Here is an 88,008-nt window from a genome sequence, read left to right on the forward strand (position 1 = left end):
TTGTGCTAAATAACTGTTTGTAAAACACAACTTCACAGAAGTGCCATTTTTTTATCTGTTTCTCACGAGTTGTGCCCCTCTTGAGTCCCGTAGGGACGATATGTTTATAGAAAAACGGCATACACCCCCTTTCAGTCCCGTAGGGACGATATGTTTATTTCAGGACTTACGCACTTTTGACTGTCGTCTGTTCTGTGAGATGAGATTTTTCGGAAAACACAGTGTTCAGGTGGAAACCCACACTAAAAGTTTATGCTACAAAAGAGCAGTATGCGTAAGTCCTCTATTTCATAAAACTAAACACCTGTGAAAACAGAAGAAACGACATGTTAATTAGCACAAGTCGTTAAATTAGCGAAAAGTGTAACATTTTACAGGATTTACGCAATTTTGACGATCGGACGCTCTCTGAGAGGACGAACCGTTAAAAAACGCACACGGTTTCCTGACACGGGTTGGGAAACCCAACCCCTACAAACGCGTTTCAACCCAGAAACTTGACTAAATTTTACTATGTTTATAATATCATATATATTATAAGAATACAAATTTTTTTATTCTCTGAATCGCGGATTATCACGGATTGGGCAGATTTCGCGGATTTTAGGGGTTTGGTATCCAACGTAATACCGTGTAAAAAGCGTTGCGCTTGAGAGGTAGAAGAGATATAATACAGGTATGAATTTCCAAACATGTCGTGAGCGTTATCTACAGAGCCTCCAACAAACACAGACGGTCTCTGAGGCGACTCCAGAACTCTCCCTATACCCACATCTCCAAGTGTTTCTTGAAGATATTGCCACTGCGCATTTCGGTAGAGACACCGTCCGGTTCACACAGGAACCGAGACGGTTGAATCAGATCGGTAGGCCCGATTTCATCGCGATGGATGGCTTGCTGCCTGTCGGTTATATTGAGGCAGAAGCTTATGGCAGAGACCTTGACGCACTCACCGGACACGCCAGAGAACAAAACACCCGGTTTATTGAGAACCTGGATAACTTTATCCTTACGAATTTCGTCGAATTCCGGTTGTATATGGATGGGCAACTGCGCGCAACGGCAAACATTACGGACACACCTGAAAATTTAGAGGGGCTACTGGAACGGTTTCTGGACATTGGGGGTGTCCAAATTGCGTCCCCAGAGGCATTGGCGGGATACCTCGCTAGACGGACGCGGGAACTCCAAACGCAGATCGCAACGACGCTCACCGATGAGAGCAGCAACACCCATGTGATGTTCTCGGCGTTCAGGGAGACGCTCATCTCTACACTGACCTCTGACGACTTCGCGGATATGTACGCCCAGACACTCGCCTACGGGTTGTTCGCTGCACGCTGCACACTGCCGAACGCGACGAATTTCTCACGGCACACCGCTGTCGAGGCACTTCCGAGATCAAATCCGTTCCTCGTTCAACTCTTTTATCACGTTGCTTCTCCGACACTGGAGACGAACGTTACCTACATTCTGGACGACATCGCCTCGCTCCTGCAAAATGTCCCGACAGAGATGCTCCGCACGGCGTTTGCTGCCAGAAATCATCTCGAAGATCCGGTTATCCACTTCTACGAGACCTTCCTCGCTGAATACGACCCACAGCGGCGCGTCGATCGGGGTGTCTACTATACACCGCCACAGGTTATCTCCTATATCGTGAGGTCGGTGGATAGCCTCCTCAAAACGGAATTGAACAGACCCGACGGTCTCGCCGATGACGGGACGCTCATCCTCGATCCAGCGACAGGCACGGGTGGCTTTCTGTTGGCAGTGTTGGATCACATCCGAGAGTCGGTCACTGAAACTTACGGCACGGGAGAGTGGATTCAGTATATCAACGCGGCGTTGGTGAAACGGATTTTCGGGTTTGAGCTGCTCGTTGCCCCGTATACGATCGCGCATCTGAAGTTGAGTCTATTCTTACAAGCGCAAGGGTGGCGTGCCGATGAACGTCTCCGTATCTATCTCACCAATACGTTGGAGAACCCTGGGGAAATGCAACCCTCGCTGCCTTTTGCAGGATTTATCTCGGATGAGGCGAACGCGGCATTATCGGTGAAACGGGACGAACCGCTCCTTGTTATTCTTGGTAATCCTCCCTATACGCGTCATTCCGCTAATCCAAGCCGAGTCAAGGGAAATTTAACTTTCATTGGTGAACTCATTGAAGATTACAGACAGGTAGACGGGCAACCACTTGATGAAGATACCTCAAAAGCCCTTCAGGATGATTATGTGAAGTTTATTCGGTGGGCACAGTGGCGCATTGATAAAAACGGTGAAGGGATTGTCGGCTATATTGTGAATAATAATTTCCTTGATGCCCCTACAGTTCGCGGTATGCGACAAAGTCTGTTAGAAGGTTTCAACACCATTTATCTGCTCAACCTACACGGGAGCAACAGAAGAACGGAAGCAGTTCCTGAAGCGGAAAGAGATGAAAACGTCTTTGACATTTCGCAAGGGGTTTGCATCCTGTTGTGTGTGAAAGAAAGCGATAATCCCGCACCAGCAAAGGTCTACTACGCGGATATGTGGGGATCCCGGGAGGAGAAATACAACGCACTTTCTGAAGCCGATGTCAAATCTACGATGCGGACAGCACGGAACGAGTTACAACCAACATCACCCGATTACCTTTTTGTGCCGCAAGCAAGAGACTACAAGGCAGAATACGACAAAATGGAATGGAAGATTATTGACATCTTTCAAACCAGTTCGATAGGAATTGTCACTGCCCGAGATAAATTGACAATTCATTGGACTGCTGAGGAAGTCCGCGAAACGGTAACCGATTTCGTTTCACTTTCTGTAAACGAGGCACGAGAAAAATATAACCTACGCAAGGATACCCAAGATTGGAAGGTGCACCTCGCCCAAACAGATCTCCATAATCACCCCGATGCTGAACAGCATATAAAACCTATTCTCTATCGTCCCTTTGATACACGTTGGACCTACTATACTGGGGAATCACGCGGATTTCAGTGTAGACCGCGCCCTGAGAACATGCCCCATCTGTTGGCATCAAATATCGCTCTCAGCGTCTGCCGTATCGTCAAGAGTCCAGCATGGCAACATGTTTTGATAACCGATAAAATCACTGAGAACTGTTATATCTCAAACACTACCAGTGAGTCGGGACATGTATTTCCGCTCTATCTGTATCCGGATCCCGAGGAATTGGGGATCTCGACGGAGCGTGCGCTCAATTTTAAACCCGGGTTTCTCACCGCGCTTTCGGAGGCATTGAAACTTTCACAAGTTGAACCATTTAAGCTGCCCCAAGGCATTTCACCGGAGGAGATTCTCGCCTATATTTATGCGGTGCTGTATAGTCCGACCTATCGCAAGCGGTATTATGAGTTCCTGAAATACGATTTTCCGCGTATTCCGTTACCACAGGACATTACCCAGTTTCGCACGCTCTCGACGTTGGGACAGCGGTTGATTGATTGTCATCTCTTGAAAGAATCGCGACCCGAGGTCGCTCCTACAGGGAGAGGGGTTCCTGTGGTGCATCGGTTTGAGGGTGAAGGGGACGGTATTGTCTCACGGGTGCGGTATGTGGATGGCAAGGTCTGGATCAATCCCACGCAACATTTTACGAATGTGCCGCTTGCGGTATGGGAATATGAGGTCGGTGCGTATCAGGTATGCGAGAAGTGGTTGAAGGATCGGCGCGGAGAGATGTTGCGCTATGAAGATGTGCGGCAGTATCGTGCGATTTTGGTGGCTGTTGCGGAGACCCTGCAGGTGATGGCGGAGATTGATGGGTTTTCCTAACCTCACCTACCGCCAATATCCAAGTAATTATTTTCCTTGCGATTGATCATAGATATGCCTATAATTGATTCAAAGCCAGCACCGATAGGAGAAAAAACAATGGATGTCCACATTAAAGCAAAAAACTTCGGTCCCATAGAAAAGGCAGAGATAGACCTGCGTCCGCTCACCGTATTCGTCGGCGAGAGTAACACCGGCAAGACCTATCTCGCCGCACTTATTTACGCATTACACCAAAATTTTAGGGGCATCTCACAATTTCCTTGGGCAAGTTCTGCTGCTTCTTATTTCAGTTTTATTTCCCGTTCGCGAGACCATCGTTCACAAAGTCGGCAAGAGGAAGTAGTACAAGAAATGTTAAAGGTACTCGAAAAGTTAAACACACCTGGACGACATTTCAGATTTTCCGATCTACCTCAGCAGATGTCTTCTCGGTCACAGTCTATACTTACTGATCAGGAAAACTTCACATACGAACTCCAACGATGTTTCGACCTTGAATCTGCTTCTAAGTTAATTCGATTCACCGGGAGCCAAGACAACGAAATGAAAGTTTCACTGTCGGTTCGTGAGAGTGATCAAACATATTGGGATTTTGAGACACGAGTGGCTGGATCCGACAATCCCACTATAACAGGGCACATTAATCCAGACATGATTCTTCTCAACGCAAAGGACCCAATGCGTAGGGACAAATTCAATGAAACATCCGATGTTGAGCGTTTATTTCAGACTTTAAGCGGGCAACGTTGGCGAGCAGTGGATTCATACTACTTGCCTGCCGCTCGGAGCGGCATCATGCAAAGCCGCGATGTGCTTTCGACTGCCCTTATCAAGCGAGCGACGCGCATCGGTTTAGATCGCCTTGAAGCGTCTACATTTTCAGGAATGATAGCCGATTTTCTGGAGCAGATTTTCCAATACAGGGAACCCAAGAGATTGTCAAGCAAAATAAGTCGCGTCGCTAAACAACTGGAGACGGAGCTGCTGGAGGGTAAAATAGAGGTCAAACGTCCCACGTCAGAAGCGTATCCAGAATTTCTCTACCGTCCAGAGCAGGCGGAAGATGGCTTACGGATGAGCCATTCCTCAGCAATGGTATCCGAGCTTGCACCTTTAGTCCTTTTTCTACGAGGCATCGTCAAACAGGGGGACCTGCTCATTATTGAAGAACCTGAATCTCACTTACATCCGATGGCACAAACCAAAATCGCCCAAACCCTTGCTCGTTTAATCCGAGTCGGTGTTCAGGTTGTCATTACAACGCATAGCAACTATCTTCTCCAACAAATCGGGAATCTCATTCGCGAAGGTGAATTGCGGAAACAGGGGGAATCCACAAGTGAATCAGTAGACTATCTGAAAGAGGAAGAGGTCGGGGCGTGGTGGTTCCATAAGAACAAAGCCGTCACAGAACTCCCATTTGATCTTACTGAAGGTATAGAACCGGAAGATCACTTGGATATAGCGGAGGACCTCTATAATCGTTCGGCTGGACTTCAAAATAGAATTGAGGAAACCAAAGGGAGAGATGCCGTTGAATCTGAGTAAAGAACTTACCCACGTTCGGGAGCAGGTATCTCCAAACAGCCTCACCAATTCATGCAGCGGAGAAGGATGTACGGTTGACCTTGATGATATACCTACGAAGCGGGTTGTGATAGATGTAGAGAACGAATTTGACGCACGCCAAGATAACCGAAAAAGGTGTGACCGGATGCTGTTTTATGGGAATAAAAACACCTTCGTCGCCGTTCCCATCGAACTCAAAGGTCGTGGTAAAGGCGAAGAATCACAAGTTCTTGAGCAATTGAAAAACGGTTTAGAATTTGCCGCTACCCTCGTGCAGGATTTGAAAAAAACCGTATACGTTCCAATTGTGCTAACCAAGAACGGCATTAAATGGACGAATCCAAGACGACAAAACCAAGAACTTAAACTCACATTCAAAGGTAAGACTTTGAGAGTTCTGACAGGGCGTTGTGGTAGACCGAAGAACCTCGCCAACTTACTGTCCAACGCGGGGTATCTCTAATCTTAACCGTTGCGTGAGGATACGCGAAGAGATGTTGAAAATATGATCAATGCTTGTCTTGCTTTGTTGGATCACCAGCCATTGGAAAGCGGTTCTATACAGTCGCCCCGCTGGAGTTAAGATAATCCGCGCGTAAAAGCCTATAATCATACCGCCCTTACAGGGCTGGAACATTTAGACCCCACGTGTTTCTATAAACATGTCGTCCACTACGGGACTCAAGACCGTCAAGCGAGACAATTCTTAAAATCCGCGTCATCCGTCTAATCCGTGGTAATCCGTGATTCAGACAGACAATAGGCAATAAGACTTACGCCGAGTCCTCTTTTATAGCATAAAACGCATGTTCAAACGATTCATGTTCGGATACAAAAAAAGTTACACTTTTCACCAAATTATTTTTTTCCCAACAGAGAATCGCGACCGAGAAAAACACAAGAACCCCACGTATCTACTGGGTTCTCAACCGAAAACCTGCACCGAAATGCCAATTTAAAAATGTTATAAAAACGTAACATTTTTGAGGAATCAGGCGTCGGGATTCGGAGTTCCCTCCTACAAATCATCTAACGGAAATACCGGGCGGCGGATGTCGTGGTATTCAAAATGTAGCGGGTTCACGGCAGTCAAGCCGGGTGTGTCTACCTCGATAATCTGTCCTGCGATGGGTTCGTAGGCGGCACGATAGGCGACAGCGGCTTTGACGACGATCATCCGCATCTCCGTCGGATCGATGCCGAGACTGTAGAGCTGCTGGAGACTAAACGGGGTCTGTCGCCGACTCGTCAAGACAACCAGAGAATCCCCCACTGCCACGACAGTCGTTAATCCCTGATCGTGGTATCTCACGCCACCGTGCCGAGGTTGCGTTTCTATGTACTGACCGTCATGGATAAGCCGGACAGTGCCGCGAATCGGGACGGGATCGCCATGCAGGTCGTCCGCTTTCCCACCCACTTCGAGGGAAACCGTCCCACCGACACCCGTCTGAATGCACGTTTGGACAGCCTCTGGATCGTAGACGACCACAACGAATCCGGAGGCGTTCTGCTGGATCAATTCCGTTAAGATGAAGGTGCTATCCCCAGGTGAACCACCACCGATGTTATCCCCCATTTCAACAAGAATAACGGGAGGACTTTCAGATTGGATGGCTTGCTCGACCGCCTGCGCAGCATCGGGGAGATCGAGTGTGAGGTGTCCACGGACATCCCAGAGCATATCGGATAACCGATTTGCTTCACGTTGCGCGAGTTCTGGATCGTCATCCGTAACGACAACAAAAGCGGGGCCAGCCTCATGGACATCGGCATACGGATACCCCACGGCGACGTTTCCGACAAGGATATTCGGATCTTCTTCTAACTGCTTCGCGGCGTTGAGAATAGGCGCCATCGGTGGGACGCTGGTGACATGATACAGGATATTGAGGAGCATCGGGGGTTTGGCGAGTGCTTGTGTCGGTGTAATCCCTTCTCGGAGTATCCGCATCATCAATTCCGCTGCCTGTAGTCCACGTTGGCGTTGATCGATGTGGGGCGTTGTCTTATAAATCACGAGTGCCGTCGATTCGGTGACCATCTGCTCGGAGACGTTGGCGTGCTGATCAAGCGTAACAACGATCGGTAAGTCGTAACCCAATGCATCGCGAAGTCGTCGTAAAACCTCACCATCACCATCGGGATAACTTTCAACGACCATCGCGCCGTGCAGAGCGAGGAGGATCCCTTCATGTTTCGGCGCGGCTTTGAGGTGCTGGATCAACATCTCGGTCATGCGGTCGAAGACATCGTCTGTTACTGGGCCTGCGGGCATTGCAGTCGCCATGAACGTCGGATAAATCGTATAATCGTACTGCGTCGCGCCTTGAATAAATCCACTTATTTCGTGATGTGCTTCTCCCCAGGTTTTTATTATATTATTCGCATGGGTTTGAGAGAACGCAGCAGCATCGGTGGGGGTGCCGCTAAATGTGTTGGATTCGTGCATGATTCCGGCGATAGCAAGTGTTGTCATGATGTTACCTCAATTGGGTGTAGGTTATGGGTTATAAGTTATTGGTTCTTACTAGCTCTGATACGCTTTAGTAGAGCGATAAGCATTTTCTTCACGCGATAAGTTTCTGAAATTCTGCAATATATGTTCCTTTTTAGTTGTTGGTTTATGGTTATAAGTTAAGAGTGCTTGTGTCGTGCTAAACCTTCCCAACTGCTATAAGGCCTAACTTACAACTTATAACCTATAACTTATAACCCAAATCACCCAAAAAAGTCTTGACGGATACAGTGGAAATAGTGTATCATTTAACAATCTTTAAGTCTCTTATTTTTTACCGGCACGATAAGACAATTACAAGCACGATTGGAAAGCATGACGCAGAACGGTACCCGCAAAAACCAAATCGAAGAAGCCATAGAAGTCGCCGCTGAAGCCCATCAAGGGCAATATCGGAAAGGCACGCGCACGCCCTATATCACACACCCCTACGCCGTCGGTCTTATTTTAATGGAAGCAGGATGCACCGAAGCCGTGATTATTGGCGGTATCCTGCACGACACCGTTGAAGACACCGATCTGACGCTGGAATTCATTCGGGAACGCTTTGGTGATTCTATCGCAGCCATCGTTGACGGGTGTTCGGAGAACAAAGCGTTGCGATGGCGAGCACGCAAGACCGAACGGATTGAGGCGTTACGCACTGCAAGCCCCGAAGTTTGCACCGTAACATGTGCCGACAAACTCCATAACCTACGCACTATTATTTCAGAATATGATGTCATCGGCGATGCCGTCTGGGAGCGGTTCCACGGCGGGGTTGAGGATCAGGCGTGGTATTACCGCAGTATCCTCGGTGCCATCGCTGATCGAGACGCATCTTTACAAAAAAGTGTCGTCCGTGCTAAACTGTCTAAACACGACAGCGATGTGAACACCGAATCCGATGGAAATGACCCCGTGCCTCAACAAGCGTCCGAGGCTCGGAAGACACCCGCAGCAATAGAGGCTGTGAATCCTCAACTCTTTCACCAGTTTCAGCAGGCTGTAGCATACCTATTTGAAGGAGAGACTCAATGAAAATTGCCTACGCTTTTAGACGATGTGCCTCGTATCCCTACAACGGTGGCGAGTTACCCACCGATGCAACAGATCGACGACGATTTTTGGATCATGCCAAAGCGATTGGGTTCGACGGGATTGAACTTCCCGCGATGAACCTCCCTGAAGCCGAAACCAAGGCCCTCCGTTTGGAGCTTGAAGGTGCCGGTATGCCATGCGTTGCGATCCGTGGCGGTGGTGGTGCCGCGCACCCGCGTGTTGCTGCTGCGAACAAGCAAAGTATGATAAACGCTGTGAATTTCGCCGCGAATGTCGGTGCCGGCGTTGTGAATTCCACGGTTACCACGCCACCCCGCGACCCGAACGGTAAAGGCACGTATCGGGGTGAATCCGTCTCGCAAGGGTCAAGCCGTCTCGCGAGTGCCGTGGATTATGAACGCACTGCGAAAGCCGTCAGCGAAGTCGCTGGTATCGCCGCGGATCAAGGGGTAGAGATCTCCATAGAAATCCATCAAAACTCGATTGTGGATAACAGTTGGTCGGCATTGCATCTGTTAGAATTAATCGATGCACCCAATGTGGGTGTGAACCCGGACTTAGGCAACATCTATTGGACTTACGATATTCCAGAGGAATCATGCGAAGATGCGATCGTCGCGCTTGCGCAACACGTCAACTATTGGCATTGCAAGAGTCTCTATCGTGTGCATATCCCGAATCTGGAAACCGCTATCTACGTCCAAGCCCCGTTGCCTGACGGTGAAATCGACTACCGCTTCGCGATTGCGGCGTTGTTAGAGGTCAACTACGAAGGGTATCTGGCAATCGAAGGGATACGCGACGGCGACCAGTTCCACCAAGATGGTCGGAGTGTGGCGTATGTGAAATCTGTTTTGTCGGAGCTGACCGAACCCGTTAGGGGATAGTAAAAAAAATGACAGAAGAGAAAATCCGGCTCACCGCGACCGTCAAATGTGCCGGGTGAGCGTCAAAACTCGCTCCGGGTGAGCTTGCACACATTTTAGGGAAAATCCCGAAATCTACGGATCCGAACCTACTTGTCGGGACTGAAACCTCCGATGATGCCGGGATCTATCGTATTTCTGAGGAACTCGCGCTCGTTAACACGGTGGACTATTTCACGCCTATCGTGGACGACCCGTATACCTTCGGTGCAATCGCTGCGACGAACTCGTTGAGTGATGTCTACAGCATGGGCGGCGTGCCGAAAACCGCGTTGAACATCACGTGTTGGCCCAAGGCTGATTTGGACCTGTCTATCCTCGGCGACATCGTCCAAGGCGGGACCGAAAAGGCTATTGAAGCGGGCGCAGCACTTGTGGGAGGGCATACCGTGGATGCCCCAGAGTTGATGTATGGACTCGCGGTCACGGGGATCGTGCATCCGGAGAAATTCGTCAAGAACTACGGGGCGCGTCCGGGTGAAGTGCTTATCCTCACGAAAAACCTCGGTATCGGTATTCTCACCACAGGGCTGAAATTCGATAAAATCAGCGATGCCGTCTTACCACAACTCGTTGAATCCATGACTCGACTCAATGCCTCCGCAGCATCTGTCATGCTGAAGCACGGGGCGAGTGCGTGCACAGATGTTACAGGATACGGCTTGCTGGGGCATGCCTCGGAGATGGCAGCCGGTAACGATGTTCGCCTCAAGATTGATAGCAGTGCAGTGCCATACTTCGCCGATGCCCCCGCACTCGTTGCCCAAGACACTTACACGCAAGCCTACCTTGCGAATATGTCGTTCCTCGTCGATAAGGTTACCTTCCACACGGAGAGTGAGGCGATGCGGCATATTTTGATGGAGGCGGAAACGTCTGGCGGTCTGTTATTCTCACTTCCTGCCGAGAACGCCGATGCCGCGATAGCCGACCTCCATGCCGCGGATTGCCCAGAGGCAGCTGTTATCGGGGAAGTGGTGGCGGAGGATACCGCGCATATTGAAGTGTTTTAATGGTTGTCAGTTATCGGTTCGGTTTTTCTCCGAAAAACCTTTAGGTTGTAAGTTAAGAGGTTATCGTTTAGTGAGAGACTCTTAACTTATAACCAATAACCAATAACTTAAAGCGAGCGCAGCGAACGTACCTACAACCGAAAGTGGAGCGAAGCGGAACACACCGACAACCATTCTTCCGACAACTGGCAACCGGTAACTGGTAACTATAAAATATGACAAAAACAGAACTTGCGGAACAGATACACGCGGTTTCATATCTTACAGGTGAATTCGTGCTCCGCTCAGGAAATATCAGCAACTTCTATTGGGACAAATACCGGTTCGAAAGCGATCCGAGACTTCTCACTGCGATTGCTGCAGAGATGGCGAAACTCCTACCGGTTTCCGAATGTGACGGTTTAGCAGGTTTAGAATTGGGGGGTGTCCCACTCGCAACTGCCCTCTCGTTGCAAACCGGAGTGCCCTGTTTTTACGTGCGGAAGGAAGCAAAAACGTATGGCACTTGTAATCTTATTGAAGGTGGCGTTAAGGAAGGCAGCAAACTTGTTGTGATAGAAGATGTAATTACGACTGCGGGACAGGTCTGCACATCGATTGAACAGATCCGAGCAGCGGGATATACGGTGGAACACGTTATAGCAGCCATTGATCGCCAAGCAGGGGGCGCGGCGAAAATTAATGAGATCGGGTGTTCGTTCGCAGCCGTTTTTACGCTTGCGGATTTTTAATTTTACCTTGTGGTTCGGTCAGGTGGGTTTGATGCATAAAGGGTCTTTCCGTATATCCGCCTGCGCCGATGTTGCAGGCTACGGGTTTGTTTAAAGGGCGCATAGCCCGTAATGAAATGGAGGGCGGATATACGGAAAGGAACGTCAAATTTGAGATCGACCTGACCGAACCGCAGGGAACATTAAAAATATGAAAATATTGTTTATCGGGGATATAGTTGGCAGACCGGGCAGATCAGCAACAGTGAGGTTTTTGGAAGAACATCGTCACAAATACGACTTTATCGTTGCAAATGGAGAGAATACAGCTGGGGGGAAAGGGTTAACGTTTGACATCGTTGACCAACTTTTGGCTTCCGGGGTTGCCGCGATTACAACTGGAAACCATGTCTGGGATAACAGAGATATTTTCCACTTTATAGATACAACGCCGCAATTGATACGTCCTGCGAACTATCCGACCGAGGTCGCTGGGCGAGGTGTAACCATCGTTACATCCAATGACGGAGAAACGCAACTCGGTGTTATCAATCTCGCCGGACAAATTTTCATGAATCCTTACACCAACCCGTTTCATGCGCTCAATTCGATTTTACCTGAAGTGAAAGCGGTGACCCCCTATATCCTCCTCGACTTTCATGCGGAGGCGACCTCTGAAAAGATTGCGATGGGCTGGCACGCAGATGGCAGAGTAGGGGCAGTGGTCGGCACGCATACGCACGTTCAGACAGCAGATGCCCGCGTCCTGCCACAAGGCACGGCTTACATTACAGATGTCGGCATGACGGGACCCTATGACTCGGTGATTGGCACAAGAATTGACGATGCGCTGGAACGGTTTCTGACGATGATGCCCACCCGATTCACTGTCGCTTCAAAGAACGTCAAACTCTGCGGTGCCGAGATAGAACTCGACGCAGAAACGGGGTTGGCAGTGAGTATCGTGCCGTTGCAAGCGCAATATTAATTGAAAACTATTATGCAATTAGAAATACCCATGGCAACACGGACTGTTCACAGTGTCAGTGAAATAACAGATCTGTTGAAAAATCTGATAGAACAGCAGCCACACCTGCAAAATGTATGGGTTCAGGGACAGGTGTCGAATTACAGTCGATCTGGTGCTGGGCATATCTACTTCACGCTCAAGGATGACAGAAGCCAAATCCAAGTTATTATGTTTCGGAGCAGTGCCGCAGGTCTCAGATTTGTGCTGAAGGACGGGGAAGAGGTGCTCGTGCAAGGGCGACTGAATCTTTATCCTGCCAGAGGACAGTATCAGATTAACGCCAATAAGGTAGAACCGCTTGGGATTGGCGCGTTGCAAAGAGCCTTTGAAGATTTGAAACAGCAGCTGGCAGATGAAGGGTTGTTTGCGGAACATCACAAAAAACCGTTGCCGGTCTTCCCCTTAAAAATCGGCGTGATAACGTCTGCGACGGGAGCGGCGTTTCAGGATATCTGTCAACAACTTCGTAAACGGTATCCATTAGCTGAAGTGTTCCTACACCCGACGCTTGTTCAAGGCGATGGCGCGGCAGAAGGGATCGTCCATGCGCTACAAGCGATGAACCAACGGGGCGACATAGATGTGTTAATTGTGGGGCGCGGTGGGGGTTCCATTGAGGATCTCTGGGCGTTCAACGAGGAAGTCGTTGCGCGTGCGATTTTCGCGTCTGCAATACCAGTGGTTTCCGCTGTCGGGCATGAAACAGATTTTACCATCGCCGATATGGTGGCGGATCACCGGGCACCGACCCCTTCGGCAGCAGTTGAACATATCGTTCCAGATCAGGGTGAACTTCTCACACAATTGAAGGGATACGACACCTGGCTGCGTAGAATCATAAATGACCGATTTGACACACTCAAAACACGGCTCCAAGACCTTGAGACACGGTTCTCACCGACACGGCGAAAGGACGCAATTTATCAACTTCACCAAACATTAGATACTTTGGACCTTGCGTGTCGGAGTGCTGTAGGACAGAAACTCGCTAATGGTGAACGCGATCTTCACACATTTGCGCAACGCTTAAACGCACTGAGTCCGTTAGCCACGTTGAAACGGGGGTATAGTATCAGTCGGAAAACAGATGGAGCGGTACTCACCTCGGCTGAACAGGTGTCGATAGGCGATAGGGTGGAGATTCAACTCGCGGATGGACATCTCGCCTGCCGCGTTGAGGATTTTTAAACTATTAAATCTGGGCATCGTTCCACTACGTTCCACGATGGTATCTGGTTAAGTCTGAAGGATGCCAGCGAATCCGCTCCGCGTAAATTGGTGCCTAAAAAGGAGTCCATAGTAAAAGATGACATTTGAAGAAAAACTTAAAAAACTCACACAAATTGTTGAACACCTTGAAGAGGGGAACGAATTACCGCTTGAGGATTCCCTTAAACTCTTTGAAGAAGGCATCGGTTTGATCTCATCGTGTAGACAGATGCTCGAAAGTGCTGAACAGCGGGTAGAAAACGTTCTCAAAACAGATTCTTAACGATTGCGTCTGAGCTGCTGCGTCCGTTGTCCTTGCAGATTTATAATCGTTGAGAAATTTTTTCAAACCTAAAACTGGTTCTTTAACCAATTTTATATCGGTGTTGACAACGGAAACACCGACCAGAAGCCCGTAGTTAAAAATATGTTCTTAGAAAAAGTTAACACCCCAGCAGATTTAAAAAAACTTGAACTTGAGGAACTGAAAGTGCTTGCTGAAGAGATGCGCGCCTATCTATTGGCGGTGCTCTCTGAACATCCGGGACATTTTGCCCCGAACTTCGGGACAGTCGAACTGGCAATAGCTTTGCACAAAGTGTATGACACACCGCGCGACAAAGTCGTCTGGGACATCGGGCATCAGGCGTATCCGCATAAACTGCTCACCGGCAGGCGTGACGCGTTCCCAACGCTCCGACAAAGCGGGGGCATCAGTGGATTCCTCAGTAGAGCGGAGAGTGAATACGATGTCTTTGGTGCGGGACACTCCAGCACTTCTATCGCCGCGGCTTTGGGGATTGCCACCGCCAGAGACCTTATCAATGAGCATTACAAAGTCGTGGCTGTCATCGGAGATGGCGGGTTAACAGGTGGGATGGCATTTGAAGCCTTGAACACCGCCGGGGACTTTAGGAACGATATGACCGTCATTCTCAATGACAACAACATGTCCATTTCAGCAACCGTCGGGGCATTCTCTAAACATTTTCATAAACTCACGAGTTCACCACAATATAACCTCCTACGCTCTGGTGCGAAGGGGTTGATGAACCTGATTTCAGAGGATGCCAAGCAGATAGCGCGGAAGATTGAGGCATCATTGAAACCCGGCACGCTGTTTGAAGAATTCGGATTCCGCTACTTCGGTCCGCTTGATGGTAACGATTTAGAGGCATTGATACCCGTTTTGACGGGTATCCGCAGTCTCACGGGCCCTATTTTACTGCATGTCGTAACCGAAAAGGGACGCGGTTATACGCCGGCGGAAGAAGATCCGGTCGGGTTCTATAGTGTCAGTGGTCCCTTCAATCTGAAAACAGGAAAGACAACTAAACCGAAACCTGAAACCCCGACGTATACGGAAGTGTTCAGCAAAACGTTGATTGAATTGGCGAAACGCGATGCACGGATCGTGGGTGTGACGGCAGCAATGCTTGGCGGGACGGGGCTGGACAAGTTTGCGAGCGCATTTCCGAGTCGATGCTTTGACATCGGCTTGGCGGAACAGTGTGCGGTTACGTTCGCGGGTGGACTTGCGACACAGGGCATGCGTCCCGTTGCCGCTATCTATTCTACCTTCCTCCAGCGGAGTTACGATCAGGTTTTACACGACGTGTGCATCCAAAACCTTCCGGTTGTTTTTGCATTGGACAGAGCCGGACTTGTCGGGGCAGACGGTCCAACACATCACGGCGTTTTCGATTTCGCTTTCCTCCGCTCTATTCCAAATATGGTTGTCATGGCACCCAAAGATGAAAACGAACTCCAGTCTATGGTGAAGACGGCTGTGTCGTATCAAGAGGGTCCCATTGCCTTCCGTTACCCGCGTGGCACCGGTATGGGGGTGAAAATGACTTCAGAACCGCAAGTGCTACCGATTGGAAAAAGTGAGATCGTTAGAGAGGGTGAGGATGTGCTCGTGATTGCCGTCGGCAACCGCGTCTATCCTGCCCTTGAAGCGGCACAAACGTTAGCGGACTCTGGAATCTCAGCAGCGGTTATTAACGCACGGTTTGTCAAGCCTTTGGACACCGAGACAATTCTTCCGCTCGCAGAACGGATCGGTAAGGTAATTACGATTGAAGATGGCGTGATAATGGGCGGTTTCGGTAGTGCCGTTTTGGAGGCGATTGCTGCAGCAGGTCTCAAAGACGTGCAGATCAAAAATCTCGGTATCCCAGATGAATTTATTGAGCACGGCGATATCCAGCATCTCTATGCCCTCTGTCAATGCGATGCGGATGCCGTTGTTCGCACGGCGCAAGCGATGCTCCAATAGAAGCGATTCTTGGCTTGCTGCTGACTGTTGCAATATCATCATTGAAGCGGTGTCTTAAACCAATCTTGAAGGGATGTGGTAAAGATTACAAGAGAAGATTTCATAAAATACTACGATTCAGCGACCTATTCGGCAAGGTTACGGGTTCCAAGGTCGGGTCCCAACTTAGCGGTGATAAATACAACCCGTATTAACGACTCGGTTCCTTATGGGCAGAGCGTTTATGCCATTGCCTTGGACCTTTTAGTTGACAGAGACGCTGCGAATTTGGTGCAACATGAGGTGTTCTGTCGTGCGATAGGGCAGACTTATAACTTTACTGTCGTCGATGTATGGAGCGGAAACGAATATTGGGAAGGACTCCAAAACCTCACTATCGCTGCGGCAGTCGATGTCTTGTGCCTACCTGAAGAGGACAATCCACTATCGCGCCCGTTGATTGGCGGCGTTCAATTGGTTGAGGAAGTGAACAGCAAATGGTGGGGGACGCTCGCGCTAACGCTTCGTCTCAGGAACTTGCTTGAATTTCAGGTAGGGTGCCTCACCGTTCTAAAAAAGCCTACCCAAGAGATATCGAAACTCCTTTCTAAGACAGAAACCGAGATTCAATCCCCCTACGAGATGGTCATCAAAGAAATAAGCAACGCTATTAACCAATGGGCTCAAACTGAGATCTCAGCAGTAAACGAACGCCTATCTGAAATAGAGGACTTGAAGAGGTATTACGATTATGGGGGGGCACTATGAGGATCGGTGTCGTTTACTCTGGGGAGCAGAGTCAACCGGGATTTTTTCAGGCTTTGTACCCTATCCAATTGCGCGTGAACTGCATTGCGAGTTCCAGTGCTATTCCCGAAAATCGTGCGCGTGTTGAGGAATTTGCATCGTTTCTTGAGTGTGATTTCTTTGACAGTCCTGAAGAAATGTTCACCACAGCGAGACCGAAATTGGAAGGCGTCATTATTATCTCAGATGAAACCGCAAGCGTGCCTATTGCTCAACTCATTGAATCTGCACTTGCTGCGGGTGTCAATGTCTTATCTCCAGCTCCCCTCAATTCTTTAGCAGACGGACTGCACCTTGCCGCAGCCTCTGAAAAATATAACCGGCTTGTTATGACGGGGACACGGTTTATATTCGGTAGATGCGTTCAGGAACTCTTACGTATCGTAAGCGATGCCGAGTTTGGCGTGATTCAAGACATGCGATTCTTACTTGGAATCGGGCGGGTGCCATATTTAAACGATCTGTTGAAATTGGGAGCGCCGCATTTTCAGATTGTTTTTGAGATAGCCCGTCGCCTCTTTGTGGAATATACTGTGCTACCTGAGGAAGTGACTGTGATGGCTTCCAAAACTGGGGCACCCAACATAAGCAGTACTATCAGATTTCCGCAGGGAGCACTTTGCACCTTCTGCCAGACTTCTAATCGTCAGTGGGGCAACGACTCCTACCATACCATCGAAATTACCGGGAGAACTTCCCATATCTGGAGCGATCTGCAAACGTGGCGGTATTTTGCTAACGAGAACACTTTCCGAATGGGTGGCGGAGATGAGGAGATTTCGGCGAATATACAGGGTTTTTCGGGACAACTACGCGAGTTCTGTTTAGCGATTGAAGGGGATCGCCAGCCCTATGCAGGCACGCTCCGAAGCGTTTTGCCTTCTTTATGGTTTCGAGAAAGATTACAAGACTGTATTGAACGGAAACAGACGAGTCTAAAAATGAGCGAGTTTCGCGTCAGTTTAGACGACGAAATTCAACGGTTGGCATCCAAACGCGATGTCAACCCACAAGACAAAAAACACCGACGTGAGAAGGCATTCCTCTTGGGTAAAAGAGGCGATTTCTCACAAGCTCTCATAGAGTACGGCGAAACTTTGTAATTTCACCTATCATCGTAGCAAACAAGTGATTTCTCCAATCAGTAATGCTTATTGAAGCGATTACCCGCCAAAAAGACAAGGGAAAACAAAATGATTGAGAGAACCGCAACGCAGGCACACGGCGTTACCAGGGATATTATCTCCGAATCTGCTCAGATGCAAGCGGTCTTCCGATATGTTAAGCGAGTTGCTCCTACAAAGGCGACTGTCCTCATCACAGGTGAAACGGGAGTTGGCAAAGAAGTCGTCGCGCAAGCAATTCACGATAGCAGTCCGCGTAGAAAGGCTCCGTTCAAAATCATGAACTGTAGTGCGATTCCACCGGAACTCATTCAAAGTGAGCTCTTTGGACACGAAAAAGGAGCCTTTACCACGGCTCTTCGGCAGCATCGCGGGGTGTTTGAACAAGCGAATCGAGGCACGTTGTTTTTGGATGAGGTAGCGGAAATGCCGCTTGGTGCCCAAGCGAATTTTCTCCGTGTCTTGGAGGGACGAGAATTCTCTCCGGTCGGCGGGGAAAAAACAATCAAAGTGGATGTCCGAGTTATTGCAGCGACAAATGTTAACCTTAAAACTGCGGTCAACGAAAAAAAATTTAGAGAAGACCTCTATTATCGAATTAATCTCTTTCGCATTCAGATTCCGCCGCTCCGCCATCGACGTTCAGACATAGGACCTTTAGCTTTCAATTTCATCTCGCAATTAAGCAGTGAACATAACAGATCAATTAACAGTATAACGCCTGAGGCAATTAACTATCTCCAAAATGTCGATTGGTACGGTAACGCGCGCGAACTCAGAAATGTAATAGAGACCGCAATTATCTTGACTGAAGGTGAAGAATTGAAAAAGGAGGATGTGGAAATAGCCGTGGAAATGTTAAATGAGCATGATGCAAACTCGGCAGGATTATCAGACGCAATTCGTGTCGGAGCAGAAAATTCGAAAGAATTCAATGGGAACTCACATATAATACCTGAAGACGATAAAAACAGATTCTGGGAGTTAATCCAGACCGGAACAATGTCCGAAATAACCTCTCATGTTACCCTTATGAGATACCGATCAGAAAGTTCTCACTGTTCAAAACGGGATATTGCAAAAAGTCTCCAAATATCTGTGCCTACCTTGGACAAGTATTGTGCTTTAGCCGAGGAAAACACTGAAGAAAGAAAATAAAAACATCATAGAATCGACAGAAAACTGATACAAAACCGCGGTGGCACTTATTGCTATTGCGGTTTTTTCACGCCTGCACGTGCTTAGCATGTTGTGGGCTATTTTTGTTTGTAAGAATTTTTGTAAAAACAAAAAAATTTAGCAAGGGGCATAAATATTTTGGGGTTTTTCCAGAAACCACGAAATAGGAAATCTATCGGATTTAGCGTAGGCTTTCGGTTAGAAACCCTGACGTTACAAGGTCATACGGTATGTAAAACGGAAAATATCCAATGATGATTCAAAGGATTCAGGAGATTGGCACGGTTCTTGCTCAAGTATATCTTGTAGACACGTAGCAAACTCTCGCTCAACTGGCGTTCGATTTTTAAAAGGGGTACATAATGTCGGACTGAGATAGACGGTAAACTTGTTGAAGGTGCTGGAACACTGCGCCTTACTGAAACAACGTTTATCCAAGAATTTGAGAACGGAAATCAATTTTTAGCGGGTTCGTACCAATTGATTGAACCGTATACCAACAGACAGGGAACGATTCATTGGTTTATTGATGGAAACGCGAAGCCTTCGATAAGTACGTATACGTCCGATGGAAAACTTTTGGTCCTTTTTTGCGAAGTTAACTCTATACGGTATGTTTACCAAAAGTAAATTAACGTGAGTTTGATAAAAGTGGGATGTCGGATTTCGCTACTGCTATTTCGTTAAAAAGTCGTTTGAAAAAGGGTGTATCTGCCCATATTTTGCGTTTTTTCGGTCGTTTTACCGCTCTACCTGGGGAAACACCCAAGCAAAAACACCTACAGATTTATTTTCAAACTCACGTTAGGTATGGAGGTATTGAGGACATGCGGTTTCTCGTACCTCCCTAACCTTTTTCAAGGAGAAATTTGAACGTGAAAAAAAATGTTCTTGGAATTGTATCTACTTGGGTCGGTGTATTTGCGATTATTGTTCTGGGTATTCTACTCTATGCAGCTTCAAAGAAACTTGGGCAGGTTCAGGTTGAGTTAGTGTCCACCGAACGGACTTTGCAAACTGTGGAAAGCGAGAAAACCGATCTTAAAAAACGGTTGGGAGAAACTCAAAGTATACTTGAAGCAGCACGTTTAGACCTCAATCAGACCCAAGAAATATTGCAAAACGCCAGTGAAGCCTCCCAAAAAATCGCTGCCGAACGTAATGCGCTTAGACAGGAAAAACGCTCACTTGAAAGCGAAAAAGAGGGCCTTCGGGCAAAATTAGCCGAAATCGAGTTTGAACTCCAACAGATTCGTATCCAATCGCAACGTTCAATCGCCGCTATCCAAGCGAAATTTAAAGATTCAGTCGGTGCGGTATTGGATGACGCAGGACGCCTGAAGCTTGATGTCAAAGGGAAAATCCTGTTCGAAACTGGGAAGGCGACTTTAAGTCCAGAAGGAAAAACACTCCTTGAGGCGATCGCTGCGGAAGTCTTGCTCAGCACGAACTATCTGGATTACGCCGTGCGGGTTGAAGGACATACCGATGACGCGCCGATAGGAGGATCAGCGTTACGAAATTGGAATCTGTCAACCGAGCGGGCAATCGCTGCTGTTAAATACCTCCAGGAGCATGCGGGCATTAAGGCCCAACGTTTGGCGGCAACAGGATATGCTTTCTATCAACCGATAGACGCTGCCGACACACCCGAGGCGAAAGCGAAAAACCGGAGAATTGAAATTATACTGGTGCCACCGCAGGATTTTTTATCCGAGCTGCTGACTTCACTTCAAAATGTAATGGCATCTATTGAGAATCAGGCGAGTCAGTAGTTTTGTGATAGCAAACTACTGACAGGGAAATGGCACTACAAGTATCTGTTGATATTCCGACTTACATTCAAACGAGAGGAAAACGCATAATGTTTTCAAAGAGCAAACAACAATCTGGATCCAAAACTGTGCCATCTCAACGAGGTCACGGCTTTGGGACGGCTCCAGTGTTTCTGACTTCAATCACAACGATCTTGGGTGCCATTCTCTTTTTACGCTTCGGTTATGCTATCGCGAATGTCGGACTCTGGGGTAGCCTCATTATTATCCTCCTCGGGCATTTGGTTACGATTCCGACAGTGTTAGCAGTATCGGAAATTGCAACCAATCGCCGTGTGGCAGGCGGGGGTGCCTATTATATTGTGAGCCGCTCCTTTGGCACGAGCATTGGAGGCGCGATCGGACTTGCCCTGTATTTTTCCCAAGCGATCTCGGTCGCTTTCTATATGGTAGCATTTGCCGAGGCTTTTGTCCCCATCTATCAGTGGATCTTAGACACCTATGAGTTGGGTCTTGACCCACGTTGGGTGAGTGTCCCGTGTACCGTATTGCTCATCGCACTCATGTTAACGAAGGGCGCGGATATAGGGGTGTCGGCACTCTGGGGTATCAGTGCCATCCTTGCTGCATCGATAGCAACTTTTTTTTTGGGTCAGGGGCCTGAATCCATACAGCCCGATGGTCTGAATATTACGGCGCGCATTGAAAACGGCGATAGCTTCGGTACGGTTTTCGCGACCTGTTTTCCCGCCTTCACTGGGATGATTGCGGGTTTGGGACTCTCCGGGGACTTGAAAAACCCTCAGAGAAGCATACCCCTTGGCACGATTGCGGCGACACTCACAGGTATGGTGGTCTATATTTTTGTTGCCTTTAAATTGTGTCAGAGTGCGACACCGGAGGCACTCGCCGGTGATCAGTTTATCATGGCACAGATTTCCTTATGGGGACCGGCTATCTATATTGGGTTGGGAGCCGCTGCGCTCTCATCCGCTCTCGGCTCAATCCTCGTGGCGCCCCGAACACTGCAGGCACTTGCTCGTGACAATGTACTGCCGATTCCGAAGCTGAACCGCCTCATGGAAAAAGGGTTCGGAAAGAATGAAGAACCCGTATACGCGACGTGTGTATCAGGCGCAATCGCTATAGTGTTCACTGTCGTAGGCGGTGTGGATTTTATCGCGCAGATCCTCAGTATGTTCTTCATGGTAATGTACGGAGCACTCTGTGCTGTTTCATTTCTTGAGCACTTCGCGGGTAATCCGTCCTATCGCCCGACTTTCCATTCTCGGTGGTACCTGTCTCTGCTCGGAACTATGATGTGTGGATTGATGATGATTCAAATAAGTGCCCTATACGCGTTCATCTCAATTTTTCTCATGGCGATCACTTATCTGGGGCTTCGCCGCAGCAGTAGAGGCCAACGCGATTTGACAGCGATCTTCCAAGGAACGATGTTTCAATTAACTCGGTGGTTGCAGACGACTCTGCAGAAGAATCGCGTCATTACATCAGAAGGGGGATGGCGTCCTTCGATTATCGCTATAACTCGATTCGGAGAACGTCGGCTGGGTCATTTTGACTTACTCCGTTGGATTTGCCACCGACACGGATTCGGTCAGTTTATGCAGTTCCTGCCTGTTGATTATTCGTTTACCAGCGATAGAGAAGCGCGTAGCCAGGTTGACGGGTTGATTCAGCGAGCGGAGATGAGTAAAGCAGGTATCTTCGTTGATTCCGTAATTTGCCCGACGTTTCCACTTGCTATGGCGCAAATACTACAGATGCCTGGGATTTCTGGCTTACCAAACAACTGTGTCCTCCTTGAGTTTAAAGGTGAGAGTCCTGAGGAGTTCGAAGAAGTTAAACAAGGCGCGCGTCTCGCAGCGAGCTTAATGTCCAACGTCTTGATCCTGCGATCAACAGAATATCGATTCGGGTATCGCGCCTCGATCCATGTGTGGGTGACAGAGGATAACTTGAAGAATGCACCCCTGATGCTGCTGCTTGCATATATCATTGTGGGACATCCGGAGTGGAAACGTGCTGAGATCCAACTGTTCGCCTGCTCCGAGGCAAGAGACGCTGAACGTGAGGCTGACGAACTCTCGACACTGATGGAGGAGGGTCGGATCCCGATTTCAAGGCAGAATGTGACCTCTATTTCCTATAACAGCCCAGAGGTTTTGGAAAAAGAGGTGGCGCAACGCTCTTTTCAGGCTGACCTGGTTATCGCGGGTTTAACAGAGGAACGCCTTAATTCTGAGGAATTAGCCCAAACGTTACTATCTTACGAAGGCGTGAACGACGTACTGTTCGTCCATTCAATTGAGGAGATTGTCATTGATTAACCTAAGCACACCAACGATATGGGGAATAACAAAGGGCCACAGTCCCGTTGTAGCAGCAGCGATTCATGATGGACATCACGTGCGTGAGGAAGTCTCGAGAATTCTGGCTTTAACCGATGCAGAAAGGCTCAGAGAAGAGGATCCCTTTACTGCCATCTGGACTGAGGTCGCAGAAACACGGATTATAGGCTCACAATCCCGCTTTGAGGTAGATCTGAATCGTCCGCGTGAGAAAGCCGTTTATATTAGACCGGAGGATGCTTGGGGACTCCGTGTTTGGCAAGAGCGTCCGGATGAACAACTGATCAGCAGGTCCTTAGCAGGATACGATGCCTTCTATTCGGAAGTCCACAACCTATTGACAGATATTGCGCGGCACTTTGGACATTTTGTTGTTTTTGATCTACATTCGTACAATCATCGTCGCGACGGTCGTAATGCCCCACCGGCGGAGCAAGAAGAGAATCCAGAAGTTAATATTGGCACAGGGACGGTGGTTAACGAGAAGTGGACTCCGCTGATTCAGCGTTTCATGGCAGACCTTCGGGCTTTTGACTTTATGGGGAGACATCTCGATGTCAGAGAAAATGTCAAATTCCGAGGTGGACAGTTCGCACGATGGATTCATGAATCGTTTCCAAATTCTGGTTGTGCGATTGCCATCGAATTCAAAAAATTCTTCATGGATGAGTGGACAGGTGAGCCAGATATGATGGGAATCAACACGATTCAACATGCTTTACAATCCACACTGTTAGGTGTAGAAGAAGAAATTGACATATTGAATAGAGCCGAGAAAAAAATATAAAACCCGAGGAAAAATTAGCAAGATGGCAGATCAACCCAAGGTATCTCCTAAAATTATCAGTGATCGATTCATTAGGACAGTTTGTGATCGACTTGCAGAAAACAAGGCGGTTCGTCGGACTCTCCCGGATCGTGGACGGTTGCATATTGATCGGCAATTGCCATTTCTGTGTGTCTATCGGTATCCACCAAAGTATAAAGATACTGGCACGGAGCGTCTTGTTATGGGTCAACCGTCCTACTTAATTGCTTCAGGGGACAGTCGAATGGGTGCGAGTCTATCCGAACTTATCCAGAATATTGCCCGAACATTATCCCGTGAGTTTGGGGCTTTTCTGATTTTGGAGATCTGGAGCGGAAAGAAAAATGAGGACGGCAACGATTCCGCTCAACTCACGCGGGTACCCGAATTCCGGATTGCAACACAATCAACCGTGAGTCCCTTTGGAACCGTTGAGACACTCGCGGAGGCACTTCGCCGTGTTCGCGTTCGCAAACAGGAAGCTGTGGTCAAAATGACGCGGCATCGGAAAATAGCCCCCTCCGGTTTACCTGCCCTGTTGCCAACCCAAGTTTGCAAGGAAATAGGATGTGCTATAATCGGTCTTGAGGTGTCTCCTATCTATCGCTCACCTGAAACGGATGAAGTTTTTCCGATAATTCGACGGGCACTCGCGCGTGAAATCACTGGGGCGTTGCAGAAAACCTTTTTTCAGTTCTCACGAGCAGAAACGACGCATCGCCCTGCACATTTTCATGTTTTGGGACGTCGGGCAGTTGTTAAGGCGGTTTGGGAAGTAGACAAACAGCTCGCAGAAATCAGTAATGCATTTGGTTTTCTGCTACAGGTAACACCGATCAATACAGAAGACGCGTATGCATCATTTAGACGTTCACATTTTGAACGGACACCGGTTTTTTATTACCGTCCACGTGCTTTTGATCCTGCACTGCTCAAGCGTAAACTTTGGAATATTGGGTTAGAACGGATAGAAGACCCAACACTTGCACACCTTTTCCGAGAAAAGCGCGATGAACTTGATATACAACTCACGATGCTGAGTCATGTTGATACACCACGATTCTTGCCCGGCAGTTTGCAGCTTTTTGGTGATGTAAACGATAACCTTTTGCAACTTGCCCAAGAAATTGTAGCTTATGTGCCCTCCCAGAGTCGTGAGAGGAAACCGAGTATTAGACTTGATGCCACGGCTTTTGCGAAACGCGTTGAAAAGGAACTTCAATACTACCGACACCAATTCCCCGAATTTTCTGCGAGCGTTGAGATACGCGATGATATTTACGCGGGACTTATGGTGTCTAACGGAAACCTACTCATCGGCAAAAAAGCACGAATCCCAGTTTCTCGTGCAGATGCGTTGATTCAGCACGAAGTCGGTACGCATATACTCACCTACTTCAACGGACGTGCCCAACCGTTCCAAATGCTCTATACTGGACTCGCGGGTTACGAGGAAATGCAGGAAGGCATTGCTGTCCTTTCAGAATACCTTGTGGACGGTCTGAGCCTTCCGCGGCTACGACTTTTGGCGGGACGCGTAATCGCTGTGCGTTGTTTAATAGATGGTGCTTCTTTTATTGAGACTTTTCGAATCCTCACAGAGACTTACGCATTCACACAACGAACAGCCTTCACTGCGACAATGAGAACTTATCGCAGTGGTGGTTTAACTAAAGATGCAGTTTATCTCAGAGGACTCATCGGGCTGTTAGATTATTTAAAAAAAGGAGGTGCATTTGAGCCGCTCTTTGTCGGGAAAATCGCAGTTGAACACATTCCTATCATTCAAGAATTACAGTGGCGTAAGGTTCTAAAACCAGCACCGCTACGCCCAAGGTATATGGAAAATCCAAGTGTAGAAGAGAAAATCAATGCGTTACGCAAAGAAGCCTCTGTTCTTGGTTTAATCAAAAAGGAGAAAAAATGAAAATCGGATTCCTCGTCAATGATCTGGAAACTGAACAAGCCGGATACACAACGACTCGGCTGGCAATGCAGGCGATCAACATGGGACATGAGGCGTGGATAATAGCAGTCGGCGATCTCGCTTACGATCCAGATGAGTATATTCGTGCGACGGCTCGTATGGCACCGCGCAGTAATTATAAATCCCACCAAACCTATTTCAATGACCTGCAGAGCAAACGGGCAAAAGTGGAGCGTATTACGGTCGATGATTTAGATATTTTGCTCCTACGAAACAACCCAGCGGATGATGCGATGGCAAGACCTTGGGCTCAAAACGCTGGACTCATTTTCGGGAGAGTCGCAATGCGACACGGTGTCATTGTGCTCAATGACCCGAATGGACTTGCCAAAGCACTCAACAAAATGTACTTCCAACTTTTCCCTGAGGAGGTGCGACCGAGAACCCTAATTACGAGAAGTCAAAGCGAGATCAAAACATTTGCTCAAGAACAAGGTGGGACAGTGGTATTGAAACCGCTGCAGGGATCCGGTGGACAAAGTGTCTTTCTTGTTAGACCGGATGACCTTCCGAATATCAATCAGATGATTGATGCTGTCGCCAGGGATGGATATGTCATCGCACAGGAATATCTACCCGCGGCAGCAGAGGGAGACATGCGCTTGTTCGTTCTCAATGGACTGCCGCTGCGTTACCGTGGCAGATATGCGGCTTTCCGGCGGGTTCGCATGGGCGGCGACATGAGAAGTAACATTCACGCAGGCGGGAAACTTCGGCAGGCGGAAATTACCGATACCGCCTTAGAACTCGTCGAAATGGTACGCCCTAAATTAGTTCAAGATGGCATGTTCTTGGTAGGTTTGGACATTGTAGGAGACAAACTTATGGAGATTAATGTCTTCAGTCCAGGCGGGTTGGGAAGTGCACAAAGGTTTGAAAAAGTGAATTTTAACGTCGCTGTTATTGAGGCACTTGAGAAAAAAGTGCAGTACATGAAATACTACCGGCGAAATTTTGACAATGTGGAAATGGCAGTCCTGTAAAATTCACATGACGGGGTTGTCAACATCTTGGACATGGGGATGGCGAACGGATTTGGCACAGATCAAAATGTAATGGAATCTATTGTTCAGTAGGACTACGGCTAATGTAACTTTTTGATGATTCTATTCGTCATAAATTATAGTAAATTATCAAAAAATGAAATTTAGAACAAGCAGATAGTATTACTGACTCGTATGATTTTCGGGAGGCTATACATTGAGAATTCCGCTGTTAAATCCGTTCAAAAGATATTCGCAAAAAGTTGGGCTTCCGCCTGGAACACTTATTTATGTGGGTGAAGAGCGGACAGAACCCGTTAGGATTACCATCACTGATTATGATGAAAAACACCTTCACGAAGAAGAGGTTCAAACGGTAGAGGCGTGTCTACCTTTCAAAGATACGGCGACTGTTACTTGGATTCACATTGAAGGCGTTCATGATACAGATATCATTGAAGAGATTGGAGAGCATTTCGGGGTTAATTCGCTTGTGCTTGAAGATTTGATGAGCCCTACTCAACTCTCCAAAATAGAGGTATATGAGGACTATGTCTTTGTTATCCTCAAGCATCTCGATTCTGATAGGGCATCTCTAAAGGTCTCAAGGGAACAAATCGGTCTTATTATTGGCGAGAGATTTGTAATTTCACTCCAAGAAAATTCCGGATCACTCTTCGCGCCTATTCACAATAGACTCAAAAACGTCAATGGTAGACTTCGAAAGATGCGGTCCGATTATCTTGCGTATGCGTTAATAGATGTTATTGTTGATAACTACTTCATCGTGTTGGAACATCTCAGTGATCAAATTGAATCGGTGGAGGAAGAAGCCATTACGAACCCGACATCAGAAATTCTCGCGAGAATCAATGAATTGAGAAGGAAGTGTCTACTTTTACGTAGACCAATTCTTCCGCTGCGCGATGTTCTCAATGATGTGTTAGATGACGAAATTCCGCTATTTACGCAAGAAACATCTCTATATTTCCGAGATGTCTACGACCATCTGGCGCAAGTGATACACACGTTAGAAACGCTTCGCAGCGCGGTTTCAGGGCTGTTTGATACCTATACCTCGGCGGTGAGTCATCGGATGAATGAAGTCATGAAGGTACTAACCATTGTGGCGACATTTTTTATTCCACTGACCTTCATCGCCGGTATTTATGGGATGAATTTCAAATCCATGCCCGAACTTGAAGCCGAATGGGGATACCCGGTTGTTTTGTTAGTGATGGTGGGCATTGGCATCGCTATGTTTCTCTATTTCAAGTTCAGAAAATGGTTCTGAATTTTGAAGAGTAGCAGTTCAAAACAGCATTTGGCTTATATAGGGGTCGTAGCACACATGTGCCTCTCGGTGAGAGTTTTCATCTCACAGGAAACCCAATTTAACAGACTACTATTGCATCAAGATTGAGTTTTAGAGTCAGTTCACCGTAGGGACGAGGTCTCCTCGCCCGTACAGCCCATAAGTTCAAAGTTGAAATAATACTACGCTACGAAGTTAGCAACCTGTGTTAATTACAGTAAATTTTTTAAGGAGGAGAATAAAAAATATAATAAACATGCGATTGTCTTTAATTCACCACAATGTTTCAGTCAGTAAATTGTATATATCCGCCATTGTGGCGGTTTTCGGGGTTTTTTATTCAATACCGGTATATGCCCAGTTCGCCGATTTGCCGCAGGATGCCAAAACGGTAGACATCGGTGTAAATGGCGACAGAACTTCACAGACACTCATCCTAACTGCTGTTGTTCCGATTCAGGATATTAATGGGTGGGTCGGGATTTTTGGTTCGCGAGCGTCAAGTGAAGAAGAAGTGCTCTCTGAGATTGCCAAAGCGCGTGCCCAAGGCGGTTTTCGGATAGGCACTTTCGGGATTGAAGCGTTCACAGATTTGGAACGTAACATTAGTAAAGGGAGCACGCTAACATCCCAAATCGGTAGTTATATCCGTCCTGCGATTTATGAACGCGGGACACTTCGCGTATCTGGTGGTGTCGGTGCCTTCATTGAAAATATTCGACCTCAAAAAGACCTGGTGCTAAAGAATTTTGATCCGACAACGTTCCGATGGTTGGCATTCTCGTCGGTAGGATGGCGGAAACTGAATATTTTGTTGAAGTTCACGCCGGAAGTTGGATTCACAAACTATAAATTTTTGGCGGAGCCCGCGATTACTTTCAGCCTCTCTACCCGATTAAGTCTGCGTTTGAGTGGTTCCCTAACTTATAATAGCGATCCGTTAACGGAGAGATGGCATTATAAGTATCTGACGATTTTGCGAGTTACGTTATAGCCGTATAATGTTCCTAAATGTGAATCACAACGTAGTCGAATAGTCTTAGTGCTCCCAAACAAACTTCAAGAAAGGGGAATAGAATGTTTTTGGAAGCCATCGCACGTTTAGCAGAACGGATTTTTGGTTGACGCAGCAAAGGTCGTTACAGCGGATGTCATCGAAGAGATTGCGGAAGAACCGTTTATTCGTGCGGAATTGTTTGATGCGGGTGTGATGATGCGGTTACGCTACAAGACGCGCCCGGTGGATCGTGCGAAAAGTCTCAGCGACATTGTCAAAATTGTTTTTCATGGCTTCTCCGGGAGTAAGAGAGTTGAGTTCTGCTATGCACATTCAGAAATCATTTACTCATGGAAAGACCAACCCGCATTATCGGCAAGTCTTTCAGAGGAGTAGTTATGTCTTCAGAAGTCTGGCAGGCGATACTCAATTTCAAATACATATCCGTGGTGTGGATGGTCTTGGTGGGGATAGGGACGGTCATTGTTTACTTTCGTCTGACCTCGCAGCTCCGCAAGTTTACAGAGGCGCACGCCTATAAGCCTGAGAATGCTGACCGCTTCTTTTTTATGTGGCGTTACGTGTTCATGTTTTCGATGGGTGTGCTCATCATTTTTCTTTTTTCCGATGTCTTTGGGATCATCGGACTGTCATTAGCGTTTATAATGACGCTGATGGGGTGGGGTATCCGAAACCCGATCATGAACTTAGCCGCGTGGTTGTTGATTATCCTTCAGAAACCGTATCGGATTGGGGATAGGGTTATCTTGGGAACGACTATTGGTGACGTGCGGGACATCTCGATCATGTATACACAGTTGGATCAGGTTGGCGGAACGATTGGTGGGGAGGAGAAATCTGGGCGGAGTGTTATGATTCCGAACCAACATCTTTTTCGATGGAATGTGATTAACTATACACGAGACGAGAAATATATTCTGGATGAGGTAATTATTCGGTTGACATATCGTTCAGATATAACGCGTGCCGAGCAGATTATGTGTGAGCAGGCGGCTGAAGTGACAGCTGACATCTGCGAGGAAACAGGGGAATCGCCATACGTGCGGTTTGAGTTTATACCCTCCGGCGTGGTCGCCAAACTCAGGTATCGCGTCAGTGCTGTGAAGCGGCAAAGCACTTCGACATTAATCGTGGAACGGATTTCCAAGGCGTTTAGGCACGCGGAGCAGATTGAGTTTGCCTATGTCAAGAGCGAGACACTACTAATCCCAAAGAACGATGAATTGCCGCCACAGTATCTGCATATCCAATAGTTCCCAGAACGTCCATTGACAGATAGGATAGAATAAAATGAATGAATTAATCCAACAGGTCCGTGATTTAGTTGAAACACCGGTAAACATTTTGGGGGAACCCATAAAAGTTTTCCAAATTGTTTCGTTAATCCTGACTTTGACCGCCACATTGCTGGTAGCAGGATCTTTACATCGATGGTTCCGGCGTCTTTTCAATCGTCTCCGGATATCCAAAGATATCCAAAATCGGTTACTGGCGTTGCTATTTCTCATCATTGTGATTGTCGGAGGAGGTTTGGCTTTCAGATTCGCAGGAATTAGCACGGGTTTCCTTGGTAAAGTTTTTCATTACCCACTTACAGAGTTGTTCCAACCGCCTAAAAAAGCTGTCGAGATTGGTGAATCTGGAGAAGTATCACCGATTGAAACCGTTGAAGATAGTGGTAACTTAACGTTAGCGAGGCTATTCTATGCGTTTGTGATCATCTTCGGGATGTTTATCCTCTCTAAATACCTGCAATGGGTGCTCAGGCGGCAGGTGCTCCAAGATTTCCAAATTGCGAGACATACCCAGTTCATCTTGCTTCGATTTTTCCATTTTACGCTTATCAGCATTGGGAGCCTTCTGGCTCTCAGTGCCGTTGGCGTGAGTTTCACAACGCTGGCGATAATTTTCGGTGGGTTGAGTATCGGTATCGGTTTCGGTTTACAGAATATTGCCTCGAATCTGATTTCAGGATTTATCCTTATTTTTGAGCGTCCTATCAAAATTGGAGATCTCGTGGAGATTATGGATGTCGACGTATTTGGAAGGGTGAGTAGTATCAATCTCCGTTCAACCGTTATCGTTTCGCTTGATGAAAAGGAGATTATTGTTCCTAACTCGCAGTTGATTACCGAGTCCGTTCATAACCTCACACACGATAGCCATCGCTTCCGTCTTCGGGTTCCCGTCGGGGTGTCGTATGGTTCAGATGTCGAGATTGTGAGAACAGCCCTGATTGAAGCGGCACATGAGCATCCGATGGTAATTAAAGAGTCCAATCCTACTTTGGAAAACGTCACGCCCCCCTTCGTGCGTTTTGTTAGTTTTGGTGAATCTTCTCTCGATTTTGAATTATTAGCGTGGATTCCTGACTCCTTTCGGCGTTTTGATATTGCCAGCGATCTCCATTTTTCGATTTGGCGCAAATTTAAAGCATACAATATTACAATTCCATTCCCGCAACGAGATGTCCATTTTTACCCGAAGGAAGCGGAATAAAATCTTGACCGCTAACAATTTCTTGTGATACTATATACAACGCGAGTTCAATATTAAGCCCGCAGGGCATCAACACCGAATGCGCGGATAGTATTCAGCAGGGTTGAACGGGAATCCACTGAAAATCGGACATAGACCGGATGACGGTTTGCGTTATAATATTTTGTCAGTTCATACCTTTCCCGAATTCAGATTTTCCAGCAATGCTGACGGAACCCTTTCTATAGAACAACTTAAGAAATGCAACGGATAGACACCTTTCTGGTAGAACACAACTTGGTAGAGAGTCGGGAACAGGCGAAACGGCTCATTCTTGCGGGTGCAGTGACTGTTAACGGGAACGCCAGAATTAAGCCGGGGCAACGGATTCCCGCCGATGCCGAGGTGGTCGTCCAGCAGCAACAAAAATATGTGAGCCGAGGCGGGTTCAAGTTAGAAAAGGCGTTACACACCTTTGATATAAACGTTCACAATCGGGTTGCGCTCGATGTTGGTGCGTCAACAGGGGGATTCACAGACTGCCTCCTCCAGCACGGTGCGAAATTCGTCCATGCGGTTGATGTCGGTTACGGGCAACTGGCGTGGAAACTCCGCACGCATCCACAGGTACAACCGATTGAGAAAACGAATATCCGGCACCTAACGCCAGCACATCTCAAAACATCGGTGTTGAATGCCCCAGAAGACTTTGCCTCCATCGCCGTGATTGATGTCTCCTTCATCTCTTTGAGAACGGTTCTGCCGAGTGTAATCAAACTTCTCATACCAAATAGTCGTCAGTCATCCGCTATTGACATCATCGCACTCTTGAAACCGCAATTTGAAGCCGGGAAAGCGTACGTGAAAAAAGGGGGAATTGTGTCTGACAAACGGGTGCATATCCAGACGATAGATAACCTTAGTGCCTTTGTGACGGAAAAACTCGGAGCCATAGTGAAAGGTCTGACCTATTCGCCAATCCACAAGGACATCGGAAATATTGAGTACCTGCTTTGGCTTGCGGTCGATGGTGAGTGCACGGATTCCTATCAACTTCAGCACACGACTGCAGAGATTGTAGAAGCCGCGCATGAGTCTTTTGGAAATAGCAGTCAGCAGGTAGTAAAGATGTTTTGTTAAACCCAAAACAGTAGCCTGCAACAATACGCAGAAATACCCTATCAAAAACACGCAGGCGGATTTGAGAGAAGAACGCTAATGTCGAAACACACGTTATTTACCCGCAAGGTAAAATTAAAAATTTTCGTTGGGTTATTTTTTATTGTCGGGTTATGCGGGGCTTTTTTCTTTATCCGATCAAGCACCTTCTTGGATTGGGTAGAAGGACGACTCGAGACTGAACTGAAAAATCGGATAGACGCTACCTACACGGCAAACGTCGGTAAAATAGAGGGAAATATCTTAGGGAGCGTCAGCATTAGAAGTGTTGAGATTTCTAAGGAAAACAAACCGGTAATCTCCACAGGGAAAGTCGTACTCAAATATAATCTCTTAGGATTGCTAACCCGGAAATTTGAGGTAAAGGAACTGCAGGTAGACAAACCGGAAATTCACGCCCGCAGGAACCCCGAGGGTGCCCTGAATCTATCAGATATTTTGGGTGACCAGACGACACAAGCGTCCCCACAATCGCAAGATTCTCCACAATTCGGTTTCGCTGTCAAATATATTAAATGTGAGAATGGGACAATTGATTACATCGACACACAACGCAGCTGGGACCTCCGGATTGATGGAATTACGATTGAGGTAAAAGGTCCCCTCAACACATGGCAGCATGAAGGGACGTTTGAAATTAAGAGGGGCAGTTTCACGGTCAACGGTGCCGAAACGGCAATTGACAAATTTAATGCTGATTTTCATATTTTAGCCAGCGGTAGCACGTTAGATGAACTTCGATTGGAATTTGGGAGCTCCACTTTGGAGGTTACGGGTGAATTTACCTACGGAGAAACCGATCCGCCTTGGAACAGTAAAGTTGACTTAGACCTGAACCTTGCAGATATAGATCCGTTTTTTGGTGAAGACATCGAACTTGAAGGCGATGTTGACGCGACGCTGGCGGTGGAGGGAACAGGTTCCGCCTTAGCCGGAACCCTCTCTGTGGAAATACCAACCTTCTCCGCTGTCACAGCAAAGAAGGATATCCCCAAGATAACGTTGACAGCCGGACACATTGACGCCGATTTCAACGCTGAACCCATCCCAATATTCACGTTAAAACAACTCAGTTTCCAAGTCGCCGATGGCACCGTGGTCGGTGATGGAAGTATCACGTCGGAAAATGCCTTAGAAGGCGATCTGCTCAAGCAATTTCAACAATTGCTAACCCACCCTATGACTTACCGCGGAAAATGGGACGCTACAGAAATACAACTGATCCCACTGTTGTCAATGTTCGTCCAACTGCCCGAAAACCTCGCAGACAGCACAGGACGCCTCTCAAGCAGTGGAGAATTCAGCGGAAATCACACAGACCCCTCAAGCCTCGAACTCGCCAGCAAGATCTTACTCACAGAGACAATCCTTGACGAGGTGAAACTTAACGATTCAACGCTCAAGTGCACAATAGGCGCGGGTGAATTAAAAATCGACGGAAACTTAGATGAAACCGGGATTAATGTCACGGGTCCCTTTCCTGTAGGCAGACAAGATATTTTGGAGATCCAGGTGTCGGGTATCGATGTCGATGACCTGATGAAGATTGCCAATAGTGCGGACATCGGTGGGATAGGGGCATTATCTGCGCAGTTATCGGACGGGACGCTGAAAGGGTTTATGGAGATACCGAATGCGACTTTTAACGACATTCCGATCGGAACTCTGTCGGGGGATTTCCGCTATCAAGAGGGACGGGTATTCATCGAAAACGGATTGATGACGAAGAATACCATAGAAGGCACATCGGGGGTACAAACCCCTCCCACAAAGGAATTTCTTAGCAGAACGACAATTACGGGAACTGTGGAGGTTGAAGGCGAGTTTCCTGCGGATATCAGCGTTGTCGCTGATCCGGTTTATGTTCAACATTACCCGAAACTATTGTTAGGTGCCGAGTATCCTATAGAGGGTGAGATCAGAGGTGAACTCAAATTAGATGGAACGCTCGTCAATCTGGATGGCACTGCCGACTTCAGTGTTACCGAAGGCGTGGCATGGGGTATCCATTTGGATCCGCTGGTACTTCCTTTGGAGGTTGAGGATTACAATCTTACGATACCGGATTTCAAGATAACGACTCGCGGGCAGCAGGTTACACTCAATGTTGCAGTAGCCTCTAATGCTGACTATGACCTACTTCTCGAAAATAATTCGCCTGTTCACTTAGAAGAAATTGCGAAGGCGGCAAACCTTCCCGATTTTCCCTTTGAAGGACAATTCGATGTTCGGGTCGTTGGAAAACTCAAAAAACCGGAAGATGCGGATTTTCAGGTTGAACTCGATTTTTCAGGCGTAACCTTCTTGCACACCGAGCGCGGAACGAAATATCCACTCGGTGATGTCCATCTCCTCGGCAAACTCGTGGAGAGTAGTTATCAGTCGTCAGTTAACAAGGATCAGTTAACAGAGGGTTTGGTTAAATCAGATTCCGCTTCAACTGAGAACCCGAACCTCCCACTCGATGCCGATACAAAACAACAAAGCACGAGTGCGGCGTCCGAACTGATAACGGATGCCTATTTTGATTTTCATGGACACGGCTTTGAGAAAACGAGTCGGATTCAAGGATACGTCAGCCTGGCTCTGGGGAATCCCTACCGATTTACTGCGGAAGGTGAGAAATTTGATATTACGCCGATCCTGCCTATATTACACCCAACACTTGAAGCGGTTACGGGGACGGCTGATGGGAATGCATCAATAAGCGGAACAATAGCGGATCTTGTCGCACCAACCGCGAACATAGCCTCTGAATCCCAAAGACAAAAGATTTATCCGTATGATGTGGATATTCTTGTTAGTACCTCCCAACTACGCTATGAGACCACTGTGACGCGGAGAATTGCGTTCACAAATGCTGAACCGATCCGTCTGAATCTCAAAGACGACACATGGACAATCGAGACGCTTTCCTTGAGGGCATCCGAAAATAAAGTCCCATTTCTTGAATTGATAGGGACCTTGGATTCCAAAAATGAGATGATGGACCTGCACGCTGTATCTGACGGGTTCGCGCTCCCACCCTTTTCGGAGGTATTGGGACTCCCGCGTGGCATGCTACAAACCGGCACCCTCCGTTACGACTTGAAAGTGACCGGAACACCCACCCAACCCAACCTTCAGTTAGAATGGGCAACCCCGACGCTAACATTGGAAACAGAAGCAGGTGATATTGACATCACCGATGCAGGGGGTGCCATAACATATCAGGAGGAGACGCTGCGTTTTGAGGAATGTGCTTTCACAATCTTCGGTAACGACGGGCATTTAGAAGGATACGTTGATGTCCAACCCGAAGCGGTCGACAGTTCGGAGTTACACCTCCGCGTCGATACCATCGCTTTGGATCTCACTACTTTGCCGGTGGAGGCTATCAATAATTTCGGCTCTGGGAACGGGATAACTGGAATTTTAGAGGCATCTATAGAGATCGGTGGCACGCTCGCTGAGCCCCTTGTGCTATTATACGCTGAAACAGCCGGACAGCATCCAATCCGCTTTGTTTCTTATATTCCTTCTATTACGCTGGAGCGACTTCGTGTAGACATTCGCCTCGATTCAGAATTCGTACGTGTTGAAAGAATAGAGGCGAACGGTCAGATAGGAGAGGGTCCCTACCATATCCAAGGGGAAGCCGTGTTCTCACGTCAGGATAGAGAGGCGATGCGATTCGATATTAATGTATCAGCGTCACAAGTAGAAATTGGGGACTATGGATTCACGTCAGGATATATTAATCTCAGCGGGACAGGCTTAGACCTACAGCAGGTTACGGTTATTGGCGAAATAAACGAACTGGAACTTGACGGATATGATTTCCGTCTTATCAACAGGGCACCACTCCGATTTAGATCTGATCCAAGGGGAACGACTGAGGATACCGAGCCTCTCGTTGTGGAGATTCCGTTACAACTCACATCCCCTACGATGACCGCGGCAATGGCAGTCAACGTTGCAGGCACCTTCACTTCCCCTGAAATCGCGATAGACTGGCAGGGGACGCTGAATCAAAAGGAGTGGACAGGCAAAATCCAGTATCAAGATGAACGCATAAACGTCACGGGTATAGAACTCAAAAATAGTGAAGGGGTGTTAACCCTTGCGGGTGTTATTCCGTTTAATCTGGCATTTGAAGCCATGGATATATCTGAACGGTTTATTGCTGCCCCCATTGACGTGCGCCTTCGCGGGAGTGAACTGCCTCTCAGTTTTTTTCCGGAGATTGATACCGCCTTTTCAGAGATGGACGGCACCGTTGACATAGATTTAGGTATACAAGGCACAAGTCAATCTCCCTATGTGGTGGGTAACGTGTTTGTTGAAGCGTTGCAACTGCGTCTTAAAGACTTCCACGGGTTTCCACTTCAGAATATGCAAATACACCTCAGCGCGCGGAAAGACTGGATTGATTTTACGGAGTTCCGATTTGACATAGGGGATGGCTCCTGTAGACTTGAACATGGACAGATAGCATTAGACAGCTTAACCCCAACATCATTGATACTACGAGGATTGAGATTAGAACGATTTCCCCTGGGTTCAACTGCCCGTCAATCCTTACCGCCATACCTTGTAGAAGAGGTGGAAGGGCATATAACAATGACCTTGCGGACCTTAACAGTCCCGTTCGATAGTTTCTTAGCGGCTGGAGAGGGGTTGCCTTTTGCGCAGGTCCGAGATGTTCCCTCACTCACCGATTTGGTCTCGGTTTCAAATGCCGATGTATCAATTAATAGCGTTCGCCTCGCTTTCAAGGCAATGGATCGGCACTATGACTTTCAAAATCTCCAACCGACTCCGATAATTCTCAGTAATGGAACTTTGGTTCTAACGGAAACTTTCAGGTTTGAAAACCAAGCCGAATTTTCAGTCAAACAGACTTTTACCGACGAGGATACAAAACCTGAAGGGTTACTCGGTAATGAACAGACCATTTCAGCGAAGACAATGCTAAGTATCGATGCTGAAAGCAAGTGGTCGATGAACGGGGAGTTTGACGGCGCGCTTCGGCTCAAGAATTTTGATGTTTCAACGATAACTAACACGTGGCCTACGCAGTATCGGGTTACCGGGGCGTTGTCCGGAAGTCTACAGATGAGCGGGACGAGCGAGAATCCAAAGATAACCCTGCGACGGCACGAAAACGAACCTGCTGAGCTCTATCTACACGACATCCCGATTGACCCTCGATGGAGAATCCGGTATCAGAACCGGAAATGGGAAATAACAGAGAAACGATACGTTGAAGTTACATTCGGGAAAAATCAGCTGACTTTCTCATGGACAATGCCCTACAAGTTTGAAATTATTCCATTTCTTACGGCATTGCAACAGTCTCCAGAAGAAGTTTGGATAGAGTTCCAGCAGGCCCCGATGCGTGGAACTTTGGATATAAAAGTAAACGACCTTACCATGCTGCCGTCTGTGGTCCCAGGGCTTAGCACTGCAACAGGCACTAGCGAAATTCACGTTGAACTGACAGGGACGATGGATGCCCCACAAGCCGACGGGAGTGTCCTTTTTAATGATATTGGATTTGAACTTCCGGAAGCTAATATTCAAGTTAAAGGGGTAGAAGGCGACATTAAGTTATCGGAAAAAGGCGTAAATATTAGGAGACTTGATGGCACCTTGAATGATGGAAGATTTTTGGTCACGGGCGGCGTCACAGCCCCATTAGATAGACATATATGGGAGACACCACCAACATTGAATGTGTCCACCGGTCTCACATCAACGGTTTTTGAACAAACCGGACAGTACCGGATTGACCTCGCTTCCACCTCATTTCGTCTGCACGGGGAACTGCTTCGCCCGCGTCTAACAGGGGATATCCATATCAACGGCGGCTACTATCAACAAAATTGGGAAAATGTTCAGGATTGGCTCACAGGGGCATCGGTCAAGGAAACAGAACTTGTATTGGACTACCCTATTCTGCGTGATTTACATCTCGATGGGGTAGATATTAACATCCCTGATAATTTTCGTTTGCTTTCATCTTTCATAGGACCCACAGATATTGAAATCGCCTGCTTCGGTAAACTCTTCGGTTCACTGCGTCAACCCGTTTTCAGCGGGAACGTCTCGATGCTCAATGGAAAAATTGGGATTCCTCCCCAGACCTTTGAATTCATTGAAGGATCTGCAATCCGGAACCAGAGCACTGTCGATTTTAATCCTGACCTCAATATTTTTCTTCGCACACCGGACCGCGTTCGAGGCGTCTTACCGAGAGATGGAAGCACAATTGATCTTCAGGTGTATGCCTCCCTTACCGGCACTCTCAGCAATCCTAACTTTATTCTCAGTGCTCCCCCTGAAGCGACCACTGAAGTCCTCTCACATGATGAGATTATAGATTTCCTCTTACGCAACGCTGCACTTTCAGGCGCGCTCGGTGGGTTCACATTTAGTTTCCATCGTCCGCTTGATGAAGATGCGCGATATATAAGTGCGGAGTATCCACTCGGAAAGAATGTATCCATTAAAATTGAAACCAATGAAAAAAGGGAACACGGGATTGACGTTGAATTCAAAGGACGGTTCTAAGGGAAAAAAGTTTGCGAGTGTATCTAAAGTTGCGAAGTGCCTAAGGTTATTGACAACTTTACCGACCTTAGCACACTTTATAAACTTTGGCACACTTTACGCAGTTTGTCTTATTCTCTGGTTTCCTTGCTGCTTTTTCCTCCAGTCTGTAGGCGCACAGGAAAAAGCGATGGAAGAGCGGAACGGTGGAAGGATGGGCACCCAATCTTCCAGACTTCCAAGCTTCCAACCCAACGATTCCTCTCAGAAACCGATTGCGAAGATAGAATACTACATTGGCACAACCCCTGCAGAAGAAACCTCAGAATACCCGAGTATACTTAGAAACCAGACAGTCGTATCAATTGGCGACACACTTTCTCGTCAGACGATTCAACAGAGCATTAAAGCACTCTATGCAACACAGCAGTATTCCCAAATTCAGGTATACTCGCAGGACACTTCCGATGGTATTGTTTTAACCTACCAGCTGACACCTTTCGCGCGTATTGAACAAATTGTGCTCTCCGGCATCCCTGAAAACGAGATCAAAACCGCTATTGAGAATGAGATGCGATCAAGACGGGGAGGAAAGTATGTGCCCACAATTGTCAACACCGACATCCAGCGGATCAAAGGCGTATGTGAAGCGTATGGCTATTTTGACGCAAAGGTCACAGTCTCCGATACGCTCACCGAAGCGGGGACGTTAACCTACCAGATAGCCGTGGGAGATGCCTCACAGATCAAAATATTGCAAATTCAAGACAATGTTGCTCTCTCAACGAACAGCCTTAAAGCCGTGTGTAACTTTAGTCGACTCCTCCCGATTTACAACAAAACCGGTGTGGAGACGGATGTGGCATCTATGGTGGTACTTTACCGTAAAAACAACTATCCTACCGCTGAGATCGTCCCAAACTTTAATCATGAGACGGGTGTGCTCCTATTTCAGGTCAATGAAGGGAGAGAGGTTCGGTTTAACTTCGTTATGGATGTTGGGGAGCTCCCTTTATCACTCCAGGAGACGTTCAGAGAAGATATAGTTTCTTTAATAAACACAGCCTCTCCTTCTATATGGGAGCACCGGATAAGATCCTATTTCAAAGCCAAAGGCTACCACGACACCACCATTCATGAGGAAATACCGGATGCATCCAGGGTTCGACTTACGATTAATCCCGGGGTGCGTTATGTCGTTAAGGATGTCACTTTCTCTGGGAATAGGGCATTTTCGGAGGCGCAACTGAAGCGAGAGATGACGATGAAACCGATAGGCGGATTTCTACGAAACTTGCAAGCAGACCTCGCAAGAGTGTTATTTCAGCACGAACAGAGACCCTTTTTTTATGAAGCAGAACTCGATACAGATATACATCGGCTCAACATTTTATATGGAAAAGCGGGGTATCCGAAGGCGGTTATCACGACAACGCTCGATAAACAAAATCCAAACGACCGGAGTATTGGCGAAGTGGGGATACATGTCGCAATCACTGAAGAACACAAAGAGATGATTCACCGATGCGACATTAGCGGGAACAACGCGTTAGATACGGCTACGCTCCTGGCACGTTTGGCGCGTGAACTCCCGCTTCCGCAGCCAAATGCCTCACTTGCGCGGAAAGCCTACGGCAACGCAATCTTGAAAGCCTATTATGAACGCGGATACATTGATGCAGTGGTAAGTAACTCGTATATATTAGAAACAAGTGATCCAGTTTTTCGAGTAACGGGCAATTTCTCGGAACCCCTTGAGAGAGGTAAACTTCCACAGGAAATCCGATCGGAATTCAAGAGACATGACCTTACACTTACAGGCGTTTACATAGCCACCTACATCGGCAACCGTTGGAGCCTCCAAGACATTGAGGGGAATCCACGGTATACGCTTAAACAGGAAGCGACACATCTTGCGGTATATGAACACGGGGTGCTACATCTCACCGTAGATACAGAAGGTGAGCAGGTCGTGTTTGGTAAATTCTATTTTCAAGGGGACACGGATGTTGTGAAACAACATGTGCTTCAACGAGAAGTCGGCCACCTTGAGGGAACGCTTTGGACATCAAAAAAGTTAAGCAGTGTCTTGCAAAATCTATATGGCTTAGGACTTTTTCGCAGCGTCCAGTATGAACGCTTCTCACAGTCTACCCGTAGCACAGGGACACCGCAATCCTCGAAGGTTACGGATCCCTCTGACCCGCGTCTCCGGAAGATCAATGATGTTTTAATAACCGTCGAAGAACAGAAGCCACGGACCTACAGTATGAGCAGCGGTTACAGTTTCGCAGAGGGGTTTCGCGGAACGTTGGGGTTAACGGATAGCAACTTTCTCTTTAAGCGGAACATTCGCGGACGGACACGCGCCAGACTGGGATGGCGAGACGAGTTGGGTTATCTTTTTGATGCGACGTTGACTGAACCGTGGTTGATTGGACGGACGCGGGGGAGTCTACAGATATTAGCCAAGAAGTTAGAAGTAGACGATAACGTCCGCGCCCTTCAGGGGAGTTTTATCCTCAGCAGAGACGTGTCCGAGTCGCACCACCTGGATCTAAGATATAGTTACCGGGACTTGACCCAACCCGTTCCACCGGTGCGGGGCTCTCCAGCAGGTATCGGTGCCCATATAGAGCAGAATCCTTTCAGCACAACCGTGAGCAGTATTCGATTCTCTTGGACCTACGACAACCGAGAGCGTTATTTGAATCCTACCGGTGGCATGTTGAACGATCTCACGCTTGAATACGCGGGCGGCAACTTCTTGCGGGGTGAAACCAGTTTTATTAAGACAACAACGGATACCCGATATTACCAAGAACTCATCGGCGGACTTGTCGTAGCCACCGCCGTCCGATTCGGTATTACGACCGAATTGCGATCAAACCGGCGTGCGGAACTGATCTCTTTTGAGCGGTTTTGGGCAGGTGGCGGGACAACGGTTCGCGGTTATGCTGAGCGTTCTCTCGGTCCCAAAGATAGCACGGGCATCCATCGCGGCGATGTGCAATTCATCTTTAACACGGAACTCCGCTTCCCAATCTATCGGATCGTTCGCGGTGCCCTCTTTTTTGATGCTGGTAATGTTTGGGATGCCTTAGAGGATATCAATACGACGCAACCGCTCCCCTCCTCTGTCGGTGCTGGACTTTACTTGGATCTTGGTGCCCTCACAGCTGGTATCGATTACGCTGTCCCACTCGTGTCCACGCCGGGTGCTTTAGATCCAAACAGAGCCGTTCACCTTCGTGTGGGGAGTACGTTTTAATTTTACCTTGCGGTTCGAACAGGTCGTTTGTATCTATGGCGTTCATTTCCGTATATCCGCCTGCGTGTTTTTGCTTGGGTATTTCTGCGTATTGTTGCAGGCTACGGGGTTTGATGCTCTACCAAAAGGTGTCTTGTGTGAAGGGACCCTCTTAACTGAAAAAAACTGATAACCGATAACTGACGACTATTCCGCGTAGGGTTTTCCTAAGGCAAGAGGGGCTTCGGCGCGCCCGACAAAGCCTGCTAAGACTGCCAAACAGAGCACATAGGGCAACATTAAAAATACCTGATACGGCACTTCCCACCCCAACGCTTGGAATCGCGCATCGAGTGCTGAACCGAGTCCAAAAAGCAAGGCAGCCCCACACGCCTTCACAGGATGCCATTTCCCGAAGATAACGATTGCTAAAGCAATGAACCCGCGTCCGACCGTCATACCGGGTGTAAAATAGGGCACGTCAGCGAGGGAGAGATAACCGCCCGCCATTCCTGCCATCGCGCCAGCGAAGAGTAGACAGATCGTTCGCAAACGGAGAACGTTCGCGCCGGCAGCAGCAATCGCTCTCGGATGCTCGCCACACGCACGGACCCTCAGTCCCTGTTGTGTATGATAGAGGAAAAAATAGACGCACGGCACCAGCAGAAACGTGATGAAGACGAGGATGTTGTGCGAAAACAGGGCGCGTCCCAAGAAAGGGATTTCGGAGAGCAGTGGAATGTCAATCTGCTGAAACGCTGGCACTCCCTGGGCGATTCCCGTTACGCCGAAAAGCCGTTGATAGACGACTTCTGTCAAACCTAACGCCAAGAGGGTCATCGCCGTGCCGATGATAACTTGGTCACCCCGGAGTCTTATCGCACAGAGCGCGAACAGCGCGGCGGCGATCAGGCCACTGAGACCCGCCATTAACAGTCCGAACCACGGCGCGATCACCGCGAATTCCGCGGTATAGAAGGAGCCGACCATCCCGAAAAACGCACCGATGAGCATCATACCCTCGATACCAATGTTAAGCACACCCGCACGCTGAGAGATGACCTCGCCTAATGCGGCAAATAGGAGCGGGGTTGCCCCGCGTATCGTCGCTGAAAGAATCTCTTCAAACATATTTTAATTTATTGCTCCTGGGCTGCTGCGTCCGTTGTCCTTGCAGGTTTTCTGTCACTTATGCCTCGTCTTTTTTACTCAGCCTATAAATTGAGGTGAGCGAATTAAGTAAACACTATTCCTGACTGCTGATGACTATTCCTGTGAGGATACGCGTCTACGGAAAAGTTGAACAGAACTATAGCCGATGACGAACAATAGGATCGTCGCTTGCATGACCAGCGTCACCTTATCGGAGATACCGACCTCTCGCTGCATGCTATACGAACCCGTCGTCAGCGCGCCAAACAACAATGCAGCAGCAACCGTCACCAATGGATTCAATTTTGCTAATAAAGCGACAGCAATCGCAGTATAGCCGTATCCCGGCGAGAAGTTGAGGAACAGTCGACGCGTCAGTGCTGTGAGTTCGAGTGCCCCGCCGAGTCCCGCGAGGGCCCCACTGATGAAAAAGACGCGGAGCGTATTCTGCACAATCGAGATCCCCGCGGCTTCTGCAGCAGCCGCCCCTTCTCCCACGGCGCGGAGTTGAAACCCGAACGCCGTTCGGAAGAGAACAAATGTAAGAACAATCGCTAATACAACGGCGATAACAATGCCGAGGTGGACCCGATGCGGTGGGAAAAGTCGAGGCAGAAATACCCATTGGACGATCCGATCGCTCTGCGGACCGCGTTGCGCTGCCTCCTGCAGTGGTCCCCCATCTATCATCATACTCACCAGATGGAGCGCGACGTAGTTCAACATAATCGTGCTGATAACTTCGTTGACCCCGCGCGCCACTTTGAGGATCGCAGGGATGAGTCCCCAGACGCCACCCGCGGCTGTGGCGAGTCCGAGGCACAACGGCACTGCAATCCACGGGGTTTGCGGAAAAATTGGAGCGAGTTTCGTACCAAACCATGTCGCCGTTAGCGCGCCTATTAGAAATTGCCCTTCAGCACCGATGTTCCAAATCCCGCACCGAAACGCCATAGCAACGGAAAGCCCTGCCATCAGAAACGGCGTGCTTTTCACGAGCGTCTCTCCGAACTTCCTCCCTGTCCCGAACGCGCCACTCACCGCGGCTTGGTAAGCCTCTAATGGGTTATAGTGACAGAGCACCATGATGATGGCGTTTACGACAAACGCGCTTACGAGAATCAAAACGGGCGTTGCGATCCATTGAATTTTTAAGGTATTAAATCTGGACATTGTTCTATACGGGCTGGGAAACCCAGCCCCTACGACTCCACAATGGTTTTGGGTAAATTCCCACGCGACTAAGGATCTATTTGATTCTCAAGAGTCTCTCTGCTCTGTATGCTCCGTTATTTCTCCGTGTGGGTTTCTCCAGTCATTAACAATCCGAGTGCCTCGATGTCGTTGCGTTGCGCTGTTGCTTCGATCAGTTTGCCTCTCGACATGACATAGAGTCGATCACTCAACAATAAAACCTCATCTAACTCTGTTGAAATTAACAGGATAGATTTTTTTGCGTCGCGTTGTGCCAACAAATTCTCATGGACATAGCGAGCGGCGTTGACATCTAAACCGCGTGTCGGATTCACAGCAATAAGGAGATCGGGGTGCAGCGAGATTTCTCGGGCGAGGACGAGCTTCTGTTGATTGCCGCCGGAGAGTGAAGAAGCGGGTGTATCGGCAATGGGTGGACGGATGTCGTAATCCGCGATGAGTTGGTCTGCTGTCTCCTGCTTCCGCTTCTGGTTGAGGATATTCCACTGCGCTATGTTTTGCAGGTGGGTCACGTTCAATAAGAGGTTTTCCGTAACTGAAAACGCGGCAATAACACCTGTTGTCTGTCTATCTTCAGGGATATAGCCGACCCCGCGCTGTCGCACTGCCTTGATCCCTTTCGGAGTGGCACCCAAAATACCTATTGTCCCAGCGGTACTGGGGCGTAAGCCCATGATCGCCTCGGCGAGTTCACGCTGCCCATTGCCATCTACGCCTGCGATACCCACAATTTCACCGCGATGTGTCGTCATTGAGACATCCGATACCGCAACCTCATCACGATTGCCGAGCACCGTCAAGTTTGAAAGCTGCAGCACACGCTCTGGGGAATCGCTTTCGAGATGCGGACTGGAAACCGAGCGTTCAACGTCAGTGAGGTCTTCTCCGATCATCTCCCGCGCCAACTCACGAGCCGTCAGTTCTCCCGTTGGACCGAGGTAAACTTTCTTGCCACGTCTTAAGACGGTAATTCGATCGCTGATGCTCAAGACCTCTTTCATTTTGTGGCTGATGAAGATAATCGCGCGACTATCGGCTTGGAGTTTGCGCAGAATTGTGAAGAAACCTTCTACCTCCTGTGGGCTCAGAACCGCGGTGGGTTCATCGAGTATCAGGATCCGGGCATCAACGGCGAGTGCCTTGAGGATTTCAACTCGCTGTTTTAAGCCGACTGAGAGTGTCCCGACCAGTGCGGTTGGATCCACGGTGAGACCGAACCGCTCCGAGAGTTCTTCAGTAATACGAATAGCGTCCTCTTTCTTAAAGCGAAATTTCCGAAACCATTCCTTGTAATTGTTGTCTACTGACGCGCCTCCTGCACGATTGGAACGTAATTGTCCAAGAGCCAAAGCGATATTCTCAGCGACCGTCAGGTTCTCAATCAGCATAAAGTGCTGATGCACCATGCCGATACCGTTCGCAATCGCATCCCGTGGAGACTTTGCCCGAAACCGGTGCCTCCAGTTTTCGCGATCGGTAACGTAGATGCGTCCCGAAGACGGTTGGTAAAGCCCATAAATGAGATTCATCAGTGTGGACTTCCCTGCGCCATTCTCTCCCAGAATCGCGTGGATTTCACCGGCTTGGAGTTCAAAATCTACAGTGTCAACCGCGACGAGATCGCCGAAGGTTTTCGTAACGTTCCGAAGTTCAAGTATGCTTTTTAAATTATTTAATCTGGTCATCGTTCCAAATGTAAAGCAAAGACAAATTATGCCATTTAAGGAAACCTAATTTCATTTCACGATGGTTTTCGGTTAAGTTTAACTGTCTCTGAACGATGAAAGGCTTCTTAACAATTGGAATATTGGCAGCAACTTCGAATCCATCGTAAAAAAAGACTAACCGCTGACAGTTTCTATTCATGAAGACACCCACTCCTCTGCTCTTGCCGGTGTTAATTCTCCATCGTAAGCGATAACCCGAAGTGCGACTTTCCAGCGCTCACCCGCTGGTGTTGATACGGCACCCGTCCACGTCGGGTTATAGAGTGCCATCCCGTAATCCCGAATGAACCATGGACCCCGAACATCTTCATTAAGGATGCTCATAAAGACCCCAAACGCTCCATGTCCTGCCAATACGTTCTGATAGGCAACAAAGTCGGAGTCGCCTTCGTGAACGACCTCGACACCCCCTTTGCGTCTGTTGTCACCCAGCACAATGCCGCCCATAACAGGCAGGAGTCTCGGTTCAACACGGATACCGATGCTTCCGAACTTCGTCTGCGGGTATGTCACAGCACCGTAAGCCGCTATTTTTTCGCTCGTCATATCGCAGACGGTAGCATCCTCAAGGGTGAAAAGATTGACAGTGCGGATTTCGTCAATCATCGGTTCTTCGTTCTCATCTCGCCAGATAACATTTTGAACGAACTGCACGCCATCGGTATGGGGTGTGATGTCAATTGCTTTCTGTGTATCCATCCGTCCCAATTTCTCAAAGACTTTATCTGTAAAGGAGCGGCGCGGCGGTGATGCCCAGAAACCCGCCTCTCTGTCGCCGACCTGCACGGGTCCCTGCCCGACGAAAATTCCGTTGTGGAACGGATGGTCGAAGGCGAATTCCTGAACAACGGTATGTCCCGCTGGCGTATAGAACGGGAAGACGAACGGACGATAAAAATTCGCACCGACACCCCCCAAACAGCGACCTGTCTCGCTTTGGACGACTAAATGTGTTCTCGCATTTACCTTGACTTCAAAATTGTTTTTCATATCGCCTCATCAGAATTATCGCGTTGTGTTTCGCGTTGCGTATTCCTAAAAAGTATACGTTATTCGTGCAGACGCGTCAACAGAATTGTTGTAGATTTTTCAATTTTCGGAAGGAGTCGCGGGGTAAAACCGGAATCGGAGAGCCTTCTACAGTGACCAATCATTGCTTGACAAAATATTTTTTTCACGTTATTTATCAAACTCACGTTAAAAATATTTCCACACCCCTTTACTTTTTTCGTCTAAACATGCTATACTTTATGAAACATTTCTGTGAAGTAAGGAGAAATTTTGACGTGATAAAAATATCCTATAAGTTACGAAATAACATTACAATCCAGGCATTATACCTATGCCTTTGCATCAGTGGACTCATGCTGATCGGGAACCCGAACCTTGCGGCAAAAGGACATGAAAAATTTAAAGTCGCTATGCTACTTCCGGGTTCAATCAGCGATGCGGGGTGGAACGCTTTAGCGTATGAAGGCCTCAAAGCGATTGAAGAACAGCTCGGTGCGGAAATCAGCCACGCCGAGACCCGAACCCCAACAGACCAAGAAGAACAATTCCGCGCGTATGCACTCGACGGTTACAACATCGTGTTCGGACACGGATACGAGTTCCAAGATCCCGCAAAAGCGGTTGCCCCTGATTTTCCTGAGACGATTTTCATTACCTCGTCGGGTGGCACAATCACCGATAACATCTCACCTGCCAATTTCCGTGTTGAACAGGCAGCTTATCTATTAGGGGTGATCGCAGGTATGATGACCAATACAAACAAACTCGGTGTCATGGGCGGACAGAACATCCCATCTGTCAATAGCACGTTTATGGCGTTTGAAGGTGGTGCGAAAAGTGTGAATCCCAAGGCAGAGGTATCTCGGGTATATGTTGGGAACTGGGAGGACATCGGCAAAGGGAAGGAACTCTCACTTGCCCAAATTAATGAAGGCGTTGACTTCCTTTTTCCGAATGCAGATGCAGCAGGACTCGGTGCTTATGAAGCCGCTGAAGCTGCCCAAAAACAGGGAAAAACTGTTTACGCCTTCGGCGCGAACCGAGACAAAAGCGATATTTCCCCAGAAGTCGTCATTGCAAATGCTGTGATTACGCCCAATGCGTTTGTGCAGATTGCCAAGATCATTAAGGAAGGCGAGTTTAAGCCCCAGATCTATACGTTCAACATGCTCACGGACGAGGCGATCACGCTCACCTATAACCCCGTCTTGAAGGATAAGGTGCCGGAAGACGTGCAAAAAGCGGTTGAAGCAGCGAAAGCCAAAATCCTCGCTGGCGAGTTGAAGGTGCCGCAAATTGATTTCAGTGAAGAGGAGTAATCTATTTTATCAGCCTGAATCTCGGATTTATAGGAGTTTGGCTGGAAGAATGGAAGAGGGAAGGATGGGAGGTTTAGTGCAATGACGCACACAATGGAAATTGACGGTGTTGAAGTTGCTTTTTCCGAGGGTGAAACCATCCTTGAAATAGCGCAACGCTATCAGACAGAGATTCCAACGCTCTGCTATGACCCAAGGCTTGAGCCTTTCGGTGGGTGTCGCCTGTGTATCGTCGAATTAGAAGGTGCGCGAAATCCGGTGGCATCTTGCACGACGGAAGCGACACCGGGGATGGTCGTCCGAACAGCAACGGATACAATAGAGGCGTATCGGAAGACGCTGCTTGAAATGGTGATTAGCGAGAATCGCGAAGTCGATGTGTCTCCACTGCGCGGTTATGCGTCTGGCGAACTCACAGACCTTCGGGATAGATATGGACTTAACGACACCCGTATAACAGGAGCGACATCTGGCACGAGCAAAACCGATGAAAACCCTTTCATTCTCAGGGATTACGAACTCTGCATTTCCTGCTATCGGTGCGTCCGCGTTTGTGCTGAACAGGAAGGCGATCACGCGATCAACGTTATGAATCGCGGTTTCCATACGCAGATTACGACTGAATTTGATGGAGCTCTCAAGGATTCTGCTTGCACTTTCTGTGGACAGTGTATTCAGACCTGTCCGACTGGAGCACTCGGCGACAAGAAGGCGCTACGGCATGCGGAGTCGGAATTACAAATCCCGTCTACTGAACCCGATATTGAGAAAACACGCACAATCTGCCCCTACTGTGGGGTCGGCTGTTCTGTCGATATACTGACGAAAAACGAAAAAATCGTCGGTATCCATCCGGCAATGGACGGACCCGCCAATCAAGGTGCGCTCTGTGTTAAAGGGCAGTTCGCTTACGACTTTGTGCAGCATTCCGATCGACTGAAAGCCCCACTCATCCGCGGTGACGATGGAGAACTCCACGAAGCCACATGGGAAGAGGCACTTGACAGAGCAGCTGAGGGGTACCGGAAAGTCCACGCTGAACACGGTAGGTATAGCATTTACGGGATTGCCTCTGGACGCGCACCGAGTGAAGCTGCGTATCTCATGCAGAAGTTTATCCGTGCTGGGTTCGGGACGAATTACATCGACAACTGTAGCCGTGCCTGACACGCCCCGACCGTTGCCGGTCTGGCAGCGACAATCGGACGTGGGGCGATGTCGAACCCGCTCGTTGATATGCAAAAGCCGGATGTAATTTTCTGCATCGGTACGAATATGACGGAGTGTCATCCCGTCGCGGCAACGGGGTTGAAAAAGGCTGTCGCCCGCGGTGCGAAACTCATCGTCGCGGATCCGAGACGTATCGGGTTAGCGGAGATGTCGGATCTCTATCTGCCGCTCCGTGTCGGTTCGGACACCGCACTACTTCTCGGAATGGCGCACGTGATTGCCCGTGAAGGCTTAATTGACGAAACGTTCGTCAAAAACCGAACCACAGGGTTTGATGACTTCTTTGAGCATATCAGCCAGTGGACACCGGAATGGGCGGAAGCGATCACAGAGGTGCCAGCGAAGGATATTGAGACCGCAGCGCTGTGGTATGGCACAGCGAACAGGGGTGCCATCTACTATACGTTAGGGATTACGGAGCATATCTGTGGTGTTGAGAACGTGCAAAGTCTCTGTAATCTCGCTCTGATGACGGGCAATATCGGGCGTGAAGGAACGGGTATCAACCCGATGCGGGGTCAAAATAACATTCAAGGCGCGGGAGACAGCGGTGCGTTGCCAAACAACTACCCCGGTTTCCAAGCCGTCACCGACCCAGAATATCAGGCGAAATTCAAATCGGCATACGGCAGAGAGGTTGACTTGGAGAAAGGTATCACCAAAGTCACCGCCTTAGAACTCTGTGGCGATAGCATCCACGCGATGCTGATTGATGGCGAGAATACGTTGCTATCCGATCCCGATCGGGAACACTGTGAACACGCGCTCCGCTCATTGGAGCATCTCGTTGTCATTGACATCTTCCTCACTGAAACGGCGGAACTCGCCGATGTCGTGCTGCCAGCAACGGCATGGGGGGAAACGGACGGAATCTGCACAAATACGGAACGTCGCGTCCAACGCCTCCGCGCTGCAGTCCCGGCGCCCGGCGACGCGAAACCCGATTGGTGGATTATATCTCAAATTGCGCAACGTCTCGGCTTTAAGGGCTTCGATTATAACACGCCAGAACCGATTTTCAATGAACTCTGCGAACTTTCACCGATTTATGCGGGATTGGATTGGGAACGTATCGACAAAGGTGCCACGGACACCTTCAACAACCAGTGGCCCGTGCCGCACAAAGCGCATCCCGGCACACCGAGATTACACGAAGAAACGTTCGTGAACGGACGCGGTATCTTTTCCAATGTGCACTACCGAGATCCCGCGGAGACGATTAGCGATGATTTCCCGGTATGGCTCACAACAGGGAGACGCTTGCAATCCTATCACACGCGCACGCAGACCGGCAGATCCGAGGGAATTGACTACCTATTGCCAGAGGAATCCTTGGAGGTGAACCCGACTGACATCGAGGAATGGAACCTCACAGACGGGGAATGGTGTAAAATGAGCAGTGCCCGTGGAAGTATCACTATCAAAGTGAAATCGACAAACCGTTCTCCGCGCGGCACAGTTTTTGCGAGTTTCAGCTTCGCGGATGTCCCCGTCAACCTATTGACGGGTTCTGGTTACGACCCAATTACGCACACCGCTGAATTGAAGGTGTGCCCTGTCCGGTTGGAGCCTCTTTAGTTGGTTGCCAGTTATCAGTTGTCGGTTAAGGGCGGTTTGTGCCATGAAAGACGTTGTATGGGTTGGGGATTCGCGTGAACGGCTGAGGCGATTTCCCAAAGAGATCAGACGATCAAATGGAGGGGACATATGTGTGATGATGTGAAGTTTGAGAAAAGCAGCGGTAACGTGTTTAAGAATATAGGTTTTTCTGATGAAGAGGCCGAAGCCTTGTCGTTTCGGACGAAGCTAACTTTTGAAGTATTTACACTTCTCAAGAAGTCTCAGTTGAAACACGCGAAGGCTGCGAAACTATTGGCGGTTGACCTGGCAGACATCTTGAAACTCAAGAACGGGGACGATGATCATTTCAGCTTGGCACACCTTGCTGATTTTCGGGACCGGTTAAAAGGTTATATGGAAAGTCGGGTTCAGCTATCAGAGAACGACGATATGCAAAATGCAACAGACGGACTTGGAGTTGGAAGATGAGTTGGAAATCACGCTGGTCAGAAGAGCACCCGGATGCTGAGGCTTTAAAACAACAGTTAACATCTGAAGGCTTTGATGCCTATCAATGGACAGGCCGTCCCGGTGGTGCCTATCTCGATTATATTCACACGCAAGATGAAGTCGTTTGTGTGTTGTCCGGCACGGCTGATGTGAAAGTTGCCGATGAACAGGGAACCGTTGAACCCGGGGACAGGATGGATGTTCCCGCAAACACCTATCATTCAATCACTGTCACAGGCGGAGAACCTCTCGTTGTTCTAACAGGAATGCGAAGCAATTAAGACTTTTAATTTATGGTTCTCTGCCCCGCTCTCCATTTCATTACGAGCGGATTTCTGGTGAAGTCGCAACTGATATAATACCACTTCTAAAAGTTTATATTGCATTAGCAGCCCCTGAGTGCACAGACTAACAGTCTATGCTACAAGCATGCACGAACTGAAGTTTATGCTACAATTTCAATCAGAAATGGTATAAGAATATGTCCGGAAACCTATCATCAAAAACCAAGCCTGTAACGTAGTGGAAGGCGACTCGAACACGAAAACTGTTCAGACCTGAGACACCGTTACTTATCCGCAAGGAAAATTAAAAATATGAATATTATTGTTAAAACGGGTGGGTTTGCCCAAGAGCAGACGGATGTCATTGCCCTCGGTATCTTGGAAAACCCAGATTTCTATAGCGCGCCTCTCCAGAACATAGAACAGGCACTCGGTGGGCGGATTCGTGAAGTGATGAACCTCGGCGATTTCACAGGTAAACACAAAACCACCAATTGGCTCTATACAAACGGCACTATCACGGCACCGCGGGTGCTGTTGGTCGGGTTGGGTGAATATCACGATCTTACTGTCGAGAAGGTACGTGAGGCAGCAGGAACTGCCGCGAAAGCGATCCGCGATAAGGGGTTGCGGACCGCCGCAATTCCGATTCCCATCGAAGCGACGCCTGAAATGATTCAAGCTGCCGCAGAAGCAAGCCTTCTTGCACTCTACCAGTTCAACGAACACAAAACGGACACCGATGATGACGATAAACAAAAGAAACTTGAATCTATTACGTTTTTAGTTGACAACGATCAAATTAAAACAACCGTAGAAGATGCCGTGGCGCGCGGACAAACGATAGCCAACGGCACGCTTCTCGCTCGAGACCTCAGTAACCAACCCGCGAACTATCTCACACCGATACAACTCGCTGAAAAGGCACAAACTGTCGCAGAAACAGCAGGACTCAATTGCGAAATATTTGACAAAGCGACCCTTGAGGAGAAAGGGTTCCGGACGCTCCTCGCTGTCGCACAGGGGAGTGTAGAAGAACCGAGATTCATCATTCTGGAATACACGCCGGATGGCGAAGGTCAAGACACTGTCGTGCTTGCTGGAAAAGGGATTACTTTCGACACGGGGGGTATCTCGCTCAAAGGTGGAAGTGGTATGCACGAGATGAAGCACGATATGTCGGGTGCGGCTGCAGTGCTCGGGGCAATGCAGGCGATCGGTCATCTGAAGCCAAACGTCCGCGTCATCGGTGTGATTGCGGCGACTGAGAATATGCCGAGTGGGACTGCTGTGAAACCGGGTGATGTCGTTACTTCTTACGGTGGCAAAACGATTGAGATCCTCAACACTGATGCTGAGGGACGGTTGGTGTTGGCAGATGCGCTTGGATGGGTGACGCAGTATAATCCGAAGGGGGTTGTTGACTTAGCCACGCTCACGGGTGCCGTAATTACCTGTTTAGGACATATCGCGGCAGGCGCGATGACTACGGATCCCGAACTCATGGCGAAAGTGAAATCGGCAGCCGTGAAGACACATGAACGGGTCTGGGAATTACCGCTCTGGGACGATTACGATGAAGGGGTTAAAAGCAAGGTCGCGGACGTTCAGAATATCGGTGACGGCACTGCTGGGACGATTGCGGGCGGTGCGTTCCTGAAGAAATTCGCGGAAGGCTATCCGTGGGTTCATCTCGATATCGCTGGCACTGCTTGGGGGATGAAAGGTTCCTCCTATATCCCTGAAGGTGCGTCCGGCTACGGCGTGCGGTTGCTGGTGCAACTGGTCGAGGATTGGTAGTCTATAGTTGTCGGTTATTGGTTATCGGTTATCAGTTAAAGAGATTCTTGACTGAACCAAACCGCCTCTTTAAACGACGACCGAAAGGAAATCTGCTGCGCAGATTTCCGTACTGACAACCGACAACCATCCACTATCCTTCGGAACGGATCTGGATTAACTTATTAACAGCGTGGATGTAAGCCCGCGCGCTCGCCTCAATGATGTCCGTGCTGGCACCGTGCCCCGTGATGATGTTTCCGTTGTCCTGTACCTTTAGCGAAACTTCACCGATAGCGTCTTCACCTTCGGTTACGGAACGGATCTGATAGTCGATGAGGTTTAGTTGAATATCGACAATTTGGCTAATCGCCTTAAACGCCGCATCCACCGGTCCATCTCCAGTTGAGGCTCTCTCGACCACACCATTTTCCGTCCGAACACCGACCGTCGTTGTCGGTGAGATTCTCGTTCCACTGACGACTTGGATATAATCCAACTCAAAAACAGCCGGGATCGAGCGAATCTCATCGCTCATGATCGCCTCAAGGTCGGCATCCTGGACTGCCTTTTTCTTATCAGCGACCCTCAGGAATCTTTCATAGACTTGGTCCAACTGATCCGCGTCCACTTCGTAGCCGAGCTCGTTGAGTCGGTGTCGGAGGGCATTGCGTCCGGAACGCGGGCTGAGAACTAGTTGACTCTCTTTCCAGCCGATCTCTTTCGGATCAATGATTTCAAAGGTCACGCGCGATTTGATAATACCGTCCTGATGGATACCCGAACTGTGTGCGAATGCGTTTGCACCGACGATCGCCTTGTTGGGTTGAACGGCAATACCCATCGTCCGACTCACACGTCGACTGATCGGGACGATTTCCTTCGCGTTAATCTCTGTGTAATACGCTTTGAAGTAATCCCGTCGGGTTCGGATTGCCATGACAACCTCTTCCAGTGAGGTATTACCAGCACGTTCTCCGAGTCCGTTGATCGTGCACTCCACCTGCCGCGCCCCTTGCTCAACCGCTATGAGACTGTTCGCGACTGCTAAACCGAGGTCGTTATGACAGTGAACACTAATAATGGCATCGTTAACATTCGGGACATTCTCCATGATGCCTTTAATCAAGTCCCCGAATTCTGTCGGCACTGTCCATCCGACGGTTTCTGGGATATTGACGACGGTTGCCCCCGCTGCGATGGTTGCTTCAACGACTTCATAAAGAAACGCTAATTCCGTGCGTCCCGCGTCCATCGGTGAGAATTCAACATTCGCGTCTGGGTGTCCTTCACACAAACTCTTTGCATAAGCGACTGCGTCGGTTGCCATTCGAAGTGTATCTTCAGGGGTCGTCCGTGTGATACGTCCCATGTGAATCGGTGATGTTCCCACAAAAGTGTGGATACGGGCACGTGGAGCGTCCTTAATAGCTTGCCATGCGGCAGTAATGTCCTTCTCCACAACACGAGAGAGGGCACAGATCTCCGGTCCTTCAACTTCGTTAGCTATCCGTTCGACGGCATCGAAATCTCCCGGTGACGAGATCGGGAATCCGGCTTCAATAATATCAACATTTAATTTGGCGAGGTGCTTGGCAATCTCCAGTTTTTCCGCAATACCGAGAGCAGCACCGGGGGTCTGTTCAGCATCGCGAAGTGTTGTATCGAAAATATAGACTTTCTGCGGGTTGTTTTGAAAATCGTCCAAGGCTCTATTCCTCCAAATATTTGATTTTGTATTTCTTGGGTGGCAGTCAGTTGTCGGAAACCATCGGCAGTCGATAACTTGCTCGTGAGAGTTAGAAACATTCGTAACTCCCACGAATTTCCTGCTGACCGCCGACCGCCATTTACATTTCGCGACCAACGGCGACAGCAATCGCTTTCAATTCCTGCATCAAGGTCTCAAACTGATCTGGGAACAGCGACTGCGCCCCATCCCCCGTCATTGAATGATCTGGATCGTGATGAACTTCCAGTAGCAAACCATCAGCGCCTGCTGCCACAGATGCCTTTGTCATATCACACACGAGACTTCGGATACCGGTGCCGTGGCTCGGGTCAACGATAATAGGCAGATGGCTCAGTTCGTGAATAACAGGCACAGCATTCAGATCAAGCGTGTTGCGGGTGTGCGTTTCAAAGGTTCGAATACCGCGTTCACAAAGAATGACATCGGGATTGCCTTCTGCGAGGATATACTCAGCAGCAAGGAGCCATTCCTCAATTGTCGCGGACATCCCACGCTTGAGGATGACAGGTTTCTGTGCGCGTCCGACTTCACGCAACAGATAGAAGTTCGTCATGTTCCGCGTGCCGAGTTGGAACATATCTGTATATTCACCGACGAGTTCGACTTCGTGGGGTGTCATGACCTCGGTGACGATGCCAAGCCCGGTTTCGGCTTTCGCTGCCTCCAGCATTTTAAGAGCTTCTTCGCCGTAGCCTTGGAAACTATACGGTCCGGTTCTGGGTTTAAAGGCACCCCCTCTGATGAAACTCGCGCCGGCGTGTCGGACCTGCCGTGCAATGGTTACGATCTGTTCCGTGCTTTCTACTGCACACGGACCGGCAATGACGGGGACCTGACGTCCCCCGATTTTTGTGCCGTTGACGCCAATAACCGTCGGTTCATCCCGAAACTCACGGCTTGCCAATTTGAACGGTGCCGTAATTGGCATCGTTCGATCGACACCAGACATTGACTCTATCGGAATATCACCAAGCAATGTTTTATCTCCTATGACACCGATGACAGTGTGTCTTTCACCGACTGAGACTTGTGCCTTCAATCCGGCGTTTTCGATCCGTTTTACAACGGCATCGACATCTGCTTGTGTCGCATCGGTCTTGGTAACGATTACCATGCTTTTCAACTACCTCCGCCTTTTTAATGGTTTTCAGTTTTCAGTTAAGAGGTTTTTCGTTTACCAATTCTCTCTTTATACTGATGACTGACAACCGATAACCATTCTTTCGATAAATGATGACCAGTACACCGAAAAATAATTCTGTCTGTCGCAAATCAAACTCGGTTAAAAAAAATACCCAACATTGAAATCTATTTCAACGCCGGGTGGTGATAATTGAATCCGTTAGTTTTTGTATTATGGGCATCGCCTACGAACCTTCACCACCTGTCGTTGCTGTACAAATATAAGTACAGATAAAGATACAGATACAATCCAAAAAAGCCTGCAAACACGCCACGGCTTGTAAACGGGGTAAAAAGAGACCATACGTAGCGGGAAGTGTTCCGTGAAGAGACTGGAGCCATCCGGACATGAGGTATCTGTACTGTGGTTGTATTCCGTTGAAGCGTTCGCATTATCAAGTTCCTAAAAATGAGGCAGTCAAAAGCCTCGCCCTTAATGTTCTGCAAGCAAAGTCCGCTATTAGCGCGGATATTTTTATTATTATAACCCAACTTGCTACCTATGTGATTTTAGACGCATGAACACCGTTCTTCAGCCAAAAGCGATCATTTTTGTGAAAAACTGAGTGCATTCCCTGCCATTTTCAGCACGAAGAGGCACAGGCTAACGGTCTCCTATGCTACAAACTGGCAACTTAGGTTATTATAACGTAAGACGTTATTTCTGGAAAAGCGTTTAAAATTTCGCAGGGAATAGCGTTTTGAAAAGGGACGCTGTGATTTCCTGTAAAACAGTTAAATCTATTATATAATAACACACTTTTTTATGCAAGTCAAATTTCTTTTTTCCAACCGTAGGCGTGAAGTCAATCCGCACCTAATAAAATAGCATTGACTCGTAAATTGAGATGTGCTAATATACCAAAAGAGGAAACTATGGAGAGAACTATGCCGAAACAAGAACATTTTACACCGATTACCCTTGGGATTATGGGCGGGTCTGCTTCTGGAAAGACAACGTTCGCGAGTGCCTTAGCGGAACAACTCACGGAATACTCGCCTGTCGTGCTAAATCAGGACTCCTATTTTCGCGACTGGTCGGAATACTCCGAGGCAGAACGGGAACGCGTCATTACTGCGAATCACCCGGATGCCGTTCTATGGGATGCTCTCATCGCAGACATCAAGAAACTCCGCGATGGCGATGTGATCTACACACCCACCCCGGGCACGCGTGCCGCGCAACGCAGTGCAGAAAAAACGAGCGTGCAACCGAGCGAAGTCGTCATTGTGGAAGGACACCTCATCTTCTGGAGTGAAGATTTACGAGACTTGATGGATATCAAACTGTTCCTTGATGTAGATGCGCATGAACGGGTCCTGCGACGAATGCTCCGTGATGTCGCACAACGCGGCGGTGATTTGGAGTGGGCTATCAACTGGTATCGGCGCGATGTCCTTCCTAATTTTCCAGTCTATACCGAACCCTGCAAGCAATACGCTGATCTGATTATCCCCTTTCAAGATGAAAACCCGGTTGCCTTGCGCACGCTTGTTGCCGGAATTCGCGCTCGAATCAAAGAAAATGGATCGGCTTAGCGGTTAAGAGTCGCGGCAAAAATTTCTATCTCTCCCTTTCTACCCATCAAAGTCATTTTGACATCCACCCAATGCCATAGCGGCACAGACGATGCCAATTTGGCAAACCCGTTTTTCCGTCCTATTCTCTCAAGGTTCCCATGTTTTCGGCAGGGCTGAGTCCCACTCGCGCCTTCTACCATGCTTTATTGGTGGGTTTTAGAATTAATTGAACACGCTACACCACAGCGAGGTTAGGCAACCTCGCCTACCGGGGACGGTGACGCTGCGGTGCAAGTTCCCGATGAAATGTTCACGTATTTTCGGACTTTACTAGAAAAATAAAAGGCAGTTTTGGCACGGAATTTGCTCTATATGCAAACAGTGAGGCAAATACCTTCAGATTGCCTCAGAAAAGATTGGCACGAAAATTGCAATCCATTTGGCATAGAACTTGCATCTAACATCTACAGAAACAAAAATCAAAAGGAGAAAGAAAATGACTTACTTGACCTTACGCAGACCGATGAGAAATCCGTTCAGTTTCCACAACGAGGTGGGACGGATTTTTGGAGACTTCTTCGCTTCTCATGAAGGGCGGACAGATACAGAGGAAACCTCTTGGATACCCACGGTGGACATCTCTGAAACGGAAAACGGATATGAAATTCGAGCCGAACTTCCCGGTGTCTCCGAAGATGATGTCAATGTCTCCGTAACCGACAACGTCCTCACCCTTAAAGGCGAGAAACGGCAGGAAGCGGAAACGGAAGGCAAAAATTACCGCCGTGTAGAAAGACGATACGGCAGTTTCCAGCGGAGATTCACACTCCCATCGGAAGTAAAGACGGACGACATCAAAGCCGAATTTGGCGACGGTGTGTTGACGCTCTCCATCCCGAAGCCGGAAGCCGTGAAACCGACCGAGATTCCTATCACAACTGCATCCTAATACGTTTACCATAACACAAAATAAAGAAGGCTGGCGCGTGAATGTGCCAGCCTTCTTTATTTTAATTTTACCTTGCGGAGGAACAACGTGCGTTCTATCTATTACGTGCGTTTCTTAAACTCGCCTGCGCCGTTGTTGCAGGCTACCCGATGCCTGCTACGCCTCTCCTTTGTCTTTGACACTCCCACACGTAAACGAGTAGGATTCTTGCTTCCGTCTCTCGTGCCTCTGATTGAGGACTTACTTGGACTCCACAAGCGTTTAGACTCTCGGTCTGCCCGACCGCGAGGTATTTGGCGAGAAACGAAAGAGGGGTAAAGGTATTTTAACCGAAATATATGTTCTTCGTTTCTCTAATGTTTTGAGTGATTTCGCACCAGCACCACACACCTTTCCACGGGTGAGGGATAGGACCCAATCAGAGATTGATTGGGGTGGAAACCCTATCCACGATGCTGGTATCATTATACCACAAAAGCGCGGTGTTTGTCGAGTTTTTTTACTCGAAAAAGTACGAATCACGTGGGTTGGACCCCGGGGAATGCCATAAGGCATTCATACCGTTGATTTGTCTAAAGCATTCGGATTGTTAAGTGCTATCCTTCAAGACGCCGATATAGAGAAGTGCGGCGAGGATTGCCCCGATAAACGGTCCTACGAAATAGAGCCAGATGTCTGCGTAGTTACCACTGACAACAGCAGGTCCCAGCGTCCGCGCCGGATTGAGCGAAGCTCGTGTCAAGGGTCCCCCCATGACGATGCAAAACATCAGACCTAACCCGATAGTGAGTCCTGCGAAGTTCCCCGCTTTTCCGCTCACGGCGGTATTGAAAATGGTATTGACGAGGAAGAAGGTGAGTACGATTTCGACGATAAGCCCTTGTGTTGCAGTAACCGTGAAGGCCCCACCATTCGCCTCTGTGGTTAGAATCGTCACGCCCAGATCGCCAGGATCAGGTAGCACGACGTTAAGCAGCACTGCCCCCAAAATTCCGCCAAGAAACTGCCCAATCCAATAGCCGATAGCTACGACAAATTCTATTTCACCTGCTATCAAGAAGCCCAGCGTCACAGCTGGATTGATATGTGTACCGGAGATATGCCCATACGCGTAAATAAACGCTATAACAACGAAGCCGTGGGCGAATGCTGCCCCGATTAAGCCACCTGCACCTATCGCTACTGCGCCTGCACCGATGAAGATCAGTGCGAAGGTTCCAACAAACTCGGCAATTAAGTTTTTCGTATTCATGAAACTCCGCTATGAGTATCCTACTCTAAAATGGTAAAATCTGTTGGATTGATACCTTCTTGTTTCGGTTATTCCAGCCTTCCAGTGTTGGAATAACTTGTGTACTGCATCCATTGAAACCCAATTGTTTCCCAATATGTGCGATGATAAATTTATTATACCTTAATTTTACATCAAACTTTGGACAATATTATAGCATTTATGTGGCTTCGTCAAAAGTTCCAATGGTATCGCGTAGTTAAAAATTGTGGACATTCAATCTATGCTATGCTATGCTAAACACCACAGAATTTCATAGATATTACACAACAGAGGAGAAACGATGGCAACCAACGAAGACTACACTTCGCGTGTGCCGCATTATACGTTCCCAGATACATTAGAGGAGCAGGAAGCAGCATTGGAGACGAATCCACTGATGCAACGGCTCAACGCTTATCGGAAAACGTATGAAGGCGATCCGCACCGTCCGATTTATCACTATATCAATCCTGAAGCGATGCTCAATGACCCGAACGGTCTCTGTTTCTGGCAGGGACGCTGGCATCTCTTCTATCAGGCATATCCGCCTGAAGATACACGACAGCACTGGGGACACGCAATCAGTGATGACCTTATCCACTGGCGCGACTTACCCTATGCGATATATCCGAATCCGGAAAGATGCTGCTTCTCCGGCGCGACGGTTGTGGAGAAAGATCGTGTCATTGCGATGTATCACGGAACGGTTGTCGGTAATATGGTAGCAGTGTCAAGTGACCCGTTGCTGCTCAATTGGGAAAAAGTCGCTGGCAAAGCGGTTATCCCATCGCAACACGCCGACGGCACAACACCGGTCTATCGCGTTTTCGACCCATGCATCTGGAAAAAAGACGGAATGTATTACTCGCTGTCGGGTGGCACACTCCCACACGGACCGGGCGGTAAACGGGTGCGTGCGAATTTCCTGCTCCGTTCAGCAGACCTCGCAAATTGGGTCTACCTACATCCCTTCCTTGAAGATGATATGTACACCTTAGTCGGCGATGACGGCGCGTGTCCCTACTTTTGGCCCATCGGCGACCGGCACATGCTCCTTTTCTTTAGTCACATGAGTGGCGGTCAGTATCTGCTCGGTGATTATGACACCGAACGCGACAAGTTCATCGTGACAGCAGGTGCGAAAAACAATTTCGGAGCGGCATCACCTGCGGGTGTTCATGCCCCGTCTGCCACACCTGATGGTAATGGGGGGCTTATCGTTATCTATAACATGAATCCGGCGAAACCTACCAAGGGGTGGAATCAGATTATGACGTTGCCGCGTCGTTTGACGCTCCTCTCCAGAGATGAAGTCGGAGTTGAACCTGCTGGCGACATCGAATCGTTGCGGTATGCGCACCAGCATGTCGATGCGATGACACTCCCCGCAAACGAAGAGGTCGTGCTGGAAGGCATAAACGGCAATGCCATGGAACTTGAGTTGAAAATTGATGTAAAATCAGCACCGATGGTTGAACTCAACGTTCTCCGGTCACCGCAGAAGGAAGAGTTCACCCGCATCGCCTTTTACAGAGAGCGCGGTATGCGTAACCCGGATATACCCGATCGCGTTCGCGATAGTTTACTCACGATCGACTCATCGTATTCATCGCTCGCATCGGATGTTCTCTCACGCGCGCCCGAAACCGGAGCTGTCTCCATTGCACAAGACGAGACGCTGAAATTACGGGTGTTCGTTGACAAGAGTGTTGTAGAAGTCTTCGCGAATGGGAAGCAGTGTGTAGCGATGCGCGTTTATCCCGACAAGGAAGAGAGTGTCGGTGTATCACTGCGATCACAAGGGCAATCCTGTGAACTTAAATCGTTGGACGCTTGGCAGATGCAGAATATATATGAATAAATGCCAGTAGACACAGTATTATACCGATTATGGAAGAACTAAAATAGGAGAAATTACCATGATTAGACGGTTTATCTTTCTATACTTCTGTTGCGTGCTTGTGTCCTCAGCTTATGCCGCTGATACACCTAAAATCTTTACGAAAGATAATGTGCTTGCCGCAGGATGTTATAATGACGGGTTCAGCAGTAGTGATATGACGCTTATTATTCAACTCACTGTCGGAAAGGATGTTATATTTGATGAGGGCGTTGAGGTAAAATACCATGTTCCTGACAAAGATGTTGAGGGTTGGACTGAACTCGAATTTGACGATAAGAACTGGAAGAAAGGTATCACCAGCATTGGTTACGGTGATGGTGATGACAATACAGAAATTAAATCGGGTGAAGTTGGTTCACTGTACACGCGTTATCACTTTGATGTTCCTGAAGCTGCTACAGCGAAAAAAGTTATGTTTCGGATTGACTATGACGATTCTTATATATTGTGGTTGAATGGGGTTGAAATTGGACGGACAGCCAATATTGCCACACTCTCTCCTGTAGGCGAAATTCCTGAATGGGATGTGTCAAAAATTGTGGACTCGATGCCCGATGTTGAAGCGACGAAAGTCCCTAAGGGAAAGCCTAACAAGGATCGTTGGAAGAAACCTGTAACACCGAGAGAGCGGGACGTGCACGAAACAATTCATGAATTTGAGATTGATGTTAAATTTGGCGGGGGTTCAGGGTTATCAGTTGAAGCTGCAAACAAGTTAACGACGACATGGGCACAACTTAAAGGTCATTTATGGTGAATTATATAAATAATGTGAATAAAAGGTAATCCGATATGGCAGAGGCATGGGAAAAACTCCGAGGTAAAACCTATCCCGACACAGAGGCGGCGCAACTCGCTGTCCTTGAGACGGATGAGACGGTGCAGGACTACAAGAAACGTAGAGAGGTGTGGGCATCGGACCCGTACCGTCCCATCTATCATATCTCCTCTCTCTACGGCATGGGGGATGCGAACGGATTTTGCGAATGGCAAGGTAGGTATCACCTGTTTTACCAATTCGGTCCCCCGGATGCCGATCGTGTGCACTGGGGGCACTGTTATAGCGAGGATTTGGTGCACTGGCAGGATCTCCCACCTGCGTTGTATCCGGATACCGAACTCCACTGCTATAGTGGTCAGTGCCTCGTGGAAGATGAACGGGTTATCGCTCTCTACCACGGCAAAATGTCGGGGAATAGCATCGCCACTGCGAGTGATCCGCTCCTGCTCAACTGGGAAAAGCACCCGAACAACCCGGTCATTCCGAACATTGAAACCAACGCATACGAGCAACCCTACAACGTCTTTGATCCGTGTATCTGGAAAGAGGAAGACGGGTATTATTCGATCTCAGGAACATCGGCGAACGGTTGGATTCGTGAACGGCGCAGATCCGCGTCCCACCTTTTTTATTCAAAGGACTTGACGCACTGGGAATATCTCCATCCGTTGCTGATTGACGATGTTTTCTGCGACTTGGGTGAAGACGGTGCGGTGCCAAATTTCCTGCCTATCGGAAATGATAAGCACATTCTGCTCCTCTTCAGCCATAAGCGTTCGGCGCGCTACTACATCGGTGAATACGATTACGGAACACATAGGTTTACCCCTGAATACCACGGTAGAATCAACCACGGCACCTTCGGTGGTGGGATGGTCTCCTGTCCCTCTGCAACAATAGATTCCCGCGGTCGCCTCATCGCTATTTTAAATTGCTCGGACGGAAGGCAGGGTGAAGAGGCCGCATCAGGATTGTGTATGACGCTCCCGTGGCACCTGACGCTGAAAGCGGACAACGCGTTGGCGATAGAACCCGTAGAAGAGGTGAAAGGTCTACGGGGCACACACACTCGGCTCACCGATATTGGGCTATCGGCAAATGAAGAACGCGTCCTTGACGCTGTAGCCGGCAAAGCGATTGAGATAGACATGACCGTAGAGATCGGGACAGCACGGGAGTTCGGTTTGTATGTGTTCCGCTCCCCTGACGGGAGTGAACGGACAAAAATCTCTATCTACAACCACAGACACGGCAAGACCAACGATAGTTTACAGATCGACACCTCCACTTCCTCCCTGCGGACGGATCTTGTCGGTAAACCGCCTGAAATTGCACCCTTCCGTCTGAGCGGGGACGGTAAGGTGCGTCTTCGCATCTTCCTCGACCGAAGTCTTATCGAAGTCTTTGCTGACAATGGAGAGTGTCTGCCGGAATGGGCGTTTCCGAGAAAGGGTATCGACAAATTATTCCCACTGTTCTCACGGCAGTGTGCCGTTGCGCGCGTCTACCCACAGCAAGCAGAGAGCAACGGACTCTCGCTTTTCGCGATCGGTGGGGACGCGAAGGTGGTTTCGATGGATGTGTGGCAAATGCGTGCTATCTGGCCGGAGTTAAAGTATCGGGAAGGGGAGTAAGATACAAATTATGGCAACAGACTATAAAAAAATAAAACCAATCATAAATCTGCGTAGTACCCGTGAGCAACGTGGCGACAAAACGCACTTCGTCTATGAACTCGCTCAAAATGCTGATGACAGTAAAAGTAAACGGCTTGAATTGCATCTGTGTGAGAAAGAGTTACTTGTTTGGAACGATGGATGCAAGTTCCGTGAAGAGGATGTACTCAGGATTAGTTCAGTCGGTTTTAGTGATAAGGATCTGACACAAATTGGCAATTTTGGCACTGGCTTCAAGGCGGTTTACAACTACACGGATCGCCCAGAAGTCTATTCTGGTGATGAACGTTTTTGCTTACCAGATCCTACGAGTATTTCTAAAACTTTCGAAGATTTCGCTTCTTCACCTTTGGTAGAAGGCGTTGATAGGGTCCCTCCAAGAATTGCAGAGTTGGTAGAAGAAGGTAGAACAGTCTTTCGTCTACCTTTCAAGGAGAACCTGCGTCAAGAAGACCTGACGCTCTTGAAAGATCAACTTCGTGAGTTATTGAAAAAGCGACCTTTGCTCTTTCTACCTCATCTTGAAACGATTCAATGGCATGATGTATGCAGCGGACAGGCAGGAACCTATTGCCGCTGTCAATATGGAAAGATACAAGGTGCTGACCAAGTTGAGTTAAAAGCATCAATGAATGGCGAGGTTCAAAAATCTGAGAGATTCCTCATTTTTTCCAAGAAATTTCAACCTCCACCAGATGTCATTGATGAACTTTTGCAAATAGAATATGATCCAGAACGACGGAAACGCATTCAAGAAACTGCGGATAAACTTCAACCTATTGAAGTCGCCTTCAAACTACAAGATGGTAAAATTATAGCAATGGATAATTGTGTATTATTTGCCTACCTTTCGACTGAAAAGGAAACTCATCTGCGATTTTTCATTCAGGCACGCTATCAAACGAATCCTGCTCGTAACGATATTGAAAAAACGGAGCAGAATCCATGGAACAGATGGCTGGTGAAAGAAACAGCAGGATTTCTTCCTGAAATTTTGGAACAGTTGAAGGCAAGCGATTTACTTGAACCAGCGTTCTTTAACGTAGTACCTTTGAACGAAGATAATGTGCCAAGTGAATTTTTACCTATTGCTGAGGCACTCCAAAAAGCGATGCAGGAAAGAGCGTTTGTACCGACACAAAGCGGAGGATATGCCAAAGCTGAAAGTGTGTTTCATGTTAACAGTAAAGGTGTTACCATCCCGCGCGGCATAGAGTATAGATACGCAAAAGCTCAGAACGTGTACTACCCCGATGACGAAATCCTGCGACAATTGATTGAAAATAATTGGTTGCATTCTGAGAGTGATTGGTTACACCCTGAGATCCAAGATACAGAAGAGTTTCGCCGGTGTTTCAAAGTTATGCAAGAGGCAGGCGTAAAATCAGTAGATATCAGTCGGATTTTGGGACGGTTAGAAGAACAAGGTTCTGATTGGTGGAAGGAGCAACCCAACAAATGGCTGCATTTCTTGTATACCTATTTGAAAGATCAAGGAACCCAATTGGATCGAATAAAGAAACTGCCATTGATTCGACTTGAAAATGGGCGACATGTGCGTGCCAGCGAGGCATTCTTTCCGCCAGAAACAGATGAAGAATATGAAGAAATTGCTCCTTTCCTTGATGAGTTGCCCATCCTTCAGTCAACCCTGCTTCAAGGAGAAAAAGGGCATGACATCAAATCTTTCCTCGAGAAGCTCGGCGTTAGGGGTTTAGATCCTCAAGAGATGATTGGCAAATGGATTCTCCCGCAATATTCTCGGTGTGACAAACCCTCTAAAGAACAAAATCGCTTGCATGTCCGTTATATTTTCAAGGTTTGGGACAAACTTGACAAATATGAGCATAGGCAGTTGAAGGCAGAACTCTGCGGGACTCCAATCTTAAGAGCTTATAACAACGGTCAACCAGAAACCTATGATTTTGTAAAACCTTACGATGCGTATCTACCGGAAGCCTACACAGGTGATACTCACTTGGAAACCTATTTTTCAGTCTCCGATAATGATGTATGGTTTGTAGATAGTGGATATCTGGATGGCAACTCTAATGCAAAAGAATGGATCCAATTTTTGAAAGCGATTGGTGCTATGGATACGCCGCCGGTTGTGGAAAAGAAAATTCTTGCCAATGATGAAAACCAACAAGAATTTACCAAAAAACTTGAGGAGAGAGGAGTTAAGAGACGACATTGTACCCAAGAATATATTAAAGACTTTTACTTCCATGGCCTGCCGGAAATATTGGCCAAGATAAGTAATCACAGCGAAGTAAACTTGTCGCGGGGGATCTGGTATCTGTTGATTAAAGCAGTAAAATCAAGATCGTCAAGCGAATCGGCGCGCGATGCGTTCTTTCAAGGTGACTATTATCACTTTTATTACAGTTGGAAACAACCGATTCCTTTTGATGCAAGATTCTACCGTCAACTCAAGGAAACTGGTTGGCTGCCTGACGAACACGGTAAACTGCATAAGCCTTCTGAACTGTTTGCTCCAACTGATGAGAATCGTAGGGTATTAGGTGATAATATGCGTTACTTACACCCGGATTTCGATGTTAGCACACAAACTGCCCAATGGTTGGCTAAGAAATTGAAAATCGCTCTGGAGCCAAAGATAGAAAATGTAATGAACAGCCTCCGAACCTTGAGCAATACAAAAGTGAGCATGGAAGAGGTTGAACCACTTTATCGTTTTCTTAATCAACAGGGATACCGCTTATTTACCTCTACCACTGATGGAGGAGGGACTGAAGAATTCAAACAAAAACCCCTTATCTTTACGCCTAATCCAGAGTCGCGCTGGTGGCGAACAGATGAGGTGTTTTGGGAGGATAAGAGCGAGGTCCTTGAAAGTGATCATCGTTGTCTTAAAGCACATTACCCAGCAACCCTCAAATCTTTTTTCAAAAATACTCTCCGAGTTTCGGAGCAAGCATCTCAACGAGATTACGCTCATCGCATTCAAGAGATTGCAGAAAATCCAGAGCAAGCTGCGGACAAGAAGGTGCGTGAACGCCTTCGAAGGCTTTACAAGTTTCTAACTTCCGAGTGGCAAAAAGACGAATGGAAGAAAATAATATATGACGATAAATGCTGGCTCGGCAAAAGGGGAAAGGAGTGGGGGTTTTTCACCCGACAAGAGTTAGTTTTGAAAGATCATCCCCATATTGGTGAGATTTTTGAAGGCGAGGTACCTTTTTGGACATTTGACGATGATTTGTCGAGTCTTGCTTCGACTCTGAAGATAGAAGGGTGCTCTCAGGCACAACTCAAATCCCACCCGGAGGGAGATCCAGAAGAAGACCCAGATTGGTCAGAGAGGGTGCGAAACCTACATCCTTATATTTATGCCTTCCTCAAGTCCCCGCGCCTTTCTGAAGAACCTGAAAAAGAAAAACTTGCGGGGGTTTTGGAGCAAGTGTCAGTTTGCCGCGTTAAGGAAGTAAAAGGGACATATAACTTGAAAGGGATTCCTGTTACTGATTCGGATCCGCGTCTGAGTTTTTTGGATGAACAGGAAGCGAAACTCTGGTTAGGATTAGAGGCACACAAAGATGAATATGCTGAGCTTATTGGCGATGCTTTGCAGGATTACTTTGGTATCAAAGTACTGGGTAAATTTGTTGAGGATTTGCTGACACCGACAAAAAAACGAGACAGGGTTCTCTCTAATTGGAAAAGAAGAGGTCTTGATACCAAATTTCTCAATGAAGATCCTAAAGATAATGAGGAAAAACAGATAGAGGCTCTTGATGAGAAACGCCCTGATGTGCCTAACAGTGAAGACGTTGATCCTGCAGTTGATGAATCCAATATGAGAATTCCAACGGACAATGAGGATCATTATACCGTAGCAGCGGGAGTAGATGATTCTGGAGACCATTTCTCTAACGATGGAAGCACGGATGCTACAGCAGATGGATATGAGGTCGAAACGCCGATGGATAGCGAAGAACCTGAAATAGGTAAAGTAGATAGCAATTCAACCTTAGAGGACTCTGAAACCCTTGTAGATTTGCCATCTGATATGGAAACTCTGACTACAACCAGAATCTCTACTACCCAAACAACTGACGATGGATCTGAACATGAAATACCAGAGATCAACGAGAATCCTAAAATAGGCAGCGGAGATCCTAATTCAACAACAAAGGGATCTGGGACCGGAACGTATAATCCATTCCGGACGAGCAGGACAAGTCGATCCGGTGGGCATTCACTGAATACATCCAACAATAGAGAAAGTAGTGGCGGTGGTCACGGCGGTAGCGGTGGCGGTGGTGAAGGTCAAGAGCATGAGAATTTAAAGAAAGACTTAGCAAATAATCCCTCCCAATTGGGTGAAGGATTGGAACTGATTAAAATTGAGTATACATTCGGGTCAGGTGATAGGGTAGATGTTTTGCTAAAGGATAGTTCTGAGAACCCTGTAACTGTAGAAGTAGAAACTGGATTTTCGTCTGGAACCGGCAGGTATGTTGGGGTCTGGCAAGCTGTGAAGTATAAACATCTTGCAGCTGTCAAATATAGCTTGCCATGTGAACAGGTCCGCAGCATACTTGCAGCACCAGAAATTCCTGAAGACGTTAAGAAGAAATGTGAGGAACTGGGAATCGAACCCATTGAGGTGTCGCAGGAATAGAAAATACAAATGTCTATGAAGTTCATCGATCTCTTCGCGGGGTGTGGTGGCATGACGCTCGGATTCCAAAATGCCGGGTTTGAAGCCGTTGCCGCCTTTGATAACTGGGAGCCAGCCATTCAGGTCTATCGTGCTAACTTTGAACATAACATACACAAACTTGATCTCAGCAATTGGCAAGAAAGTCTAACGACCTTAAACGCGTATCAGTTTAACATGATTATTGGAGGTCCGCCCTGTCAGGATTTTTCGCATGCGGGTAAACGGAACGAAAATTTAGGACGGGCAGATCTGACTATAAGTTTCGCACAGATTGTTGCACACATAAAACCGCAATGGTTTGTGATGGAAAACGTAGACAGAACTGTGAAAAGTCAACGGTATCGGCAAGCAGGTGAGATTCTTAGAGAGGCAGGATATTCGCTGACGCAGCGAATTTTGGATGCCAACCAGTGCGGTGTTCCTCAAAAACGGAAGCGCCTTTTTCTCATCGGTGAATTGGGACTATCTATCTCCGCTGATAGCAGAGCTCTTGCGAGTTATCTGGATAACGGCCTGACAACTCAACCAATGAGTGTGCGAGATTACTTGGGAGATGACCTTGACATCACCCACTATTACCGACACCCCCGCAACTACAGTCGCCGTGCTGTCTTTAGTATTGACGAACCGAGTCCAACGGTAAGAGGCGTTAACCGTCCTATTCCCAAAACGTATAAAATGCATCCAAAAGATACTGCCCCAATTTCAGAAAGCGTCCGTCCGCTCACTACCTTAGAAAGAAGTTATCTCCAAACCTTTCCAAAAGGTTTCTATTTCGCTGGATCGAAAACCGATTTGGAGCAGATGATTGGAAATGCAGTGCCGGTAAAGCAAGCAGAATACATCGCACGTTGCATTGACGCATATATCTCGGAAAAGGATGTCCGTTTAGATCCAACCAAGCAAAAATCCGTTCAATTGCTCCTGTTCCGAGAATCAGAATAAAATGGTTTTTGAATGTACTTGCGACTTTAACACACTTCCTGATACAAAACGAAGGCTAACTTATGCTTTATTTAATTGCGATTCTCACGATCAGCATGCTATTGGCAACTGTAACAGCGCAAAGTATCAACATCCGTGAACCTGTCCCTCCATCAATTACTGTTCGTGAGACTTTTAATTTGGACTCGTTTTACGAACAATGGATCGATGTGGAAGGATTGCCTGTCGTCGCATCGGCGAAGGTGAACCCTTACGCCGTAAAGGAAGCAGCATGGCTCATTCGGCAGATGATTGGGCATCGTCAGGATGTGCTACAGGCACTCGCAGAAAACAACGTCCGTTTTGCGGTGATGGCACATAACGAACTGACAACCCAGATCCCTGAACACAGTGATCTACAACCTGCCTCTTATTGGGACCGACGGGCACGCGGTTTGGGGTCTACCCCTGCCAGACCTGCTGTCAGTTGTGGTGAGGAAAATCTGCTCAACTACGCAGGCGATCCTTATTCGACTGAAAACATTCTGGTTCACGAATTCGCGCATGCGATCCATCAGATGGGATTGAATACGGTGGATCCGAGTTTTGAGGACCGCCTTCAGGCAATGTTCGACGCGGCAGTTCAGAAAGGGCTGTGGCAGGACACTTATGCCATTACGAACAAAGCGGAATATTGGGCTGAAGGCACGCAATCTTGGTTTGATACGAACCGGGCAAACGATGACCAACATAATCACGTTGATACCCGCGATAAGTTGAAAGCATACGACCCGTCACTCGCGGCACTGCTCGCAGAAATTTATGGCGATACGGACTGGCGGTACACGCAGGCGATAACTCGGACGCATCTTTCACATCTCCAAGAGTTCAATCCGGAGGCATCTCCGAAGTTTGAATGGTCCCCTGAATTGATGGAATTGAGAAATCCAGATAACGATGGTGAGGGCAGATAGATATACCGGAGTAAACCTTGAGGTTCTCGAACTCGATCTAAGGAGAAATTGGAGTGAATGAAGTGGTCGAAAAGGTTACAGCATTTATCGTCCGTGAGCGGAGTGGTGTCAGGGAGTTACTCGTGTTTAAGCATCAAACTGCGGGTGTTCAAATCCCGGCAGGCACTGTTGAAAAGGACGAAGATATTGAAACCGCTGTAAAGCGGGAGGCTTATGAGGAAACGGGCTTACAGCTTGTGGAAATTGAAAACTATTTGGGGTGTTTTGAGAATGAGTTGGAGAATAACCAAAGAATCATAACGGAAACAACCCAGGTTTATATTGAACCTAACTTAACCGCAATTCCCTACAAGCGAAAACTCTCCAAGGGACTTACGGTCAATTATCTTTCCACAGGAGAGGACTTCACACACATTTCGTACATTGCGTATGAATATGACAAATTTCACAAGCCGACATGTATTGACACCAACATTATAGGATGGATCCCGAATGAAAACTTAAGTGCGCAGAAAAAGAGACATTTTTTTCTTATGTCCACACAAGAGGAAACAGAGGATGCATGGGAATTGAAAAGTGATCAAGGACACATTTTCAAGCCGTACTGGACACCGCTTTCACCCAAACCCCAAATTATATCGCCACAAGACAAGTGGCTGGATTTCGTCTATCAGAAAATCTGAACTGTGGTAAAATAGATATAATATCGTAGGTGTTTTTACGTAGGTGTTTCCGCTAGTGTTCTGTCAACCTTGAGTTGAGGGCAGGTTCGTAGTCGTGCGATTTATCGCACGTCGATAACGCAAGAACGGGCAATGAATTGCCCTACTACAAACGAAAGAATAACCCTTAAGTTCAAACTTGAACGACTACTAGTAGTCTTTCAACTTTGAGTTTGAGAGTCGGATCTCCTGAAGATGTCGGGTTTCGCTGACGCTCTACCCGACCTACTTATCATAAACTCAATCTTGATGCACTACTAGGTTGAAAGTTTGTCTCGAACGTTCAACGTCCGAAAAAGAGATAAAAGAATTATGGAACGGATAAAAGCTACTTCACTTGGACAAATACCGGAAGCCGATATCTCCTTTGGAGATTTGACGGTGTTCGTTGGCGAACAAGCAAGTGGAAAAAGCATTCTGCTCCAGCTGGTGAAACTCGTTTTAGACGCGGGCGATATTGCCCAGACCTTGAAAAAACACGGATTTGATTGGCACAGTAAAACTGAGCATTTCTTGTCAATCTACTTCGGTGAAGGGATGGAAAAAATTTGGGACACCGTATCGACAAAAATCACCGTGGACAACGAAATGTTTACACTTGAGGAAGTGTTATCAAAGAAAGGGAGAAAAAAAGCGGAATCTCTTTTCCTGATACCCGCACATCGGGCAATAACGCTCAAAGATGGGTGGCCTCGCGCATTCACAGATTATGCTATCGGTGACCCGTATGTTGTTAAACAATTCAGTGAGCATTTGCGTTTATTGTTGGAAATGCGATCAAGTTATAGTGAGGATGTTATTTTCCCGCAGGCCGGTCGTATAAATAAAACGATACAAGATGCAATTGGAGAAAATATCTTTGGCGGGGCTCAGGTTAAACTCGACCGTTCTGGCTTACGTAAACGCATTATTTTGGATGTTGAAGGCAGCCAACTTCCGTTTATGGTTTGGTCCACTGGGCAGAGAGAATTTTTGCCCCTTTTGATGGGTCTATATCGATTACTGCCTTCAGGTGGTAGGAAAAAGAAAAATAATCTCAATTGGGTTCTTATCGAAGAACCGGAAATGGGATTGCACCCTCAATCTATTTCGGTCTTACTCATTCTTCTTTTTGAGCTCTTGCGGCGTGGCTACAAAGTTATCGTTTCTACCCATTCATCCCAAGTACCTGAACTGATATGGGCTATACAGTTGCTCGTCAAATGGAATGCCGATCCAACGCATCTATTGAAATTGTTGGATTTGAACGTCACTCCCTTTTCCACGGAATTGACGAAAACGGTATTTGAGGAAAAAATCTTCAAGACCTATTATTTTTCGCCACATAACAAGGTCAAAAACATTTCAACCTTAGATGCTGAAGATTCAGACGAAGCGGTTTCGGATTGGGGGGGACTTACACTGTTTAGCACGAAGGTAGCCGATGTCCTTTCTGAAGCAATGTGGAGGGCAGACCTGTGAGTTTCGCCGATGTGGTTCAGAGGACTTCTGAGCTCACCCGATGTCTAAAAGCCGGATTACAGGCATTAGGTTCAAATCGTCATAAAATCAGAGTGAATTCAACACGCAACTTGACAGGAAGTGTTGATATAGATGCTTGTCTCGTAAGACGTTATCCGAATGCACCCCGTTGGGATTATGTGTTTGGGTATAAGGACAGGATTTACTCTGTTGAGGTCCATCAAGGGCGCACAAGCGAGATGGAAAATGTCATCGCGAAATTAGATTGGTTAGTACAATGGCGCAATCGTTCGGCACAAAACTTGGAAGATTTGAAACATCGAAGCACTTATCACTGGATTTCTACCGGAAGAATTGATTCAGCATTTGCTAAAAATAATAGGTATCGCAGAATCTTGCGCCAAAAAAGCATCTTTGGACCAGATTCTATATTGAACGCGGATGCTGTTCCGTAAGCATATCATCGCCTAAATTTGTTTGGTTTATAGTAAGTCCAAAAATTAATGAGACATTCTTTGGTGGGCGAGGAGACCTCGCCCCTACGGGAACTGGAGCCTCCCAATATTATTAAAATGTATTTTTAATTCTAAGTTTTACTATAAACTCTCTTGGAGGAAAAACAGATGACAATGTATCGAGCAGGTGTAATCGGTTTGGGACGTATGGGAAGCACTTTTGACGATGAAATCACGCAAGGTGGTTCGATCTTTCTGCCATACTGTCACGGTCCGACCTATCATGCGGCACCGAATGTAGAATTGGCAGCAGGTGCCGATCTACACGCCGAACAGGCAGGGATCTTCGGTGAACGGTGGGGACTGGGTTCTGACCACATCTACAGCGATTATCGTGAAATGTTGGAGAAGGAAAATCTGGACATTGTGAGTGTTTGCACGACGGCACGGATTCGGTCGACCCTTGTGCAAGATGTGGCGCGCTCCAGTGTCAAAGCGATCTGGGCAGAAAAACCGATTGCGCTCAGTCTCGCCGAAGCGGATGCGATGGTGGAGACCTGCCGAGCAGAAGGGGTCGCGCTGGCGATCAATTGTGCGCGCCGCTGGAATCCGTTCTTTAGTGAAGCCCGAAAACTCATCGACGCAGGCGAAATCGGTGATGTGCTTCAAGTGACAGTCTATGCCCAGTGTGGACTCTCGCATAACGGGAGCCATGCTATTGATATTTTGCGTTACATGGCAGGCGGAAACGTAGAGTGGGTTTTCGGTGAAATGGAGTCCGATGAAGCGGCTGCAGGGGAAAGTGATCTGCAGGGAAACGGCTATCTCGTTTTTGATAACGGTGTGCGTGCGTATCTGCGCAGTACATCGTGTGGGGCAGCCCCGTGGGAGGTCGATGTCATCGGCACGACCGGACGTATCCGTTCTGTCAACAACGCCGAAACCTTTGAATTGATTCGTGTGATCCCCGGTGGACGGCGTGGACGCGGAGTGCCTGCCCAATGTCCATTCCCGATTCCCGTGCGGATGCAGGGGATGGGACTCACAATCGTTGAAGATCTCATCAACGCCATTGAGAACGGGACTTCCCCGAAATGTTCGGGAGAAGATGGGCGTGCTGCATTAGAGGTTGCGGTCGCACTCCGAGAATCGCATCGGCGTGGCGGTGTAAAAGTGGAACTACCGATTGAAGATCGGAACCTCCAGATTCTCTCCTCCGAAATTCAGAATGACGACACGCCCGCCCGAATTCGGAGATTACAAGCGCGTTGATGGAAGCTGTCTATTTGTTTGTTAGGTTTGCCATAAGAAACCAAAAACGTAGCCTGCAACAATACGCAGGAATACGCAGAAATACGCAGAAATGCCCAAGCAAAGACCCCAAGCAAAAACACGCAAGCGGATACTTAGGAAGCCACATTGAAATCTAAACTCGCGTCGTTCTCTCGCAAGGTATAATTAAAAATATGAAACCAGCAGATTATGCGTTTTTTAAAGAGAATGGGTATGTCTCACTCGGTAAGATTCTGAGTGATGCAGAGGTTGCGCGTTTCGTTCATACCTTTGACCGGGACCGCACTGAAGTGAAAGATCACTGGTATCGTATCGGGCATCACCAGACCGTGAATTGCGATGCCCTTTTGACTTCACCTGAATTCGACACTGTGATTCGGCATCCGATCGTCATGGATTGTCTGCAGACATTGATGGGGAATGCCCCTTGCTTTTCAGAAGTCTGCATCCGTTACATGGCCCCCTACGATGGTGAGCTGAATCGGGGGTGGCATCGAGATGGTCCGAGGCACTGGCTTGAGCATCCGTTACGCATCGGGTTCATACAGTTGATGCTCTATCTGACCGATGTTGATGAGACGACCCACTGTTTCTCCTTATCACCGGAATCGGTGGAAGATGAAATTCTCGAAACAGACGCGCAGTTGGAGCGTAGGGGCATTGTCGATTTGTACGGACCCGCTGGGACAGCCATACTCTTCAACATCGGTGTTTTACACACCGCGACGACCCGTCCTACGCAAGAAGAACGTAAGACGGTGCAAGTCTATTATGGGCATCCGAACCGTCGGTATTTAAGCGAAGATTCTATTATACCTGTTGACCTGTGGCGAGACCATCCCGACTCTGAAGTGCGTGCCTTTTATGGTGTGTTTAACAACAAGACGCGCGACTATCTCGAACACACGACTGCAACGGGTGAACTGCCGTTTGAGGAGACTTTAGCACTCCTGCGCGAACTGGATGTAAAGCACCGAAAGCGGTAAAAATGACAGATCGCTTTCGTTAGGGGTAAAAATCTCAGTCCCTCAAGATCTCCGCCTGCACCGGATTTACATAGCATTGATAATGCCGCTCGACATCTGCCTCTGGCGTAATACCTGCGTGGACGTAGACCCCAAATCGCAGCCGGAAACGGTCATCTTCCAACTCATCAGGCGGATGGTGGAGGATGCTCATCTGTTCCTGCACAGCGATTTCCCCGAAAAATCCGGGATGTTCAGCGTTTTCGGGGTGATCAAACAGCGCGATACCGGATATGCCATCTCCCACTGTGCCACCTAAATCGCACCATCGCGCCCGTTGATGATGCACCTCTGTTCTACCAATCTGTCCTTTGGAATTTTCAACGTGCCCTTTCTCCGGTATACCCATTGACGGATTCAAACGGGCGACACAGAGGAATTGCCGATCACCGATGTCCAACGGCGGCGTCGTTTCGTGGATAATTTCCAGAAACCGCCGCGTGTTGCTCCCATACCATACCCGAGCGGTCCGCGTTTCTGTCATGATAACTTCACCATCTCCCTTAACATGGATCAGGTCTTCGACAAATTCAGCGTAGACGTTCCCTTCAGTGATTCGGACAAAGCGTTGGTGCAACATCTTCCCGCAGGGTCCATAAGGCGGCTCGTCCCAATCGGACCAGATGTTTGCAGACCCGCCTTCACCGTGCCCCCCGTAGGCGAGGTAAAGTCCTGTATGATGCGGATGGTCCTCGCCGCCAGCCCCGCGGACCACAGTCCCATGATTCCCATTGAGGGGCCAAAAGTAAGGCTTCCAGACACCGAGAAAGTTGTATCGTGCAAATAACGCGTCATCGGCAGAAATGAGCAAATGTGCAGGTTTCTGTTCGATTTGATAACGGGCTTTTGGGGGTGGTCCATCAATCTGTCGGATTGCGTAATATGTCGATGTCCCCGCCGGAAGTTTGCTTGTCTGCCAGGCAAGTTCTCGTAATGTTGGCTCGAATTGACAGGGGATCTCCTCGTCGGAGACATGACCGTCTGCATCAGCTGTAGACATCGCAAGTAAGGAAATCCCTTCTTGCCAATCGGGAAAGTAACGTTTCGGCTTGAAACGCATGCGGACGAGGTCATTGTCCCGGTTGACCGAACCCGCCTCAATTTTGATGATTACACTTCGATTTTGTGTCAATAGTAACTCCTGTTCGCTTCACTGCGAAGTTGTTAAATCTTCCAGTGCAAGTCGGAGACGCTTGCACAACAGATGGATAGGAATCGCTACCAAAAGCGCGATAACCAAGATGAACCGTCCGCCGCAATTTTGTGCTATAGTTGCTACCCCAATGCAGACCCATGTGACTATAGACGACCCCATCACCTGCTGAGAGTTCAATTGGAATCCCACCCGACATCGGCTCCTGTGGACGTGTCAAGAGGTGTTGGTGTTCCGCTGGTGTGTTTGGGCGACAGTAGCTTCCTGGCACGAGCCAGAACACGCTATCGTCGTAAAGCGAGATGTTCCACTGCACATATCCTGGTCCGTTTTTAACATAATCCATCTGCATGCCTTTGAGCGGTGCCTGTCCTGTGGGCTCAATATCACGATGCCAACTGGCCGGACCGTGATCTTGCACAGGGTTACACATGAGTGCCATCAATGTGATTGCCGCATCGGGTGCTCTCATGAGTTGCTGACTTACCCCGAGGGTATTCTCATACAGACAAAATTCGACGGTATTCGCGGTCGCTGCGTCAACGACTTCATCCGGTTTCCGTTCGCGTGCCCAGATGACCTTTTGCTTCTCGACGAGGGTTTCAAAACTCGTTCTCAGTTCTTCCAACCGATCCGGCGGAACGACCTGTCGCCGCACGACATAGCCATCATCAATGAGTTGTTGTGGGTTTACTTTCATCTTATATTACCAGGGAGAGGAATACGATGTTTAGGTCCCCCGCACCCCATAGGGGCGCGCGGGTAGCAACCGGAACAATAGTAGTGGACCGGAGAGAGTAAGACTCCCTCTAACCACAGCACTGCCAAGTGTAAATTGCCGGTGCGAATTTAACTATATCATAAATATCACTATAATGTCAAATAATTTCTTCAAAAATGTAGAAAAATTCCGCGATCTTTGAAAATTCAACCCAAATGTAATATGAATCGTCGAAAAATTCCAGTTGACAGGGATTCAACCGGATAGTATAGTTACACCAAGTTCAATCTATCCGAGTTGGGGGTAAAGAAATGAAATGTAATCAGCGCAGATGTCGCTGTGGAAATAAAATCGGGACGCAATGGCATTTGAAATTCCGATATAATGCTTCTATTTTATTCCTGAGTATAATTCTGTCTCTGCCGTTTGTCGGTTGTGGAACGGTTATGAATAAATTTATATCGGAGGGCGCGTATGAAGTGCCACAGTTGCCGAAATCCGAACTCGCCACTCTCCAAATTGACACAGAGGGCGGGTGGCTCCAACGGTATAAGTTAATCGCGTTCCGAATTGATGGCAAATTAGCTATGCGCAAGCAGATTGATGCCCACGGGGAGATCGCTATTGACGAAATTTTGGTCCTGCCAGGAAAGCGTGATATGTCAGTGACGACCATACACCGTCATTTTTTTGATAACGACACGGGGAGCACCATCCAACTCGTATCCAAATTTTCTGCTGATGTAAAAGCAGGTGGCACCTATTTGTTGAAGGACGACAATAAATTGGTTGATGCAAATACAGGTGAGGTCATCAGCCACTGGAAACTTTTTTGATTCAAAAAATGCTGCTCATTTGTTCTCTGCAAGTTGTACCTTTTTAACATAAACTGGGCTGCACGTCCACCAAAATTCCGAGGAGGCGTTATGCTAATTCGCGGTGAAGACAGTGCTATTAATCTCCGCTCCACGCTGACGGAAGAGGAGAAATGGCACTACGATCTGTTTGGTTATCTGGTGCTTCGACAGGTGGTATCGCCAAGAGAGGTTGAACGGATGCTTGAGATAGCGGACGGGTGGTTCGCTGCCCCTAAAACTGCACCGGAACCTATGAATGTCACGCAAGACGAATACAGCGGGGTTCTGAACAACGTTCAATACGGTGACCGGATCTTTGAACGATTATCGCTTAATGAGAAAGTGATGCGGATTGTAATGGGATTGATGTGGAACCGTCCGAGACTTTTCAACTGCGCGCTTGTCTTGCAAAAGCAACGTCCTATCTCTGAGGGTGAAAAGGAGAGACTGCATCGCGATACCAGCGGTTTTGAGTTTCCTGATGGATTTCATAATCCGCACAACGATTATCAAGCCGGTAACGGACAGATTTATAGCAATTTCGTCAACACCGCTATAACGCTCGTTGATGTCCCGAAGGACAACGGTTTCATGTGCATCCCCGGCACGCATAAATCACGAATTACGTTTCCTACGACGCTTGACATCGACAACGAATGGGCACCCGCAATTACGTTTGAGCTGAAGGCAGGGGATTGCCTCATCTTTTCACCGCGTTTGATGCACGGGGCAAAATTTTGGAAAGTCGATTCTCCACGTCGCGTTGTCTTCAATCGGTATCAATTCAGTTTCTATTTCAATGAGAATTATAACCTCCCAATAGAAGCCCATCGGCACCGCATCTCTGAAGATGAATACGAGTTGGAATTGATCCAACGCGGTGAAAAAGGGTTTGCCAAGCGGATCCTCAAAAAACTGGAGACGGGGGAGGAACTATGCTAACACAGAAAGAAAAATGGCATCTCGATCTGCTGGGTTATTTTGTGGTGCGGAACGCCGTGCCAAAAGCGGATGTCGAACTGATGAAGGCACAGATGTTTGAGTGGTCTGAATGGGATGCGTCAGACTTCAAGCCCCCTATGCGAATCAATGCACCAGAGGGGAAACCGTGGTGGGTCTATAACATGCACTACGGACATGAAGCGTTCCAACGGCTGATTTTAAATCCAGAAATCCTGCGCGTGGCGACTGCCTTGACGTGGAACCATCCGAGAGTCTTCGATGTCGTAGCGAATATTTGTTATCCTAACGCTGATGGTTTGGAACTCCATGGTGGACATAAAGGGTGGTTTAGAGGTCCACATCACCAATACCAAGTCGCGAACGATGAGATCTTCGCGAGTTTCTTTAACCTCTCTGTTTCGCTCGTGGATGTGCCACCGGGCAACGGATTTGCCTGCATTCCGGGAAGCCATAAATCCAACTTTCAGTATCCAGAGGACATCACGATGGATGACGCACCACCGATGGTCCACAATGTCCCCGTAAACGCTGGTGATTTCATTGTGTTTCTGCCGAACACGCGGCACGCGGGAAGGCGGTGGAACCATGAGGCGTATCCGCGGATGACGGTGTTCTTACGCTGGGTCTATGCGAAGCAGTTTCATCACACCGACGCGTCTTGGTGGCTTCCGTTCGATGCACACAAAGATGAAATTCCGGTCGCACTTCATGAGCTCGAAAGCCGAGATCACGGACAACGGAAGGCGTTGAATGAACTCATAGATCCGTTTAAAGTAGATATTCCCGAATGAAAATTCTACCAAACGAACCCTCAAAAAAGTTTTGACGTGAAGCCAGAAAATTGGTAAACTGCATAAGCAGGACTTATGCAATTTTGATCATAGCACACGTTATTGGAGAAATAGATGACATCCCCGACGAATCGAGAAGTGATTGCCCAGTGGCGCGATGAACCCGCTCCGTTGCTTGCATTGTTACACGCCTTCCACGACCGAGACGGGTTTATATCGGAGGCAGTCCTTCGCGATATCGCAGTTGGACTTCGGATCCCGCTTGCTGAACTCTTCGGCACGTTAACGTTCTATCACCATTTTGCGCGTGAAACTCCAGGACAGGATGCACCGCGCGTCTGTACAGGAACCGTCTGTCGGTTGCAAGGTGGATTGGAAATTCTTGAGGCACTCAAAGATGAAGGCGCGACCCCAATGCCCTGTGCTGGAAGATGCGACGATTGTGTGCCTGTGTTGAAGGGACATCAGGTCCGCGTCGGGAAACAGGTAGAAACGCTCTCCGTGCAACCCACCCCTTTACCACCACCATACCCGGGTGATGGTAAGGAATGCATCTTCGCCGAGATCCGCGAACCCGAACGCAATACATTGGAAGGCTATCGGCGCACGGGCGGCTATGAAGCACTGACCCGAGCATTGACAACACTCACACAAACGGATGTAATTGAAATACTTAAAGAGAGTCAACTTGCGGGTAGAGGTGGCGCAGGATTCCCAACAGGCATGAAATGGGAATCGGTTTTGAATGCTCCCGGCGAACCCAAAACGATCGTCTGTAACGCCGATGAGGGTGAACCGGGGTGTTTCAAGGACCGGGCTATTCTGGATTACGATCCACACGCTGTGATTGAAGGGATGACACTCGCTGCCTACGCAACAGGCGCGACGCGCGGATTCATTTATCTCCGCTATGAGTACCCAGAAACCTTAAAGGTGCTTGAGCACGCACTCGCGGAGGCAGAAGCGGCAGGACTGCTTGGTGATGCTATCTGCAGAGAGAAACATGGGGATGAAGACTTCAACTTCCACATCTACATTCGACGGGGTGCCGGTGCTTATGTCTGCGGGGAGGAAGGCTCGCTATTGAACAGTTTGGAAGGGAAACATCCGTTTCCAAGGAATCGTCCGCCTTATCCTGTGACACACGGGTTTGAAAACTTACCCACCGCTGTCAACAATGTAGAGACACTCGCCGCTGCTGTCCAGATTTTACGGCACGGCGCAGCATGGTATAAAAATCTCAGCTGTGATGAAAACTTGGCAGGCACAAAAATTATCAGTCTCTCCGGTGACATCCAGCGACCGGGGAACTACGAGGTGCCATTCGGACTTCCGTTAAAGACGCTCCTTTACGAATGGGCAGGTGGCCCTCCAGAGGGACGCGCAATTCAAGCGATCACGACAGCAGGTTTATCCGGTGGGTTCATCGCTGAAGCCGACTTTGACATTACTATTGACGAGCCGAGTTTCCAAGAGGTGGGTGCGATGCTCGGCGCGGCGGGAATCATAGTGTTTGATGACACGCGAGAGATGCTCGATGTCGCACGTAACGCTATGGAGTTCTTCGCTGAGGAATCGTGTGGAAAATGTTTCCCATGCCGTATCGGCACGCATCGACTGGTGGAACTTTTGTCCGACCCTTTGCAACCGAATTCGGAGGCACTCATCTCGGAGATTGGGGCAGTGATGCGAGCAACGAGCGCGTGTGGACTCGGCACGGCTGCACCGAACATTACAGATAGTCTGATCCGTATTTTTAACAATTAAATTTGGGCGGTGTTTCCGTTGTCAACACCGATCTAAAATTGTTAAGAAACTCACTTTAGGTTATGAAAAGTTTGTTAACAATTGGAAGACTGCCAGGACAACGGACGCAGCAGTTCAGATTTAATCGTTAAAAGAATGTGGAGCCGCGGTTTTATTTTTCTTTGTGCCATCGTGTTCGTTGTCGGTTTGGTAACAGGACCGGTCCAGATGTTGTTTCCGGTCTACGCGGAGACGATTTTAAAAGAGACCGCACTGTTCGCAGCGTTGTTGCGCGCACTGCCTATCGGGTTAGGTGGGATATCGGCGCTGATAGGAGGAACGCTTAGCGATCGATTTGGGCGGAAACCCGCTATACTCATCGGGATGACAGGGGCAGTCGTCGTAGGTGGGCTTTTCACGACAGAAACGCCGCTGTTCATTTGGGGTATCCTCTGTTACGAAGGTATCGCATCCGGGTTCAAAACCGCGGGCGGTCAAACGTATCTCATTAGTGTTGTGCCGTCAAACCGATTGGGGGTGGCGACAGGACTGTACTTTATCAATATGACCGTTGGGAGTGCAGTCGGGAGTGCTATCGCTGGGGAAGTCATAGATCGTATCGACTATGGTGTTTTCGGGATCGGTGCCGTGGTTTTGGCAGGTGTTCTGTTCATCGGTGCGTGTTTCTTTCTACCGCGATTGGCACGACAGCCGTCTTCTAATAGCCAGCGGAAGCAGGGTGGTATATGGAAATCGACCCTGAATATTGGCGCATATATAGATCTGAGTCGGCGGCGGAACATGAAACTGCTGATCGGTTTACGGGTTTTCCCGACCTATTATTGGGGTTCTGTGAACTTGCTGATGCCGATCTTGATTGCGCGTATCGCTGGCGTGAAGGCGACAGGCTACTATGGAGCGGTGAGTCTGTTGTTTGCTTTCGGGTGTCAATTAGCTGTTGGTAGAATATGTGATGCGATTGGGCACCGCACGCCTGCTCTCATGGCGAATGCGCTTGTTACGCTCCTCGCTTTTGGTGTGGCGTTCTTTCATGATTCTTTAATCGCGTTGGAGGTTTTCGGAATACTTGGTGCAGGCGCGGCGTGGGGCCTTTCAACGACGATCCCTCGGTTCATCAACGAATTCACCGAAGCTCATGAGAAGGGACACGGGGTCGGTCTCACACATTTAGCATGGAGCACCGGATTTCTTCTTGGTTATGTTGCGAGCGGTTTTTTGATTAACTTCTCTGTTCACGTTCCATTTATTGTTGCAGGAATTTTCCTGATTTTTTCAACGGCTATTGCCTATAAACTTTTTAACGATTCAAACTAAGGAAGGAATAGATAATGATTATTGCAGAGCTTGATTTAGAAAATGTGGAACATCGTGAACTCACGAATTCCGAATGGCGTTATGGCGATGGGCTCGTCCCTGGTGAACCGAACGGGGGTTTGGTTGATCAATTGCCGGAAACGCCTGCGCGTCTTGCCGACTACGACGACTCGGACTGGCCCGTTTGTGAGGATATCCAAGAGTTTATCTCGACAGGACTTTGCTTCGGTTGGTATCGGATTACCGTGACACTTCCAGAGGAAGTTGACGGAGTCTCAATTGCTGGCTCACAGGTGTGGTTTAACACATGTATTGATGATTACGGTGAAGTCTGGGTTGACGGCGAAATTGACTTGGCTTTCGGAGAGTCAGGACGTGGTGCTGCCTCGGGTTTCAATACGCCGCAACGCGTTGTTGTCACCGAAAGCGCGGAACCGGGTGCGAAACATGTCATCGCATGCTTAGCGATCAACGGACCCCTTGCTAGACCGGGGGGCGGCATCTTTATGCGGTTCGCGAAGTTAGAGTTTGAACAACAATAGAAAAGATTAAAAAGGTGGAAGGTTGTAAAGTGTAGTTAAAGTGAACTGAAGTTAGGTTGTGTATTAAATATAACTTGCAAAATTTAGAACACTTGCCAATTTGCCAACCTTCCCCTTCTTTTGGGAAGAAAATCGGTGCCTAAAAAAGCGGTTGTCTTACTCAGTGGCGGCTTAGACTCAACAACAACGCTTGCTATCGCGTGCAATGAAGGCTACGATACATATTGCCTGAGTTTTCGGTATGGTCAGCGACACGCAGTAGAACTCCAGTGTGCGAAAAATATTGCAAAGGCATTAGGTGCCAGACAGCACATCATCGTTGATATTGATCTGCGGACCTTTGGGGCATCCGCATTGACGGAAACCGATATTGAAGTCCCCAAGGATAGATCTGATTCGGAAATGGAAACGGGCATACCGATAACCTACGTCCCCGCCCGAAACACAATCTTTCTCTCCTATGCCCTCGCTTATGCGGAAGTCCTTGTTGCTGATACTATTTTCATCGGAGCCAACGCTATCGATTACAGCGGTTATCCAGATTGTCGTCCGGAATATATAGAGGCATATCAAACAATGGCAAATCTCGCGACACAAGCCGGTGTTGAGGGAAAAACGAAATTAAGAATTCGCGCCCCACTCATTGACAAAACGAAGGCGGAGATTCTCCGAATTGGGGCATCACTCGGTGTCGATTACAGTCTCACCTTAAGTTGCTACGACCCGGATACCGAAGGGAGCGCATGCGGTAGATGTGATAGCTGCCTGCTCCGAAAAAGGGGCTTTAAAGAAGCAGGTATCCCCGATCTGACCCATTACATCTGATGGCGATTTTTCCTAACAATGCTTCTGAGTTCCTGCCTCCTTTCGGCTTCTGAATCGTTAAGAGACCTTTTATAACCTAAAAGAGGTTCTAATCAATTTTAGATCGGTATCGACATCGTCGATACCGCACACGCATGATCGTTAAAAAAATGATAAAGACAGTTTTCTTTGACTTTTATAAAACGCTGTGCGTTTGGGGGCAGCCGCTTGAGGTAAGCCTCCAAAAAATTGCAGAGCGGTACCAGTTTGAAATTGATTGGGAACGTTATGCAACGGCACGCGAGAATCTCTACGCCGATGCGTCAGGGTCCGATCCTACGGAACATGCCCTCCTTGAAACGATGCAAGAGATCATTGAGAGTTACTACGAATTTGTAAAGGCACTCGGTGTTCAAGAACATGTGGAACAGATGACATGGGAACTCTTGCAATCTGAACACTCACTTTTTGCTGCTAATGCCGCGAGGCTCTATGACGATACCGTTCCGACACTTCAGCATTTGCGAGAGGCAGGCTTTAAGTTAGCGATTGTTTCCAATTGGGATACACCGTTGGATCCGCTTACCGAGAGGATCGGTATTGCGCACTATTTCGATATAATTGTTGCCTCGCACGATGCACGCGTTCGGTCAGCAAAACCGGATCCGCACATCTTCAACTATACGCTCGAAGCCGTCGGTGCTTCGGCGGAAGAAGTCGTCCATGTTGGGGATACGTATGAGGCGGATATCATTGGAGCAAAAAATGCGGGGATCCGTCCAATACTCATTGACCGAGACGGCACACAAACTGGCAGATGGCACGAGACGATCCAGAACCTGTCCCAATTACCTGAACTGCTTTCCATTACGTGAGGATGATGATAAAAACCATTTTCTTTGATTTTTACGAAACATTATATTTTCACAAGCATTCCCTTGAAGAAAACCTTGAAAGAATCGCTGAAAGGTATGGCGTTGAGGTCAATTGGGAACGCTGTGAAACAGCCATGGAACGCCTCTTTGCTGGCACATCGGCACCCGACCCTACTACCGAATTCTCTCTGCTGGACTTGTCGATAACTGTGATGAAGCGAGAATGCGAATTTATAAGAGAAGTCGGTATTGAGAAGCACGTGGAGCAGATAGCGTGGGAGTTGTTGCAATCTGGACACTATCTCTTTGCTGCGAACAGTGGCACCCTCTACAGTGATGTCGTTCCGACACTTGAGAAGTCGCGGGATGCGGGTTTCAAGTTAGCGATTGTTTCCAATTGGGATACGCCGCTGGATCCACTCACCGAACGATTGGGAATCGCCGAGTATTTTGATGCGATTGTTGCCTCGCACGATGTGCGTGTCAGGTCTGAGAAACCGGATCCGTATATCTTTCACTACGCGCTCACAGCAGTCGGGGTCTCAGCAGAGGAAGTCGTCCATGTCGGGGATACGTATGAGGCGGATGTCGTCGGGGCACAAGGTGTAGGGATTCGTCCGATACTGCTTGACAGAGACGGCACCCAATCCGGCAGATGGGAGGAAACAATTCAGAGCCTCGCCGAATTGCCCAAACTCCTCGCTGAGTTCTAGATTCAGGAAAGATAAGGTTTCATATCCCATAGTAGAATGGTGCTGTCATAACTGGCACTCACCTTGCATAACTGGCACTCACTTTGATGGTTGTTAAACTCACCTTTATATCCGCTTATAAGCTTCCAGGAAAGTATCTCTGGCAATTCCAGCCTGAGTACAAATTCGGCGCAAGGTTGAGCCTTTGATGCGGCGGTGATTCGGCAGAACTAATACCATTTCTAAGAGATTATATCGCATTGACAGATCGCCTCAAAGACTG

The 88,008-nt window shown here is 48.1% G+C and carries 65 protein-coding genes; 55 read left to right on the forward strand and 10 right to left on the reverse strand.

The genetic code is table 11. The features are described 5' to 3' along the window. Positions 1-678 precede the first annotated feature (678 nt). Genes F4X88_18305 through F4X88_18315 form a run of 3 tightly spaced genes read left to right on the forward strand, consistent with a single transcriptional unit; the run spans position 679 to position 5,824 of the window. Entirely contained in the window at positions 679-3,789 is a 3,111-nt protein-coding gene (locus tag F4X88_18305; protein ID MYA58240.1) for an N-6 DNA methylase, read from the forward strand. Between the two features lie 36 nt (positions 3,790-3,825). Beyond that, positions 3,826-5,340, forward strand: a complete 1,515-nt coding sequence (locus F4X88_18310; GenBank protein MYA58241.1) for an AAA family ATPase — start codon at positions 3,826-3,828, stop codon at positions 5,338-5,340. Then, the gene (locus F4X88_18315) at positions 5,321-5,824 is read left to right on the forward strand and encodes a hypothetical protein (protein ID MYA58242.1); all 504 of its coding nucleotides are present in this window, start codon (positions 5,321-5,323) and stop codon (positions 5,822-5,824) included. Before F4X88_18310 ends, F4X88_18315 begins: the two co-directional genes overlap by 20 nt. Before the next feature lie 555 nt (positions 5,825-6,379). Here F4X88_18315 and F4X88_18320 read toward each other — a convergent pair. Continuing rightward, entirely contained in the window at positions 6,380-7,840 is a 1,461-nt protein-coding gene (locus tag F4X88_18320) for a M81 family metallopeptidase (protein ID MYA58243.1), read from the reverse strand. A gap of 354 nt (positions 7,841-8,194) precedes the next feature. Here F4X88_18320 and F4X88_18325 point away from each other — a divergent pair, with 354 nt between their 5' ends. From F4X88_18325 to F4X88_18440, 24 genes are all read left to right on the forward strand, one after another. Next, on the forward strand, positions 8,195-8,899 hold the full coding sequence (locus F4X88_18325; protein ID MYA58244.1) for a bifunctional (p)ppGpp synthetase/guanosine-3',5'-bis(diphosphate) 3'-pyrophosphohydrolase: 705 nt from the start codon (positions 8,195-8,197) through the stop codon (positions 8,897-8,899). Further along, positions 8,896-9,807 (forward strand): sugar phosphate isomerase/epimerase, encoded by a 912-nt coding sequence (locus tag F4X88_18330; GenBank protein MYA58245.1) that lies wholly within the window; start codon positions 8,896-8,898, stop codon positions 9,805-9,807. Before F4X88_18325 ends, F4X88_18330 begins: the two co-directional genes overlap by 4 nt. Positions 9,808-9,899: 92 nt before the next feature. Then, a complete protein-coding gene (gene selD / locus F4X88_18335; protein ID MYA58246.1) occupies positions 9,900-10,859 on the forward strand; it encodes a selenide, water dikinase SelD in 960 nt (319 codons plus the stop codon). Positions 10,860-11,074: 215 nt separating this feature from the next. After that, positions 11,075-11,590: an orotate phosphoribosyltransferase gene (gene pyrE, locus F4X88_18340; protein MYA58247.1), complete on the forward strand. Its 516-nt coding sequence runs from the start codon at positions 11,075-11,077 to the stop codon at positions 11,588-11,590. A 190-nt stretch (positions 11,591-11,780) separates the two neighbouring features. Then, positions 11,781-12,557: a TIGR00282 family metallophosphoesterase gene (locus tag F4X88_18345; GenBank protein ID MYA58248.1), complete on the forward strand. Its 777-nt coding sequence runs from the start codon at positions 11,781-11,783 to the stop codon at positions 12,555-12,557. Positions 12,558-12,569: 12 nt separating this feature from the next. Continuing rightward, complete coding sequence (gene xseA, locus F4X88_18350) at positions 12,570-13,787, forward strand: exodeoxyribonuclease VII large subunit (protein ID MYA58249.1); 1,218 nt, start codon at positions 12,570-12,572, stop codon at positions 13,785-13,787. 118 nt (positions 13,788-13,905) lie between these two features. Continuing rightward, positions 13,906-14,091, forward strand: coding sequence for an exodeoxyribonuclease VII small subunit (gene xseB / locus F4X88_18355; protein ID MYA58250.1), 186 nt, complete (start codon positions 13,906-13,908; stop codon positions 14,089-14,091). Positions 14,092-14,235: 144 nt separating this feature from the next. Further along, a complete protein-coding gene (gene dxs, locus F4X88_18360; GenBank protein ID MYA58251.1) occupies positions 14,236-16,089 on the forward strand; it encodes a 1-deoxy-D-xylulose-5-phosphate synthase in 1,854 nt (617 codons plus the stop codon). A 75-nt stretch (positions 16,090-16,164) separates the two neighbouring features. Next, positions 16,165-16,836: a hypothetical protein gene (locus F4X88_18365; protein MYA58252.1), complete on the forward strand. Its 672-nt coding sequence runs from the start codon at positions 16,165-16,167 to the stop codon at positions 16,834-16,836. After that, on the forward strand, positions 16,833-17,978 hold the full coding sequence (locus F4X88_18370) for a Gfo/Idh/MocA family oxidoreductase (GenBank protein MYA58253.1): 1,146 nt from the start codon (positions 16,833-16,835) through the stop codon (positions 17,976-17,978). Before F4X88_18365 ends, F4X88_18370 begins: the two co-directional genes overlap by 4 nt. A gap of 90 nt (positions 17,979-18,068) precedes the next feature. Further along, positions 18,069-19,157: a sigma-54-dependent Fis family transcriptional regulator gene (locus F4X88_18375; GenBank protein ID MYA58254.1), complete on the forward strand. Its 1,089-nt coding sequence runs from the start codon at positions 18,069-18,071 to the stop codon at positions 19,155-19,157. An 890-nt stretch (positions 19,158-20,047) separates the two neighbouring features. Further along, on the forward strand, positions 20,048-20,953 hold the full coding sequence (locus tag F4X88_18380; GenBank protein MYA58255.1) for an OmpA family protein: 906 nt from the start codon (positions 20,048-20,050) through the stop codon (positions 20,951-20,953). Between the two features lie 89 nt (positions 20,954-21,042). After that, the gene (locus F4X88_18385; GenBank protein MYA58256.1) at positions 21,043-23,304 is read left to right on the forward strand and encodes an amino acid permease; all 2,262 of its coding nucleotides are present in this window, start codon (positions 21,043-21,045) and stop codon (positions 23,302-23,304) included. Continuing rightward, positions 23,300-24,112 (forward strand): N-formylglutamate amidohydrolase, encoded by an 813-nt coding sequence (locus tag F4X88_18390; protein ID MYA58257.1) that lies wholly within the window; start codon positions 23,300-23,302, stop codon positions 24,110-24,112. The genes F4X88_18385 and F4X88_18390 overlap by 5 nt, the downstream gene beginning before the upstream one ends. A gap of 22 nt (positions 24,113-24,134) precedes the next feature. Continuing rightward, the gene (locus F4X88_18395; GenBank protein ID MYA58258.1) at positions 24,135-26,060 is read left to right on the forward strand and encodes a flavohemoglobin expression-modulating QEGLA motif protein; all 1,926 of its coding nucleotides are present in this window, start codon (positions 24,135-24,137) and stop codon (positions 26,058-26,060) included. Continuing rightward, complete coding sequence (locus F4X88_18400; GenBank protein MYA58259.1) at positions 26,057-27,103, forward strand: glutathione synthase; 1,047 nt, start codon at positions 26,057-26,059, stop codon at positions 27,101-27,103. Before F4X88_18395 ends, F4X88_18400 begins: the two co-directional genes overlap by 4 nt. A 229-nt stretch (positions 27,104-27,332) precedes the next feature. Then, positions 27,333-28,397, forward strand: a complete 1,065-nt coding sequence (gene corA / locus F4X88_18405; protein MYA58260.1) for a magnesium/cobalt transporter CorA — start codon at positions 27,333-27,335, stop codon at positions 28,395-28,397. Between the two features lie 277 nt (positions 28,398-28,674). After that, positions 28,675-29,412 carry a hypothetical protein gene (locus tag F4X88_18410; protein MYA58261.1) on the forward strand — a complete coding sequence of 246 codons (738 nt, stop codon included), beginning with the start codon at positions 28,675-28,677 and terminating at the stop codon, positions 29,410-29,412. A 123-nt stretch (positions 29,413-29,535) separates the two neighbouring features. After that, positions 29,536-29,811: a hypothetical protein gene (locus tag F4X88_18415; protein MYA58262.1), complete on the forward strand. Its 276-nt coding sequence runs from the start codon at positions 29,536-29,538 to the stop codon at positions 29,809-29,811. After that, positions 29,766-30,689 (forward strand): mechanosensitive ion channel family protein, encoded by a 924-nt coding sequence (locus F4X88_18420; GenBank protein MYA58263.1) that lies wholly within the window; start codon positions 29,766-29,768, stop codon positions 30,687-30,689. Before F4X88_18415 ends, F4X88_18420 begins: the two co-directional genes overlap by 46 nt. Before the next feature lie 37 nt (positions 30,690-30,726). Then, positions 30,727-31,935: a mechanosensitive ion channel gene (locus F4X88_18425; protein ID MYA58264.1), complete on the forward strand. Its 1,209-nt coding sequence runs from the start codon at positions 30,727-30,729 to the stop codon at positions 31,933-31,935. 240 nt (positions 31,936-32,175) lie between these two features. Further along, positions 32,176-33,054, forward strand: a complete 879-nt coding sequence (locus F4X88_18430; GenBank protein MYA58265.1) for a TlyA family RNA methyltransferase — start codon at positions 32,176-32,178, stop codon at positions 33,052-33,054. A gap of 78 nt (positions 33,055-33,132) precedes the next feature. Continuing rightward, the gene (locus F4X88_18435) at positions 33,133-39,648 is read left to right on the forward strand and encodes a hypothetical protein (GenBank protein ID MYA58266.1); all 6,516 of its coding nucleotides are present in this window, start codon (positions 33,133-33,135) and stop codon (positions 39,646-39,648) included. After that, positions 39,575-42,898 carry a BamA/TamA family outer membrane protein gene (locus tag F4X88_18440; protein ID MYA58267.1) on the forward strand — a complete coding sequence of 1,108 codons (3,324 nt, stop codon included), beginning with the start codon at positions 39,575-39,577 and terminating at the stop codon, positions 42,896-42,898. Before F4X88_18435 ends, F4X88_18440 begins: the two co-directional genes overlap by 74 nt. Before the next feature lie 186 nt (positions 42,899-43,084). On the opposite strand, the gene F4X88_18445 is transcribed toward F4X88_18440, so the two are convergent. The 4 genes from F4X88_18445 to F4X88_18460 form a co-directional block, all read right to left on the reverse strand. Beyond that, positions 43,085-44,008, reverse strand: a complete 924-nt coding sequence (locus tag F4X88_18445) for an ABC transporter permease (GenBank protein MYA58268.1) — start codon at positions 44,006-44,008, stop codon at positions 43,085-43,087. Between the two features lie 135 nt (positions 44,009-44,143). Next, positions 44,144-45,202: an ABC transporter permease gene (locus tag F4X88_18450; GenBank protein MYA58269.1), complete on the reverse strand. Its 1,059-nt coding sequence runs from the start codon at positions 45,200-45,202 to the stop codon at positions 44,144-44,146. Between the two features lie 116 nt (positions 45,203-45,318). After that, positions 45,319-46,929: an ABC transporter ATP-binding protein gene (locus tag F4X88_18455; protein MYA58270.1), complete on the reverse strand. Its 1,611-nt coding sequence runs from the start codon at positions 46,927-46,929 to the stop codon at positions 45,319-45,321. Between the two features lie 177 nt (positions 46,930-47,106). Next, complete coding sequence (locus F4X88_18460) at positions 47,107-47,961, reverse strand: hypothetical protein (GenBank protein MYA58271.1); 855 nt, start codon at positions 47,959-47,961, stop codon at positions 47,107-47,109. A gap of 248 nt (positions 47,962-48,209) precedes the next feature. Between F4X88_18460 and F4X88_18465 the strand changes: the two genes are divergently transcribed. From F4X88_18465 to F4X88_18490, 6 genes are all read left to right on the forward strand, one after another. After that, the gene (locus F4X88_18465) at positions 48,210-49,301 is read left to right on the forward strand and encodes a BMP family ABC transporter substrate-binding protein (GenBank protein ID MYA58272.1); all 1,092 of its coding nucleotides are present in this window, start codon (positions 48,210-48,212) and stop codon (positions 49,299-49,301) included. Positions 49,302-49,382: 81 nt separating this feature from the next. After that, positions 49,383-50,468 carry a molybdopterin-dependent oxidoreductase gene (locus F4X88_18470; GenBank protein MYA58273.1) on the forward strand — a complete coding sequence of 362 codons (1,086 nt, stop codon included), beginning with the start codon at positions 49,383-49,385 and terminating at the stop codon, positions 50,466-50,468. Between the two features lie 48 nt (positions 50,469-50,516). Beyond that, a complete protein-coding gene (locus F4X88_18475) occupies positions 50,517-52,109 on the forward strand; it encodes a molybdopterin-dependent oxidoreductase (protein MYA58274.1) in 1,593 nt (530 codons plus the stop codon). Positions 52,110-52,238: 129 nt separating this feature from the next. After that, positions 52,239-52,580: an XRE family transcriptional regulator gene (locus F4X88_18480; GenBank protein MYA58275.1), complete on the forward strand. Its 342-nt coding sequence runs from the start codon at positions 52,239-52,241 to the stop codon at positions 52,578-52,580. Next, the gene (locus F4X88_18485) at positions 52,577-52,882 is read left to right on the forward strand and encodes a cupin domain-containing protein (protein MYA58276.1); all 306 of its coding nucleotides are present in this window, start codon (positions 52,577-52,579) and stop codon (positions 52,880-52,882) included. The genes F4X88_18480 and F4X88_18485 overlap by 4 nt, the downstream gene beginning before the upstream one ends. Positions 52,883-53,197: 315 nt before the next feature. Then, entirely contained in the window at positions 53,198-54,685 is a 1,488-nt protein-coding gene (locus tag F4X88_18490; protein MYA58277.1) for a leucyl aminopeptidase, read from the forward strand. A 133-nt stretch (positions 54,686-54,818) separates the two neighbouring features. Here F4X88_18490 and F4X88_18495 read toward each other — a convergent pair whose 3' ends face one another. Both F4X88_18495 and aroF read right to left on the reverse strand, forming a co-directional pair. Next, complete coding sequence (locus tag F4X88_18495; protein MYA58278.1) at positions 54,819-56,372, reverse strand: 2-isopropylmalate synthase; 1,554 nt, start codon at positions 56,370-56,372, stop codon at positions 54,819-54,821. A 142-nt stretch (positions 56,373-56,514) separates the two neighbouring features. Then, a complete protein-coding gene (gene aroF, locus F4X88_18500) occupies positions 56,515-57,531 on the reverse strand; it encodes a 3-deoxy-7-phosphoheptulonate synthase (GenBank protein ID MYA58279.1) in 1,017 nt (338 codons plus the stop codon). A gap of 956 nt (positions 57,532-58,487) precedes the next feature. On the opposite strand from aroF, the gene F4X88_18505 reads away from it, so the two are divergent. Then, the gene (locus tag F4X88_18505) at positions 58,488-59,138 is read left to right on the forward strand and encodes an AAA family ATPase (protein MYA58280.1); all 651 of its coding nucleotides are present in this window, start codon (positions 58,488-58,490) and stop codon (positions 59,136-59,138) included. A gap of 478 nt (positions 59,139-59,616) precedes the next feature. Next, complete coding sequence (locus tag F4X88_18510; GenBank protein ID MYA58281.1) at positions 59,617-60,069, forward strand: Hsp20/alpha crystallin family protein; 453 nt, start codon at positions 59,617-59,619, stop codon at positions 60,067-60,069. 589 nt (positions 60,070-60,658) lie between these two features. On the opposite strand, the gene F4X88_18515 is transcribed toward F4X88_18510, so the two are convergent. Continuing rightward, complete coding sequence (locus F4X88_18515) at positions 60,659-61,321, reverse strand: aquaporin (protein ID MYA58282.1); 663 nt, start codon at positions 61,319-61,321, stop codon at positions 60,659-60,661. A gap of 322 nt (positions 61,322-61,643) precedes the next feature. Between F4X88_18515 and F4X88_18520 the strand changes: the two genes are divergently transcribed. The 11 genes from F4X88_18520 (at position 61,644) to F4X88_18570 (ending at position 77,207) form a co-directional block, all read left to right on the forward strand. Beyond that, complete coding sequence (locus F4X88_18520) at positions 61,644-63,203, forward strand: glycoside hydrolase family 32 protein (protein ID MYA58283.1); 1,560 nt, start codon at positions 61,644-61,646, stop codon at positions 63,201-63,203. A gap of 58 nt (positions 63,204-63,261) precedes the next feature. Continuing rightward, complete coding sequence (locus tag F4X88_18525) at positions 63,262-64,002, forward strand: hypothetical protein (protein ID MYA58284.1); 741 nt, start codon at positions 63,262-63,264, stop codon at positions 64,000-64,002. Between the two features lie 35 nt (positions 64,003-64,037). Then, positions 64,038-65,660 carry a glycoside hydrolase family 32 protein gene (locus F4X88_18530; protein ID MYA58285.1) on the forward strand — a complete coding sequence of 541 codons (1,623 nt, stop codon included), beginning with the start codon at positions 64,038-64,040 and terminating at the stop codon, positions 65,658-65,660. A 10-nt stretch (positions 65,661-65,670) separates the two neighbouring features. Then, positions 65,671-70,350, forward strand: coding sequence for a DUF91 domain-containing protein (locus tag F4X88_18535; GenBank protein ID MYA58286.1), 4,680 nt, complete (start codon positions 65,671-65,673; stop codon positions 70,348-70,350). Positions 70,351-70,365: 15 nt separating this feature from the next. Beyond that, positions 70,366-71,337, forward strand: a complete 972-nt coding sequence (locus F4X88_18540) for a DNA cytosine methyltransferase (protein ID MYA58287.1) — start codon at positions 70,366-70,368, stop codon at positions 71,335-71,337. A gap of 62 nt (positions 71,338-71,399) precedes the next feature. Beyond that, positions 71,400-72,290 carry a hypothetical protein gene (locus tag F4X88_18545; GenBank protein MYA58288.1) on the forward strand — a complete coding sequence of 297 codons (891 nt, stop codon included), beginning with the start codon at positions 71,400-71,402 and terminating at the stop codon, positions 72,288-72,290. A 47-nt stretch (positions 72,291-72,337) separates the two neighbouring features. Beyond that, the gene (locus F4X88_18550) at positions 72,338-72,973 is read left to right on the forward strand and encodes an NUDIX domain-containing protein (protein ID MYA58289.1); all 636 of its coding nucleotides are present in this window, start codon (positions 72,338-72,340) and stop codon (positions 72,971-72,973) included. Positions 72,974-73,324: 351 nt separating this feature from the next. Then, positions 73,325-74,473, forward strand: coding sequence for an ATP-binding protein (locus F4X88_18555; protein ID MYA58290.1), 1,149 nt, complete (start codon positions 73,325-73,327; stop codon positions 74,471-74,473). After that, a complete protein-coding gene (locus F4X88_18560) occupies positions 74,470-74,928 on the forward strand; it encodes a hypothetical protein (GenBank protein ID MYA58291.1) in 459 nt (152 codons plus the stop codon). Before F4X88_18555 ends, F4X88_18560 begins: the two co-directional genes overlap by 4 nt. A gap of 168 nt (positions 74,929-75,096) precedes the next feature. After that, the gene (locus F4X88_18565) at positions 75,097-76,200 is read left to right on the forward strand and encodes a Gfo/Idh/MocA family oxidoreductase (GenBank protein ID MYA58292.1); all 1,104 of its coding nucleotides are present in this window, start codon (positions 75,097-75,099) and stop codon (positions 76,198-76,200) included. Positions 76,201-76,394: 194 nt separating this feature from the next. Further along, complete coding sequence (locus F4X88_18570; protein ID MYA58293.1) at positions 76,395-77,207, forward strand: phytanoyl-CoA dioxygenase family protein; 813 nt, start codon at positions 76,395-76,397, stop codon at positions 77,205-77,207. A 34-nt stretch (positions 77,208-77,241) separates the two neighbouring features. Here F4X88_18570 and F4X88_18575 read toward each other — a convergent pair whose 3' ends face one another. Together F4X88_18575 and F4X88_18580 are read right to left on the reverse strand one after the other, a co-directional pair. Continuing rightward, positions 77,242-78,378, reverse strand: a complete 1,137-nt coding sequence (locus F4X88_18575) for a hypothetical protein (GenBank protein MYA58294.1) — start codon at positions 78,376-78,378, stop codon at positions 77,242-77,244. After that, the gene (locus tag F4X88_18580) at positions 78,344-79,099 is read right to left on the reverse strand and encodes a phytanoyl-CoA dioxygenase family protein (GenBank protein MYA58295.1); all 756 of its coding nucleotides are present in this window, start codon (positions 79,097-79,099) and stop codon (positions 78,344-78,346) included. The genes F4X88_18575 and F4X88_18580 overlap by 35 nt, the downstream gene beginning before the upstream one ends. Before the next feature lie 467 nt (positions 79,100-79,566). Between F4X88_18580 and F4X88_18585 the strand changes: the two genes are divergently transcribed. From F4X88_18585 to F4X88_18625, 9 genes are all read left to right on the forward strand, one after another. Continuing rightward, positions 79,567-79,956, forward strand: coding sequence for a hypothetical protein (locus F4X88_18585; GenBank protein ID MYA58296.1), 390 nt, complete (start codon positions 79,567-79,569; stop codon positions 79,954-79,956). A 90-nt stretch (positions 79,957-80,046) separates the two neighbouring features. Next, on the forward strand, positions 80,047-80,919 hold the full coding sequence (locus F4X88_18590) for a phytanoyl-CoA dioxygenase family protein (GenBank protein MYA58297.1): 873 nt from the start codon (positions 80,047-80,049) through the stop codon (positions 80,917-80,919). Next, positions 80,913-81,731, forward strand: coding sequence for a phytanoyl-CoA dioxygenase family protein (locus tag F4X88_18595; protein ID MYA58298.1), 819 nt, complete (start codon positions 80,913-80,915; stop codon positions 81,729-81,731). The genes F4X88_18590 and F4X88_18595 overlap by 7 nt, the downstream gene beginning before the upstream one ends. A gap of 114 nt (positions 81,732-81,845) precedes the next feature. Beyond that, positions 81,846-83,498, forward strand: a complete 1,653-nt coding sequence (locus F4X88_18600; GenBank protein ID MYA58299.1) for a hypothetical protein — start codon at positions 81,846-81,848, stop codon at positions 83,496-83,498. A gap of 81 nt (positions 83,499-83,579) precedes the next feature. After that, positions 83,580-84,812 carry an MFS transporter gene (locus F4X88_18605; protein ID MYA58300.1) on the forward strand — a complete coding sequence of 411 codons (1,233 nt, stop codon included), beginning with the start codon at positions 83,580-83,582 and terminating at the stop codon, positions 84,810-84,812. A 14-nt stretch (positions 84,813-84,826) separates the two neighbouring features. Beyond that, entirely contained in the window at positions 84,827-85,354 is a 528-nt protein-coding gene (locus tag F4X88_18610) for a hypothetical protein (protein MYA58301.1), read from the forward strand. A 135-nt stretch (positions 85,355-85,489) separates the two neighbouring features. Beyond that, positions 85,490-86,179 carry a 7-cyano-7-deazaguanine synthase QueC gene (gene queC, locus F4X88_18615; protein MYA58302.1) on the forward strand — a complete coding sequence of 230 codons (690 nt, stop codon included), beginning with the start codon at positions 85,490-85,492 and terminating at the stop codon, positions 86,177-86,179. Positions 86,180-86,313: 134 nt separating this feature from the next. Continuing rightward, positions 86,314-87,033 (forward strand): HAD-IA family hydrolase, encoded by a 720-nt coding sequence (locus F4X88_18620; GenBank protein ID MYA58303.1) that lies wholly within the window; start codon positions 86,314-86,316, stop codon positions 87,031-87,033. 2 nt (positions 87,034-87,035) lie between these two features. Next, positions 87,036-87,746 carry an HAD-IA family hydrolase gene (locus F4X88_18625; GenBank protein ID MYA58304.1) on the forward strand — a complete coding sequence of 237 codons (711 nt, stop codon included), beginning with the start codon at positions 87,036-87,038 and terminating at the stop codon, positions 87,744-87,746. Positions 87,747-88,008: the final 262 nt, after the last annotated feature.

The sequence above is a fragment of the Candidatus Poribacteria bacterium genome, assembly GCA_009839745.1.
In the GTDB taxonomy this organism is placed as follows: Bacteria; Poribacteria; WGA-4E; order WGA-4E; family WGA-3G; genus WGA-3G.

Coding starts and splice junctions, on each gene's coding strand:
- F4X88_18510 (MYA58281.1), top strand. CDS start 59,617: ATGACTTACTTGACCTTACGCAGACCGATGAGAAATCCGTTCAGTTTC.
- F4X88_18525 (MYA58284.1), top strand. CDS start 63,262: ATGATTAGACGGTTTATCTTTCTATACTTCTGTTGCGTGCTTGTGTCC.
- F4X88_18455 (MYA58270.1), bottom strand. CDS start 46,929: ATGACCAGATTAAATAATTTAAAAAGCATACTTGAACTTCGGAACGTT.
- F4X88_18530 (MYA58285.1), top strand. CDS start 64,038: ATGGCAGAGGCATGGGAAAAACTCCGAGGTAAAACCTATCCCGACACA.
- F4X88_18520 (MYA58283.1), top strand. CDS start 61,644: ATGGCAACCAACGAAGACTACACTTCGCGTGTGCCGCATTATACGTTC.
- F4X88_18490 (MYA58277.1), top strand. CDS start 53,198: ATGAATATTATTGTTAAAACGGGTGGGTTTGCCCAAGAGCAGACGGAT.
- F4X88_18580 (MYA58295.1), bottom strand. CDS start 79,099: ATGAAAGTAAACCCACAACAACTCATTGATGATGGCTATGTCGTGCGG.
- F4X88_18430 (MYA58265.1), top strand. CDS start 32,176: ATGCAACGGATAGACACCTTTCTGGTAGAACACAACTTGGTAGAGAGT.
- F4X88_18470 (MYA58273.1), top strand. CDS start 49,383: ATGACGCACACAATGGAAATTGACGGTGTTGAAGTTGCTTTTTCCGAG.
- F4X88_18600 (MYA58299.1), top strand. CDS start 81,846: ATGACATCCCCGACGAATCGAGAAGTGATTGCCCAGTGGCGCGATGAA.
- xseA (MYA58249.1), top strand. CDS start 12,570: ATGCAATTAGAAATACCCATGGCAACACGGACTGTTCACAGTGTCAGT.
- F4X88_18420 (MYA58263.1), top strand. CDS start 29,766: ATGGAAAGACCAACCCGCATTATCGGCAAGTCTTTCAGAGGAGTAGTT.
- F4X88_18475 (MYA58274.1), top strand. CDS start 50,517: ATGTCGAACCCGCTCGTTGATATGCAAAAGCCGGATGTAATTTTCTGC.
- F4X88_18425 (MYA58264.1), top strand. CDS start 30,727: ATGAATGAATTAATCCAACAGGTCCGTGATTTAGTTGAAACACCGGTA.
- F4X88_18330 (MYA58245.1), top strand. CDS start 8,896: ATGAAAATTGCCTACGCTTTTAGACGATGTGCCTCGTATCCCTACAAC.
- F4X88_18545 (MYA58288.1), top strand. CDS start 71,400: ATGCTTTATTTAATTGCGATTCTCACGATCAGCATGCTATTGGCAACT.
- F4X88_18485 (MYA58276.1), top strand. CDS start 52,577: ATGAGTTGGAAATCACGCTGGTCAGAAGAGCACCCGGATGCTGAGGCT.
- F4X88_18595 (MYA58298.1), top strand. CDS start 80,913: ATGCTAACACAGAAAGAAAAATGGCATCTCGATCTGCTGGGTTATTTT.
- F4X88_18620 (MYA58303.1), top strand. CDS start 86,314: ATGATCGTTAAAAAAATGATAAAGACAGTTTTCTTTGACTTTTATAAA.
- pyrE (MYA58247.1), top strand. CDS start 11,075: ATGACAAAAACAGAACTTGCGGAACAGATACACGCGGTTTCATATCTT.
- F4X88_18540 (MYA58287.1), top strand. CDS start 70,366: ATGAAGTTCATCGATCTCTTCGCGGGGTGTGGTGGCATGACGCTCGGA.
- F4X88_18590 (MYA58297.1), top strand. CDS start 80,047: ATGCTAATTCGCGGTGAAGACAGTGCTATTAATCTCCGCTCCACGCTG.
- F4X88_18625 (MYA58304.1), top strand. CDS start 87,036: ATGATGATAAAAACCATTTTCTTTGATTTTTACGAAACATTATATTTT.
- F4X88_18515 (MYA58282.1), bottom strand. CDS start 61,321: ATGAATACGAAAAACTTAATTGCCGAGTTTGTTGGAACCTTCGCACTG.
- F4X88_18385 (MYA58256.1), top strand. CDS start 21,043: ATGTTTTCAAAGAGCAAACAACAATCTGGATCCAAAACTGTGCCATCT.
- F4X88_18535 (MYA58286.1), top strand. CDS start 65,671: ATGGCAACAGACTATAAAAAAATAAAACCAATCATAAATCTGCGTAGT.
- F4X88_18325 (MYA58244.1), top strand. CDS start 8,195: ATGACGCAGAACGGTACCCGCAAAAACCAAATCGAAGAAGCCATAGAA.
- F4X88_18410 (MYA58261.1), top strand. CDS start 28,675: ATGCGATTGTCTTTAATTCACCACAATGTTTCAGTCAGTAAATTGTAT.
- xseB (MYA58250.1), top strand. CDS start 13,906: ATGACATTTGAAGAAAAACTTAAAAAACTCACACAAATTGTTGAACAC.
- F4X88_18375 (MYA58254.1), top strand. CDS start 18,069: ATGATTGAGAGAACCGCAACGCAGGCACACGGCGTTACCAGGGATATT.
- F4X88_18610 (MYA58301.1), top strand. CDS start 84,827: ATGATTATTGCAGAGCTTGATTTAGAAAATGTGGAACATCGTGAACTC.
- F4X88_18305 (MYA58240.1), top strand. CDS start 679: ATGAATTTCCAAACATGTCGTGAGCGTTATCTACAGAGCCTCCAACAA.
- F4X88_18315 (MYA58242.1), top strand. CDS start 5,321: ATGCCGTTGAATCTGAGTAAAGAACTTACCCACGTTCGGGAGCAGGTA.
- F4X88_18505 (MYA58280.1), top strand. CDS start 58,488: ATGCCGAAACAAGAACATTTTACACCGATTACCCTTGGGATTATGGGC.
- F4X88_18400 (MYA58259.1), top strand. CDS start 26,057: ATGAAAATCGGATTCCTCGTCAATGATCTGGAAACTGAACAAGCCGGA.
- F4X88_18395 (MYA58258.1), top strand. CDS start 24,135: ATGGCAGATCAACCCAAGGTATCTCCTAAAATTATCAGTGATCGATTC.
- F4X88_18570 (MYA58293.1), top strand. CDS start 76,395: ATGAAACCAGCAGATTATGCGTTTTTTAAAGAGAATGGGTATGTCTCA.
- F4X88_18345 (MYA58248.1), top strand. CDS start 11,781: ATGAAAATATTGTTTATCGGGGATATAGTTGGCAGACCGGGCAGATCA.
- F4X88_18465 (MYA58272.1), top strand. CDS start 48,210: ATGCTATACTTTATGAAACATTTCTGTGAAGTAAGGAGAAATTTTGAC.
- dxs (MYA58251.1), top strand. CDS start 14,236: ATGTTCTTAGAAAAAGTTAACACCCCAGCAGATTTAAAAAAACTTGAA.
- aroF (MYA58279.1), bottom strand. CDS start 57,531: ATGGTAATCGTTACCAAGACCGATGCGACACAAGCAGATGTCGATGCC.
- F4X88_18565 (MYA58292.1), top strand. CDS start 75,097: ATGACAATGTATCGAGCAGGTGTAATCGGTTTGGGACGTATGGGAAGC.
- F4X88_18585 (MYA58296.1), top strand. CDS start 79,567: ATGAATAAATTTATATCGGAGGGCGCGTATGAAGTGCCACAGTTGCCG.
- F4X88_18445 (MYA58268.1), bottom strand. CDS start 44,008: ATGTTTGAAGAGATTCTTTCAGCGACGATACGCGGGGCAACCCCGCTC.
- F4X88_18460 (MYA58271.1), bottom strand. CDS start 47,961: ATGAAAAACAATTTTGAAGTCAAGGTAAATGCGAGAACACATTTAGTC.
- F4X88_18435 (MYA58266.1), top strand. CDS start 33,133: ATGTCGAAACACACGTTATTTACCCGCAAGGTAAAATTAAAAATTTTC.
- F4X88_18440 (MYA58267.1), top strand. CDS start 39,575: ATGTATCCATTAAAATTGAAACCAATGAAAAAAGGGAACACGGGATTG.
- F4X88_18370 (MYA58253.1), top strand. CDS start 16,833: ATGAGGATCGGTGTCGTTTACTCTGGGGAGCAGAGTCAACCGGGATTT.
- F4X88_18320 (MYA58243.1), bottom strand. CDS start 7,840: ATGACAACACTTGCTATCGCCGGAATCATGCACGAATCCAACACATTT.
- F4X88_18480 (MYA58275.1), top strand. CDS start 52,239: ATGTGTGATGATGTGAAGTTTGAGAAAAGCAGCGGTAACGTGTTTAAG.
- F4X88_18555 (MYA58290.1), top strand. CDS start 73,325: ATGGAACGGATAAAAGCTACTTCACTTGGACAAATACCGGAAGCCGAT.
- F4X88_18450 (MYA58269.1), bottom strand. CDS start 45,202: ATGTCCAGATTTAATACCTTAAAAATTCAATGGATCGCAACGCCCGTT.